The organism is Haladaptatus halobius (genome assembly GCF_020618475.1).
In the GTDB taxonomy this organism is placed as follows: Archaea; Halobacteriota; Halobacteria; order Halobacteriales; family Haladaptataceae; genus Haladaptatus; species Haladaptatus halobius.
On record NZ_CP085339.1, the window covers coordinates 341,235 to 455,957 of the forward strand.

Sequence of the window (114,723 nt, forward strand, 5' to 3'; positions counted from 1 at the left end):
GGTCGAAGTGGCCAACGAGAGCCATGACAACCCGCTGACCATCAATACATCGTCACACTGGACGACGTGATCGGCGATGCACTGGCCTGTACCTGTCCGCACCACGTCCACCGGAGCGCCTTCTGTAAGTACACGGCTGCCGTCGAAACTGCGACGAGTGACGGCTCGCTCGAGGCGTTCCCCTTGGAGGACGAAGACGATGCTGGAGCAGTGGTTCTTTCCGGAGGGCATGGAAGCGGAGGTTCACGCGCTTGACTCGGCTCCCAGCGATGAGATGTCGGTTAGCTGGACGGCCGAGATTAACAGACTCAGATCGATAGACTCTCCGAGCAAGCGATCGCGGTAAAACACTATAACAGAAAACTGCTATCCAACTACAGGTGCAGTATCAAAACAGACAACGCTGCGAGACCGGTCTTCTATTTTTCTCGGTTTAGTTGATTTAGTACATCGTTTCGGACTTCGCCTGCGGAGTCGTATGTTTTCTCGTCGACTGAATTAAGCACTTCTTCGATGGATTGTGTGCCGCCCGACGATTCGACCTCATAGTCGCCATACGCTGCAACCAATTCATCTAGTGTCACTGGATAGTCTTGGCCTTCGAGGATCTCATCAAAGTCACCAAGTTCACCGCCTTGTGATCGTTCCTCGATTGATAGTCGATCATCACTCACAAACCGTTGTAGATTCGCAAGTCAGAATAATGTGTTGGCTGATTCGCCGGATGGTTAGCAGCGATGTAATAAATACGAGTAGGTGGCGAGATGACCATCTATCGGTTCTAGTGTGGCTGTTGTAAGCAACTTTGCTTTCGTTCTGTTCGAATATACGATCGTCGGTTAGGGCTGACGTTACTGATTGGACTCTTATTCGGGATGGACGAGTATCCCAGACCATACTTGCTGCCCCATCGGTAACTCACCCACCAGCCTCATCAGGCTAGAGCTCTCACTTTTAAATATGAGTTCAGACCAGCATCACCTGCGTGATACAGACACAGAAGAACGGTTCGAGTTCAAGAAAGAACAGCGAGCCGCCGTCAAGTCCGACAAGGGGCTAACCGAAGAGGTCGTTCGCCTCATCAGCGAGGACAAGGACGAACCCAAATGGATGCTCCAGCGCCGCCTCCGCGCGTTAGAGCACTACCAGAACATGCCCCTGCCGACGGACTGGCCCGGCCAGCCCGACCTCACGGAACTCGATGTAGAAGAGATTATACCCTATATTCGCCCGGACGTCGACAAGCGTGAAGGCGCGGACAGCTGGGACGACCTGCCGGACGACATCAAGGATACCTTCGAGAAACTCGGTATTCCAGAAGCCGAACGCAATGCGCTCTCGGGCGTTGGTGCCCAGTACGAGTCCGAGGTCGTCTACCAGAACATGCAGGAGCAGTGGGAGGAGAAGGGCGTCGTCTTCATGAACATGGATGAAGCCGTCCAAGAGCATGAGAACCTTGTCAAGGAGTACTTCATGACGAAGTGTGTGCCGCCGAGCGACAACAAGTTCGCGGCGCTCCACGGTGCCGTCTGGTCCGGCGGGTCGTTCGTCTACGTCCCGGAGGACGTGACGGTCGAAATGCCCGTGCAGGCGTACTTCCGCATGAACTCCGAGGGGATGGGCCAGTTTGAACACACACTCATCATTGCCGAGGAAGGGAGCGAAGTCCATTATATCGAGGGCTGTTCCGCACCGAAGTATGGCAGCCACAACCTCCACTCCGGTGGCGTCGAGGTGTTCGTCGGGGAGGATGCCCACGTCCAGTACTCGACCGTGCAGAACTGGTCGAAAAACACCTACAACCTGAACACCAAGCGCGCCATCGTCGAAGCCGGTGGCCGCATGGAGTGGATCTCGGGTAGCATGGGATCGAAGGCAACGATGCTCTACCCGTGTTCCATCCTGAAGGGGCGCGGTGCGAGCGCCAACCACATCTCCATCGCGTTCGCTGGCAAAGGCCAGAACATCGACACCGGCGCGAAGGTGTACCACAACGCGCCTCGCACCAACTCGACCATCGAGTCGAAGTCCGTCAGCAAGGACGGCGGCCGCACGAACTACCGCGGTCTCGTCCAGATCAGCGACGGCGCGGTCGATTCGTCCACCTCGGTCGAATGTGACGCGCTGATGTTCGACAACGAATCCACATCGGACACGATGCCGTACATGGAGATCAACGAAGACCGCGTGGACGTCGCCCACGAAGCGACCGTCGGGAAGATCGGCGACGAAGACGTGTTCTACCTCCAGAGTCGTGGCCTGGACGACGACGACGCGAAGCAGATGATCGTGAGCGGATTCATCGAACCCATCACGGAAGAGCTACCCATCGAGTACGCGGTCGAACTCAACCGCCTCATCGAACTCGAGATGGAGGGCAGCCTTGGCTAATCTTTTTAAGATCAGGATTAGAGTGGATCATTGTATTGGTCGGCTGGATCCTGCTGGTCGTTGACAGCCTGCATAAATAAATCGTCAGCCAGCTCCTCTTCGGAATCATCACCTGTTTTCTGAGCCGACACACCGAGTGACAGAAGTTTTTTGATTGCTTGTTCTCGGCTCAGAAAATCACCCTGTTCGATAAGGCGGTCGATATCATTCTCAATACAGTCGGGTAATGCTACCTCAAACGCAATCATACACGATTTTCTCTGGAGACAGATTAACTCTTGGGCGCTCCTCACAACGCGTAGTAGCGCTATTCCACGTCTCTTGCTATTCTATGTACAATTACAAAATCATATTCTAATGAAAATTACATGAGTAGTTTAACTGACGAGACGGCACAGCAACGCGCACAGACCGAACAGTTCTCCTTCGACATCGAAGCCCCCGGACTCGTCGACGTCACCAACGAGTGCCACGAGAACCCCGCAGATCACCAGTACACAGTCTCCACCGACGACGTAACTGGAGAACTGATGGCCTGTACGTGTCCGCATCAAGTCCATCGGAACGCCTACTGCAAACACATGGCTGCTGTCGCCGAACGCAACGGGAGTCACGAGGTCGCCGCCTTCAACACCAACAGTGACAACATCAGTGACAGCCCACGTCAATTCATCGTCGTAATCACACGATCAGGCGATCTCTGGCTAGGCGGCGGGAAAGTTGACGATCCTACCTCAATCCCTGACTACAATGGTTGAGTAATCAAGGAGGGGTGATATTCGCATGAAATGCCTCAGGGCGTGTCCCCGAGGCACTCGCCTCGATTATCTGTAGAAAGTTACCGAGAATAGGTACGTAGCTATCAGAACCACTACAAAAGCTGTCTTCAGCGAGCTCTCAAATAGCGTAATCACGTTCGTTCATACATGGCCTACTACCTCATTCGTGCCCCTCCAGATGCCGGCCTGCCACCGGAACACCATAATCGGCTCTCGAACGAAGAATTCGAACCACCGCGCCCATTCGGACCAGCACTCACTGTCGCGCTCCGCGGCACGCGTTTCGATGCCGAAACTGGCGACGCGGTATGGGAGAAAGAGAACTATTGCCGACCGCCGCTCGCCCAAGAACACGATGTTCTGCTCGATGATTTCGACGCAATCCGTGTCAAACAGGTCAGTCGGGGGGACGGCTGGAAGGAGATTAAGCTACTCCCATCTCTCTGGACACATTCACATCCTTCGTAGCCGATAACCGACCACACGCTCACCAGCCTCATGCTCGAAGGATTTGTACAGGACGGCCGGAAGCCAATTCAGCCCGCCCGCCCTGTCACCAAACGGTTCCAAGCGGAGAGAGTGTGATACAGAATTGTTCGTATGACGGGTGTTCGAATGCACAATAACGAAAATAAACTAACAGATATGCATCAACGACGGAAGCGAACAGCGATGGGAGACATGGGAGAGGCAGTGATGTCCTGCCAGAGGAGGATGACCGGAGAATGGAACGGTACTTCGACGGTGCTTCATACGAGAAAGAGAGGAATCGATCACGATCAGCCATGTGAGAACATAGCGATCAGATCTCCGACACCGATTCGAGAGCGGTCGATCATGGACGAGGTGTTGCGGTGAGCGTCCGCGACCGCCTTGGAAGCGTTTTCAAAACGCGTGAGGAGTTCGACCTCACCTCGGGCGGCATCGCCCGGCCGTTGTTCTATCTTTCGTTACCGATCGTCGTGACAAACCTGCTCCAAACGGCCTACAATCTCACAGATACATTTTGGCTCGGCCAGTACAGCACGAACGCGCTCGCCGCGATCAGTTTCGCGTTCCCCATGGTGTTTCTGCTTATCGCGCTCGGAATGGGACTATCGGTCGCTGGCAGCGTCCTCGTTGCTCAGCATACGGGCGCTGACGAACAACGGCAGGCGGACTATGCGGCGTCGCAGACCGTCGTCTTCTCCGTGGTTGCAGCGTTGCTGATTGGGAGCGGAGGATACCTCGTCGTCGGAGACTTCCTCGCATTGCTTGGTGCCTCACCAGCCGTATTGCCCCTTGCGACATCCTATATGCGAGTTATCTCCTTGGGACTCGTGTTCATGTTCGGCTTTTGGATTTTCGTCGCGCTGATGCGAGGCTATGGCGATACGGTGACGCCGATGCTCGTCATGTTCGGATCGGTCGCCGTCAACATCGTCCTCGACCCGTTCTTAATTTTCGGGTGGGGGCCGTTTCCCAGACTGGGAGTGGCAGGTGCGGCATACGCGACGATCTTTGCACGCATGCTTGCGATGGTCGTTGGACTGAGTATCCTGTTCCACGGGTCTCACGGACTCCAAATCCGACTTGGACAGATGGCTCCTGATCTATCGTATCTCCGGAAAATGCTCAGAATCGGTGTCCCGGCGTCGGTCGAAGTCACGGGGCGGGCACTCTCGGTCAACTTGCTCTTGATCATCGTCGGCCTCTTCCCGACAACGGTCGTCGCTGGGTATGGAATCGGCGTCCGTGTCTTCTCGGTGATCTTTCTCCCGGCGATCGCAGTCGCTCGCGGTGTCGAGACAATGACCGGACAAAACATCGGTTCCGACGAGCGTGACCGCGTCGCAGCGACGAATGGTTTCGCAGCCCGTGCGATGTTCTTGATTCTAGGTGCTGCGGGCATCGTCGTCTGGCTGAGTGCGCGCCCTGTCGTCGCCGTCTTTACCACCAATCCCGCGGTCATCGACGTGGGTGCAACCTTCTTGCGGTATGTTGCGCCAACGTTTGGGTTCATCGGTGTCATCCGCGCCTACACCGGTGGCTTCCGAGGAGCCGGCAAAACGTTGACCGCCGCAGTTATCTCGGTATTGATGCTCGGTGTAATCCGCCTCCCGGTCGCCTGGATCGCCTCCCGTCCATTCGGAGCGGAGGGCATCTGGCTCTCGTTTGCAGTTTCGAACGTCACTGGTGCGGTTATCGCGTTTCTGTGGTTCCGTCGGGGTACCTGGCGGGAGGCAGATCTCACCGATGAACGACAGCATGTCGACTCAGCACAAAGTGCTGTGAATGACTAACGCACGAAGCCTCGGTCGGTTTCTTATCTTCCCATCACAGCCTCGACAAAGGCTGTTGAGACAGGTAAACGGTTGACGTTATCAATAATTCCTGTCTTCTGCTCAAAATGTCATTCACCACAGCTCCGGCAAATGAACGCGTGCCATTTGTTTACGAGCCTAAGTGACGAGTATTTTTTCTGGTGGAGGACACCACCAACAAACAACAAACAACAGCGGTACCGGAGAAGTGAACTCCATATTACATAGCCATGTGATGTAAACATTTTCTCTAAACCGATAGCACTGATATGGGAATCAGACAATTGGTATCTTTTGCAACCCAAATCACTTAGGTGACCAACTGTACCTCGTCATCAAGATCCCTAGCGTATCGCCGATGCAGTCAAAGATAGTTAGAATGAGACCAGATCCAATCGAGGCAAAGAACAGTAGAACGCAGGGCTGACGACGAATCAACACCCCCAGTGGTTCCTAATGTTAGAGTTCCGCTGTACCAGCGGACTTTTTCTGCGATAATTCCAGAGTTAAAAACGTGAATCTCCATAGACGGCGTGACCGACGAATTAATGGCCTGGACGTGTCCGCATCACGTCCACTGCAAACACAATGGGTGCTGTCGTGAACCCACCCGACCATATCACTTTTGGCATCTTCTGATAAATTCGATAATTTGTATGAAATGAATTACTCTGAAGCTTCTTTTTGTAATTCTTCGAGGAGATATTGTGTATCCGCATCGAATTTGTGGCTACTATCTTGTGGAAGCCATTCATTGAACCACTTCCCCCATGATTTGAGCGCGAAGAAATTCGAATATTCAAGATACCGATACCTCGGAACTAGCTTCAGTGATTTTATATAGGTGTCAGCAATATTGATTTAGAGAGAATACAATGGTATCAGTGCTAACCGTCGCTGGTATTGTCGTCGCCGTATTCGTTGGGTTCAATATTGGTGGCTCATCGACGGGTGTAGCGTTCGGTCCGGCAGTCGGCTCACGTCTCCTTCGAAAGGCGACCGCAGCAGCCCTGTTCGTCGGCTTCGGCTTTCTCGGAGCATGGACCGTCGGTCGGAACGTCATCGCGACGATGAGCAGCAGTATTGTACCGGCAACCCAATTCACGCCTGCCGCGAGCGTCGCCGTCTTGTTCTTCACCGGCGCGTCACTCCTTATTTCGAATCTCTACGGCGTTCCAGCCTCGACTTCAATGACGGCCGTTGGCGCCATCGTTGGACTGGGCCTCGCGTCGAACACACTCAATCAGGCACTGATGTTTACTATCGTCTCAGCATGGATCATCGCGCCGCTGATCAGCCTCAGCATCGGAATAGTGGTCGGGCGTTACATCTACCCATATCTGGATCGCTATGTCGCGTTCACAAAGTTTGATCTCCACTTCATCCAACTCGACCGTTCTGGGACGATTCCTCGACTCTACCTCAATCCTAACGCGACACGGCAGGACATCATCGGATCACTCTCGGTGGTCGTCATTGCGTGCTACATGGCGTTTTCGGCGGGGGCGTCGAACGCGGCGAACGCTGTGGCCCCCCTCGTCGGCGAAGGGGGGTCGCTCACCGTCAACCAGGGCGTCCTGCTCGCGGTGGTGGCCTTCGGTCTAGGCAGTTTCACCATCGCCCGTCGTACGCTGGAGACGGTAGGAGATGATATTACGGAGCTACCAATTCTCGCTTCACTGATTGTCTCCATAGTCGGTGGCACTATCATCACGATTCTGTCCTACTTCGGAATCCCGGCGAGTCTCGCAGTAAGTACGACATCGACGATTATTGGACTTGGATGGGGTCGGGCAAGCCGAGCAGCGACACTCGTGGAGTTTGCGACGCCGAAACGTGAACATCCGGATTTAGAGGTCGCGACAGGAGCACTGGTCACCTCCCGCGCTGAGGATATGCCTGCAAGTCCAACGATCGGCGATATTGCCCGTTACGAGGAACCGGCAGAGAAGCCGGAAGAATTGCCAGACGTGCCTGACGTTGGTGCGGAGGAGCCGGCGGATCTCGATCAGCGGAGCCTCTTCGACCCAGCAGCGGCCAAGCGTATCGTTACGATGTGGGTGTTGACGCCCTCGCTGGCGGTTGTCGGCTCCTACCCGGTATTCGCATTCCTGTTGTGAACGTCCCTTAAACGATATCATACAAACGATATTACAGAATTCCGATGTGCCGATGCCGAAAGAACAGATAGAGGCATGCAATCGGGACATTGAGCAGGGAATGACTATCAGATAATAGAGAATGGTTGGCTTCCACGAAGAGTGATTCCAGACATACTGACGGTCATAATACACGACAAGCAGTGAAAGAAGTGCAATTACGTAACTAATGAGGATGATTCCTCCACCAGGATAGGTAGACAGAAACCCAGAGACATTGAGCGGAACAAATCTGGCGATACTCATTGTAAAACCGTTACGACGAACAAGAGGAAGAAGAGCACCGGAATTGCGAATATCACCAGCCACATCCTCCTGAGTGAAGATATCGCTCGATAGAAGGTCTTGAAGAAAGTTTTAGAGGAACTATAGCTACTGTATTATTCTTCAGCGGTGAATCTATTTCTAGAACAAAGAAAATTACCTTGATAGTATTCTATGATGCCGGAGTTCTGCTTCTTCTTGGATTTTCCTTGGGTTTGCGTGATTGACTTGATTTAATTGGTATTCTACGATTGACCCTTCTATAGTGCTTCTTTCCTATACACAACAGATATTACTTCTATCACCCATCTTTGAGCTATGCAGCAATTTAAAACGAGTAGGGGTACTTGCACATTTAGGGAAGACTCACTTGACATTGAACAGCGCTGGAAGACGTGGATTATTCGAGGACTCCATGTCGCTGGTAGACAGTCCCACGTGCTGTAGCCACTCCTGTAGCGGTCTCTGTCACTGAAATTGCGGTATCTCGCAAAAGACGGCACTCCACTGGTGCGTTCACGGTGGCACCCAGATGGCGCGTCAAGGCTGACACTTCTACTGGTGTGCTTCCGGTGGCACCCAGATCATGCCGATCACTCAGCATATCCTTAATTCTACATCAACCTATAGCACCATCGCTCTGTGCATGGGTTTTTAGCGGCGCATTTGTGCAGTATGTTGTTGGTGGAGAGCCATCCGGCGATTTTCTCTCGACGTACATCCCACAATGGACCGCTGAAACGTCTAGGCCCGGTGTTGAGTTCGCACATGACGATGTTCATATCCGTAGATTTATAATTTGTTCAGGTGATGTGAATTTCTCCATCATATTTGTAGAGATATCCTTTCTGAAGCAACTGCTCGATGAGACTCGGTGCCTCTACATGCTCGAAGCCAGCCTGAGTCAGCTGGTCAACAGCCGCAGAGTGTGTTAATATCGCATTTTCATCGAAATTGTGTTGGAGGTGATTCAGTGCGTCTTGTTCACTGAGGGTAAGCGATGTCCGTGAGGTCTTCATACCGGGAATATGCAGGCATACAATGAGACAATTTGGATTTGTCAAGTAGTTCGAAAGTGATCTCGATCCTGACGAAGAGAAAATTAGGAGGCGCTGATGCGGAGCCGCTGGCAAAAAAGAACTGACGTGCCACAACAGTGGTACTCGTATCGTGAATCGGTAGCTCGTGGTTTTATTATTCTCTATATCATATTGAAAAATGTAAGAACGGTTGATTCACAGAAACAACAGAATATTTTTTCGAAGCGAGATGATTCAATTTCTGTAGGAAGAGTGTCAGTCGACGATTCTTTCCAAGAACACCACTAGACACCACTCGCTGGAAATAAAACGCAAAATACGCGATTTACTCGAAGTAGCTCGTCATTATTTCTGGTACTCTTGGTCATGAAGCTGAAGCGTCGACTAAACGTCGACCACCCGAAAGCCTCCACGTTCATCCCGAGCCGACACCTCCTGCTGCGGGAATGGGATCTTAATACCTCCCGATCATAGGCATGTTTGACGGCCCGGACAACAGCTGTAATCACTCGCCATTTCCGTCGACTACTCGGCTTCTCAATCCAGAATCGGAGTTCAAGAAGTACTGCAGAATCTCCAAATTGCTTCAGCACGACATCCGGGGTAGGGACGGTCAATATTTCGTCGACGTCTTTCATCGTTTCCTTTGCAACAGCAACGGCATGATCAGGATCGGTTGCATAGTCAATGCCCACCTCGACATCGAGGCGGAGTCGACCCTTCCGCCCTATATTGATGATCGTATTACTGCTCACAACATCATTGGGGAGCATGACGTATTTTCCTGCAAAGGTCTCGATTCGAGTGGTGAAGATAGTGATATCAGTCACAATTCATTCGTGCTCGTCGATTTGCACCCAATCTCCAATTTCGAATGGACGGGAGAACATGAGCTGAAAGCCTGTAAGAAGTGATCCGAGGGTTTCGTTCGCCGCCAAGCCAATGGCAGCACCGAGAAGTCCGGCCCCGATAAATAAGCCCTGAAGTTGACTTTCCAAACACCGAGCACTGCGAGTAGTCCGATCCCATAGACGGCAATATCTGAAAGCCGTGTAATCACCTTGCCTTGGTGGCGAGTAATCTCCTCAGTTCGTTGCAAGAGTCGATCGATGATTCGATTGGCCATTCCAGCGCTCACGTATGCTGCTGCACAGATCCCGAGTGTGAGCGCTAATCGAATGACAAGGAGCCTAATCGCCTGGACTGAATTAATGCTCGTTACTGCTTGCTGGGTTTGCTCCCAAATGACGACCAAGAGACTACCACTAACTACCACAAGAACGAGACTAGCAACGAGCACTCCAAGATTGACGAGCTGATACGGATATGTTCGCTTTGCAATCCGTGAGAGTCGCCAAAGTACCCACTCACTCAATATTATGGCGACAACAAGAATAAGCGAGAGGAGAAATCGACCTCTGATCCTGGAAATTGGTTCAGAAGCCAGTTGGGGAGAGACATGAGAATCATATCTTCTCCCGGTGGCTCGATCCACAAGAGGCATTCCTATTTTGGTAGGCATCTCTTGGTAGGAGTAGCCGTTCGACTGTGCGTGCCATGCATCAGTTCTGAAAGCACGGTCATCACATGAGCATACCGATAGTTTGTTTCAGCATTGTTTCGCTCCTATTCCAGTTTCATACTCACTCAACAAATCTCGAGATACCGAAGAAGATCTCTTTCAGGAGACGTATCTCTCAACTAAAGATGGAGAAAATACTAGAAATAAATATGTTAGTATTCTTTATTGAATCGTGGGGTACTTCACATCCCACGCAGCTATTCGTACAGCCGAATGGAACAACGACTGGCACTGAATTTCAGCAATTTCTACATTATCAATTAGTAAATAGCATCTATTTCTAGTATCTCTTCAATGCAAAAGCCTTATTATTTAACTCGATACTCTGGTACGTGCGCCATGCTTACGAACACCCGGCGGACGTTCTCTCAGACAGTTGCTCTCACAGCGCTTGCGCTCTACACAGGCAGTGGTCTTTCACTCTCCAAAGAAACAGACGGCTCCAACAGTGGAGAGTCCTCCACGGGGTGGCCAACCTATCGTGGCACTGCTGGCCGAACTGGCGCACCGACTGATAATGGGCCAGCACCGTCTGTTGCCACCACGTGGAAGATGGATCTGGATGGTGGGATGGTGACCGCTGAACCAGTCGTGGCTGCTGGTACATTGTATCTTGCCGTCACAACAAACAACAGCCCCAGCCAGAGCCACGGGTACATCGCCGCGTACGACCCGGACACAGGTGAACAACAATGGATGCGAGACGATCTTCCAGCAGTGAACACGCCGACAGTAGCTGCTAGGACTCTTTACGTTGCGACAAACGTGAGTCCAGAGTCCGATTCGGAGGACAGTGGGCTTATCGCACTCGACACACAGACTGGTGAGACGATATGGAAACGAGAAGATCACGTCGCATGGGCTAATCCGATCGTTGTCGATGATCGTGTCTATACGGTCAAAGAACACTGGACCGAGGATCCGGGCAGCAGCGTGCAGGCACTCGATGCGACCACTGGCGACACCATCTGGCAGACCGACGATGTACAGGGTGAGGTATGCTACGCCAATGGCACCGTCTTTACCACTGATGGAACCGCACTGAACGCCGCCGATGGTACAGTAACATGGAGTGTAGCCGATAATGATCTGGGAGGACAATACGCCATCCAAGCTGCCAGTAATGAGTTGGTATATGGCGTTGTCCAAGAAGGAGACTCCAATCAAAGCGTCGTTCAGGCGCGATCACAAGACGATGGCTCGGTACTGTGGTCTTCCCCGACCGGTACGTCCGGATTCTGGGCTGGTCGACTCACCGTCGGGGACGAGTATGTGTTCTTCCGGACCACGAGTAATGGATCTAATGCAATTCAAGCGCTCAACGCAAAGACTGGCGAGGAGGCATGGATTTACGAGGCAGATATAGAATTGACAAGCGATCTCACGGTGGCTGATGGGGTTCTCCATGCTGGTGGGCGGACAGACCCTGCGTCAGAGCTTGGCGATGCGGTCATCGTTGCACTCAGTGCGGGAGCAGGCGAGCGCAAGTGGTGTTATACCTTTGGCCAGTGGGACTTAGACGAGTACGGGCCTGCCTCGAACGCGCCTATCATCGCGGACAACAAGATATTCACTGCAACCTATCCAAAGGGCTCAACGTTGGATTATCAGTACACCGAGTATGGCGATCTCTACGTCCTCGGGTGCAGTGATGATTAAATTCAAGTCGAGGATGGCAAGTCAGCGGAAAAGAAGCTGGATGAGAAGGACGCAGACGACCATGGGTCGACGAAGAATGACACGGAAAGCGGGTCGACAGAAGAAAAGAGCAGTACGAGTAACGCTGACGACAACAGCCAAGATCGTAGTAAGAATGGAGATGACGACGATCCCGCTCACTGCTGACTATACTGGGTTTTGCACGTCTCCGCGTCGACTGGGGGTTCCGAGTTAAAGTGGTGTGATTGTCGAGGAAAATATGTATGTCGAGATTCTATGCGAAACAGTGGATCACGAGCACCCGAACTATTCTGATGAATCTTAGCCCGCCGAAGATGAAGTAGAGGAATTGCTTGACCAACTTGAAGAGGCTGAAGAAGCAGTCGACTCGCACAATCAACGCCATGCAATTCGACGAACGCGTCGACTCCTCGCCCGATTCCCCAACGTCAGCCGCTTCGGAATCGATGACGTTGCTCAGCAAATCGTTGGTGGATTCATTCTCTCGGCCCCGTTTGTGGTGACGGAGGAAGTCTGGACGCTCGCTGCGTCGATGAACGGTCTGCAGACAGCAATCACGATCTTCATGGTGCTTGCGATCGGCTACGGAACGCTCTACCGAGCAGAGGATCGTGAGGCAGAAACTGAACGGGCCATTGCCGGGGTGCCACTCCGATTTATCTCACTCCTCGTCATCTCCTATACGTCGGTCACAATCCTTGCGTTCGTGTTTGATGCACCTGCCACGTTTGGTGCGGCCCCCTCTACCACGTTCAAAGCGATCTGCATCGGTGCGATCTTCAGTGTCGTCGGTGCAGCCACTGCCGATAGTTTGTTCTAGATTTGATAAAGGATCTGTTCGTGTCAAGCTCCCTCTCATCCCAACTTTTCAGTTGATGGAGATCGTTACATCGCAACCCGTGGAACGACACCATCACGTTCTGTCTGTCGCACCTGGAGTATCGTCGAAAGATCGGCCTGCGTGATCAAACCGATAATAGTCCCCTGATCCTCAACAAGCGCAAATTCGGTGTTGTTCTCGCCAAGGAGCGTTAGTGCTGTGAACGCATTCTCAGTCACAGAAATACGTAGCTTATCTTGCGCCATGATTTCCCCAACTGTCGTCGTTTCATGATCACGACAATGTGTTCGACGGAGTGCATCAAGCGTAACAATCCCAACGATGTCTTCAGTGGCGTCAACGGCGGGATAGCTCGTCCGTCGCTCACGGAGCATTTGATTGACGAACTCACCGACAGGTGCATCGACCGAGACGGTTGGAACATTCCGAGTGACGAGATCGGCGACTGCTACATCCTCAAGAAGATTAGAAAGGGCAGTAATACGGGATTCGGTCGTCGCAGCACCATAGATAAACAACGCTAACAGGAACAACATTGGGCTGAACGATACAACACCTACAATGGCGAATATAAGCGCGAACAGGGTTCCAACGCGTGCTACCGTTCGAGTTGCAGTGGCATATGGTTGTGAGCGGGCGAGCAGCGCTCGGAGGATACGGCCGCCATTCATTGGGAACGCTGGAAACAAATTGAAGAGAGCGAGTGAAGCATTCGTGACCACCAGCCACCCTATAACAAAAATCACGGTTGGGAGCGTTGGTGGGAGTACTTGAACAACCACAAAGCAGCCGATTGCGACGAGGATGCTCGTTAGGGGGCCAGCGATTGCGATTCAGAATTCTTTCTGCCACTTGCGCGGGAACGCCGTTAGATTTGCCAACCCACCTAAAATCCAGAGCGTGATCGATTCTACCTGTAGTCCGTAGCGTTGTGCGACCCATGCATGCCCAAGTTCGTGTAACGCAACACTGACGAACAACCCCACAGCGGCGGTGATCCCGATTATCAAGGGCGTGAATCCAGCTTGTAACGCTGTCACATCGAGTGTCGCAGTCGTGAAGCTATCGACGATTCCTGCGTATATATCGATTTGTTCACCACTCCCAATGAGCCACGCTAAGACGGGAAGGAAAATCACGAGTGAGATATTGATGCGGATTGGAATGCCCCAAACGGTTGTAATCGTGTAGTTGCGTATATCTCTATAGTGTGAATGTACCGAATATAAGAACTTCGCCGCCGACTGGCTGAGCGTTCCCGCTGTCTATCAAAGAACGATGGATGAGCGATTGTGATCTCAACGGCTTACGATCGAACTTGGCGAATTGCTACTGTGGGCGACGTTCAGATACCGACTGAACGGGGAGACATAGCGTTTACCGAGTGTTCTATGCCCAATAACACTAGTCTTGGTGGTGATCTTTGATCACGGTAAGTAGTCGATTGGCCCACTAAGTGTATTGACCTGCGTGTGCGAGTCGGGAGGGGTAGCTTTATGAGTTACTGATCAAGTGCGATTAGGGTGATGGAGTCATAACAATGGTCGGTGAGCAGTTAATTACTTGTCTAATTGACATGATGGCTACCTTCTCGGAATCGCATTCAATTGCCATTGTAGGCTTATTTGGGTTATTTTTAGCCGGTTTTCTCGGTGCATCAGGATTAAAGCATATGCGTGGATCTCAGCAGAGAAGTGCACCCGGCCCGGACGAAATTGACTACTGGTTCGATAAACGCGAAGACTAATCTCCCAGTAACAATCATCCGCGAACGACCCCATCTACAACTCTGATTTAAGGCACGGTCTGTGACAGTCAACACGGGGAATGACTCATCCAGTGTAACAAAAAGATTCTCTGAACGCGGGTTCTCTATTTGATAGGAAAGACGAATCTGTACCATCGTGATGGTATCGATTTCCTCGTGGACGAAGTCAACTAATTCGTCAAAATCGGTTGTATCCATCTCCTTGGCAATGAGATACTGGACGACAGTGCGGCACTTGGCATTCGCGAGCACTTTGCTGGCGGTGCTGGGCGTGGGATCTGGCGTCGATGGATGACTCATTGGTTGGGAGTAGTCGATATGCGTGGCACCAAGTCTCTCCACAAGACGAGTGGAAGTGGAGTTCTACTTGGCGTTCCTGTGATAATGATCACAACACAGTTACTAGTTTCTGGAGCCGTTTGAACGGGGTATTTTTAAATGCCAAGAGATGGAACTAGGCTAGTTAGGCAAACCCTCTCTTGATGACCCGAGGAGAGCGTGTTCAAGAAGCGCTCCATTGCCACGTCGAATCAAATCCGAGAGCGACTGCTGGCTAATACCGACCTCCTCGGCTAACTTAGAGAGCGTGACTTACTCACCCTGGATCCGAGGAATGATAGCTGTTAGTCTTAGTAGTGGCCTGTATAGCAATTTTCAGCAATCAGAAACGATTGTGGACTGCTCTTGATGGTGACGAAGGTGATTGCGGATCCTCTACTTCGGATGGATAAGTATCTTCGACGGTTAATTGGAGGATGGTCGAATTAGTCATAAGTGGTTCGTAGACCGCACGAACTAATTAACGTTATGAGCTAACACGGAACCGGAGATGGATTGCCGAACCGGATTCGATGACTTCGGCAATTTTCAGTTGGATATGCTCATTGCCTAGGTGCTCAAACATCCGTATACCGCTACCGAAGAGCACCGGTATGAGGTGGATCTGGATCTCGTCAACCAACCCAGCCGCGATGTATTGCTGGCCGATACTCGCGCCACCCATCACGCTGACAGTCTTGTCGCCTGCGGCGGCCTTCGCCTGTTCAAGAGCACTCTCAATGCCGTCGGTGACGAACGTATACACTCCTCCTTCAGGTGTCTCTGAGGGTGCTTCGTGGGTGACGACGAACACCGGGCGGCGGGCAGGACCAGTCGGCCCATCCGGTCCCACCACGGAATGGATGCATCATACGTCTCTCGGGCTGCGATGACCGCTCCCAGGTCGCCGATAGCTTCTTCAAGGATTTGACGGCCACTCTCGTCTTCTTCATCCATCGCCCACGCGTGCAGTTGCTGTCCGCCCTCACCCAACGGTTCCTCCTGACTCTGATTCGCTGCGGTGATGAACCCGTCCAACGACATGCTGATATCGAATACTACCTTGCTCATAGGATTTCCTGGTAATGCAAGTCGATAATTCGGTGACCTTCGTTGCCAAGGGGCAGTTCAGGACTATCATTGGAACCGGCGATATATTGTTCCGGTCACCGTCATTAATATCAGCGGCGCAGTCCTCGTCTTTGCGGTCGTAGCCCGTTACAGTCATCATCCTATCCACCTATACCGGCAGGTATCCGCTGTAATTCTCGCCCATCTAGTAATTCCAGACGCCGCAATGTTAGATGAGAATAAACCGGAACATACCGTTGTCGCGATTTTCACCCTCATGAATATGCACATAGTTGACGCTGCTATATGCGTTGTACTACTCTCATTACTGACCAGCACAGCAAGTCATAAGTCAAATCCAAGCAATTGAACGTTGTATTCGAGCCGCTTACTTTCAAGTGTGATCACAGTGTCGGAGGTAAGTCCGAATTTCTGCGCAAAATCTACTCATAACAAAGTGATTGGTGCGCGTCTCCTACTCGCACCCGTCACAGCACGGGAGAATCATTATGACGACAGCTCAAGACAACGAATCCGTCGCTAGACGGATTTTCGAAGAGGTCTGGCAGAATCACAACTACGATGTCATCGACGAGGTTGTCGCCGAGGACTACGTCCTCCACGACCCATCGATGCCAGAAGAAGAAGCAAGTGAGTGGCCCAGTGGCCGTGAGGGCTATCGGATGATGGCCGAGATGGGATCTGGTATCATCGACGGGCCGCTCGAAGTCGAACAGATCATCTCTGCAGGGGACAATGTCGTGGTTCGCTGGAAGCAGACAGGCACGCACGTCGGCGAGATGGGGACCATCGAGCCCTCGAACGAAGAAGTGACCGTTACCGGCATCGAAATCGACCGCTTCGAGGACGGTAAGCTTGCTGAGACCTGGCAGGAAGTGAATATGATGGGCATGCTCATGCAAATCGGGGCAATCCCAGCGGATCTCTTCGATGAGGAGATGCCCTCGGACGACTGAGTAAACCGATCCACCAAAAACTCTGAGAGACGAAATCGAGTGGGCCGGTCACCCCGAAATCGTGTCCCTCAGGTTTCGTGCCGTCACCGCTCAAGAATTTCAACACGATCAATTTTTGAGAATTGAATCCATTGAAGGCCACTCTGGCTAATACAGTGGCTGGCAAAGCATCGTTTGAGAAACGTGAGGTGACACAGATGAGCGACACCGATATTCAACCATTCAGCATCGATATACCGCAGGACGAACTCAACGATCTCCGTGATCGTCTGGCTCACACTCGGTGGCCTGACGAACTGCCTGACGTCGACTGGAATTACGGTATGCCCCTCGATTACGCCAAAGAGGTCGCCGAATACTGGCAGCACTCATACGATTGGCGTGAATATGAAGAGGAGTTGAACGCGCTCCCTCAGTTCACCACTCAAATTGACGGCCAAACGATTCACTTCGTGCATGTGCGCTCTTCCGAGCCCGATGCTCTCCCGTTACTTATCATGCATGGCTGGCCAAGTTCAATCGTCGAGTTCCACGATATCATTGAGCCGCTTACTGATCCTCGGTCACATGGTGGCGACCCAGCTGATGCCTTCCATATCGTCGCTCCGTCGCTGCCGGGATTCGGCTTTTCGACACCGGTTCAAGAGACTGGCTGGGAGATCCCCCGCACGACGAATGCCTTTGCCGAACTTATGCGCCGCCTCGGCTACGAGCGGTATGGGGCTCAAGGTGGTGACATCGGTGCTGGGGTAGCCGACCGACTAGCGAACATCAATCCAGATCACGTCGTCGGATTGCACGCCAACCTTGATCCGTCATCATTCATCATCCTTGGCGATGAGATCCCAATCGATACCTCTGGCCTCACTGATACAGAAACGGACCATGTTGAGGATCTCCAACAGCAGTACCAAGGAGAGGGCAAAGGCTACTTGCAACTGCAGTCGACGCGACCACTAACCCTGGCCTACTCCCTAACTGACTCACCAGTCGGCCAGCTCACATGGATCGTCGAGAAATTCAAGGAGTGGACAAACCCAGCAGCCGAACTGCCTGACGATACAGTTGATCGTGACCAATTGTTGACCAACGTCAGCATCTACTGGTTCACCCGCACAGGTGCGTCCGCGGCCAGATTCATTTATGAGTCTGCTCATTCGGAGGCAGACTGGGTCGCATCGTCGGACGTACCACAGGGTCACGCTGTATTCAACGCAGATCCGATTCTTCGCCGCCTTCTCGATCCCGATCAGACTATTCAGCACTGGTCGGAATTCAAGCAGGGTGGCCACTTCCCTGCCATGGAAGCACCGGAACTCTTCGTCAAGGATGTGAGAGAGTTCTTCCGAACGCTACGCTGACCTAATAGGATCGGATTACTCGGAAACGTTGGGGGTTGTCGGCGGCCTACGGGTTTTGAGGTCAGCGCCGATCTGTGCAATTCACGCAAGCGCCATCAGTACGATGAACCCAAGCGGGGGAATCCAGCCGCCGCCGATCCCAATGACGAGGACGATGCCCGCCGTCCTGAACCGGTAAATTGACTGAACACCGCCACTCGGCCGTTGACCAGCGCATGAAATGGTCGTTCGGTGAAGGAGACCGAGCGAGAAGAGACAGATTGCGAGTGATCCGGTGAGGAGCCACCGCTCGGCCGGCGGCAGCGGTAGAGCAAGGTCGCCGGTAAACACGCGGAGCACGCCGACACCGGCTGCTGTGATTCCGATCATTAAAGGCAGATGGACATGGATCCACTCCCAATATTTCCAAATGCGCTCCTCTGTCCGAGCCGCTCGAATAGCCCCCTCATCATGGTTATCGAAGTAAACCACCAGAGACTGAATGGGATTGGTGTGCCAATTTCGGGAGTTGTCAGCGGTATTCATGTTCGCGGAACAATGCAACAATGTAAGATAAGGGTGTACTCCGAGTTCCTACTCGGGTCTCACATCCAGAACAACGTGTAGGTTAGTACCGCCCGGCGGAGGCTGGTCACTGAGACCACCTCTGAGAGTGATGCTGATTACTTTATCCACCTCCCTGCCGCGCTCAAGGAGTTCTGTTCCATCGTCGGAGTCAACAGGTGCTACGACAGGGAGTTCGCCCCACCGAGCCTTCCCTGTGACGCACTGCTCTCGTCATCCCAGTAGTGAAAGAGGATCAACTTCGAGAGTTCCGGTGAGCGGTCCTTGGGGTTCCATGACAACTAATCCCAAAAACGGCTCGCTTGTTGAATATACACTACCATTAGAGCTAATCTATTGCTTCGCCCCCAACAAAAGCGATCCTCATCACGACCAATCATTAACCCAGCACGAATCAGTGCATTGGCCGTGTACTTAGTCTAGCTATTCTCAGTGTCATCAGCACTGGAGAGGTCACCAGGTATTGATTAATTTTTGACCCTGAACGTACATTGCTTGCACTGAATGACCTGATTCAATGAAATGTGTGATCGCTTCAACAGTCACCTCGTTCTTGGACATACCATTTATTGTACTTACTCTCCAATCACATTCCGTACATTGAAGGGTGTAATCATCAGATATTTATATTACAGTGAATCAATCGCTCAGAAGTGATGGGGATTGACACCATCTCGAAAGGGCAGTCGACGCAGCACAACTCGTACGAGGGTGAGATGAGCATTTCTTCAGTTCAAGTGTTCATGATCAATTGGAAGATATTACGATTCTCCCAGTGCTGTCGCGGAGACAGAAACTGAATTTTTCCCGGCGATGACCACCTCGCATCCGCAGTATGTGAATTCTACGCGTTCCGGCGACCTTGATCGCCCGAGCTCATCTCGCTTGTACAGGGCATTGAGCGCGTCCGGCTCGATAACCTCGTAGAGTGGATCAAGGTTCATCGGATTCATTCCTTTCGTGTTGGCGACCGCCGTTATTACTCTATCGCTCATCGTATCATCCATCGAACGTTCGTCCGCATCGGGACTTGCCATCGAATAGTCGTCTACATCTCCACTTTCCATCGATTTATCGTAGAGTGTGGTGCGCCAAGGAAAAATCGGCTAGTTACATAAGCTACCGCCTGGGGTCTAGTTATTAATATTGGCCACCCTTAGGAGTAGTCCTCCCTGTGATCCACCAAGTACGTGAAACTGATGGAAGAGAGATGGTTAAGCACAGTTTCACCGAGCTCATACTTTCGCCGACTGATTGGTTAATAGGAGATCAAGAATCTTGGACTGCGCCGTGCGAAGGTGTTCCGTCACGGTCGGCTGTGAGACATCAAGAACCTCCGCAATGTCGCTTCCTGTGCTCTGGCGTGGTGAGGCAAAAAAACCGCTGAAGTATGCGGTCTGTAATACCTCCAGTTGCCGCTCGGTGAGCTGCTCCTCAAGTTTGGCTCGAACCCCCTGACGTGTGTGCGCCGGACGTTCGTGGCGACGTCGGGCCAAGAACTCTGTGCTTTCGTATTCGGTCTGGAATTCCTCAATGAATCCCCGGATATCCGCGTTCGACGTGAGGCTCACGACGATCTGGATTCCGTCGTCGGATACAGTAAGGGTTCTGAGTGATGCTCCATGCTCTAATAGCGTCAACGGGATAGTAGGACTCCCGACGACAGCCTCAAACAGGTGTCCATCATCGTGACTAGCAATTAGACGACTCGTTTCAACTGTGACCGCCCGGTCGATTACCCCGCGAACGACGTCCGGATTGGCGTCGTCGACTGTGAAGAACAGTCGGGCTCGATCTTCCGACAACGGAATAAATCCTTCGAATAAAATGTCGCATCCAACTTGCCCGGCAAGCCGCGAGAGGAAACTCATCGACTCGTCATAGAGTCGAAACTCCAATTCCACCCACTCGTCGCTCAATAGCGACTGCCTCGTATCCACGGCATTTAGCGTGTTGGCAATCGTCTCCCCGAGTTCGGCAAACACAGTTTGCTCCATCTGCTGGAACACCCCCGGCTGGTCAGCATAGACTGTAAGGATGCCATGCGTAATCGACTCGTGCGTGAGCGGTATGCTGATAACCGACTGGAACTCCCGCATGAATGCTTCCTTCCGCCACTGGCCGTTTCGAAGATCGTCGGCGATGTTGGGAACGACCGTGACCTCCCCCGTTTGAGCGGTCTGGATCGCCGGCTCAGCCAGGTTATCACCCTTGAAGAGCGACACACTGTCGAGGTACCCTTGGCCGTCTCCATTCCATACCTCCGGGATGAGCTCTCCGTCGGCACCGTCAGGTCGCCCGATCCAGGCAAATCGGAATCGATCACTGTCGGTTAACCGTTCGCAGACGACGCGCTGAACTTCCTCGTGCGACGTGGCCTGGATGAGCGCCTGATCCATTTCGCGGATAATCGTGTTGATCTGGTTCAACCGCTGGAGGCGCTGGTTGCGCTCTTGGAGGATCTCGTCGCGTTCGCGGAGGTTTATCTGACTTTCAACGCGGTCGAACGCCGCTTCAGCGGTCGTCCCGATAAGCTCGGCGAGGTTCCGCGTTTGACTGTCCAACGTCTCCCCTTGGGCAGTGACCACGATGAGCATCCCGCGGTTCCCCAACGGTATCGCTAGTATTTGTCTATCGTTGAGCCCTGACGACGGCATGATCGACATCGAAGACGCCTCGATTGTTTGGGGTTCTGCGTCGACAAAGCTTGCCCAGATCGGGGAGTCATCCCCTACAGTGAGCGATTCCGGTTCGCCGTTATAGGAACTGAGCGGGAACGAGGCGCTCACTGGCTTGAGGTTGTTCTCTGATGTGTCGAAGAGGTAAACCAAGGCGTCGGCCAGCGCGAGATTCTCGGTGATGGCGTTGACGATTACGTCGCCTATCTCCTCCGAGGACTCGGTGTGAAGCAGATCACGGGTGGACTCTTGCAAGGCAGTGAGCGTGCGTTCACGTTCCTTACGTCTGATTGCTGCGATGGTGTGACTGATAGTCTCCCCCATCTCGGTCAAGACCGCAATTTTTCGCTCGTCGAAAGCGGACTCATTTTCTGCGTACACCGTCAGTATGCCGTACTTGACATCGTTGTAGACGAGCGGGATCATAATGGCCGACTCGAACCCCTCCGCGAGTATTTCTTCCTGCCACGTCTCGCTCGGGTTACTCTCGTGGATCTGACTAACGGACTGGACGCTCCGAGTGCGCAATGCGGTCGCGCCCATCCCCCGCTCAGTCGGCTCATCTGAGTTTATATTGGTGGCCTCGATGGCCTCAACACACTCTTGACTCAGGCCGGCCCACGCCTCTGAGGTAACTTCTTCGTAATCTTCGGTGTACTCTCCGATCCACGCGGCCGAGTATGTGTCCGAAGCCGCCAGCCGTTCACACACGGCCTGGCCGATCTCGTCCTGTGACGTAGCAGTAACGAGGGCCTGATCGATGTCCCGGATGACCGTATTAATTTGGTTCAGCTCATCTAGCTCATCACGCTGTGCGCGCAGGCGTTCCTCATATTCGTGACGTTCGGTCATGTCCCGAGTGATTTTGGCGTATCCGCGGATATCACCATCATCATCGTAGAGAGCGGTGATGACGATGTTTGCCCAGAAAGTGGTACCGTCCTTCCTAATGCGGATTCCCTCGTCCTCAACTCGCCCTTCCTTTGCGGCGATGGCAAGATTCCGTTGAGGGATGCCAGCTTTCTGATCTTCATCGGAGTAGAACGTCGAGAAGTGTTCGCCGAGGATCTCCTCCTCCGTGTAACCCTTGATCTGCCTGGCCCCTTGGTTCCAGGATCGCACCATCCCATCTGGCCCAAGCAAGAAGATCGCGTAGTCCTTGACTTCACTAATGAGTGCCTCGAAACGCTCTTTCTGCTTCATGAGGCGCTCTTCGTACATGTGGCGATCGGTCATGTCGCGGGTTACCTTCACGAAGCCCCGCAAGTCGCCATCGTTGTCGTGGAGGGCGGTGATAACAACGTTCGCCCAGAAGGTGGTACCATCCTTCCTAACGCGGATTCCCTCGTCCTCAACCCGTCCTTCCTTTGCGGCATAGTCAAGATTCCGTTGAGGGATGCCAGCTTTCTGATCTTCATCGGAGTAAAACGTCGAGAAGTGTTCGCCGAGGATCTCCTCCTCCGTGTAACCCTTGATGCGCCTTGCACCGGCGTTCCACGAACGGACACAGCCGTTTGAGTCGAGAACGAAGATGGCGTAATCAGTGACCGAATCGATGAATTCATCGAGCTGCAATTGGTTGAGCGCAGATCCGTCACTTCGTTTGACGGCAGTCGGTTGAGAGTCTACTTGCCACCAGACCCGACCGCGCGCCCCTACTTTCTTGGTCTGGAGATCCCCCCTTTCCGCGAGTTCCTTGAGCTTCCCATAGGCCGTCCTGCGGACACAGCCAAGCTCGTCGGCGACCTCGCTCGCTGTAAACGGTGTCCCTACTTTGGCCGCCTCCTCGAACACGTTCAGGGTATCGGCGAGTGTGATCTTCGACGTATTTTCTCCCATGCACTCACTTTGCAGCCCGTTCTCAATAATCTATTCCTTTAACGGATTTCCTATTGTGGAGGTGTCTTCCTCGTTGGACCGCCCATTTGGCTCTCGACGAGAACAGATCTGTTTGTCCCTAACATCTCCCTCTTGGCAGGGAGATGTTGAACGCTGCAGCGACAGTAGTAATCGGAGTTTGTCGGCAAATACTTTATTCAAAGTCGCCGTTCATATCTGAAAGGCAGTGTAAGGCGCTCGTCGAAGCCTACGAACATGGGTATTACACTATTCCACGAGAGATCGATGGAAGCAATCTCGCCACCTCCCATCAGGTGCTCGGTAAGCGTCTTCGCCGAGGAGTAAGTAATCTGATTGAGAACACGCTGGTAGTCGACGATGAAGCGAAGTAGTCCTCGACACCCTTTTCTCTCGTCGATGGTGCTGTGAGCGATGGATAGCGTTCGTGCATCAATTACGGCGGCACTCCCGGAGTAGTTCCACTTCCGCTTACGATTCTCGTGGCTCTCAGTGGTGACTTCCATCTAACTGGACTTCAACATCGAATGTGAGCGGTTATCAAAAATTAATAGCCGAGGAACTCATCGAGTGTCCGAAATTCCTTAGAAGAGAGGATAACTTCGGTGGTTAGCTCATCAAACCGATTAAAATCGTCGTCTAAGGTGAGTATGGTTTCTGCCCCCTCCTCAATAGCAACTTGTGCGTAGTATCCATCCCAGCCGTCAATATTCATCTCACCTGCACACTCGAAGCCAGCTCGGACAGTGTCTTCCGCGAGTTCCTCATACCAGTGAATCCGTTTTGCATCCATGAATCGTCGCATGAGCGCAGAGGCTCTGTCGTTCGAAAATCCGTAGACAGATGTTAGAATGTGATGTGCGCCGATGAGAGATGCATGTGGGACGATTGCTTGTATCTCTCCAGCAATTGCTTGTCGGACGTAGGTGAGCGCCACATCGCTGACCGGCGTCCCTGCATGTGCGAGTGCGGTTACACCGACATCGAATAGGTACGGTTCATCACTCATCGCTCGTCTCTTCGCTATTTGCTTGACGTCGAATAGTGTCGACGTGGCGCTTTGCTTCGATATCTAGCTCGTCATAGTCGGATTGGTCTCTACGTGCCGCGGCATCTTCGATGATGTTTTCGAGATCGGCGATGATTTGATCGGGATTGTCTTCTGGTTCGATGACTGCCTTGCCGTCTTCTTCGTGGATTTCGACTTCGGAACCGGGTGTGATTCCAAGGCGTCGACGGATGTGTTGTGGAAGAACAATTCGTCCCTTCGAATCTACTTTGCTCATGTTCCCACATACAGTGGGAATGGGTTTAACTATTTTGACTCACTTGGTGTTTCTGTCAGGTTCATTGAAAACCACCAAATAACGAAAAGAAGAATTCAGTAGTGTTAATTCGGCGATACCTTGCGGCCTTCTCTCACGCACTCCCGGCAGGGGAACCCGTTGAGGCCGACGCTGTCACTGTCCTCTGGTTCGGAATCGTCGTCGTCCCCCGACGGGAACGCCTCGAACGTCCCATCGTCAGTTGTGTTTTCGACTGCGGCCATGTGTTTGCAGAAGGCGTTGTGGTGGACGTGATGCGGGCACATGCATGCCATCAGTTCTTCGGTCATATCGTCGATGGAGACAACGTACTGGTGCTCTGCGGGGTTCTTGTGGCTCTCGTTAGTGACTTCGATGAGTCCAGGGCATCGACGTCGAAGGAGAACTGCTCCTACTATGCGCGTTTTTTTGCCGTCTCGTCAGCTTCAAGGGCTGCAGGTGAGTTCGTAATCAGAACACCTAGAATTTGGAATAATAGTTGGAGCTACCTCAGTTTTCCTTTGGCTCTATTATAGAAACTATCCCCCTAATCTTTCGAACTAAGAGTGCATTGATTGAGCTCACTTGGAGACTGTTTTTCGGTTTGACTATCGTGATCAGGAATACGATATGTTAGGACAGCAATTAAACTGGCTGTCAATATGACTATTGCCAGTGCAGCTCGTAGCCCTACAACTTCTGCAAGTCCACCAACGAGCGCTGGAGAAATGATAAATGCACTCCAGCCGACAACCGAAACGACCGAACTTGCTTCGCCTGACCGTCTTGGCGCAAAATCGCCGGCAAGTGAGTACTCAATCGGTGAAACGACCGACATTGAAAGCCCAACGACAAATAATCCGACGAGAATCAAGAATGGGATGGTAGTTATGACTGATAGAACCATCCCGACTGTGCCGAGAACCCCTGCTGCCCGGAGAATCCAACGTCGATCAAACACACTAATTAGTTGTGCGCCACCTAGCCGACCAGTCGCCATCGCGAGGTGAAACAGCGCTACTCCAGAGGCACCAACAATTATAGGAAGGGTCAGCCACGTCCGCAAATAGACTGCTGACCAGTTTTCGATTGTTCCCTCTGCGAAATAACTAAGAAAGACTATCACGGCGATGAGCACTACCGCAAAATTTCGGAATAGACTTCTATGATAAACATTTTCTTTTATTTGCTTCCGATTTTGTTGACGATCTGGTAGCGATCGGCTCAACAAGAGCAGTGCCGAGACAATCGTTACTCCGATAGACAGACCAATGTAGAGGAGCCGAAAATTTACACCGACCGTCAATAGTATCCCTGTCAATAGCGCGCCGACCGCTGCAAAACCGCTGAATGCAGCGTGGAAGTACGTCAGAATCTGCTGGGCCTTCGTCTGTTCAATATTGATACCTGCAGCATTGATGCCGACATCGTATGCGCTGTTCGCAGCGAAATAGAGCAAGAATGTACCGACCAGTAGCAAATAACTATCTACTTGGGAGATTCCAAGTATTGCTAGCCCCATCGTGAGCCCAGTTATACCGATTAAAACACGTGGATTGAATTGATCAACAATCCGACCCCCGAGTATCATCGCTGGTACTGCGGCGAGTATCCCGACGGTAAGAGCAAGACCAAATGCGCCGGTTGAGAGTGAAATCGATGTCCGGAGGTCTGCAAGTAACACCTCCCAAATCCCAGTAATAAATCCGAAAAGTCCAAATGCGAGAAATGTGGCGATGAACGCCGGCGTTCAAAAAACCAACCGATGTTTGTCTTTCCCAGTGATCTCCATCTATCACATACGACGAAGTCCGCCACCATGCTACTGTTGGTAGTAGTAGCTCGGCACTCTTCTGTAGAAGATTATCGATGAAGTTAGGCTCTGCCGATTGGTTTTTCAGCGAATAATCGGGGCTATCATCTCTCCGAGTTACCTACCTCGTCAAGCTACGAATTATAGAGCAGATCAGCGTTCTCAGTAGTCAGAGATATGGATGCTGCCACTGTATCGCTCGACATCCTATTCGCTAACCGTATCGATTCGATTCAACTCGTGTCATTTCTTGGCCTCTGAAATCTAAAAGAGAAAGTCTTTGTCGGGAGCGCATCGATACTGCGTGTGCCTTGGTAGCTCAGGCTGGCAGAGCAACTCCTTTGTAAGGAGTCGGTCGAGAGTTCAAATCTCTCCTAAGGCTTTCTTGAGTACTCCTGTAATATCATAGGTAACAATTCTTACGTTGGAGTGATCGATATCGAGTTATATGTTCGTAGGAAACGCACAGCTCACGGAAGCGGTTCATGCACTCCGTTCAGGACGCGAGACGCCGACAACCTACGTCGAGGACTGCCGCGACCGAACGGAGGTGATTGCAGACGATGTTTACGCGTTAGTTCCGGAAGCGAACCGATGGGGACGACTTCAGCGACAGGCGCGTGAACGCGAGACAGATAGCAGGTCGGAACCGACAAGTCGACCGCCGCTGTACGGTATCCCCGTCGGCATAAAGGATATCTTTCGGGTCGACGGTATGCCAACCCATGCAGGATCGGATCTTCCTCCGACTGCGCTTACTGGAGAAGAATCGGTGGCGTGGCATCAACTCCGAGAAGCAGGCGCGATCCCGTTCGGAAAGACAGTTACCACTGAGTTTGCATACTTTGATCCAGGCCCGACACGCAATCCACACGACATCAACCGAACCCCCGGTGGGTCGAGCAGCGGGTCAGCCGCTCTTGTCGCCGCCGGGGTATGCCCACTCGCACTTGGTACCCAGACCATCGGATCAGTCATCCGCCCTGCGGCGTTCTGTGGTATCGTCGGCTTCAAGCCTACCTTTGGGCGCATTCCCATTAAGGGGGTAATTCCGCTCTCACCATCGCTCGACCATGTTGGGTTTTTCACCCAGACCATTGCAGATGCTGCTCTTCCAGCGGCGATTCTCTGTGACAACTGGCGAACGCTCCCTGATCCCGTGGAACGACCAACGCTCGGTGTGCCAGCGGACGCCTACCTCAACCAAGCCGATGAGATGGGCCAATCGCATTTCGAGCGTCATCTCAACGATTTGTCGGCTGCGGGATACAGCGTGATCAAAACCGATCTTTTCGCAGATATCGGTGGTATCAACAGCCGACATAATCGTCTCATGGCAGCCGAGGCAGCACTTGTCCATCGGGAGAACGAGTGGTATCCTGACTATCAGGATCGCTACGCCGAGAAAACGCGTGACCTCATTGAGGAGGGGAGGTCAGTTTCTATCAAGGAAGTCGCAGCTGGTCGCGCTGACCGTGCGAACCTTCGGACGAAACTCAGGACGAAGATGGCCGAGACTGGCATCGACGTATGGGTGAGTCCTGCTGCACCCGGACCAGCACCAAAAGGCATCGATAGCACCGGCGACCCGATTATGAACTTGCCATGGACAAACGCTGGAGTTCCGACGGTGACACTCCCAGTCGACCATACCGATGCGGGCCTTCCGCTCGGCCTCCAGTGCGCGACAGCACCTGGTGCAGATGAGGATCTCCTCAGTTGGGCGACGATCCTCGCTGATGACCTCGGAACGATAACGTAGTAATCGCTATTGGATTCTTTGACGTGGACGGGTATGAATCTCAAACTTATGACGCAGTTCGATACCGCGGTCAATATACAGAGCAAACGACTGATGAGGGACCAGAGATCGCCATCAGATCAACGATCCAGTTGCAGAATGGACACCGATACTCCGCCATCATTGTTCGGCAGCCTCCTCGACGCGGAGCGATCCATCGCAGTCACCACAACTGTACGTCTCGGGATGTTTCACGACCTTGGAACGCTGGTAGCGCGCGAGCTGCCCACTATAGTCCTCACAGATCACCCACCAGTTCGGCGATTTGAACCGCTCGCAGTACTGTAAGGTGTCGAGGGCGTTGATCCAGCGGATGAACGTTCGCCCGTGGTCTGCTTCGCTGAACTCGTGGTACAGCCATGCGTGAATGAGTTCGTGGCGCACGGTCACACTGAATTGCTCCCAGCCGTGGTGCTCATAGGCCATCCAGGTGAGCGCGATCGTGATCTCGTCCGTTGCAGGAATGTATTTCGTGACGCCAGTTGTCGATGGGTGGGTTTTCCTACTTCTCAATCAATCGCACTGCCCCGAGTCCCCCGTTCCTGGGTGGAGTCAGTGCTATGGGGATAGTCAATTGAAAGCCATACCTGACGCTAACACAGAGCGAATGGGCGCGAACAGCGGTGTGGTGATCGATGAAGATATCCGTGAGGGCTGCGCACCTCGCGGTGAATTCCATACTGGATCCACCGAGATCCGTCAGCGAAGTACTTCTCTTTAGTCGTCGTCGCTGAGTTGCGGACTCGGCGTGCCCTGTCGTGCACTGCTCATCCAGTTATCGATGTGTTCAGCCACATAGTCCCGTCCACCCCATCCGAAGGCGACACCCGCGCCGATGGCGATAGCGGCCGCGAGGCCCCATGCGAAAGCTCGAGCGAACAGGTAGAGAATTCCCACGTCGATACCCATTGTGTCGAGACCGATGACGATGGCGGTGAAGTACAGGAACATCCGGGTTCCCGTGGCGAACCACTGGGTGTACGCGGTGTGGGTCGCCGCCCGAGTTCGCATGATCGCGTCGCCGATGAAGTCGGCAACGACGAACCCGAGGACGATAACCAGCAGTCCGGCAATCAGCGCCGGAAGGTACGAGACGGCAGTTGCAACCCACTGCGAGAGCATCGAAATTGCGAGCACGTTCGCCGCGGCGAGGATCGCCAGTGCGTAGACGAACCATGCGGTGATTTTGCCGAATGCGCCCGACACTGCGCTTTCCGTGCCGCCCAACATCCGCCCGAGTGGTGTGTCGAGAACCATTCTGTCGAGTTCGATTCGATCAGCAATTCGGCGGACGACGGCTGTTGCGGCGCGTCCGATTATCCAGCCGATGAGCAGGATGACAAGCGCGCCGATAAGGCGCGGAAGTAATGCGATGAATCCTGAGATAGGGTCTTGCAGCCATCCCGGAAGCCCACCGACTTGTAAGACCGTACGGGTGAAGAGTTCAGGTTGTGTCATTGTTTAGTCCCCGACGCGATTACGTGGTTCACTAACAGGTGGGACTACAGTCGGTTTGTTGTTGGCTGCCTAAATCGCAGCGGCAAATGAGTAACAGGGAATGAGTTCAGTTGTATACATCGAACTAGAATAAGATAGAAAATAGGTAATTCAGAATAGTTATAAAAAGTTAACATTCAAACGAAATTGAAGCATGCGAGAAAGCTTGACTGTTCCGTGGATCACAGACCTATTTCAACGATGAGAAACGAGCAATTACTCACAATTGAAACTTATTGGCTAAACACCGTAGTTTCAGTCCTGTCAGACCCGTACAGCACGATACGGTGCTGCTCGGGTCTATAATTATGATCAGGATCTCATCGATGATGAGCCTGGCTTTAACAGAGCCATCAAGAGTACTACCTGTACCCGCTCTGTAAGTGTTCGCTGGTCAGTCGAGCGAATTCAGCTAGCGACGAGTGACTTGGTTCCAAACAGAGGGTATCTCTCGCTTGGGAAGCAGCTTCAGAATGCTGACCGGGATTCCATCGATTTTCCCAACCACCGAACATTTTCGGTAATCGAGGGCGGTACGGAGTACACTTTCCTACTTGGTCAACTCGTCTTGGACGCCCCCTGCGCGATAAAATGAGGAGTTATCGGCCTCGCTAGGGTCGTGAATGGTAACAACTACTGGTCGCTACGTCCAGACACTCACCCTCGACGCCGTCCTTCGGGCGATCCGTGAAGCCAGTGACCCAGTAGTCACTGCAAAGAAGCTGGGTGAGCAATTGGATTACTCGTCGGAAGCAGCCCGCCAGAAACTCGTTCAGCTCCACGATCAAGGACTAATCGAACGTCGGAAGGTCGGTGCGGGGGTAGTCATTTGGTGGATTGACGATGATGCAGCGGAACCGAGTGGTATCAATGCGGATGATCCGTTTTGGTCGCTAAAGCCAGCTGCCGGTGAGCCAGTTGCCGAAGACGAGATCGATGATATCCTCTACGGTGGCGATGAGTGAATAGCCCCTGTTTATCGATACGGGAGCATTCTTTGCGTGGGTGAACACCCGTGCTGGACGGCATGAGACAGCCCAATCCGTGTTCGATTCCCTCCGCCGTGAAGCGATTCCGTATCAGCCGTTGTTTACGAATCGATACGTCCTCTCGGAGTTAGCTACACTCACCAGTCGGAAGGACAATCACAAGACGGCGGTCGATGCGCTCCAGACGATTCGACGTTCGGAGAATTTCAATATCCTCCCGGTTGGTGAAGGTGTGTTTGCTGCGGCTTATGATGAGTTTGAGCGCTATGACGACCAACAGATTTCGTCCGTTGATCACACGAGTGCGGTACTCGCCCGTGAATACGATATCGACCATATCTTTGCCTTTGATCGGGATTTCGCGACACTTGGGCTGACTCGGGTTCCTGCGGATATCCATTTTCCAGAGTGATTTTGGTCTGGGGTTCGAGAGGGGCTTTAGCTGAAAGATTTGTTGGTGAGTGTTGTGTCTCGTGCAGACATTCGAACGTCGATCTTGCGGGGAATCAGAGAGTCGAGGGATGTCTATCAATCCGTCTCAATTGATAAGTCAGAGCCTCGCTAAGGAAGGTTATGGAAGAAGATCTCCACGAGTACCACGGGAGGTACATCGAGGTCAGCTACGATCACAATCGATGTATTCACGTCCGGGAGTGTGTCGAGGGACTTCCCGAAGTGTTTGACCCGAACCAGCGACCGTGGATCGACGCTGACAATGCCGACGCTGACGAGGTAGCGCGGGTGATCGAACGGTGCCCGACAGGAGCACTGCATTACGAACGAACTGACGATGGCACTCCTGAACGCATTCCTTCCAGTAACACGGTCACCGCAACCACTAATGGGCCGCTTTATCTCCACGGAGACATCGTGATTCGATCACACGATGGTGAACTTGTTCTCGAAGATACGCGCGTCGCTCTCTGTCGCTGTGGACATACAATGAACGAACCACTCTGTGATAACAGCCATGCACGTATTTTCGAGGCAGATGGAACCGAGTCGGTAGATCCAGCCATCTCTGAAGATATCGAGGACAAGCAAGTTGAGGAACGTGACACGACAGACACGAGCAACGAGGAGGACGGTGACGACCAACCCGACGGGCAGCTAGTCGTGACGCCGACACCGAATGGGCCGATTATTCTCGATGGTTCCTTCGAACTCCGGCACGGTGAGGGAGAACCTACTCGACATGGTGAGGCGACATTTTGTCGGTGCGGTTGGTCGGCGACCAAGCCATTCTGTGATGGGACTCATAGCAAGATTGGCTTCACTACGAACGCTGAGGAGTGAAATCAATCGAGTTGGTTTTGGAAGCGGATGGCTGTGTGCTGTTTGGCGAGGATGATGTGCCTCACAAAGATGCTCTTGTCTCGTTTTATGGAGATTACAGGTCTAAAGCTCTGCGCTGCAGGTGGAGATACAGCTGACAACGCCTACGCAACCCAGCGTATATGGCAAGGGTACAGATGGTCGCTTTCAAACTATAGGCGAGCGTATTTGCTTCTGAACGGCATCAACAGACACGGAGGAAATCATGATTGAAAAGCTCCGCCTCACTACCCGCATTGTTGATGATCAAGACGAAGCGCTAGACTTTTACACCGAGAAGCTCGGCCTAAAGAAGGCAGCAGACGAGATGTTTGGACCCGATAATCGTCGTTGGGTTACTGTCGCAGCCGAACAAGATGATACTGTGGAAATCGTCCTTGAATCTCTTGACTGGTTTGAGGGTGAGGAAGCTGGCCGTCGATCTGCAATGATTGGTGAGCAACTGGCACTCGCCTTTACGGTAGATGATTGCCAAGCTACGTATGAAACGCTGCATGAACACGGTGTTGAATTCGTATCTGAGCCGACAGAACAGCCCTATGGAATCGAAGCTATCGCAACTGATCTCTATGGGAATGGGATCGTCCTTGTCGAACACCCCTCAGAAGCAAAGGTGAGATAATACCACATTTTTCGGGCACGTTTTATCAATTAACCAACACACTATTCATCACTACTGCAACCGTATTCCTGGTCTCCGCGGACACGCTAAAACTCACAGTAACGAGCCGGTGCTCGTACCGAGACTGGACGTTAGCTGTTGGTGTGTTTGGAGCCCTGTCTGGAAGCGCTGAATAATCTTTGACTGGTGTTTTGGACATGCAATGGGTACAATTGCTCCGTCTTGGACTGGGACTAGTGATTGGGCTGCAGAATACGATGCGAAACGACAACCAGGACACGAGATACCGCCAGCGGGGTGGTGGTGGAGGAGCGTCGCTGTGTCGTCAGAGGTGAGTCCACAGATCGAAGTAAACTGCTCAAGATGGTCATCACAACTGAGGATAGGGATTCGAAGGTGATCCAGAAGGAGAAATGACACGGCCTGCTGGCTATCAGGGTCGAGGGTAGACTGACACGCATCACAATCGATAGCCGGTTGATCGTCGGTAATCTCCGACTGTGAGTGCTGAAAATCTGCTGGTAGCATTATGTAGTGTAACAGGCTGCGATACGGATAAGTAATTGGGGCGTTCGCTATGAGAGAAACTGTAGGACTGGGTTCGCGGTACATTTAGATACAACGACAGTCACTTACACCAGACAACCACCAGTGCCAGCGGTGTGAGCGAAACGAACAGAAGGTTTCACGGATAGAGGCCTATCATATCGTCTCATTCTTTGAGTTCGCGATATCCAGCCAAGTCCATGCTCCTCGGAATCTCTTAATGATCTGCTCAGATTGCTACACGGCGGATGAGGGACCCATTTCATTGTAACTGGTTGTTGTATTCGAATACTCACATAGTAGATGACTATCCACAATTGTCTCACCTCGTTTTCAAGGGTAGTACGGATGTGATCACAGATACTAATCTACACTCGTAATTCGCGACCTGTATGCAGTGGAAACGACGACGATATTCTTACTGCGATTAGGGAGTCAGAGTTTCCGGCGGTGACCGCTCGGTGGGTGGCAGATACGCTTGGGATTGAATGGCCGTCTGCGCATCGACGACTCGACGAGTTGCATGAGCAGGGTGACTTGGCAGGGGGGAAAATTGAGTCCCCGGGTTGTTATCTGGTGGATTCCCGAGTGAGGGTAAGTTCACTGATATTGGATGGATGACTATCTAAATGGCCTTCAAACAAACATTGGCTTGTCAGACTACCTCTTCGGTCTCTGATTTCATTTCCTCGGAAACGCATTCGCGGCAGAATCTTAATCGACATGGCTAGTGTAACGCACAACGAGAAAGAAGGACTCATTGTGCATTACACTAGCCGCTTGGGGTGCGTTACGACAGCGTAACGCGTGTGGCAGTCGACGAGGGTATGGTTATGGAGACGACACATGCGCGAAAGATGTGTCCGTGAACCACTGTGAGGAACGTGCTGTGAAAGTCGTCTGCGGTTGTAGTCGATACCAACCAACTGTTCTCACGGGGTTTCGAGGTCAACGACTAAGACGAACAATCGAAAGCGACAAAACAACGCCATGGGCTACTGTGAACCTCTTGAGGCCAAGTGGTTTGAGACGTCAAAGATGTCCCCGAGGAAGCTCACTGTGATACTGCTGCGTACGTATCGAGATATCCTGAGCCGTAGTATTTTTTGTCGTATCCCTCGGGCACCTCGGCAACTTGTTTCAGGATGCTTTTGAGTTGGTTCGCATTCATCTGTGGGTTTGCACTCTTCAGTAGTGAGACGGCGCCAGCGACCTGTGGTGCAGCCATCGAGGTACCTGCATACCAGTCATAGCCGTAGGTGGCTCCGAGGTATTCACCAGCCTCATTGTATTCCGGTATGGCGACGGTGTTCAACACGAGATCATACTTCCAGTTGACCCCGGTTCCGACTGCGTCTTCATCTGCATTGCCACCGGGTGCCGCGAGGTCCACAGCGTTCGTTCCGTAATTCGTGTAGTATGCGGGCGCATATGGCGGTTCTTCAAGTCCTTCGTCTCCCCACATGAATCCGATTGGGCCAGTCGCGCTTACAGTAAGGCCACCGGCGGTCTCCGAGGAGTCACGCTGGTCTTCGTCGAACTGGAGAGTTCCACCCCAGTTACCACATGCATGGGTAAGGATCGTCCCCTGCCGATTCGCGTAGGTGGTTGTTCGCTGCATCGATTTGCCCCAGAATTTGCCCCAGCCGTCCTCGCGGAAGCGGAAGGTCCACCCGAGGCTGAGATTCGCGGCGTCAGCGCCGATTTCGGCACTATAAACGATGGCCGCTAAGACGTCACCCATCCATGCAGAGAAGCTGGCTGAATTGACTTCGGAGAACACACGCAGGTCAACGAGTTCTGTCGCTGGCGCGGAGCCGATGACGCCCGTATCGTTCTGATCGCTGGCTGCGATACTCCCGGCGACGTGTGTGCCGTGGGCGCCACCATATGGGCCGGGTGCGCCGAGGGAGTCTGGCGTGAAGTTCTTCGAGAGATCTGCGTTTACAGTGCCCTGTAAGTCCGGGTGGCCTGCGCCAATGCCAGAATCGATTACGGCGACGCGAGTGCCTTCTCCGCGAGTGATTTCGTGGGTCGCCGGAATTTGTTGATCTTGCTTGTCCCACTGATACTCGTATAGGTCTTCTCCTTCTGGCGGATACATGACACGTGCTGACTGTCTGGAAACCGCGTCAGGTAGACTGGGTGAGTACTGTTTGTCGCGGGCGTATTGTGCCCCGCCGAGTGCGTCTTCGGTTGCGTTCACGACAAGGAGATCCACCGGGGCAAGGTCGTGGATTACTTCGACGTTTCGTTCCCTGCCCAAACTTTGTCGGTCGACGATGAATCGCTGGGTTGAGTCGGCTCCGACGAGTGGTGATGTGAGTGCGAGCGCACCAAGGGTGGTTGCAGATGTTCCGAGGAATTGTCGACGGTTGTAGTGTGTCATCGTTGTTGTTGAATACCTTCGCCGTATAGCGGAGTATCGAAGTATGTTTCAATGTCGTATTCGCCGAGTTCGGGGTTGTCGGCGAGTGCAGTGAACGATTCGAGGAATCCGACTTTCGTGAGTTCCAGCATTCGACCAAAGCCTTTCTGACCCAGGTCATCTGTCTGGTAAGAAACTTCATACAGCATTCCTGCAGCACTGTCGCCTCCGTTCGCAATGTTCGGACAAAGCGCGTCGAGGTACGAACCCCACAGTGGGTAGTACCCATAGCGAGTGATGCTGTCGAAGATGCTGTTGCCACGTTTGGCTAATGCCTCGATCACGAGTGAGTTCAGCTTGATAGAGCGCGTGCTCGTTTCGTAATCGAGGAAGGGATTGACGGCCTCCGTAATCGGTGTGTGGTCGTCTGGATAGAACGGTGAGCGATTGAGATAGTCCTCACCGTATGGCGCCATCACGCTCATCAATGTCTGTTTCTGTGGCTTGTTTCCGGTACTGGAGTCCGGATAGAGGTTCCCGCCTTTATGATGATGCGTAATTGCATAGTCGGGGTTCGCCTCGTTGAACGACCTGGTCACCGCTCGGACTTCTGGTGTGAGCCGAAGCCCGCTTGCAAACACCGTGTAGCCCTGGTGGGGCATATCGAGGTACCGTTGGTTGTACCACCACTCCTCCTGGTCGTCTGTCCGAGGATTGAATTCTGACGGGGGTCGGATGTTGAAGTCACGGTTCATGTCATAGCCCGGGTCACCGGCTGGATAGGTGGAATGGTAATATGGCTTATACCGCGACTCACCATTCCACGCTTGGGTGTTTTGTCGTCGGCCAACCCATTCAGCATCACTGTCGCCATCATAGTCGTAGTGGTACATTGCACCGTCTGGGTTGACTCGGGGTATAATGGTGAACGACAGATTCTCGAGAATGTGATCGACCTGCTGGGAGTTACTCATCCCAAGCGATTTGATCACTTTGAGCGCGACTTCCGTCCCGGTTGCTTCGTCGCCATGGATTTGCGTGATTAAGTGAACCTCTGTATCGCCATCACCGACTTTCACTTCCCAAATTGGGTCGTTTCGTCCTGCGGAGCGGCCGATCTCGCGTAGTGAGACGCGGTCGCTTTTTTGCTCGATCTTTATGAGCTCGCTTGTAAGCTCGGCGTTGGTATGGAACGCATTGAGGTTGATCGATTTCGGGCTGCCGAGTTTTGGCCCGCCGGGACGGTATTTTTCTCGGTCGGGATTTGCGGTTGCCGTTCCAATCATTGTCAAGCCGACTGTTAGGCCACCGGTTGTTTTAATGAAGTTTCTGCGGTTCATCATGGTTGAGTGATGGGTGGGAAGAGGAGGGATGATCTTTCGAACCACTCTTCTCTTCGCCAAACAATTAAAAGCTATTACTATTTAACGCTATGGGAATGAATTTGGCTGTATTTAGTTAAGGCTAAAGGATGAGACGGAGCCAATTCAGTTGGTTCAATGGCTGTAATAGCTCGCCTCAACGGTCGTAGTGACTGGATTAAGTTAGATTCTGTAGAGCGAGAGCGGACACCAACGACCAGTACGACACAATAGGGCTGTGAGACAGCAGAGGATAGTCAGCAATGGCGAAGGAGACTGACAGCCCTCTACTGGGACAGGGCGAAGAGATCCGATGGGCCATGATAGTGGGGTGCCAGTGGCAGTACTGCTTGGGTGCCCATTGGCTTCACGCAGATCTCGGTGCCAACGTGAGCGACATAGTGAGGTGCCAACTGGAGTGGGATACCGAGGTTCCAATGAACGCATGAGTGGATGGCAGTGAACAGCACTACCAGGCTGTCCACCGGAGGTGAGGGCAGCCACCCCTGCGGCGGTACAAAGCAACTCTGGACTGTCTGTTACTGACTAGCAGAATGGAAATTGGCAGTATTGCAGCCCGTGGGACTGTCATCCCAGTACCAGCAGGAGTTAGTTATCTCCGACCATGACCGAAGGGACTGTCCAGCGTGCTGCGACGAGGTGTGAAGTGAACTAGTTTAGGCCAACGGACTGTCTTTCGTGAATCAGCAGCAGGACTGTCATTGGTATATGAGATAGTGGGACTGTCTGTAAAAGCGAGAGTGGTTGTGGAAGGAGAAGGCATCTACCTGTACAGGCAATTTATTCAGGAAATATGATATAATAATAGTGAACTGTCGGCCTGACTGTGTTGATCGTCTGTAATGTTGAATTTCACTTGAAAGACGGGGTGTTTCACGCCAGGTTGGGCGCTGTTTCTGCCGGCTGACTGTCCACAGGGTGGGAGAGTTTGTGAGTGGTGATATGCTAGTGGGTTGTTGGTAGGCGTGGGCGGGGCGGAGCGGTTGGTAGGCTGGAGGTCAGTTGACACACAGAGTATCCAACTATTCAGATGGCACTGCTCGTCACTGTCTGGCGATTTCGAGCAATCTGACAGAGAGCATGGCACTATAGATAGATATAAAGATACTGCGACTGCATACGCATTAGTCCGAAATGGACGGGAATCACGCTCTACGCCGGATTTTTATTAGGTTTCACACTCCAAAGTCAGCTATGGCGGGGGACGAGCCACCTCCCGACAAGTGGGAGAAATATTCCAGCTGAACCGCCGAGGAGAGCGCCGCCGAGTGCGATCTTGACATTGATGTCTCAGAGTCCATTCTTGAGTTACAATCCGTCTTCAAGGCGATTGCGCACCCACGACGGCGCTACCTCGTCTACACCCTCGCTGAAGAGACCGAATGGTCGCTTGATGAGCTTGCGACCAAACTTGCTGCGTGGGAGACCGACACTCCCGATACAGATATCGCGACGCTCACGCGCCAAGAGATGTATACGCCGCTCTATCACGCCCACGTTCCGAAACTCGTCGACTTGGACGTGATCGAGTTCGATACTGACACCGAGACGATCACGCCAGGTCCGCATGCGGTGCAAGTGTTGACGGTGTTGGAGGGCACAGGCGGCAGTATCGACAATCGGCAAGTAGCACATGCCCGCAGCGACTTCGACCGAGTGGGTACTCAGTAATCCATGTCTTCGCAAAGAGGTATAACTATCTAGGAAATTATATATCCATAGGACGCTTTTACACGGAGGACGACAGATGACGTCAAGTAATGACCACACCGATGATGGCGCCAGGCTTGCACAGGATGGAAACGATGATCCCGACATGACGTTTGTGACGCAGGCTCACTACGACCGAGAGAGCCACCGCGATCTCACAACTGAAATCATCTTCGCGATCGCGGCTGCCGCGGACGTTGCTCCGTCGGAAGTCAAGGATCCACCGTTATACGAGTGTGTGGATATCGCTGCGATCGAAGACGGCTTTTTCAGTCCAAAAGTCAATGGTCAGACACGCGATTGCGAGGGAAGTGTTGCCTTTTGGTATGACCAATATCACGTCGAAGGTGCCAGCGATGGCTGGATCACTGATTCTAAACCTATTACTCGTGGGGAAGAGCTAGACTTCGAGTGATCCAATTCTGGTAGTCATCTGTTTGCTGGCGATAATATTCTGCTTTTACACTGTGCAAATAAACCGCTTGCTAATGAAGGCTGATTAAAAATTGAATTCTCAGTGGGACTAAGGCTTATGTCGGAGGAGAGGATCCTCAGCTGCGTCGAATGCCGGTGGATGGTGAGCACAAAAGAAAATCCACGGAGGAGGTAGATCAGCGTGCCATCCAGCATTTTCAGGAAACAGGCCATCAAATTAAAAATCCTTGATGGTAGTTGTCTTTATGGCAGTCGCTTTCTCGTGGATTCGACCTACCCATGGAATACACTGATTACTTCGCTACTTTCTCCATTTCATCAGTGCTACAACCGAGGAGCAGTGCATTTTTGACTAACTCCCTGTAACCACGCCACAACCGTTCTGAGAATGCCTGGTGTGAGATATTAAACTCATCAGCAAGCTCTTTGCCAGTGGCATTGCGTGGGACACTGTAATACCCATTTATGAGCAGTAAATGGGGTGGTAGGTGGTTGTTGGTTGTGAACGGGTGATTATCGGAAGACAAGTACTCAGATCGTCAAGACTGTTCGAAGAATGGTGGTATATGGTACCTTTTGTCACCAAACATCTATTAACACACTCTCCATCATCAGAGGGTATGGGTAACTCGTCATCGTCGCAGCCAAAGCCATCGATAAGCACCAGAGTCGGAGACACTGAATCGATCACCGCTACTGTGGTAACGGCAGTAACCAACGCGAATGGGACGGAGCCCGCGACACCCCTCTATGAGACCATTGACCCCGATGCACTCGAAGCGCTCTATCAACATGCCTCGCCAGAAGTGAGCTTCGAGTACATTGGATACCGCGTTACGATTCATTCTGATCGCACGGTTTCCGTTGTTGACATGGATTCGTAGGACGCTGCTGGTATCAGCCGATCTCAAGAAACAGGTGGTGAAAATATTCTATCCGATACCAGTAGTGCTCGAAGTGAGATGCTAAATTTGAAGTTAGTATAATATACTAACCTGCGATCTGAGCCTGACCCTGCTATTGAGAATATGAGAATCATTCACCGACAGCTCGCGAAAAGAGTACGATCGATACGGGACGAAACTATGGCATAAGTTATGTCGATACTAAAAAAATTATTTATAGTTAATCGTCGTCTACTACAGTGTAGCAATCGAAAGCTTATCGATAGTATTTCATCGCGTAGTAACCAGCGATAGCGGGGTTATTTAGCACGCGGCGACTTGATGCTGCACTTCACCACCACCGAATAATGACCATGGCTAGTAAAGACAATCCCTTTGACATGGACGGCAGTGATCCGACCAGCGCCCAACTTGAGCGGGTATTCACCGCACTCAAAGACCCACTTCGACGTGAAACCCTCATGGAACTCGCTGACCGAGAGGAGGACACGATCTCTGTCGATGCGCTCTGTCTCACGTTCGGAGAGGATCCACGTGGACTCGAAGGAACAGAATACGAGGGGTGGGAAGTCGAGTCACTACGAACTGAGATGATCCATACGCATCTGCCGTATCTGGAAGATCGGAACGTGATTGAGTACGATGCACGGTCAGAGATGATCCGATATCGTGGCCATTCGACAGTTGAAGCTGTTCTCGAAACGATTGACGAACAAAAGCGTTGATGACCGGACTTTTACTGGACAAATTATTTCATTTATAGTATCTTTCTAGGACAGTCTACAGAAGAATATGAGGCATGGAACGATATGACGAGGGTATCAATACTGGATTTCGACAGGACGATGAGACTCGAATTTTATCCAAGATGAGGAGCGTGGTTGTTGCATCCTCGGAAATAGGAGGCACCGATGAGAGTATATTCCTATGATGCGTCTCTCTTGGGTGGGGAGAGCAAGTACTCTGGCACTGCGTCTCCATGATACCTATGGATCATACTGACAACATCAAAGCGGTAGGTGAGGCAACAGCCACCTTTGAAAATGACCTTGAAACACTCATTTTGGAGGCGTTTGCAGCCGGAGCAGCAATCGAAGGCACGTGGGAAATTACCCTCCCGGCCAACGATGCACCGAATTGGACGGTCGAAATTGCCAAAAATCGTACTGATGGCCCCATGTACGATCCCGAGTTTCTCGAAGAATAAGTGCCACGAAAAGTCGTGTTCGGTGAGTGAGGTCAGATTATGACAACAGATATATTATATCCATGTTAGTTAACAGATTGCGAATCTTTATGCATTGGTACTTCATATCGGTACCTACTCCGCTGAAGTCGGAGAGAAGCTGGCGAGTTGCGTACTGTGGCGTAGGCTGAGTAAGGATTAAGAACACCATGAAAACTGACACGCCCAATGCATCGACAAGCAGCACTGCGACGAGTGAGCTCACTCCGACAACCATCTTTGACCTTCTCGCGAGTGACCATCGACGATATACTCTTCATTATCTTTCGCAAAAAGTTGGTGCAATCTCACTCGGTGACCTCGCCGAACAGATTGCCATCTGGGAAGACACACCCACGTACGAGCAATACGAGCGAATTCTTACTGGCCTTCATCACACGCATCTCCCGATGTTGGTTGCTGCTGGGATCGTGCACTACGATGTAGAATCCGAGTCAATTGAACTTCTAGAGACTGCTGACCAGCTGCAACCTCATCTCAAGCTTGTCGCGCCTACTGATCTTCAGTAACTGAGTTTATTATCATTCTCCTACACGCCCCGTAAAGGAGAATTCTACTCACTATGAGTGTTCGCTAGTCGGTGATAGCCGAGAGCGTCAATTGCCATGTCACAGACAAAAAGGGTTGAAGCGATGGTTAGTTCGGCAGTTCCTTCCGTCCCGTTCTCACACACGGCCAGCACGGGAAGCCGTCGAGGTCGTCACAGTCGCATTCCTCTGGCTCGGCATCGTCTTCGTCCTCCGAAGGGAACGCCTCAAGTGTCCTATCGTCGGTCGCGTTCTCAACGGCAGTCATTTGTTTGCAGACGGCGTTCCGATGGATGTGGTGCGGACAGGTGCGGGCCATTAGCTCGCCGGTCACGTCGTCGATGGAGACGATGTACTAGTGGTCTGCGGGGTTCTCGTGGCTCTCTTTGGTCACTTCGACCATTTTGGGGGCTTCGACGTCGACGGAGAACTGTTCGGCCTGTGTGCGTTTCTGTGCCGTCTCGTCAGCGACAAGGGCTTCGAATTATTTAATAGACGAAGGGTACGGAGGCTCGCTTAGCGGTTTACGAGTTTGTAGGGGTCGGCTCCTTCGGGAAGCGGGCTTTCGTATTCATGGCTGGCTGACCGCTCTTCGAACTCCGCGCGGGCCTGCTGGCGGAGTTCGGAGTCTTCGAGCAGATCTGCGAGTGTTGCCGCGATCGTTTTTGCGGCGAACTCCATCCCTACGGTTCCCAAATCCCTTCCAGCCGCCACGGCTTGCCAGGAGTGAGCAGGAGTCCCGACAGGCCATGTCGCAGCCCTGAACCGGCCGAGCGGGACATTCCACGAGACGTCGCCTGAGTCCGTCGAATAGGAGCCAGTCTGCCCCTCGTCGGGCGCATTGATGGGCCGGGCGAACATTGCCTCCTCGCGAGCGGCCTCGCGCTCAGACTCGGGGATGTACTGAAGGGAATCCTCTATATCGCCAAGGGTTTCACAGAGCTCCGCGGCGAATTTCGCCTGCTTGTCGTCGAGCGGGAAACCGGCATACTCCATGTTCTTACGGATTGCGTCGGCGAGGGTGTGGTTCGGCAGGATGCCATACATTCCGGAGGTTTTCGTCGCAGTAAGGTCAGTTCGACTCATCTGAGCAGCTGCCGCAGCGATGTCGCAGACCCATTCGGAGATGCGCTCAACCTCCACGCGCTCGGGGGCGCGCACGAGGTACTCTACACTTGCTTCGCCCGGGACGACGTTGGCTGCGGAGCCGCCGTTTTGGATGACATAGTGGATGCGCGCGGTCTCGGGTATGTGCTCGCGCATAAACTCTACGCCCGTGTTCAGAAGCTGTACCGCATCAAGTGCCGATCGTCCGGATTCAGGTGAGGCCGCGGCGTGAGAGGTCTCTCCCTGGAAAGTAAAGTCGAAAGCGTCGACAGCGAGGCAAGACCCCTTTCCAGGCGCGTTGTACCAGCCGGGATGCCATGAGACGACCGCGTCCACATCGTCGAAGGCACCGTCACGAACCATATACACCTTACCGCCACCGGCCTCCTCGGCTGGCGTGCCGAAGAAGACAACCGACCCGGACAGGTCATTGTGACCTATCGAACGCTTGATGGCGATAGCTGCGGCGAGGCTGCCAACGCCGAAGAGGTTGTGCCCACATCCGTGGCCAGGCGCACCAACCTCAACCGGTTCGCGTTCAGCTTTCGCTTGCTGGCTCATCCCCGGCAGAGCGTCGAATTCGCCCATAGTGCCGACGACTGGATTTTCTTCTCCGTATCGGGCAACGAAGGCGGTCTCAATGCCGCCAACACCAGTCGTCACTTCAAATCCTTCCTCGCGTAGGGCAGATTGGAGCCGTTCGCTTGATTCCGACTCTTGTAGCGCCACCTCAGGGTTCTCCCAGATATCTCGTGCGATTAACTTCAATCGACCGCGTTCGGCCTCAATGGTGTCGAACAGCGTCTGCTTCAGGGACTCGGACTCTCGTTCTGACATGTGTTACCATTCACAGAGGACAGCAAAAAAGTACGCTCACCGGCAGTCGGGGACATCGAGCGAGAACAGGGTTTTCAGCTACGATATTCTCTGATACGGACTGCTACGCGAAAATTAACAGACGGATGCTCATTTTCGCGAGTTACGCAGCTGCGCCTCTCTCACCGATTGCCGGGTATTATAACCGTCAATACATTCGAAGTCACTCATGTAGAGTCCATCCGGTCTCAATTATCCATATCATTCTGCTGCTTCATGTCCCTATCTGTTCTATCGGCATCGATACATCGGTAATTCATAATGGCTGAAGCACTATGTGCTATCACAAAGAGTGAACGCGACGAACAGAGACGGTTCGTAAGAGATGGACGAAGAGAAATTGAGCGAAAAGCGGGGCAGTTTGGAGAGAAAGCGAGGGACGGCGATATTCTGAGGGTGGGTCGTGAGTCCGAGTTTCCTACTGTGACTGCTCGCTCGGTGGCAGATACGCTCGGAATTGAACGGTCATTCGCGCATCAACGGCTTGAAGCACTGCATGAAGATGGGAGCTTGGAATTGGGTCAACACCGGCTGGACTTCTTAGCTTTGCAAGTCCAACAGCAGGAAATGGAAGTGTTCGTAGTGCTTATTGACCGTTTATCCAAACCATTATATCTGTAAACGGGGGCCAAACCATATGGGTTCACCCACGATCACGTTCGCGGGAAGCGGAGATACACTTGGAAGTGGTGGAAGGCTCCAAACATGTATTCACGTGGATGCAGATTCGACTCAATTTTTGCTCGATTGTGGTGCATCGTCGTTATCTGCACTGAAACGCCATGAGATCGACCTCAATTCGATCGATGCGATTCTGCTTACTCACCTTCACGGAGACCACTTTGGCGGTATTCCGTTTTTTATTTTGGATGCACAACTTGTGTCAAAGCGTACTGATCCGTTGTTAATCGCCGGCCCACCGGGTACTGAAGAGCGAGTACGAGCCGCTATGGATGTGCTGTTTCCTGGCCTCTCCGACGTAGACCAGGCATTCGAGCTCTCTTTTACCGAACTCAAAGACCAAGAGGAAACCGAGCTTGGGTCACTACGCGTAACTCCATATCGTGTCGTTCATCCAAGTGGCGCCCCTCCGTATGCCCTCCGAGTTGCGTTCAATGGGAACTCAATCGCTTATTCAGGAGACACCGAGTGGACCGATGCATTGATTGACGCTGCCCATGGAACGGATGTCTTCATCTGTGAAGCGTACTTTTTTGACAAAGAGGTCCCATACCACATAAGCTATGATACCCTTCGATCCCACTATGAGGAACTTGAGTGCGACCGCACAATCGTTACTCACATGAGTGAAGAGATGCTAGCACACCTTCCGGATATCGAACTTGAACACGCAGACGACGGAGTGCAAATCACGATTTAACACTTCTCCTTCACGGCTACGTAAGTTGGTAACTGTATCCCTTACACGCACACTTTGAGTTTGACTGCAAAATGCATGATACGAGTGTAACATTACAGTCTTATCGGTAGACGAATCGTCGATACGACGTTTGGAGAGTTTCAATATTCTTGCCGTCGGAGAGGGTGTGTTTGCCGCAGCATGTGACGAGTTTGAGCGCTATGATGACCAGCAGATTTCGTTTGTCGACTCGCACGGTCACTGATGAAGCGACTCTGTGACGAGGTGGACTTGGATGGGGGGGGCGAGTATCTGAAATCGCACGGCGCTCGTCGTGGACGCTGATGAGTTGTATCAGACGAATCCAACTGATGTACAGGCCGCGCTGCGCCACTCGTCGATTACGATCACGAACTAGAGTTACTCGCATATCGAGGCGGGTGAGATTAGTGATGTAATCGATAGAACGCGAAATATGGATGAGAGCTAGTAGTGATTATCGGTTCAAAAGGCTCTGTCGAAACCCTCAGCAGTTGATAGGAGCGGAGTGCAAGATACAGTGATGCATTCAGCAGAGCGGTATCTAAAGTGAGATAGATCTCGGTAGATCCGGACTCAACGGTACGTTCATCCCCTGTTGCGCCCTATATACGTGTATGGAACGATACGTCGACGGATTCGTTATCCCGATCCCGAACGACAAGCTCGAGGCGTACCGCGAAATAGCCGCCGAGGCCGGCAAGCTCTGGATCGAACACGGCGCCCTCGAGTACTTCGAGGGGGTTGGAGACGACATGGAGCCAGACATGGGGGACATGCAGATACGGACCTACCCACAGCTCACCGAAATTGGGGACGACGAAACGGTCGTCTTCTCATTTATCGTATTCGAGTCGCGGGAGCATCGTGACGAGGTGAACGCGAAGGTGATGGACGATCCCGCGATGGACCCGGACAGCTTCGACGAGGAAATGCCCTTCAACACGGAGCGCATGGCCTACGGCGGCTTCCGCTCTATCGTCAGTCACGAGAAGTGAAGAGAGGACTAATCGAGAAGTAGATCGGCCCGTGCCTCGATACTAATACCGATGCGGCTACCGTTAACGGGAAATTCGCAACTACTGGCTTTGCAGAGTACGCGCCCTGTATTCAGCGCGATTGCCGAGAATCTCGAATATCACGGGTTTCACCAGAGTCAGATTACGACTATTGGGTGGAAAGGCAAACAGGAGGACAGACGGTGAGGTTGCGATGGTCACCCTGAAGTGAACTCACCGAGTCCCGATTGTTCGTGGTTGAGCGGCTCGATTACAGATGGATCATTGTGACTCGGGTTGTTGACACGCGTCGAAATCGCGTCCGCCATTAAGTCGGTCGCTGGATACGGCTGACACAATTCGGCGCGCGCGGACTCGTTCGTTGACGGGCGGCTGCGGTTCGCGACGGTTGCGATTTCCTAGAGGACGGCATCGGTCTGCTCCTCAAACGCCGCAATCTGGTCGAAGAGGTGTTCCATTGTGCACTGAGAAATCCCTTCTGCGAGTGCGGGGAATGACGAAGTTCGTTCGACGCCCACACAAGCCGGTGGCTTCGGGAGCTATGGTAGCGTGCCGACTGGCTCAACAGGTCGCGAATGCGACAGCAGCCACGGAGAAAAGAATCCCGCATTGCCAACAAAAAGTGTATTGTTCGATGAGCTGGTGCGTTCGTGGTTCTAAACGCACCACAGGTAGTGGAAAATTCTACTCCAGCTGGAATTGACCAACCACTTTATAATACTCCACAGAGAACTAGGACTGGAGGCATCATTCACAAGCCTCCAACATCGAGCGGTAAGCCTGAGGGCTTTCTTCATGGGGCACTATCGGAATCAGGCTGACCAAACCATGGTTCCGATGGTGTTTTGAAATCGTATCGACCCCCTCGAGGGAATCTGAATCACATGACGAGATGTGGAAATTCTGCCGTGAGGATACGAAACGTCGATGATTCCCCGAGGGACTCGTCAGCGAGGGGGTCTCGATCCAAGATCATACTTACGAGGCCATGCTTCACGGCTTTCTGACGCAGCGTGGCATCGACCGGATGCAGGAAGCGATTTACTTGCTGTACTTCTCTTCGAGCGCGGACTCTTCACGGGCGAGGATTTTGACACCCTCTCGGATTCCTTTCGTTAAGACGGTGCGACCCATGTCCGTTAGCTCGTAGTACGAATACATTTCTTTCGTCCCCGTGTTTGGGTCACGTCGATTTCGGATGAGGGCGATATCCTTGAGCATGCGGAGTGGGTAGTGCAGCGCGTTATCTGCTTCTCCAAGTGCCATCGAGAGTTCGCTCGTACTCAGCTCATTGCTCTCAGCAAGTGCATTGAGGATTTTGAATTGCTAGGGCTTGGACACAACCTCGTACATCTTTAGGTAGTCCTCAATGTCGAAGATACTGTCTTCGGGCAGCTCAACGTCAAGATCAAACCCGTTACCATCCTCTTTGTCTGGACGTTCCACTCGCTCCAGGGAGCCGCCATCGGTCATTGGGGTGGGCTTCGGGTTTTCCATTTGCAGTTGTTACATAGTCCGTATATCGAGCGAAAGGATGTCTCGAAACCACGGCTTCTCGTCTATCTCATGGGTCCCTACAAATTTCATCCACCATACCAATCATCGATTCCTCCTGCTCGTGCAGCTACGATAGAATCATTGCTGGCAACGCATCCACGGATGCGATAAGGGGTGTTCCTGCTTTCTAGTGGGTAGCTATTGGAGGGGTCATTCACAAGTGATCCGAAGACGAACAAGAGGAGAATCAATTCCAGAGACATCCAGACAGGAACCGCTATCGATTCTCGGATTCCATCCGCATTCGAAGCTGATCAGATAGATCGGTCAAATGGGCGGTTCCAAAGATTGCGACAAGTAATCCACCGATCGTATTGTAGAACAGGTCGAGGATCGTATCGTCCAACCCGTACTGGGTGAGCACCTTTCCGATGCCAAGGAGGTTCGACACGGCAGCGACATAGAACTCGATGAGCTCCCAGATGACCCCGAACGCCATCACGAATAGCAACAGATAGACGAACATGAATTTCGGTGGCATCACGATATACTCTGTGTGCTCTTCAAGTGCTCGGATCGCAGCATATGCCACGCCGGCGACGATCGAGGAGGACAGTGCGCGAGTCACATGATCCCACCACCATGTCGACTTGTACAGACTGAGGAACCCCAGTGCAGGCAACGATAATGTCCCGAACGCATGCAGGAACATCGCTACCGTGATCCAGAGGACGATGCCGACATTCAGTGTGATACGGTAATTACGCTCGAAAAACGGAGGAAGAAATGTGACGAGCAGGCCAACACTCGCATTCACAGCGATACCGGCGTTCCCTTGCCAGAGGCCAATCACTAAGATGCCAACCATCGCACCCTGAAGGAGCCGAACCAGCTGCCCTTCGCGGTGTGCCGAAATGTGGACGGACGTGTGGAAACTCATGCGCCAATCTCCCGTAGTTGTTCGACATTCGTAGCGAGTCGACGCTGGAAGTACAACCAGAACAGCACCCCAGCAATAATGCCTGCAATGAGCGTTGCAGTGAAGATTGTCATGAGTTCAGTATTTGTCTTGAGGAACGTCGTCCCGAGATACGTTGCCGAGGCTGCTGATCCAACTGCCCAGAACCCGGCGGTTGCGAGCGTCACGATGACGGTGAAGATTATCGCGAACTGTGGCGTCATTCGGACTGCTGTCGTCAGTTCAAGCGTGACAACGACGAGCATCGCGAGGGTCGCGACGCTGATTCCGGTCACAATTTCGTCGAAGAACATTGGCCGAGCTGTTGCAACAAATAGCGGGATTGATGCGACGAGCAGCAGTGGCCACGGGACTGTCCGAGTCCACGACCGATATACAATGGCGGGTGAGATAGCGACGAATGCCGCGATGGCGGCCATTGCTGTTTCGACGAACAGGATATTCAGGAAGCTCACAACAGCAATTGCAACGAAGACAACTGCGAGAACCCATGCGATCATCGCGTTCACTCGTGTGTCTTTGATAAACCATTCTTCTGGAAGTGATTGACTCATCCCTTGTTCCCCCACAGAGACCACAAGACGCTGGTTTCAATGCCTTAGTGGTATCTCCGCTATAGACGACTCGCATCGACTTATCTATTAGCTATATTCGTTTTGATAACGAGATTTCTCATACCTACAAAATCTTCCGATAAGTTTACGGTAGCAGAACGATCACTGTGTTTGCGATATTCGTTTCTTCTTCAAGGTGAGCTCGTGGCTATCGACGGCAACGCTATCTTGATTGGTAACCTATAATTATGGTATGGCAATGGGTGGGGAGAGGTCAGAAGCGACACGAATTCGTATCGTGCGACCAGATTTGAAATGGTGGATCGCAGGTCTGATAGTATTCGGAATCATCGCCGCAGTTGCATTCACGTTTTTACCGTGGGTTATATTTGGGCTGTTCGTCTACTACGTTGCACGTCCGATAAACCGACGTATTGGCACCCGAGTCAGGAGAGAAAACCTTTCGGCAGCGATTTCCCTGCTTCTCATCGTCGTGCCAATTGTCCTTTTCTTGGGAGTATTCCTCTCAATCGCGATCAGCCAGTTAGCTACTTTTGCGACTTCAAATGCAGCAACACAACTCCTCCAGCAATTACCGATTAACGTCGGGACGGTCCCAAACGATCCAAATCAGCTGCTCGACACAGCGACCAGAACGCTCAAAGATCCCTCGGTGCAATCGGCGCTCGCTGGTGCACAAGCCTTCGTCGGTGCGGTTGCATCCAGCGTTTTTATGATGTTCCTGTCGCTGTTGTTGGGATTTTCCTCCTAGTCAACGACGAGCGCCTCGCTCGGTGGGGTAGAGAGCAGATTCTCGGAGATGATGTGCTATCTATCGACTACCTTGCAGCAGTCGATGAGGGATTGAACTCCATCTATTTTGGATACACACTCACTATCTTCGTCATCATGATACTGACAGCCATTATCTACAACGTATTCAATTTCTTCGCACCAGGAAACCTCCTGATTCCAGTGACGATACTGCTGGCGGTCATCACGGGAATTTTTACGCTGGTCCCGTTGGTCGGTCGATCCGTTATCTACCTTGCGATCGCTGCCGTCCTCGCAGTAGAAGCGATTCAACAGAACCCAACTACCCTCTGGTACCCCCTCGTGTTCTTCCTGTTCATGACGCTGGCGTTCGATAATGTTGTGCGCACCTACATCCGTCCGTACCTCTCAGGGAAAATGTTCCACCTCTCGCTCGTCATGTTCGCCTATCTCCTCGGTCCAATTCTGTTCGGGTGGTACGGAATTTTCCTCGGACCGCTGCTAATGGTTATTGTCGTCCAATTTCTCCAAGTCGTCGTCCCGCAACTTCGCGGAGAGGAACTGAAATCTCGTCTCAACATCGATCCCACAACGATCCAAGAGACGGATGATGATTTCGACGACACGATGGGGAGCGGCGAAGCCACTGACGGTGGCCGGTAGATTCCAAAGAACCATTGTTCAATACCGCAGGCAATATGCAGTGGAAACGACTGACGACGATATTCTGACTGCGATCAGGGAGTCAGAGTTTCCGGCGGTGACCGCTCCCTGGGTGGCGGATACGCTTGCAATTGAGCGGACATCTGTCCATCGACGACTTGAGATGTTGGAGGAGGATGGAGAAGTGAAACGTGGGAAGCTTAGTCCGCGCGTCGTTATCTGGTGGATATCCGACGAACAATGATTGTTGGCCGTGGTAAACCCTTAGACGGTGATAGGGTTCAGTAGTCCTGTCGATTACATAGCGCGTATCTCACTATCGGACACGCGCGTCCCATCTAAATGTAAACTCGAAGTCCAGCGTGACAAGTACCTGACAACCGTACGACCAATCCAGGGAGCAGTGGTCCCCGAAAATCTTCCTCATATCTATTCCTTATCGCGAGAGCCACCCGCTCACTCACGCGCGAGGACGCCCACGACCAATTGCGACCGCCCTCCAGCGCTGCCTGCGCATTCGCCAATCACGGGAGGCCAACCGATGACGGATCACGACCCTGAGCGCGAGTGCAACCGGAGGATGCTCCCTCCCAGCAGGGCGGGTGCCTCGGGACGTGACCTCGAGGTAGTTCACAGACGGCGCAAAAATTCAGTACTGGCTCGTGAGGTTTCTAGCGAGGTGTCGCCAGTCACTCAATCGTCGGTCGGTGAACTCGATCGAGCGTTCGTCGGACTCTCAGTGGTTGCGTCGCGATGCGTAATACCCCAGCCGGTCAGCCCCATGACGAAGAGAATGAAAGGCGAGAGGAAGCCGAGGAAATAGTACGGTGCATAGGTGAGCGTCGGGACACCGAGGACACCAGCCATGTAGACACCGCCAGCGTTCCAGGGTATTAAAGCACTGGTTGTCGTGCCAGCTGCTTCGACAGCTCTCGAGAGATTTCGATTTTCGAGGTCGTACTCGTCATAGAGACCCCGCAGGGTCATTCCCGGGATGACGATACTCATGTACTGTTCGGCAGTGAGGATATTCATCGTAATTGCTGAAAGGCCAGTGCCGACCGTAAGGCTCGACGTGCCACTGATGATTCGCCGCATGTGATGGGCCAGTGCTGCGAGAATTCCGGTTCGTTCTAGTAGGCCACCGAGTGCAAGGGCAGCAGCGACGATGGTAATCGTCCACGAAGACCCAATGAGGCCACTCGTAGCCAACAATTCATTGACAACCTTTGCCCCTGTCTGAGGAGCAGTTCCATTCTGTGCAATATCCCACGCCTTCGTAAACGAAATCCCCTGTGCTAGCAGCATTGTCCCAACGCTCGCAAAGACGCCAGCCCCGAGTGATGGCAGCGCCGGATATCCATATAATGCAAATGCAAAGGTGATGAGAAGTGGGAGAAAGACGATGGGCGTCACCGAATAGTTTTGCATGATTGCCGTTTGGATCGTCTCAACTTGGTTGACCGGAATCGCTCCAGAAAATTGGAACCCGAGCGCAATGTAGCCGAGAAGCGAGAGTATAAATGCGATGCCGGTGCCGACGCGCATCGTCCTGACGTGCGTCATCAACTCAGTGTTCGTCACGGCCGCGGCGAGATTCGTCGTGTCTGAGAGAGGTGAAATCTTATCACCGGTGTACGCACCGGTAAGAATCGCCCCTGCCGTCATTGGCGCCGGCACACCGAGTCCGGCACCGATACCCATGAACGCCACTCCGAGTGTTCCAGCTGTTGTCCATGAGGACCCAATCGTGAATGCAATGATAACGGCGAAAATCGCTGTAAGCGGGAGAAAAACGCTTGGGCTAAGCACATCAAGTCCATAATAGATAATCGCTGGGATCGTCCCTGCCGCCGTGAGCGTGGCAATGAGCATATAAATCACGAACAGAATCAAAATCGCCTGCATCCCCATCCGTAGGCCATCAACGATTCCTTCGTACATCTCTGCCCAAGAGATGTTCAACCAATACCGGCCCACGAGCCCAGTAAGTGCAATACTCCAAATCAACGGCATTTGCGGATCAAGATCGAGAGCAATTGCGCCAACCCCTAAAAACAGAATCATGCCGATAACCGGTGTGAGTGCCTGACCGAGCGTTGGTTGGCGCTCAGGTGCGATATCATCGAATGTTCTCGGTTCGAATGTTAACTTGACCATGAGGGATTGCTATTGACTATCAGTATTTGAATGTGGCTATTTCCCAACTATAAACCTACGATAACAAAATATTACGAATAAAAGGGCTGTTTTTGCCCAACCTCTGAATATTTGCGCTCGGCCAGAGAGAAGCGAGTAACGGAATTCGTCAACAATTGAGGGCCACGAGCAAGTCATACGGAATAAACTAAGCTGTTGTACTGTCGACAGGGAAAAGCAGGATTGGAGGAAATACTACAAGTGAAAGACTATACCATTGAATTGCTCGCGGTATGGACTAGTCTGACACCGCTGTATTGGATGCGGCTGAACGAGTCGCTCCACCTAGAAGACAATCGGCTGAACCTGACGGACCCGCGTACCTACAAGCGCGAGCAAGGTGTCTACACGTGCAGTGCGCTTGTGCTTGCTGCACTTGATGCGGAAATACTCTCTCAGACAGATGGGAAGAAGTCCCTCGAGGATATCTTTCGTCGATTGAACGAACAGGATGAGATGAATCATTCATCCTTCCGACGGATAGTGATTGCGGTGGGTGGTAAAGAGATGGGACCATGCGTAGATCGATATATTGGCGGGACTTCTGTCCCGCCTGCTTCCGACGTACCGCTCGAGGTCTAAGCAGTGCTCATTCCGCGGCGAAATTATCAAATAGATGCTGAAATGGTTTTACTGACTGTTCTCGCAGTAATCAGTATTATCGTCTACCGATATTGTATTCGGTCAAGCTGACCATCCTTCCCTTTGGTCTCGATCTGAGCTAATCCTCTTGGCACAATACTTTCAGTCAAACCTGACTGTAGGTTGGTGTGCTATCCCTCGCCAGTAGCCCCCTAAACTTTATTCGGAATATGAATATCGAACTACGTCAGGGAAAGATTAAGGCATATAGATTATCAACTCGATGGTAGATGATTCTCTCCCCCCGAACCTCTTGTCGACAATACCAAGACCGATCTCGAAACAACCTACAAAAAGCTCATCCCAAAATGGAGGAGATTCGCATTGCGGCAGGGTACTTCTATCTCTCTGGCTTCGACCTCATCAAAGACGATTTCAAGAATCTCCGCGACCCAGACGACTTCGAGCACGCGCCCCTTCGAATTATGATGGGCCAACATACGAATCGACCGACTGCTCATGAAATTTCCGAGGGCAGAATCTTCACGACCAATTTCTTGTGGATATTGAGACGCTGAATAATGCGCAACTGGGGCGACTGGAACGACTTCGCGATTTCATCGCTGATGGGCTCGTCGATATCTGAGTCCGAAACCCAGAAGAGGGCTATTTCCACGCCAAGGGAGCATCATTCCAGTCGGTTCCAGAGGACGAATCACATCGCGAGGGTGAAGTAGAGAACGACGGGCTGCGTCGGCGGCTCCTAGAACAGCGTGCAGAGCACAATGATCTGGTTCGGTACGCTGACGCCGAACGCGAACAGGCGGAGCTTGATCGGCTGCATTAAAAACAGTCGGTCTGGACACAAGTAAGTTGGTGGGTGCTTGATGAGCCTGATTGACGTTTCTATACGTGGAGTGTCGAGAATGTCACCTAACCGCAATATTTACATCTGGAGACTGGGGTGTTGCTGCGTCGATTACGCTGGAGCGCTACCTGTAAACAGGGGAGTGGCTGCTGCTCGTACTCCATATGACTAGAACGAGAGTAGCAGGAAACTCGTGACGACGAGTCCGGCTATGAGGTAGATCGCTGGCCCGACTGATCTCCAAAGTGGATCGTCAACCCGGAAGAGATGCGTCAGGATTGCCCCGATCATCGTGGCGATGATTAAAATTCCGCCGAGAACAGCCAGAATCGGCGCGAACACGAGACCGACGAGCAACCCGAGACCTCCAATAACTTCGATGCCACCGGTAACGAATCGGAACCACTCTGGATAGCCGTATCGCTCGAAATCCTTTTTCGCGAGGTCAATGCCGATTATCTTCGCACTGCCCGCACCCACCATGATGAGTCCGAGTAGTCCCTGCACGATGGGGATAGCCGTTTCAATTGTGCTCATAGATATTCTCTACTACGCTGGGCGAGACCACGGATTTACGCGTGAATAGATTCACCTTTTTAACTCACTCGCGAGTCTGTTAAGCCACCCGCCAGCCAACTCTAGTGTGCTATGCCTCGTGTACGCCTGAAAACCAAGATTGGGGCAGACGACGACAATTGGCTGGCTGGTGTCTCGACCGACTTCTCGGATGCCGAGTTCAAGATCCTGTCGAGCAATCCCACAGACGATGGCGTGCTCGAAATAGCCGAAGTAACGACACCGGACGGGGACGCCATCGTACGCCGGTTCGACGATGCACCGGAGGTGCGCTCGTACGAAGTGCTCCATTCCGACGAGGGGATGGTACTGATCCAGTTCGTGTTTCCGATGCCGTCATCGTATGAAGCGAGGCGCGCGACGGGGAACCTTCCTCGATTTCCCATCATCATCCGAGACGGGTGGTTATCAGGTGATTATATCGGCTCACAGGAGCAGCTGTCGGAGTTCACTACCGAGTTAGCGGCGGCTGACATCCCGTATGAGATCGTGTCGTTCACTCAAACATACAACGCGAGCAGACTCCTGACAGAGCGCCAATGGGAGTTCATTACTGAAGCGGTTGAACGCGGCTACTACGACAGTCCTCGCGGCTGTACGCTCATCGAGCTTGCAGAAACGTTTGAGGTCAATCAATCGGCGGCTAGTGGCGTTCTGCACCGGGCTGAAGGTCGGATTATCAAGGAGTTCACCTCATAGGCGGCAGAGGTGACATCCTCCCCGCCGTGAATGGCGGGGCTTCCCGTACCGCAGGGTAGGAAATTTGCCGGTCTACGACACGACTTGCTCTCTCGTGTGAAACGCCCCGCTCTCGCGGTTGAACATGTATGTCGAAGTCTGTGCCACACAGCCGTTACTCCTATCCTCACTGTGAGGACTCGGAGTTATCTTTTGGCACATATTCTCCGCCCCATTACAATCCACATTGGCCACCAACTCGCACGACGAGCAGACGTACAACCCACGCTCAACGTGATTGGATTTCGTGTCATCCCCACACCGTGAACACGTCGAAGACGTGTCCCACTCATTCTCTTTGAGTACCTCAATGCCACGTTCTTCACCCTTGTAGTCGAGACTCTTCACGTTCTCCAGCGGCGGTATCTCGTCTCATAGCGTGATTTTCTCCCCACTCATGACATTTTTGCTCGAATCATCCCGACGACGAAAACAGAGTAGATTGTGATATCACTATTTTCGAGATAATAACACTATCTTAATTCAACAGTCAGAGCTAGTGACTAGCAGACGGGTAATAGTTTGCTGGTACGATGTTCGAGCCAGATGATTTTCCTACTCTGCCTTATTGGATGCATCTATGCAAGGAATTGAGAATACGTGGTATCAGGATGCTACAATCTACTCTGTCGATTTAAAAGTATTCCAAGACACAAACGGCGACGGGATCGGCGACTTTCAGGGACTTACTGAACGTCTGGACTACTTTTCCAGATTAGGAATTGACTGCATCTGGCTGTTACCATTCTATCCGTCACCAGGACGGGATAACGGGTACGATGTGATGGATTACTACGGAGTAGATCCGCAGTTTGGCACCCTTGGTGACTTCGTGGAATTCGTACGAGCTGCTGATGATCGAGGTATCCGAGTCATTATTGACTTCGTCGTGAATCACACGTCCGATCAGCACCCGTGGTTCCAGGCTGCTCGCAGCGATCCTAACTCAAAGTATAGAGACTTCTATCTCTGGGCAGACGAAGAGCCAGAGATCCGCCCTGATCGTGGGCCGATCTTCCCTGGTGAGGAAGACCACGTGTGGTCGTACGATAACAAAGCCGATGCGTACTATTATCACCGATTTTACCGCTTCCAACCGGATTTGAATGTTGCCAACCCCGAAGTGCGCGAGGAAGTTAAGAAGATACTTGGATTTTGGCTGGAATTAGGCGTCGCTGGTTTCCGCATCGACGCTGCTGGGCTACTTACACAAACGAAAGGACTTGTAGAGGAACCGCTGGATGATCCTCATGACTTCCTTCGGGAGATGCGTGAGTTTGTCTCTTGGCGCCGCAGCGACGCCGTTCTCCTTGCAGAGGCCGACAGACCACCCGCTGAATTGGGTGAGTACTTCGGTGATAGCAACGAAATGCACCTCTTGTTGAATTTCCAACTCAACGCGCACATAATCCTCGCATTAGCACGCGGTGAATCCGCACCGCTGGCTTCAGTGCTCAAGGAACTTCCCGACCCACCCAAGAACGCTGGATGGGCGAATTTCCTGCGGAATTTAGACGAACTCAACATTGGCGTGCTCACTGAGGCAGAGCAGGCAGACGTATACGAAGAGTTTGCCCCTGCTGAAACGATGCGAATTTATGACCGTGGTATCCGTCGCCGACTGGCACCGATACTCGACGGCGATGACGAGCGCATTAAACTCGCTTACAGCCTCTTATTTTCGCTACCAGGGACACCAATCATCGTCTACGGAGACGAGATAGGGATGGGTGAGGATCTGGATCAACCGGGTCGCTTCGCCGTCCGAACGCCGATGCAATGGACTGACGCGCCAAACGCCGGTTTTTCAACGGCTGACCCTGACGACCTTATTCGCCCAATCATTTCGAATGAAACCTTTGCTCCAAAGGAAGTAAACGTCGCCGACCAACGGGCAGATCCCAACTCCTTACTTAACTGGATCAGTAGTCTCATTCAAACTCACAATGAGTTCCCTGAACTTGCCCGGGGAGACGGAACCGTCCTTAACGTGGATCATCCAGCCGTGTTCGCTCACGCAAGTTCGCTTGCCGGCGAGAGTATAGTTACAGTCCATAATCTTAGCGATGAGACAGCCACAATTACACTATCTCTGAATGCCAACCCAATACCCATTTTTGGCGACGCCAATTTTGGGCCTGACGGCGATTCCTTACACATTTCACTCTCTCCATATGGCTACTGCTGGTTCCAGCTGTGAACAATCCTTCCCCCTGTCGGGGCTAACGCGCTTTGCAGCAATTGCTGTACTCGTTCAGTGTCCACTGCGTTTCGATAGTGGGTGGTTCCGAAAACAAGGGCCAAAACTATCATAAGAATTCTCTATTATAAACCAGTGTGATCGAAAAGCAATCTTCGATCGAAAGCAATAGCGTGGATTCGAAATATGTGGGCTGCGTTTGCTGTACAACCATACTTGACACCACTGAATCACATCCAATAATCATCCGGGAAGAAGTAAACGAAATAGACGAAGACGTCCGAGTTACGTACCATTTTTGTTCAGGTGATTGTCGAAGCCGGTGGAAAAGTGAAAGTGAATATAATTCCGACAGTATAGCTTACTAAAAGTGGAACGCATTGGGAGGAATGGTCAATGAATATACCATAGGGAACCTCCTGAAGACGAATGACAGCCTCAAATCGCTCATGTCGACAGCGACGGACGAACACCTCGAGTGGAAGCAAGTGTATCGTGCGGATGAACCCAAAGACGAGGTAAAAATCCACTAGGGAGGCGGTTACAAGCAAGACGCAGGTGTATGGTAACTGCATCGATGAACTGCATGCACATAAATTCGAGAAGGGCGCGGGGTTGCGTGAGATGGCGAGAGTGAATAATTAGAATAGGCTAGTATATATTTTCCACCTGGTGAGAACCAGGCGACATCTATATTATCTCACATAGCCTAATAGACATCTGATTATGCCGATTAACATCACCAGCATGCTCAAGCAAGGTTACAGCCGAAGTATCAAACGAAATGGACTCATGCTCATGGGTATTATCTTCGTCATCTCCGTCCTCAACGGCGTGTTAGGACTTGGTGTTGACCGATGGATCGCCAGACAGCAGTTCACATCCAATGGAATCCAGGCAGATCCGACGTTGCTCGTCCCACCTCTTGGTGCTGGCATTGTGTCACTCGTGCTGGGCGTCGCGTTGCTCGTCGTGAGCATTGCAGCCATCCGCGTGTTCGTGAGCGATGAGACTGAACGCCTTCCCCGGGAGGTCTTTACCCGGAATATGGTCTGGGCCACGATCAACCTCTTCATCGGTGCGATCGTCTTCGGCATCATCGTCGCACTCGGGTTCGTCGCGTTGATCATTCCGGGCATCTTCCTGCTTGTGACCTTGGCGTTCTGGACGGTCTACGTGGCCGTCGAAGATCAGAACTTCATCACCGCGTTCCGCAGCAGTTGGGGACTGACGCGGGGCTACCGCCTCAACCTCTTCGTGTTAGGCGTGGCAGTGGTGCTCCTCACGGCACTCATCAACCTCGTGTTTGGGTTTGGTGACCTCGCGAGTGGCAGTTTCGCTGGCGATATCGTTGCCTTGGTGTTCGCGCAGGCTGCTAGCGCAATTACGACGGTCTTCTCGACCGCTGTGCTGGCAACGGCCTACACCGAACTCAACGCACAAGATGATGAGGAATTCGGTGAGACGATCAGTGAGGACACCACCGCTGGACGTCCCGCTGCCTAACACAGCTGTTTTTTCGAGCAACGATAGTTCTCGCCAGATAGTGTTCTAGGAACTACCCCGATTACTACGGCGCTATGTGTCTTCAGGAAGGTCGTGGCGACGCCACCACACGAGATTCACACCGCCTTGGCGGTGACACATGGTGGTAGTAATAGGTTTGGTACGGTGGAGTACGTCTGTTTCTGCGAAACGGAGGGTATCGCTCTCGCGATCCCCCTCTAGTACAACGGTTTAGGTCACCGCCATGAGGACAACCGAGAACAATCAGCTCTCGTCACTCAGGAAGTGGTGGAACGACCTCACCTAGCTGTATTCTCGTACGCTTAAGAACGTCGTTGAGAGATTGTATATTAGCCTCTCACGAACAAAAGACGAAAAAGGCGTAGATCCGACCATCGGTCTACTCAAGCGGGAAGCACCGACCGACGACTGGTTGTTCACGTATCGACAGTCTGGCTTCGAGCTCAAGAACGCGTTTAGCGGAGCGTGCGATCTTCCACTCTCGGGGTCGACCCCGAGATGTGTAGTATGCCCTGCCTGTGGAATCCCGTCCTACTCCAGAAGAGATTCAACTGTATGCAAGGCGTTGATTCGGCCAGCACCGAGTTCGGGATCACTTCGGCCGTTACTTACTTCGGCATTCTGTTTGATAACTCCCTCAACTTGGTTAGACTTCAAGGAGGGCGACAGTTCGCGGACGAGACCCACTAATCCCGCGACCTGTGGCGACGCCATCGAAGTGCCGACATAGTAGTCATACGAATCGTTCGGAACCGTCGACAGGATACGGTTCGTTGGATTCGGCCACTCAGTATCATTCGCGAGCGTTTTTTCGATAGTCTCATACCCTCCACCAGGTGCCCCGACATCGATATCGCCGAGGCCGTAGTTTGAATAAAACGCGAGTTCGTCATTCGGAGCTGTCGCACTCACACCGAGCGTACTCTCGAGACTCGTCCACATGTCGCGATAGCCGCCATGTTGAAGATCGGTCTCTTCGTTACCGGCAGAGACGACGACCGTTGTTCCGCGACGACGGGCACTTTTAACGACTCGGTCACAGATAACGCGTCGGACACCGCGTGATGTCTGATTTTCCCGTGGTGGGCGTGGATCCCAGCCAAGACTCATGTTAACGGCGTCAGCGCCGATTTGCGCGGCATAATCAATTGCCAGTAAACAGTCACTGATGCGTTCGATGAGTGGCCCTTCCTTTGGGAAGATGCGAAGTGGAACGAGTTCGGCATCGGGAGCCATTCCAACCACACCTTGTGCACCGGTTGCCCCACTAATACCAGCAACGTGTGTTCCGTGTGGGTGGACTGGACTACCATCGGAACCAAACTCACCATTGATGACCGACCGTCCCAAATTCGTGTTTACGTTGGCAGCAAGATCGGGGTGTGTATGATCGACTCCTGTATCGACGATAGCGATACGTGTTCCCTTTCCAGTTGCGATGTCGTGTGCGGCAAACGCATCTGTAATCTGCTTATCCCACTGGAGATCGGTGTATTTCGCGTCGATTGACGGCTCTACTGAACTGATAGATGGTGTCCCTATTTCGTATACGAGATCTGGTGCGACTTCATGGACACCAGAGACATCTTGAATACCAGAGGTAGCATTTGTTGGGCCACGAACGATAAGAAGGTTCGCAGCGGGAATTTCGTTCTGAACTGTATAGCCCGCTTGTTCGAGTTTCTGAGTGACCTTGTCACTTCCTGTTGTCACGAGATACGTTTCTTCTTCGGCTGCGTTTCCTGGTGTGGTTGCTGCGAGGCCGACCGTCGTTGCTGCGATTCCTTTGAGAAACGTGCGACGTTCTGATTTTAAATCCATTACTTCAAACTATAAAATACATGATTAGCAATAAATATTGCGTGGAAATGTCATATATAATTTATATCTAAACAGATAAGCAAGAAGGCATATGAATTCTATAATTTCACCGCAATTCTAGGCACATCGGCAACCTGTCTTCCGTTTGCATGGTTATCTCCGGCTCGAACGAAAGTAAGGGCTTTGTTGAAACCCTAAAGCGATGATAATTCTCGAAAGTCGTGCTGAATACACAGCACATACGCGCCACGCTCTGACGGGTAATCGAGGCGGTTAACGCCCGATCATTCCACTGCACACAGACAGCTAGTTATCGCATCGGATCCAACCGAATCCTATGAAAAACAGCGAGAACGAGCTGAAAATCGTCAACATTGACGACGCAGTCGACTTGAGGTGGACCGGGAAGGATGAGGACGGGGGACGGTACGTACGCCTCGGCCGAGAGGCGGGCGGAACTCACCTCGGTTGTACGCTTGAGGACATTCCACCCGGTGGCCGCCCATCAACGTACCACTACCACCTCGCTAATGAAGAGGCAGTGTACGTCATTGACGGAACCGGGACGCTCAGGACTCCCGAAGCAGAACACGAGATCAAATCGGGCGACTATGTTGCGTTCCCCGCCGGAGAAGCTGGTGCTCACGCGGTCGAAAACACGTCAAACGATCTCCTTAGGTGTCTCTTCTTCTCGACGATGCGTGAGCCAGACATCACCGTCTATCCCGACGAGAAGGAACTCTTCGTTGGGATGATCGAGAAGATGATTCCGTTCAAGGGTGATCAACTCGGGAGAGATAGCTAGAAAATTTGCTTCGTCGGCCCCCAGTCGGTTCGGTTGATTGTTACGAACGGTGTTAGCCAGATTCGGAGGATTTGATGATTGAAGGCTCTGTATCCAGCAGACCGTTCCTCTCGTAATTGCAGACATTCACACTCCTCACGTGAAATAGTGAGTGCCCGTTCCACGTTATGAACCCCAGTTTTTCTGCGGGTCGGCTGGCCATTTAGCGAGTTTTATCGGAACGACGCTAAACTGGACTCGGTATACTGCCCTAACTCCTGCTTGATATCCGATTCACGCCACCCAAGCGACGACAACACACTCACTACAACATTCATTTTCCCGTGGTATACTTTTCGAAGTATTCCAAGCGTTAGGCTGGTACGCCAACTCCCCAGAAGAATGCAATGGCGAGAATTGTCACAACAGAGAATAGAAGCTGAAGTGGAGCACTGGAAACTCGAGATACCTCTGAACGTTTGGCCAAGCTGAGTCTCACATTCTATCCGCAAAATCTCGATGAGGGAGTGATGATGCCGAATGAATGATCAATGAGTCTGTGGTGGATTTCTCGCCGCTCTTACGGGCAGTTTCAAGGGGTTGTAGATGGTTCGATTCCCCCCTAAGCTGACGCAATTATGCACGAATCTACCATAGTCAATCACGATCCAGGATGCCAACCAGTGGAGGTAGAACTCAACACGATCCATTCGTTTCCGATTCAAATTTCCGAAATGCTAGATCTCGATTCAGAGGGTACTGAACAACAGACGTACTCAACCTGTCGAGAAGGACAGCTAGAAAGGGAGAACCACCCTCACGACCAGGCACGACGACATCGTCAGGGTGATGGCGCCAGACCTTGTCATCACGCTGGACTTTGTGAGGGCGTATCTCCACCAACGGCATAGGGGATAAAATAAGTTTGTCAGGCATAGATTGATATTATTATATTTTTCATCGGATAATATATAATATTTGTCGAACTAGATTTTCAGCATTCTTTTTGTTTCCATTGAGTAAATTCTGTAGTAAGTGGCCGTTACTCAATTATCTGGAGAACCAATAAAAAGAGAGAGGAGTGAAACCTATGACCGCCAAAACGACCAGCTGGTTCGGATCCACCACAGAGCAACCTGGCCCAAGTTCACCACCTCAATACACACTGATCGCTTCCGAGACGATCGATCTCGAATCATCGAGTTCGGAACTTGTTACTGAAGTCGTCGACGCACTTATTGACGTGATTAAGCCAATAGCTGGCCAAACCACACTCTCGCTGTATGAATACGTGAACCCAGATGCGCTTGAAGACATCGTCACAGCAAGTGCAACAAAAAAGAGTGATGACGAAGTCCGATTCACGGTTGAGAACTATCTTGTCACCGTCCGCAGTGACAATACCATTCTTATCTACGAACCGATTAGAGCACAACGCGGTACTGGTAGAAACCCATGCCCGGCTAGTTGATCAAGAAAAGCAATCCACTCTACACGACGTATTTCCATTCTAACCCTCACTAACGGGGCTGTCCTTGTTATTTAAACTCGTAATCAGTGAGCCGGAGCTTTTCCTCGACCTCATAGAGATGGCCTTTCATGTAGAAAGACCTCTTCCCATCATTCCTACTGAGCCAATACTTCTCAAATATTATCTACGATTTGACCTGCTTTCTCTATCATTATAATTATGTTATTGCGGGAATATTTGGTATTTTCTATCGTATAGAGGGCGTTACTCTATAGGAAGGATGCGATTTTGTAAGGTGAATATCAACAAGATATTCTAAACAGTTTGATCACCGGTTACAATTCGGCAGTTAAAAGTCACGCTTCTCGTTAAGGACATAACGTTTCCGCTCTGAACAGTATACGCAAACGATGGGGAGGTCCGCGTTTGGCCTAATATTTACACATCCTGGCTGTGCATATTCTGGCGCATGTCATCGTAGAGTGTAAGAAGTGTATACACGAACAATGAATGGAGAGATCTCGGAAGCGAGACGGAAATCCCCGTCACAAACCCCGCTATAGAGGAGGTGATCGCCACGCTGCCTGAGCCGACGACCAGCACAGTCGACGAAGCAGTCGGCGCTGCTCAGTCGGCCAAACCGATTGGGCGAGACGACCGGCGAAAGAGCGCGGTGACTTCGTCCGCGATATCGTGGCTATGATAAACCAACAACGAGGCGTGAAACGATGAAGATCATTCAGTTCTGGCCGTTGAGACGCTGCCAGTACTGGATGATGGCAGCGGCGTGACCTTCGTTTGAATCGGAGACACGTGCCGTCGCTTTGTACGCTTCGTGAACGCCGCTACTCAGCGGGAGTGCAGTATTGTTCTGCCGGGCAACGTCAAGCGCATATCCGACATCCTTCTGCCAGATACGCCGACCACCCATCCCTTCGATCTCCTGCTCAAAGTCATTGCTAAGATACTTCTCCCACAGCTCCAGCCCGAGGAACTCAGAGAGCAGACGAGGGTCGACGCCGTTATCGCGACCGAATGCAACGATCTCAGCATCGATCGCACGATGGCCGGCGTACCGCAACTGCAACAGGAGTTTGAACGTCTGTCCGCCGCCGATCTCTCCGATCCGCTTATGGGCAGCACTAAGACAATCAAGAATATCCGTAGCTTTTCGGTAGTTCTGCTCGTTCCCGCCCACCATCATATGAATACCACCCGGAGCGTTTCTTGTCAGTGGAGCGCTAATAAACCCGACATCTTGGTCGGCGCACCGTCGTTCGTACTTAACTGCGGTCTCCGGCCCCGTCGTCGTGGTGTCAATGATTAGTTGTCCCGATACGACCGCGTCCAGCAGCCCATCCTCACTCTCCATTACCGCCTCCACTTCGTGCCGACCAGGGAGTGCGAGAACAACTATCTCCGCCTGCTCCGCGACCGCAGCCGGATTCCCAACAGCCTGCGCGCCGCGTTCAGTAGCGTACTTGATTTGCGTTTCATCGACGTCGTAGACGGTCACCGGGTAGTCGGCCTTGCGAAGTCTGTCGACGAACAGTTTGCCGACAAAACCAATCCCGATTAGCCCAATTTGAGACATAGATGCTCATTCTACGCCGTCGAAAATATAATTTCGGCCACTTTCTTTCAATAGTGAAAGGGGATTGAGTCCCCCGATAGCACGCTCGAACATAGGTCGTGTACGTACTGGCCGTCTCTCACCCCTCTTTGCTCAAGGCAGTTATTTCGACCCCCCCACTGCGTGATCCCGATACAGTCCACCGCTGCAGACCGCGGGTCGCGAAAATACACTTGTGCTCAAAGGAAAGGGTCGCTGTATAGAGCCGCCGATTATCTCATTAATCGCGATTGAACCGCTGTTTCGGAATCCGTCGCAGCTACCGAATTGAGCCGACTGCGACACGCCTGTATTCTAGGGAGAGTTTACTCTCGAATTACCAGCAACCAGTCACCGTTCGGACGACTGCACGAGGGTGTGTAGCGCACGCCGATAGTATCGACGTCGAATCCAGCAAGACGTTGTGTTACTGCTGTGCCGATGGCGCCGAGACCGATGATACTGATGGTGCTGTCTTTTAGCTCGTACGCTTGGTAGTGGCGCCATTCGCCTCGCTTAGTTCGGCGTTGTCCTTCGTGAAGGCGCCGGGTGAACATCAAGAGATACCCCAGTACCTGTTCGGCTATATTCGGCGCGTGAATGCCCGAGGCGTTAGTCACCGCACCGCCCATCTCTCGCATCTGCTCTAACGGCAGATGATCGTATCCGGCGGCAACGCCGGCGAAGAGTCGGAGTTGTTCGGCTTTCTCGAGTAGTGGTTCCTCGATCCGAGTTCCTGAGACGACCGCTGTTTTGGCAATCAGTTCCTGTTCCTCGGCAGGCGTACGAGCGACTTGAATCGTTGTATCAGGTAATCTTTCCTGTAGTTCCGAAGCATACGTTTCCGTGGAAAGGCCATGCGGGTTGTGCCGTAGTATGGTGATATCTGGTGCGGATTCAGTCATAGATTGTAGGATGCCTCACGCGGTCATCGCGTACACAAGAGCTGATCATCTGAGACATTAATACGGACGACTACATGTCTAAGTATCAACTTCTTCAGTCTCGAACTCTAAACGGTCGATCTACTCTCGCTATCGACGTATATCAAGTTCAACCCCCATCGTTATAACCGTATAGTCGCATACTGAGGATACGATGACGATACCATCAACGAGTCTCCCAAGCGGTGATGAAATGCCAATTGTCGGCATTGGTACATGGGATCTTCACGGAGAGACCATCCGTCATTCCGTCCGTTCCGCTCTCGAAGCTGGCTACACTCATATCGATACCGCCGAAGGATATCAAAACGAAACCGAGATCGGCGATGTTTTGACCGACTACAACCGTGAGAATCTATTTCTCACTTCGAAAGTTCTTCCATCAAATCTCAATTATGACTCTGTTGTAGAATCGTGTGAACGATCTCTCGACGAACTTGGTACTGACTATCTCGATCTCTATCTCATTCATTGGCCGAACCCGGCCATCTCACTCCGTGAAACCCTGAGCGCAATGGAGTATCTCCATGATCAGGGAACGGTGCGCAACATCGGTGTTTCGAACTTCAGCGCCTACCAGCTTAGCAACGCCCATCATATCTCAAATATTCCGATCGCTGTTAACCAGATCGAGTTTCATCCGTGGTTCCAGCGCTCAGATCTCGTTGAGTATTGTCGAGAAACAGACGTGATCGTGGAGGCCGCCGCACCTCTCGCTCGCACCGAGATATTGGGAGATGAAACCGTCAACGAACTTGCCGAAAAATACGATAAAACGCCCGCGCAGATAGTCCTCCGATGGGCCGTTGAGAAGGATGTCATCGTGATCCCAAAATCTGCGTCCGAAGGTCACATTCGAGAGAATATACAACTGTTCGACTGGCAACTAAACGAACTTGATCACCAACGACTTAACGAGATAGACCTTGGTCAGGCCGTGTACGATACACCAGTGCGGGATTGGACTGACGAGGTTTATGGGATCCCGGAGTAACCTGCTACCAGAGTTTAATCGATTTCATACCAAATCGATGGTTGCAAGCGCAGTTTTAGTGCAACTTCGACAATACAGCCGCCGAGAAAGACAGTGTTTGTCGGTCGCCTACAGTCGGATTATCAAATTAAGATTAATATTCAAAAATTGTCTTTTTCAGCGGTTAGTGTGGAACTGTTCTGGATAACCTCTAAATGAAAACTAAATAAAACTGCAGGGATGATAATGACTAGCCCAACGATGGAAACGATACCAACAAAGACGAGAACTCCTGAAGCAAATATGACAACAATACAATGTAACGGATTGTGTATCACCCATCTGTAACTATTTTTTACTGCCACCGAGAACGTATTCTCATCAGAGAGTAAAGCAAATGTTGTCAGTGATATGAGTAGAAGGAATGAGAACAGGTACACACCAACGATAGAGAGGAGGATATACTGTATTGAATCTGTCACGATGTATCGATAGAAGTACGCAATCGTGAGCACACCAATGACGACAGGAACAATGGACATCAACGTCGCATTGAGCCCATGACGTCGTAGTGTTCTACGAATCGCCTTCGTCTCAATCCGTTGGCCGTTTCGCATCGAATTTATCGCCGTGTACGCGCCGAGTGTGGCCAGGCCGGACGTTACCAAAGGAAACGAGCCGACAACCCAACATACGCTTATTACTACGAGAGACGGGCTATGTTGGTAGACAAAACTCCCTGTCCGCCGGACGGAGCGGCGAAACTGATCCGCGTTTGTGGATGCGGTGATCATCCAGTTGTCCCTTGGAACTGCACTGCTTCAATGATGCGATCCTGCAATAACAAGAATAGAATAAACAACGGTAGCGCGGCGATGACACCGGAGGCCATAGTAAGCCCTGGTTGGAATGTAAAGGTATCTCGGAGCACGACTAATCCGAGTGGGAGGGTGAACGAACTCTGGCTCTGGAGCACCACCACGGGCCAGACAAACTGATTCCAGTTGAAGACAAACACGAAGATGGCTAGGGCAGAGAGGATTGGTTTCGATATTGGAAGGATGATACGGGTATAAATTTGGAAATTCGAGAATCCATCAAGCCGAGCGGCCTCGTCATACTCATCGGGGATGTCCCGGAAGAACTGATAAAGTAAGAACACCCCGAGCGGATTTGCCACCGCAGGAAGGACCACGCCTAGGAGATCACTGACGAGACCTAGATCGGCTACGATGGTGAACAGCGGCACTAGGTTCACGTAGAAAGGGACGAGGAAACTGGCAACGATGATGCTCAACAGTATCGATTGGCCGGGCCAGTCCAACCGCGTGAGCGAGAAAGCGATCATCGAATCGACGATTAGGACGAGTACCGTCGCGACCGTCGCGACCACAAAGGTGTTGATCACCCACGGAATAATCATTGAACTAGAAATTAGTTCCGAATAGTTCGCAAAGGTGATCTTGGGTGGGATAAGATGAGGAGTTGAACTGATTGCGATACTTTCGGGCTGAAGGGACAGCGAAATCATATAGAGGTACGGCAGTACGAACAAGAGCGCAACGCCGTACAACCCCATGTGGATCGCCATGGTACGCAACGTTTTGTCATTACTGATACTACTGATTCGACCAACGGTGGAACTGCTCATGCTGAATCACTCCCGATGTACCGATAGTTAATGTACGAAACAGCGACGAGGATAGCGAACAACAGGTATCCGATTGCCGCAGCGTAGCCGAACCGTTGTTGGCTAAACGCCGCATTATAGAGATAGAAGACAAGCGTCATAGTGGCGTTATTGGGGCCCCCGTTAGTCATTACGTACGGCTGACCGAACACCTGAAACTGCTGTATGAATTGTATGATGACGACGAACGCGATCGCGTTGCGCATCTGCGGCAGCGTGATGTCTCGGAACGCTCGCCACGTTCTTGCCCCATCGAGTCTGGCAGCTTCGTACAGTCGTTGCGGAACGTTTTGGCGTGCAGCGAGTAGGATGACGAAGTTGAAACCGAGAAGCCACCAGTCGGTGACCAGGGCGAGCACCGGCATCGCCAACGTCGGAGAACCGAGCCAATCAGGTGGACTGTCCATTATGAACCCGAGGTAATAATTGATGGGACCGAATCCGGTCGACAAGAGCAGCGACCAGACGATTCCAACGATCGAAACGGTCAGGATATACGGGCTGAAGTAGATCGTCTGCAGGTGCCGCCGTCCGAACACTTTCTTGTTGACTCCAAGTGCGAGTGCCAAACTCAAGATCACCATCGTCGGTACAGTGAGGACGACGAAGTACACCGTGTTCCATAACGCGTTCCAAAAAGCGGGATCCTGAAACATCGAGACGTAATTTTGGAAGCCGACGAACTGGGACTGTGAGGGGAAGAGGGGATCCCACTCGAAGAGACTCATATACAATCCCTGAAGTAACGGGTACAGAAGGAACAAACAGAAAAAGGCGAGGTACGGAAGGGTAAACAGAATACCGTCGATAGTCTCTCGCCGTCGAAGAATCGTTCTCATGCGGTTCTGACTAGTCCGATCGAATCGTTCTCTAATTGACATCGTTGATCAACCTCTGAATGGTGTTAACTCCACGCCGTATTCCCTTTTGAGGAGGTACGTTGTGCGCGTAGATATCGGGGAAAAAGTCCCATGTCGAATCGTTATTGACGTTGAATGGGGTTCGTGGTAAGTAGGCGAATTGGTTGTCGCTCGCCATTTCGAAGAACTTGGAGAGCGATTTCGGCCACAGTGGCGAATTTCGCAATGCCTGTGAGTTCAATGCGTCGGTCGCAGCCGGTAAATGTCCGGCTCGAGTTCCCCATACTGGGTTCTTCTGCGTGATCCATTCGGCGACGTCGACCCCAACCTGTGTTTTTTGATTACTTCGATTCGGATTTCTAGGTAATACAATTGTATGACTCCCTGATTGGGTGAAATCTTGCTTTTTTCCCGGGGCGACGAACGGCTTAAACATACTCCACTCGAACCCGTCAAGTGATTCCAAGACGGCCGCATACCAAGTACCGTTCATCGTCATCGCCAAGTTGTTGTCCTGAAACGCGATATCGGCTCTATTCTCCGATGCGTTCGGGATATCCCAGCCGTATTTCCCAGTCATGTCGCTGAATAGCTTCGCGACTCCCATGCCCGCCTGGTCGTCGAACGTGACGTTCGTGAGGGAATCGTTGAACAGTTTTCCGCCACGTTGATGAACGAAGGCGATGAACGTTCGAAGCATGCCGATGGGATCGAGATACGGAGTCGGAGCGAACGCGTGGGCGTCAGTTTTGTTCACGATCGCGTTACACGCTTTCTCGAACTCTTGAAAGTTGGTGGGAGGGGACTGTGGATCGAGACCTGCTTTCTCGAACAAAGTCGGGTTGTAGTATATTCCGATCGGGTGTGCATCTAGCGGAAGCGCTAACTGGTTGCCACCGAAGCGCATGCGCTTCCATAATGTGGAAACGTATTTGCTCTCGGCGGATCCGCTCAAGTACCTATTGAACGGAATGAGCATCTCCTGAAACCGTCCCATTAGCGCCTGATGCATGATCGCGATATCCGGACCTTTGTCCGCAACCAAGGCGGTGTACAGCTTCGTATAGTATCTATTCCAAGGGATTCGTTGTCGCTCGATCCAAACGTCCCCGAGCGGTTGCTGTTCGTTGAACCGATCCACGATCGATGCCATCGTCTCTCCGTCGCCGCCGCCGAAAAGTGTCCAGAACTGAATCGTCGTTTCAGCGTTGTTCCCTGGCTTGCCGACGATTGCATTGTACGAATTGCAACCGGCCAATCCCACGGTACCAGCCACACCAGCACCACCGAGAAACTGTCGTCTCGACAGGATACTATTCCCTCTATCCGGGGTTGCCATGTTAACGAACAGCGAAGTACACCGGGTTAAATATTTTGGTCAGCTATCTTTTATAAAATTATACCGAAAGCAGTGATAGTGAAGCTCGGGAGGTGGGGGTCACTATCGATGAGGCGATATCGATGCGGATTGTACAAGTAGAGAAAGGTGGGACGGGGGAATCCTCGCCGATGCACTCACGCTTCTGTCGTCACATCGGACGTGACGGCGCTAGTGGGATCCGCCCACGCCAAGACGTTTCTCCCCGTCGACCGGTCGAAGATATGCACGTCGGATTCGTCGAACGAAACCCGGATTGTGTCACCTTCCGAGTGATTGATCTGACCTAAGACGCGCATTTTGAACTCAGTGTTGCCGCTCCGCAGATACAGATAATTATCGTCCCCGATCGGTTCCCGAACTTCGAGCACGGCTTCGATCCCGCTAGAATCGTTCTCATCGGCGAACACCATGTGTTCAGGTCGAATTCCGAGAATCAACTCGTCGTTCATACTCTGTTTCCGAATGCGTCCAGCAAAGGAATCCGACAGCGTATACGTTACGTCGGTGCCCGTGAGAGTTGAGTCCATCAGCTGTACATCGAAGAAATTCATTGACGGACTTCCGATAAACTCGGCGACGAACGTATTCTTCGGCTTAGAAAAAACCTCTCTCGGCGTCCCGACCTGCTGGAGTTCTCCGTGGTTTAAAATCACGACTCGGTCGCTCATCGTCATCGCTTCCTCCTGATCGTGTGTCACATACACCGTCGTCGTGTTGAGTTCTTCCTGGATCCGTTGGAGTTCGGTCCGCATGTGTGTTCGGAGTTTGGCGTCGAGATTCGAGAGCGGTTCGTCCATCAAAAATGCGGATGGATCGCGGACGATCGCGCGACCGGTTGCAACTCGCTGTTGCTGGCCGCCGGAGAGTTCGCTCGGCCTTTTGTCCAACTGATCTTCGATTCCCATCATTTCCGCGGCTTCCCTCACTCCGTCCTCGATTTGTTCGTTCGATCGATCTGAATTGAGTTTTAATCCATAGGACATATTCTGCTCGACAGTCATATGAGGATAGAGTGCGTAATTTTGAAATACCATGGCGATGTCGCGATCCTGAGGTTGAACGTCGTTAATTCGCCGATCACCGATGTAAATTGTACCCTCCGTAATATCTTCCAATCCAGCTATCATCCGAAGAATCGTCGACTTGCCTGATCCAGATGGCCCTACAATAGTAACGAATTCGCCATCTTCGATATCCAAATCGAATTCATCTACCGCGACAATATTTCCACTATACCGTTTTCGAACGCCTTCTAGGCGTATCCTGCTCATGGTTAACAAGGTCATCGTTACCAATGTAAATACCTTTCCCAAAATGACATCAATAATATAAATATTTGGACACCATTATAAATTTTGACAGTTGGTCTGAGGCATAATGTTAAAGAATTGAAAGATATGCAAATCTCAAAACCGGTTCTCGCCCTCGAATAATTAACGATGATTGATTTATTGGCGTTGCGAATCCGTTGTCGACCTCAGTAGAAAAAGAGTCAAATTTCGAAAGTTCCTGGTGTATTCACGGAATATATGCGGAGAAATAGGGATAGTATAGTAAGCCATGCGAGTGAACAACTGCTCAGTTCCCCGAAAGCAGGTTCCGTTCACCGGATAGCGATTCCAGCTACCGTTGACGACGCCAACTCGACGGTCAGGATTCCGTCGTCAATCGCAATTTCGAGATTTTCAGCTTCGAATTCGTCGGCGTTGTCGGTATCGACTTCCGTATCAACGTCACGATTCGCGAACAGCACCTTTGCGTCGACATTCTCTGTATCTGGCGTCGTCCCTTCGAGGGTGACATCGATGGTGTGGGATTCGCGACAGTCGAGATTCGTGAGGGTAACGTAGATCTCATCGTCGTTGATCGACGCAGAGGCTCCGACTAACGGCAACTCACCGTCGTCGTCGAGTTTGCGCACCGGTGTATCGACCGACGTCTGGACAGCTTCGTTATCTTTGTGTGGTGCATAGAGGTCAAATACGCGATAGGTGGGTCGAGCCCACGCGTCATCGCCGTCCGTCTCAACCAGACACTGGAGAACGTTGACGGTCTGTGCAATGTTGGACATCGTCATTACGTCACTGTGATGATTAAAGACGTCGAGGACAGCCGCCGCCGAGAGCGCATCGAGGACGGTTCCTGGCTGTTCGAGACCGTTCTCAGGGACGGACTCGGGGTGCCAAGCCCCCCACTCGTCGATGATGACACCGATATCACGGGTGGTAGCTACGGCGTCGATCGCTGCGCTGATCCGCTCAATATGATCATCTATCTCGAGGGCTTCCGCTAGGAATCGATCGTACTGATCCTCGTCGGCTTCGGCGACGGACATCGTCCGTCCGTAATAGTGGTGGAGTGTGAGGTGATCGAGGGGGAACTCGACGCCCCAACCGGTACTTCCAACTTCTTCCATGAACCGTCGATTCCACTTGTGATTCTCGAACCCGCAGGCGATGAGTTCGAGATCGTGATCGAGCATTAGGTTATCCATGCTCCCGACGTAGGTTGCGAAACGGCGGTATTCGCGCGCGTATTGTTCTGGCGTCATTTGCCCACCACAACCCCAATTTTCGTTGCCGAGGCCCCAGTATCGTACTCCGTAGGGATCTTCGCGGCCGTTCTCGCGTCGTCGATTCGCGAGTTCGGTCTCACCATCGTAATTACAGTATTCGACCCAATCAGCGGCTTCTTGAGGATCTCCCGACCCGACGTTCACGGCTAGATACGGTTCGGTTCCGATGTGTTCACAAAGCTCCAAGAACTCGTCGGTACCGAACGCATTAGACTCTTCGGGGACTTCATGTGTGTCCTGAGCCCAGAAGAGGTTCCGACGGCGCGGACGCTCTTCTCGAGGCCCGATACCGTCCTCCCAGTGATAGTCATCAGCGAAACAACCGCCGGGCCATCGTAATACCGGCATCTCGAGGTCCGCGAGAAGGGAAACGACGTCTTCCCGAAATCCGACCTCTTTATCCTCATCACTATGCCATATCCCATCGTAAATACACCTACCGAGGTGCTCCGAGAAATGGCCATGCATTTCAGGTGCAATGCGATCGATACCCGCCTCTGTATGAACCGTAACGCGAGCGTTTGTCATACGGTTATATGATCTATTTTAGTAACGGTATAAATGAAACGGTTAACGTCATATTTCAGTAAAGTAATGGATACACATTACACATATGACTTAATGATGCAGAACAGCGCGACCGAATCGCACCGTTCCCGATATCCTTCGTGCTTTTTCGAATCCAACGTTCCCTCTAACAGGTTTCTGACTTCGATCGAACCATCAGTTCATGGATTGAGTTCGACTATTAGTTTCGTGATAAACGTTCCGTGATCGACTTTTGCTTTCATGTAAAGGCAGTAATGGCCGCAGTGAGGCGGCGAAATTTGGCGAAGAGGTGATATTCAATTAGAGACGAGAGACCAGACGGAACAGTACTTCGAAACAGCCGGCTGCGTTTAGTTTTATATTTCCCCGATGTGACGTGAGCGTATGGCTCGAATCGCCCTCACCGGAGCGGCAGGAAGCGTTGGTTCAGTTGCCCACAGTGGCCTACAGGATCACGACGTACTCCCCATCACTCATCGCGAGCACAACAATCTCGATAGCATCGTGCTTGATGTGGGGGATCGAGCGGCGCTCATGGCGGCTTTCAAGGATCGGAACGTGGTGGTTCACCTCGCCGGGAACCCCTCCCCGGAAGCCAATTGGAAGAGCGTATTGTCCACCAACGTCGACGGGACATACAACGTGTACGAGGCGGCACTAGCTAATGACGTTGACCGAGTTGTTTTCGCCAGTACGAACCATATCCACCAGATGGAAAACATCGGTAAGCGTGACCGCCCAGAGACGCTCCGTGAAAACGCGACCACAGTCAGACCTGACGCGCCACACCGTCCAGATTCGTACTACGCCGTCAGCAAGGTCGCCGGCGAAGCACTAGGCAACTACTATGCGTTGCGACATGGAATCGAAGTCGTTAATCTCCGCATCGGGTGGCTCCTAACGGAATCAGAATTGCAGATGCACCAAGCTGATGATCCAGAGGCTGCACGCTACGCTCGCGCGATGTGGTTGAGTCCAGATGACTGCAAGGACGGTATACAAAAAGCGGTCAAGACGCCGCTAAATCGAAATCCCGTCTCTGTGAACCTACTTTCCGCTAACCAGGAGCGATATCTCTCACTAACTGAAACGCAACGCCAATTGGGGTACGCCCCGGTGGACGACTCGGCGACCGTCATGGAGTAGTCATTTCACTGTCCATCCGCTCGTAGTCTGGTCGGCTGTCGATCGGTTAATTGAGTACGGAGGCAGTAAAGCAGTGATATGGCGATTGTAGTTTGTACTGTCAACGAGTGTCCTTCGACGTATTTCCGGCATCACCGGAACGATTATGTGGGTAAATTTCATCTGTTGAATCGCATGCGAACCCACGACACACCGGTTCAGGCGACTCAGACTACGATTCACATCATAGAGGCATTGCGCGAGCTCGAAACCGCTGGCGTCTCCGAAATCGCCAACCATCTCTCCGTGCCGACGAGCACGGCCTTCGATCATCTGCGAACACTTGAACGGAACGAGTTTGTTCGCAAGGAGGGGAGCGAATACACCCTCGGAAGCCGCTTTCTAGAGATTGGCGGGCACTGCCGGAGTAACGACCACCTCTTTCAGATTGCCGAGCCAGAAATACAGAAAATGGCCCACAAGACGGGTGAACACGCGAATCTTATGATCGAGGAGTTCGGTCGGGGGATCTTCTATGCAAAGGCCGAAGGTGAAGACGCGTTCCAGCTCGACACACACATCGGTAAACAAGTTCATCTCCAGACCACCAGCGCGGGGAAGGCCATTCTTGCCGAACTCCCTAGAGAGCGGGTGGAAGAAATCATCGACATTCATGGCCTCCCGGCGGTCACCAAAAACACCATCACTGACAGAGACGCCCTTTTTGAGGAACTAAACACGGTTCGCGAGCAAGGGTTTGCGACGGATACTGAAGAACGGATTCAAGGTGTTCGATGTGTGGGTGCAGCGCTCACCGACAGCGATGGTAAGGCGATTGGCGCAGTGAGCGTTTCCGGTCCAAAAAGTGGAATGAAGGACAAGGATTTCTTCGAGGATATTCCGGAGTTGGTTCTGCGAACTGCAAACGTCATCGAAATCAATATAAAATATCGGTGATTTGAAATTATTCGAGCGTGTTCCGGTAGATCGGACGATCCATTATTCCAGTTGGCGTGTTTCCCAATCCTTCTCGAAGAGATTGATGGTGTGGACGTGATCCTCGCTGTATTTGTGTTCTTCAACCACGTCCATATCAAGTTCGATACCGTAGCCCGAGCCGTCTGGGATGTGGACGTGACCGTCCTCGACGGACACCGGTTCTTGTAGGAGATCTTCGACCCATTCAACGTCGTACGTTTGGAACACTTCCTGGATCATGAAGTTCGGGACGGTCGCACAAAGATGGGCGTAGATTGCTGTCGCGACCGGCCCTTGTGGGTTATGTGGTGCGAAGCTGACGTGATCCGCCTCTGCGATCCCTGCGATTTTCTTCCCCTCGGTAAGACCACCTGTGTTCATTAGGTCCGGTTGGACGATATCGACGTCCGTTCGGGTGACCAACTCGAAGAAATCATGTTTTGTCATGTGGCGTTCGCCAGTTGCGATGGGTATCGGGGATTTGTCGGCTACTTCACCGAGACTGTTGATGGAGTCCGGTGGACATGGCTCTTCAAACCACGTCGGCTCGAATTCGTCGAGTTTGCGTGAAATGTCGACGGCCTGGCCAGCGGTAAAGCGACCGTGGCCCTCGATTAGTAAGTCGATATCTGGTCCAACAGCCTCACGGACGGCTCGGACGATGTCGACTGAGTGGTTGAGTTCCTTTTTACTCATTCGTTGCCAGGCAGTACTGAAAGGATCGAATTTCATCGCGTCGTACCCGTCGTCGACGACACGTTCAGCCGCACGGGCAAAACCTTCCGGTTCCCCGTCTGCATCGGTGTACCAACCATTTGCGTACGCGCGCAACCGGTCGCCGTGGATCTTCCCACCAAGGAGTTCATAAACGGGCTTTTCGAGTAGCTTTCCCTTGATGTCCCAGCAGGCCATGTCCACCGCCGAACAGACGGTCGTATTGATAACGTTCTTTGAAAACCACTCATCACGGTACATCTCCAGCCAAATTTGCTCAGTGTTGAATGGATCCTTGCCGATAAAGTAATTTGACATCTCCTCGATTGCCGCCGCGACCGTTCGTGGTTTGTCGTGGGTTGTGGCCTCTGCGAGCCCAGTGATGCCCGCATCCGTTTTAAGTTGGACGAATACCCACGGTTTCCATGGATTTGCGACAATGTACGTTTCCACGTCGGTGATATTAATAGCCGACATAGATAAACGAGGAACCAGCGCCGTATTAAATCCACCGACACTCTCCTTTCGAGGTGAAGAGTTATCTCGGTTAGTCGATAAATAGATAGGTCTATTAGTAACTCGTCGGCTGACTCCGACCGCTCCGTCAGTGGCGGACTTACCCAGAATCGCTCCTCTTGGGTACTCACGAGAAGTAAAAGTGATTAGAAGAAGGTCGATAGCATAATGAGTGGACTCTGTTTGAACGTATCAAATAACTAATACGAGCAGTGCGTATAGAATTATCAATGTTACTGGCAAACCACCTCGCATTGGGCACCTCGCCGGAACTGGCATCGTTTTCCGTTCTCACCGGAAACGAAGTAAGCATCTGAATCTTGCTATAATGGAGTGTTTTTCACGTTCGAACACTTTCCATTACATGCTTAGATCTGTAACGTCAAGATTGCAGAGTGTTCCGGTCTTGCCGGAAATTATTCTTTGGTTCTGATCATCTCCGGAAGAGCAAGATACTTGTGAACTGCCCTACGTGGGACATACATGCGATATTATCGCATTGAACGAGACGGCTCCGTCTCACTAGTGACCCGCGAAGGTTCGATAGCGTATGATCTCACGGCGACTAACCAGAGTCCCACCTCATTTATCGAGTTGGCTTCCGCGGCGTCGCTGACCAATAAACGTATTGACGAAGTCGCCGCCGAGCTGGCGAAGGATGCTCCGACCGTCGACTTCGAAACCATCCGGACGCACCTCATCCGTCCCATCGACCCAGACGAGGTGTGGGGCGCTGGCGTAACGTACGCCATCAGCCAAGAGGCTCGGCAGGACAAAGGCGGACTCGCCGAGTCATACTTAAACGCCTACGAAGGAGATCGACCTGAGGTGTACCTCAAAGGGACACCGAACCGGACTGTCGGACCGAACGACGCGATCGGCATTCGCGGTGATTCCAACTGGGATGTTTCAGAACCGGAACTTACCTTGATACTCTACAAGGGGGATATTGTCGGCTACACCGTCGGAAACGACGTCTGTAGTCGAGATATTGAACAAGAAAATCTGCTTTACCTCCCACAGAGCAAGATCTACTCGAAGAGCTGTTCCATCGGTCCCTGTATTGCGACCGAGGAAACCATCGGGGATCCACTTGACGTGAAGATGGAACTGACCATTACGCGTGACGGTGAAACTGTCTTCCAAGACGATACGTCGACGAGCGAGATGGTTCGAACCTGTGAGGAACTAGCCTCGTATTTCGAGCGTTACAACGAGGTCCCCGAATTAACAGCACTGCTGACGGGAACTTCGATAATACCCCCTGACAACGTGACACTCGAAGATGGTGACCAAGTCGCTATCGAAATCGAGAACATCGGGGTACTTGAAAACTCCGTCGAACTCCTCGAATCTTGAGAGAACCTACACCGATAGGCATCCGATTGTTGATGGTACTGGACATGTGGGGGAACGTTGTCTCTCTTTGTCCCTTATTTTGACCGATATATACGCTATTTCCTAGAGGCCGGAAAATTAGAAAGAGATTCGTGGAGTATAATAAGTCAGAAGAAATTATTGCAAGGAATATTTAGAATCTTGGAGGCAATCAGATCCACGGTTCGAAACGCTACAATCAGTATTCAAAGCAAGCTTGCTACATTGAGTATTGAGAAGAAAATCTACTCTCGTCGCAGTAGGGCGAATTAAAAAAGAAAAAACAACAGGAAATAACCGGAAGAAAACTATTATTGTTCCAGTTCCGAATGGAATAGTATGTCTGATGTAAACACACGGCAGGTAGTAGCTATCCCATACGAGAACATCACGATCACAGATGAGTTCTGGGAGTCGTGGTTGAGGGCCATTCGAGAAAACACCCTTCGATCACAGTATGAACAGTTGGCGACGACCGGATGCCTCGACAACTTTCGCCGCGTGATCGGCCAATCGGATGGGAAGTTTGAAGGAATGTGGTTCGAAGATTCGGATGCTTATAAGTGGATCGAGGCAGTGAGTCACACCCTCTCAAGGACGGACGATCCGGAGCTACGTGAACGACTGGACGATGTTGTTTCGTTGGTAGTCGACGCGCAGGCCGACGACGGCTACCTCAACACATACGTGATGCTGGAAGCGCCAAATCTGCGGTCGACGAACCTGAATATGTTACACGAACTTTACTGTGCCGGACACCTCATTGAGGCTGCAGTCGCCCATCACAGAGCGACCGGAGAGGAGCGACTGCTTGCCGTGGCACAAGCACTAGCCGACCTCGTCGACGGTGTCTTCGGCCCCGACGGTCGGGATGGCACCCCCGGTCATGAGGAAATCGAATTGGCTCTGGTCGAACTGTACCGGGTAACCGACGAGGTTCGATACCTCGACTTGGCGCGATTCTTCATTGACCAACGCGGTCGCGGGACGCTGAAACGCGAGTTCGAGAACCAAGCGGAGCAAGCCGGCGACGAAGACATATGGGATGGTGCACGCAGCGAGTTCTTCGAGGATGGATGCTACGACGGGAGTTATGCGCAGGATCATGCACCTGTCGTTGAACAGGAAACGGTGGAAGGACACGCGGTTCGTGCGATGTATCTGTTCGCCGGCGTAGCCGATGTCGTCTTAGAGAGTGGCGGTACTAAGCTGTTCACGGCGCTTGAACGCTTGTGGGAGGGTATGGTAGACCGACGAATGTACGTCACGGGGGGAATCGGCTCCACTCACAAAGGGGAACGATTCACCGAAGACTACCACCTACCTAACGACACGTCCTATGCGGAGACGTGTGCGACAGTTGGAAGCATTTTTTGGAATCAGCGAATGTTCTTGCTCACTGGCGATACACAGTATTTGAACCTCGTCGAGAGGACGCTCTATAACGGCTTCTTGGCCGGAATCTCGCTTAACGCCACAGAGTTCTTCTATGCGAACCCACTCCAGGTAGATTCTGACGGTCACGCACTCCACGATGTCGACCCGATCCGATTCTCGAACGAACGACAAGACTGGTTCGACTGTGCATGCTGTCCGCCGAATGCCGCCCGTCTACTGGCGTCCCTTGGTGATTACCTCTATGCCCGGTCGGCGAGCACCGACGCGATCTACGTGAATCATTTCGTCGAGAGCGAGGTGATCTTCTCAATCCGTCACACAGACGTCCGTCTCCGTCAAGAGACGAAGTATCCGTGGGCTGGCGACGTGACCCTCCGAATCGATGTCGCTAAATCAGTACCGTTTCCGCTCCACGTTCGCGTTCCGGACTGGTGCGAAACGGTGTCCGCAACTCTCAATGGTGAGGAACTGTCGGTGGACGCCGACGCGGAGTATCTCACCGTCGATCGGGAGTGGGAGACGGATGAACTCGCAGTCACGTTCGAGATGCGGCCAGAGCTGCTTGTTGCACATCCAACGGTTCGCGCCGATATAGGGAACGTGGCGCTACGATACGGGCCGCTCATCTACTGTCTGGAGGAGGTCGATAACGAACGACCGCTTCACCACTACGCGATTTCGGAGACAGGAAAAGTCGAGGCAGAGTTCGAACCCGGCCTACTCAACGGGGTGGTGACGTTGACGGGATCTGCTCGCCTTCCCGCGACCGAAGAATGGGAGGGCACTCTATACCGTCTGTTTACAGATACGGCAACAGTCGACGCCGAGTTCACGGCCGTCCCGTACTACGCGTGGGCTAACCGGGAGCCGGGAGAAATGCGCGTCTGGCTCCGATCGGTGTTGGAACACGACTGACAAACACATGGACAACACCGTTATGTCTGCGTCGAGAGAGGATTCTGGTGTAGAGCGTCGTCACTGGATGTTCGATCTTTCGGTGAGATTAGGTGTTATCTTTTCGGATAGTTTTTGTAATTCGAATGAGACTTGACAGTGACTACTATTCAGTCTCGCCACCGGAATAACTTGCTAAACGTCAATGATAGTCGATCTTTCCGGAATCGATATCAGTTTTTCGGAACATATTCGTTTCATCGTCGGCACACTTCCGTCTGAAATCGACGATGATCATCGTCGATTGGTGTCAGTCAGCGCCATGAGGTGGGGCGAACCCGCAGTGGTTACAGATGGTGACCCCACGCCAAGTTCGTTCAACGGTACCAGAACATTTTGGGCAATCGGACCTCATTATCAAGTGATGTGTGTTCGACAATACTTGAATCTTTATACGACAATTGTCGTAACGTTGGGCGCACATTTGAATTCGGCCAGCTTCGAAAGTTGAATCGTCAGTAACTGATTATGAGGTTGAAAACGACGCTAGCATCTCCATGCATGGTACCGTCGACGCAATAAGAAGGAATACTATTCCGTTAATAGGTTCGAGGATTATCCTGATGTAGTTCCAGTCCGAATATCCCCTATGGTACGAATCGAACGTGTCGCAGACGTGCGCGCCGAAACCGGAGAGAATCCGCTGTGGCATGTCGACGAAAAACGGCTCTATTGGCTCGACATTCCGCCGGGAAAACTCTACCGCTACGACCCCAAAACGGATTTGAACGAACTCGCCTACGAAACGCCAGACGAGTCCCCTATTGGGGGAGTCACCATCGAAGCTGATGGGGCGCTACTTCTCTTCGGAGCTGGAGGTCGTGTTAGCAGGTGGGAACCAGGTACGACCAGGGCGTCGGTCATTGTGGAAGGCATCGATAGCGAAGCCGGGAGTCGATTCAATGATGTCATAGCCACCCCCGAAGGTCGAGTTTTCTGCGGGACGATGCCAACCGAAAACCATCTCGGTGCGCTCTACCGACTAGATAGGGATGGGTCGGTAACGACCGTCCTTTCGGAGGTTGATATCGCCAATGGCATGGGATTTTCCGTTGACAATGGCACATTTTATTTCACAGAATCGAATGCCAGGCATATATATGCGTTCGACTACTCTCCGGAAAGTGGAGAACTTTCCTCTCGTCGAACGTTCCTACAAACACCGGCGGATAACGGCATTCCAGACGGGATGACTGTGGACGCCGACAGCTGTGTCTGGTCTGCGCGGTGGAACGGTGGAGTTGCGGTACAGTACGACCAAAACGGGAATCCCATCGACAACCTTGAATTTCCAGCTCGCAAAGTCTCCAGCGTTGCCTTCGGCGGGTCAAACTTCGAGAATCTCTACGTGACGACTGCGCTTGGGAAAGCTGGTCGCCGCACAAAAGAAGGTGACGGTGCCGGAGCGCTCTTTCGCGTTACCGGACTTCCCATTGGCGGCGTTCCAGAGTACCGTTCAAGGATCGCAACTGAGTAATTCACACTTGGCGCCAAAGCATCGTGATTTACGCCGACCGGGAACTCTTGGTCTACCCTCGTTGGGTAATTAAATTGATCATTTGGGAAACTTCCTGTAAAGGAGGCATATACCAGAATTTGTTAGTATTACAGTATCCGTCTAAGTGTGCCTCCGCTACCTCTGCTCTCTGGTAATGTCCAGGCCAGGCAGTTGGGAGTCACTGACGCTAATCGTGAACTGATGGAGTGGATGCGCCAGTATAACGCTGATGCCACGAACTCGGAGCAGATACGGTTTTATGGCATTGATGCTCCGACCGAGAACGATTCAGCCGACAGCCCACGACACGCCCTTATCGTTGCCCTTGAGTACCTCTCTTCACTCGACGAAGCAGCGGCAGAGCAACACCGCGAAAAAATCGAATCGTTCCTCGGTAATGACGCCGATTGGGAAAATCCGGAAGCAATGCGTGACCCCAGCAAGGCAATCGGTCTCTCGTCGGATGCCACTGATCTGCAAATCGCCACTGAGGATCTCGCAATGGAACTCCGCATCAAGCGACCGGAGCTAGTGAAGAAGAGCAGTCAGGATCGCTACCATGAAGCGTTCCACCACGTTTCGATTGCGCAGTACCTTCTGAATTATCATGCAGCTATGGCAGCGGATGAACCACTTGGAACAATGATGGAGATTCGGGATTCATTGATGACCAAGAATATTGGGCATATTGTAGAGTGCGAGCGACACAAAGGGAAAATCCTAATTTTCGCACACAACTCACATCTCCAGCGCAGTAAGGCTGTCTGGCCATGGTTCGAGTTTTGGCCAGTCGGATCGCATCTTGATGTGATATTTGGGTCCCACTATGCTGTAATTGGCTCCGCCCTTGGTGTCTCTGACGAGAATGGGATCGCGGAACCCGAAGATCAAACCCTTGAAGCTTGACTTGCATCATTCCCCGAATCAGGGTGTTTCCTCCCTACTCACAAAGGTAGTCATCTTTCAGAAGAGGAAATGGCACAATTACCAGTCCGGTCAGGAGAGTCGGCAAATCCGGGATACGATCCGTTAACCTGGGAGAGTATTACTGACTTCGACTGTTTGGCCTTCCTGCGTTCGGTCACATACACACGCGGTGCACCAGCGCTTCCTGATTTACAATCTGGCCACGAAAAGGAATAGCTCTCACCGAGGACAAACGCCATGTGATACTCCTCACTGGATTGAAAAATGACTGGATATCGAATCAGCAAGCGATCATAAGACGACTTGTGAAGAGGTCCTCTTCCCCACAAAGTTAGGATTCAGGATGGTGGGTTAGATGAGTGAGACGCCTAACCTGGATGACTTGGAGCTCGACCGAGCGCTCAACTCGGTGTCGAAACAGGCTGACGAAGTTCTTGATGAGGGGACTGAATGGGTTGAACTCGTGGAACAACTCAACATTCCGACGTCGTATCGGACGCAGGATCCATACTCTGCGTGGCATGCGGCGGTAACCGACTTCGATGCGGTGTTTCTTGCTGCTCTACGGGCGAAAACCGAAGATGAATTCATTATCGGGCTATCTGATCGGCTTGCTGACAATCCAGAAATTGCTGATGCATTTAGGTTCGAAATAGACGACCTCTCCCACGGAGAGGCGTTCATTTTTCGCGGTGAATCGGTGTCTGCGGTAGTACTGTGTGCTGAATGATGGTTTTCTACGGGTAATCGGGGGTTGGCTGGGAGCTGGAGTGGTAGAAAACTGGAAATCACATTCAGCAAATCACGGCTATTCGCAACTCCACGGCAGCCCTATCCTATATTGATATGTGGTTTATATGTTTATCGTTAACGAATTGCTCTTTGAGTAATTTGATCACCGACATTTGCTCTTTGCGTCATTGTCTGACGCACCTTTTTGTATTATGTATATGTATACAGTAAGCGCATATGATGCCTGTACCGGAGAATAAGATACTAAGAACGGCAACCTATGTCGAAAAGGGCGGGGTCGGAAAAACGACTACATCCGCCCATGTCGCTGTAGCAGCCGCGCGCGAGCATGATTTTGATGTGCTCCTCATCGATTTAGCCGGGAAACAAAACGACCTTTCTACCCACTTTGGAATGGGCGGTGAGGTTGAAGACGTCGATGCCCCCATTTCGGCTATTTTCGGTGATGATTGGGACTTCATCCGAGATAACATTCCGGACGTCGTTGATCGCATGGTCTACAACACAGGTGAGGAGATCGATCTTATCCCTGCAGATCCCGGACTTGGGGGTGCAGACAATAATCTCGCGAACATCCCAATTGAGGAACGATTTTCCAAGTTGGACGAGTTCATCACCCAAGATTTGAACAAGCGTTACGACTTCGTCCTACTCGATCTACCAGGCAAGGAGGACAACATCGCACTAAACGGTCTGTTTGCCGCAGGGAACGTGATCGCTCCACTCAAACCAGGGGCGTTCGAGCGTAATCAATTGGAGAATCTTCGCGCGGATCTTGACGACCTCCGTGAAGAGCATCCTATTGACCCGGAACTCACAATGGTAATCCCGACGATGGTTAAGAGTTCGACGAATTTGTCGCAGGAATTTGTCGCTGAAATTCAGAAGGCATACCCAGAACAGGCAGCTCCCGTTCCCGTCTCGAACTCTCAGGATATTTCGAAAAAGCAGAACGAGGGATGCACATTGTTCGCTGTCCCTGAAGACGAACTCTACAATACAGGTCAGCGTGTGCTTGAGGCGTACCGAGAGAACACCACTGAACTCCTTAATCAACTCACGAAAAACCATGAGTCAAGACGAAGCAGAAAAACTTCTCCAGAGCAGTAAGAATCAGAAACGTTCGACGTCCGAGCCCTCAGAGGGTGAAGAGACGATCGACCTAACCCAAGCCATCCAAGAAGCATATGCGGCAATTGACGCCGGGGAAGCCAGTTCGAACATTACAGTTCGCGATGCAAACCTTGCAGCGCTGTTCCACGGACTCGAAAAATCAGGCAAACTTCCCGATATGGCGACTGACGCACGCTCAGAGTTAAACCGTGATGACGAAGTTACTGTCAGCCGAAGCCAAACCATTGGCAATCTCGTTCGAATTGGGCTACATGAGGTTGACCCTGATGCTGTTGATACGGCGCTAGAGGCAAAGAAAGAGTATTTGTTGGCTCAAGAAGACGAATTCTGATTCTGCCTTCAATATCTGTATACTGTATTTGTATGCTGAATTCGTATATCGTATCTGGGGTTTTGGAACCTTTTGATGAAAATCTCCGTTTCTGCTAGTATCCGATTTTAATGAAATAGGGCTTCTTTCCACCGCGTAGCCAAATCTGGATATTGTATTCTGAATATGTATGCTGTATATGTATACAATCTCTCTTAGGGGCTGAATTCTTTCTATCGAAGAAGACTAGCCCTATATCTGACTCTGTACCTTTAATATGTATACAATATATGCATACAGTATCTTCTGATCAATTCGTTTGAAGCTACGTGAACTGGTTTAAAACCTTATCCGTCCAAGCGGACAGCTCTTGCTGTACCCACTCCATGGCTTCTGCCAATGGTTGGGCCACATAGCGATACCTGACGCCTCCGTCAGAGATATTGCGTGGATATCGAGTTACTAACTTCTGTTCGTGCAGCGGTTTCAATTGCTTGCCAATCGTACTGTGATCGCGGTCGAGAACATCATCAATTTCAGCTATTGAGCAGTGTGGATGGTCGAGTACGACCAAAAATACGCGAAACTTGGCTTCGTTAATCCCACAAATAGTGGTCATTGCATCCGTCAGCTCAAAGTGGAGTTCTCGTCCAGTAGTTGTTGAAACTCCAGTACTCGTTCGGATGTGCCCTTTCCTTTATCATCGATGCGTTCTGTCTTCTCTGTCACCTTGCTATCTAGTAGATCCATACAGGAATGGTCTAGTGATGACTAATCGGTCTTTTTCAGACACCGACGAAATTGTGCTTCGAAATCAAGCAATTGGCGCTTTGTGGCGACGCCATCCGCAGCTGAGTAGCCCTTGAGGCCGCCATTGCTCCCTACAACGCGATGGCAAGGAACAATCAACGGTAGAGGGTTGCGTGCGCATGCCTGTCCTATCGCAATAGGAGAGGTATCAAGTTGAGCAGCTATCTCACCGTAGGTTTGAGTCTCCCCAAAAGGGATGTCGGTCATTGCAATCATTACTTCGCCAGTTACTCCATCTGGGAGAGCAACTGTCAGGTCAAACGTTTGGCGGTCACCTTGCTCGTACTCGCGTATTTGTTCGCGGACTACAGTAGGTGAGTCAGCGATAAGAGTCTCGTCAATTTCAACGGTGGTTTCGAAAATGTTTACGTCCATGAATGGGAATCTCCTATACCAGATTAGCAGTTAGGGTACGTTACGAGAATATATAACGACCCACCATGGACTGAAACTGATCCTGATATTTTATGATATATTTCTAAAGTGATTAATAATCTGAAGAGACGTATAAACGAATGTCCAGAATATAACGGTAGCTATCGACCATTTTCGACGTTAACATCTATAATTCTATATTTCGGGGATCTGCGCACGGGGACATACCGCAGAGATCATCCGCACGGATGGGCGCACTAAACAGGCTGTCAACTATGTGACCAACGTTGTCATCGCCGTTGCCTCAAATGACACCGCTGCTGATCCTGAATGTAAATGGCAATTAGAGCAGTTTTCAAAGAATATTCGGTTAGTCATCATGATTAACGAAAGTCCTGTGAGGATCTCGAAAAGGCTGTGTTCGCAAGTTTATTGACCGAGTTTTTCACTCATACAGCAACTAAAAAATGTACGAGGATTTAATCCATTGTAAGGGTATTATGCGTCTTCACAACCCAATATTTTGAACTCATCCTGCAGGGGTCTCTCCGTCGTGTTGGTCTATTGCGATCACTCCGTAGGAAGCGACAGAAGCGCCTTTCATCGGGTCTGATGGTTCCACATCTACAGTATCGTCGAATGTGTTCATCCTATCCCTCTGTCGAGTAGGTTTCATAGTGTTTCACTGTTGGTTCGAATTCTAAGAGAAAGTCCTCATCTTCAGGATAGTATTTTGCTGTTTCAATATCGGGGCCAGCAAATCGTTCGATGGCATCCTTCGAATCCCAGAAAGTGAGCGTGAGAAAGTGTGCTTCGCCCTCTTCGAGACGGTGAAGAACGTACGACCCTCGATTGCCACTACTAGACTCGTAGTCCGGAATTGCCCGCTGGTTCAAAAATTCCAGATAGTCGTCTGCCTTCTCCCTTGATGTTCTTCCATGCCAGATTCGAGCAATCATAAACATCTCAAGCTAGAATGGCGTATAACCGTATCGCTGAGGAAAAGGGGTTCGCTTGTAGGGTAATGAGAAACGTCCATTGTAGCACGTGGTTCGGCTACTGCTTGGGCTGGTTGAGGGCGTTATGGTTAAGCCAGTGGGCAGCATCTCAGATCTGCGGAAAATGGAGTCTCACTAATGAGTGATACCGAGATCAAGCCATTCAGTATCGACATCGGACAGAACAAACTTGACGACCTATCCGAACGACTCACTCGAACCCGCTGGCCCGACGAACTACCAAATGTTGACTGGGATTATGGTGTTCCGCTTGACTATCTCAAAGAGTTGGCCGAGTACTGGCGAACGGAATACGAGTGGCGCGAACATGAAGCTGCACTCAACGAGTTCCCGCAGTTCACTACCACCATCGACGGACAGACCATCCACTTCCTACACGTCCATTCCGACGAGCCTGATGCCCTGCCATTGATTCTCTCCCATGGCTGGCCAAACACCTTCACAGAATTCCTGGACATGGTCGCCTCGCTCACCGACCCCGCTGCCCATGGCGGCGACCCAGCCGATGCGTTCCACGTTGTAATTCCGTCGCTCCCCGGTTACGGATTCTCTGGGTCGACCCATGATATTGGCTGGAACTCCCGGCGCATCGCCGAAACCTGGGACACGCTCATGAAACGCTTGGGTTATGACCAATACGGCGCACAGGGTGGTGATGGAGGATCACTCGTTTGTCGCGAACTCGGCGTGCTCGAGCCAGAAGGGTTGGTTGGTGTGCATGTCATGCAGATCTTCGCATTCCCGTCAGAGGATCCTGACGAGATGGCCGAGTTGACCGAAGACGACCAGAAGAGTCTAGAGATTCTCAGTGATTTCGAGGAACTGGCGGGTTTCAGTAGTATTCAAGCCACTCGGCCACAGACGCTCGCCTATGCCCTTGCTGACTCTCCGGTCGGGCAACTTGCATGGAACCTCGAACTCCCCAGTGGATTTGGAGATACGATAGATCTCCTCGATCGTGATCTCCTCCTTACGAACGTTACACTGTACTGGTTGACAAATACAGCCGGTTCATCGGCACGAATGTACTACGAGGATGCTCACGCTGACTACGAAGCAGAAGAGGAGAATGCCGTGCCGACAGGCGTAGCAGTCTTCCCCAACGACTTCCAGACCATTCGATCGTTTGCGGAACGCGCGAACACCAATATCATCCACTGGTCGGAGTTCGATCGTGGCGGCCACTTTGCCGCCATGGAAGTTCCCGAGTTGCTTGTTGATGATCTGCGAGAGTTCTTCCGAGGGCTACGGTAACCGTTAATCTAGATTTTCTTATCACCCTTCACTTAATTCTGAATGAGTGTACTTTGAGCCATAGCTATTGACCAATTCCCATGCTCTTTTGTTGCTACAAATGTCTGATTGGCTTTAGACCCTTCTTCGAATTTATCCTTCTCTCTTATATCCCGATTATCTGCGATGAGCTTGAGGCAGCTCACTATTGCTACATCCGAGCGGATGAACGTGATATTCTTGATGTCTGTTTTCGTTGGAACGTCAACCAAGGTTGTCTTCACTGCCTCTTTCATGACCTGGTAGAATGCATCTCGTCCGATGATTCGTCGCCCAGCGACATTAACAATGATCGCATCTTCCGTGTGGAGCTGGCTATACTTGTCAGGATCATTCTGAAACCGCTCTGCATCAGCGATTAATTGGTTTATTGACTGTACCTCTTCTTCTCGTTTGTTCCCAGAGACTTCGACACCACTAATTTCGAGATCCTTCGTCATCGCAAAACGTACCACACAAGATCTCATCAGCTTATTGGGCAGATATTGAAGAAGTCCCTTGTTCACTCGCATATTGATGGTGTTTAACTCGCGCTACGAACTGCGTATAGATCGCGATGGGGTACCGGGGATATACCACTTCCGCTTGACAAATGAATGAGAGCCAATGAAGACACTACAGCGTCCTATCGAAATCAGTTGCGTCATCACAGTTCTACCCGCCACTCGTTGGTGATTGGGTCACGAAACACTGAATAACCCATGCTTCGGCCTGTTGAAGGCGATATTGAAGTGTCGATAATGGGAGATCCATTGTTTTGGCAAGATCAGTGAGTGATATGTCACGTGGTGTCTGATAATATCCGTGTTCGACAGCTGCTTCGATGGCAGCCCACTGTTCATGCGGTAGATCAGTAAGGGTAATTGCTTCGTCAATCCAATAGGATGGCTCACCAACTTGCTGGAATCCAAGCCGCAGTCCCTCGCGTAATTCTGCTTGGAGCACCTCATAGAGTTCACTCACGGAAGCGTCACCACACAAGAGTAATCGCCATTCATAGCGATCCTTTCGCCGTTCCGCATCACAGATGAGACCATCACCGAGATAGCAACTTGCGAGGTGTGGAATTGACCAGCAATCACTCGCAGTTGGACGATAGGTATACACCAGTCGGCATGAAGGGCTTTTCATGAGAATTTCGTAGTCCCAGTTTGTATGGCAGTGGCGTTCGCAAATGCATTCGTTGCAATGAACTGGATCGGTAAAAATGTCGTCCAATTGTGTGAGTGCTGTCTCAGAGCCAGTGATTTGATCGAGTCGCCATAATCCATTTTTAGACACATGACATGCGATCGTCTGGGCTCTCGTGTTCGGATGTTCGATAAAGACATCCATGACGGGATCCGCTCCCTGTTCGTATTCGATCGTAAAGACGAATTCACGCATGAGATGATGTTGGCCCACACCGAATAAATCAATTGTGTGCAACCAATCGTACTCCCAGCTTTGGTAGTCCGCATAGCGTTCGAACTTGGAAATCGCCATCTCAACGAAATCCCACTTAACACTGTTGAAGGTTCGTAATTCCAGTGTAGCGATGGATCACGGAGTTTAGAGCATAAATAAATGTCTGCGCACCGTTATCGAGCCAATTGGTTCGGTGGTCACCGAACGACCATCCAATATTGAGTGGCTCGGACAATTTTCTGTGAGCAAAGAAATGCCGACAGTTGTGAACCGGGCGCGGAGTATGCAACGAACCATTCTAATCCCTGTAAACGATTCGGAACAATCTCGGCAGGCACTCACTGTAGCTGCAACTACTTTTGACGACGCTGAAATCATCATTCTCTATGTCCTCAAGCCGTATAACGTAAAATCCGTTACCGAGCTTGCAGTTTGGGATGATGAGCTCATGAAAAATCGAGAGCAAGAGGCAAAACAAGTTCTTGAGGGGTATCAACAGATAGCAATTGAATACGGACTCGACGTACGAGCCGAGTTCACACACGGGTCACCAACGCGAGCGATTGGGAAAGCAAGAGACAAATTCGACGTGGATCACATCGTCTTGGGTTATTCAGGGAAAACAACCCTTACTCGGGTGCTCTTGCACTACGTTACGAAGTCGATGACGAGACAGCCACCTGTTTCCGTAACGCTTGTCTGAATCCACATCACATGAGTTGTATATTTCATCCTCTAGGTTTTTACAATAGTATTAACGCGGAATACTGGAATCAACTAAATTGACGATGTGTTGATACTCAGTGGGGTTCTCGTTGCTTTCATTGGTGACTTCGACTATTCCGGGGGCTTCGACACGGAAGCCGAACTGTTCGGCCTGTGCGCGTTGCAGTGCTGTCTCGTCAGCTTCAAGTCCTGCGCTCGGTTTCGTACGCATGGTCTTCTGGATCTCATTAAGGAAGACCGGTGCCGGGTGGGCCAACACCCGGCGCGTTTTCCGAATGTTACGCCCTCAGGGGCATCGTTCTTCCTCATTGTTTCCTACAATAGGAATTAATTTGATACTATTTGTTGGGGTTCTAGAGCACTGTATGTGATGTTACTTCCCACGAAAGGAACGTTTAAGATTTCGGCGCTGGTAATGTAGAGTATGGGTGAAAGTACTGACAACGGCCCGGGGCGACACCCCCCAAGTCAGCGATGAAGAACTCCTTCGCGTGTTTCGACAGGCCGACACGCCAGTACTGACGACACAGATGGCCGCCGATGAGCTTCCGATCACTAAACGGGCGGTGCTTGACCGTCTCAAGTCGCTCCACTCCCGCGGCCGTCTTGAAAAAATGGACGTCGGCTCACGCGCCCAAGTGTGGTGGATCTCTGACGAGGATGAAGACGAGAGCGACGAGCCAGACTACTTGGCGGGATTCGGCGCGGCCGCCGGGACCGACTTCGGCGAGCGGGTCCGCGAGGCACACGAAGAACTCGGTGCTGGCTTCCGCGATCGTGCCGAACGGCACGCCAAACAACGAGATGAGAACGAGCGATGAGTAGCCAGACCACCGGGGCGGTGCTCGATACCAGCTTTCTTATCGACTATCGCGACGGCGAGCCCGAAACCAAACAGTTCCTTACCGAGTACAAGGGTGAACGTGGCGAAGACGTCGCCGTCCCGACGCTTGTGCTCTATGAGTTGTACAAAGGGCTCTTCCGAGGCGACGGAATACCCGATGTTCTCAGGCTCGACGAAGAGCTTCGATGGGCCGACCGTGTCGGGTTCGATCGGAACGCCGCCCTCGAAGCCGGAATGATTGAAGCTGAGCTGACGTCGCAAGGAGAGTTAATCAACCCGGTCGATATTCTTATCGCGGGAATCGCTCGACGGAATGGAGTACTGCTCGTCACGGCTGACGGCCCCTATTCAAACATCCAAGACCTTCTTGTTTTCAACGTTCGCGAAGACTCGCTAAATGACCTATGACCTACTTGCTCAGCCCTGCGGTTTGAGACCTTCGGGAAGGCGAATGAGGTAGGAGGATAGTGAACTGACGACTATGATGACAGACAAGAGACTCGTCACCAAATGTCTTTCAGCGGTGCCGGTATTAATAAAGTATGTGTGGTCAGTAAGTTAACCTACGACTAAAGTCGTGGGCTTTCACCATGGACTCCCGCTCTAACCAAATCTGGTGCGGCTGTGACACCGCTCGCGTTCACCATCCCGGTGTTCAAGTACACGCCTACGGATGCGCCTCCTTCGCCAGCAGTTTGCTTGCTAAGGAGTTTGTAACCGATGTTCTTAGCCGCGTTGTAGTCCGCGTGGTTCGCATAGCCGCATTTCAGACACTCAAACGTATCCTGCGACCGGCGGTTTGCCTCGTGCGTGAACCAACACGACGAACACCGACGCGAGGTATTCGCCGGGTTGACCTGTTGAACCGAGATACCGCGTTCTTCGGCCTTGTACTCGACGTACTCGTAGAGTCTTCGGAACGCCCATGCGTGGAGGCGCTTTGCACCCGGCATGCGGTCACGGATATCTATCAAGTCCTCGAAGGCGATACGCGAACAACCGCGTTCGTCCGCTTCTTCAACCAATTCGTTCGCCACGCGGTGCAACAGTTGTTCAAAGCGGCCTGTCTCTTTTTGACCGACCGCCTGAACATTCTTGTGAGCGTAGCGCGACCCACACTGTTGGAGCGACGCACGGCGCTTCTCACATTCACGGTTCCAGTGGTCAAGTTCGGACACCGACCAAAACACGCCCGTCGAAGTGACGGCGATGTTTTCAATTCCGAGATCTACGCCAAGAACCGTTCCGTTCTCGCGTGGATCGGGAGCGTCCACGTCAGCCTTTGTTCTAACGTGAAGGTAGAACTCATCTGTGGATTCGCGGTAGTGAAGCGTCGCGCCGGTCGTCTCGTACTTGTCGGAAAAGAGGTATTCGGAGTGGGGCGTCTCACGGCTTTCGTCGGGCAACACGTACTCGGCGGTGATACGCCCATCAACAGTCGAAAGCGAAGCATAGTCATCGTGAAACGTTATACTCCGTTTGTCGTGTTTGAGAAACGGCGACGAAAAATACGGGAGACGCGCGTACTTCCCGCGTTTTCACTTCGGTACGACGGACTGCAACGCGTCTGCCGCGCGACTTTGCGCCGCTTGGACGGGGTTCGCGTGAAGGTTCGTTTCGTTGCGAACGTCGTCGTAAGTGCGGTCGTTGAGTTTGCCTTTGCTCGTTTCAACGTAGCCGTCGTCGTTTCGAGCGTTCAGGACAACGTAGTTTGCGGCCCAGTGGAACTGTCGAATCGACTCGTGAAGAAGGTCAGCGTTGCTTTCGGTCACAGCAAGTTTGACTTGAACAGTTCGACGAACTTCGATAAATCATCTATAGCACTAATGCTTATAAAGCTTAATATATGGTCGGGAGTCGCCCCGGCTGTCAACGGCGGTAGTATAGTCAATCGAACGCGCTTCCTCCCCCGACTAAAGTCGTGGATTTCTGCGCTGTGATTCGTATGAAGCGACCAACCTTGAAGCAGTTGACGCCGCTTTTCGGAAGCGTCGTTTTCGCGCTCGCGCTCTTTGCTATCCACCGAGAACTGCATGAATTCAATATTCATGAAATCATCGGAGAACTCAATACGTACTCCCTATGGGCTATCGCTCTCGCTGTCGGGTTGACTGCACTGGGGTACGTACTAATGACAGGATACGATTGGCTCGGCTTTCGATACGTCAACCAATCGGATCCGTACCGACGTACAGCCCTGCCCTCGTTCGTTGGACACGCAATCGGCAATAACGTCGGCGTTTCGGTGCTCACCGGCTGGTCCGTCAGATACCGATTTTACTCAGGTATGGGCGTTACAGCGGATGACGTGACGCGAATCGTTGGCTTCTGCACATTATCGATTTGGCTCGGCCTCGTCATTGATTCCGGTCTCGCCTTTGTGGCCGAACCTGCACTTCTCAGTTTGGCACTCGGAATCCCCATAGTATCCGTCAGGATCATCGGCGTCATTCTTATTGTCGGTGTCGTCGCGTACGTCCTCTGGGGTGTCCTACGACGGAATCCGATCGAGATTCGAGGCTGGTCGATTGATACACCTAAGCTACGACTCTCATTTGCGCAGATCTCTTTGGGAATATTCGATTGGGCAGTTGCTGGGATGGTACTCTATGTCCTCTTGCCGACAGGCAACCATATAGGATATCTAGGATTCCTTGGCGTCTTTTTCGTCGCACAGTTGGCAGGGATTACTAGCCAGGTTCCTGGCGGGCTGGGTGTCTTCGAGGGTGTGTTCCTGTTACTCCTCTCCGGAATGCTTCCGACGACTGGGATCGCAGCAGCACTCATCGTTTACCGTATCGTCTACTATCTGCTTCCTCTGTTCGCGGCTGCGATCGTCCTCGTCGTCCGCACAACGCTTGTACACCGTGAGGAAGAGGGAACTGCCGCACAAACGATACACCGCTGGGCTGCACCACTCGTTCCAACCGTCCTCGCCGTACTCACGCTGCTGGCAGGGGCAACTCTCCTAATTACTGGGGCTATTCCCGCCGACTCCTCACGGCTCGTTTGGCTCAGTCGTGTCCTCCCGCTTTCGGTCATTGAGTTGTCGCACTTTCTCGCTAGTCTCGTCGGGGTTGGACTGTTGGTGCTCGCTCGCGGCCTCCAGTTACGGCTTGACGCAGCGTATCTCCTCACTGTCGCCATGCTCTTCCTCGGCATCGTTTTGTCAATATTAAAGGGGTTCGACGTCGAAGAGGCGCTCATTCTCACGACGGTGCTCGCGATCGTCGTCCCATCCCGCCGATTCTTTTACCGCCGGGCATCACTGACGCGCGAGTGGTTTACGACCGGCTGGATCGTGACGATCCTCATTGTTTTCGGAACCTCTGTTTGGCTGGGGCTGTTCGCCTTTCAGCATCTCGAGTATTCAGAACAGCTCTGGTGGCAGTTCTCGCTCGGTGGCAATGCTCCACGGTTCCTGCGAGCATCTGTCGGGACGGCTGTAGTTCTCCTCGCTGTCGCCCTGGTGCGGCTTCTGAGTCCATCGATGCCCGACCCATTGCCACCAACCGAAACGGAATTGGAACGTGCACGTTCGATCGCCGAGAAGTCTGACCGAGTCGGTGCATATCTGGCACTTCTTGGTGATAAATCGCTATTGTTCAACGACGACGGGACGGCTTTCATCATGTACGCCATAGAAGGGCGGAGTTGGATTGCACTGGGACCACCAGTTGGTCCAGAAGAGGAATGTTTAGAGTTGGCCTGGCGCTTCCATGAACTTGCTTCGCGTAATGGGGGACGGTCCGTATTCTATCAGGTCGGTGATGATGATTTGCCAGTCATGGTAGATCTCGGATTGTCGTTTTTCAGACTCGGTGAAGAGGGTCGCGTGCCACTGCCGTTTTCGCTTGAGGGAAAACGACGAAAGGAATTCAGGCGCACGATCAGAAAGGTCGAAGGGGAAGATTGTACGTTCGAAATTATCCCACGTGAGAGCGTTCCTAACATCCTTCCTCGACTACGAACCGTTTCTGATGAGTGGTTGGAAATAAAAGGGGGTAGGGAGATTGGGTTTTCGCTCGGTTACTTTGATGATAGATACTTGAAGAATTTCCCAATTGCGGTCATACGATACAACGGTGATATTGTTGCGTTTGCGAACGTCCTTGAAGGAGGCGGAAAACACGAATTGTCGGTTGACCTCATGCGGTACAGTTCTGATGCACCTAGACGTACTATGGATTATCTCTTCGTGCAACTCATGCTATGGGGATCTGAGAACGGATACGACTGGTTTAGCCTTGGAATGGCCCCCTTGTCTGGGTTCACGAACCGGCAGACGACAACTGCTTGGGATCGGATCGGTGCGCAAGTGTATCAACATGGAGAACACTTCTACAACTATCAGGGGCTACGCGCATATAAGGCGAAGTTCGATCCAGAATGGGAGCCCAGGTACTTGGCCTGTCCTGGCGGTCTCACGTTTCCACTTGTGCTCGTACACGTGATTACGCTAATCTCTGGCGGCGTACGACGGATCATCACCAGGTGAACGAAGAAGTGTTCGGCGGTAGGTACGAATTCTCATGTGAGGTCGCTGTCGAACTCGCAGAGGTTCTCGGTCGATACGACAATGCAGATAACCAGCTCTGGTTGGTGATGAGCGATCCCCACGACTCCGGCGAGCGGAAGAGTATGGGAGCGCTCGTGACCGACGGCGGACACTCCGACGACATGGAGGGCGCGCCTCCGCTGGGTCATCCTCGCACCCGAACTCCACGGTCAAGGCCTGGCCACGAGTTGATGGATCGAGCAATGGCATTCTGCGAAGAGGCTGGTTTCGAGCGTATGTACTTGTGGAACCTGGGTGGCTACGTCGGTTGGCATATGAAGTTTTGAACGGGCTTGCTGACGATGGTGAGATTCGTAAGAAGAAGCCAGAAGCGTGTCGAGTGATCTGTATCCTGTCTGAGTGATCCATGAGACATGAGATCAGACTGCTTTGCAGACAGACCGTCTGTTCACAATAGACTGGAGCTATTCTGGAAATCCATTGCGGTATCAGTGAATGCCCAAGTGGTACGAAGTGGCCAACTGTCCATTGGATGCGATATGTCGTGAATAGTGAGTACGATGTTGGATGGGTACTGATTACGGTCAGGGTAGCAGACACAGTAGCAGGCCAGCAGAAGGGCTATGGAGTGCAGAAGAACGGAATTTTAGCAAAACCGATAAGGTGTATTAATCAGTTAATTACATTATTTTTCGTGTACAATCGATCGTGATGGTGGAAATAAACCCCTCAAAATGAGGTACTATTGGCTTCCAGAATATGATCATTTTTATTATACATGATGATTAGCGGTCGTCGACGCCGCCGTTCGCAATGGTAGATCCATCACCTTCGCTGGTAGCATCACCGACCGCTTGCGCTTCGGCGGCCGATCCAGGGGCCGATTCGGAAACCACGCGATCGGTCCACGTACCCCGCAGGAAGTACAAGCCGGCAGCAAGAACCATTAGCACATTTGCCGCGGCCTCCCCATACCAAACGCCAGTAGCACCGAGGCTGAGCGACTCAACGAAGAGGTAGGACAGCGACGCCCGAAGCACAATGAACCCGAAGATAGCAAAGACCATTGCAATCCGAGTACTACCACTCCCCCGGAATCCACCTTGAATGACGTAGAAAGCGCCCAAAAAGGCATAGGTCGCACCAACGACTTGGAGATACTCGGCACCAAGCCTAATCACGGACGCGGCACCCTCGCCTGTGATGAAGATATCAACGAGTGGCGCCGCAAACATATACACGACCGCGCTGAAGGCGACCAAACAGGCAACAATCAGACCGACAGCTGCGAACACGCCACGCTTTGCCCGATCCGGCTGTTGTGCGCCTAGATTCTGTCCGACGACGGTCTCGACACCGCGAGCCACCCCGATCGCGGGCAGGACAACCATCGACGTAACCCGCGTCCCAATCCCGTATGCTGCGACTGCTTCCGCACCGGCGAGCGCGACTAGTGCGGTCAGGATAGTCACACTGAGAGCGATGGTACTCTGTTCGATACTCGCCGGCGCACCAATGTGAATGATTCTCCGAACGGTCTCCAATCGGAGCTTGAAATCGGCCGGTTCGAGGTGGATACCCACATGCCCAGAGAGGAGTAACCAAACTCCAATAACAGCGCCGAATCCGCGCGTAGCGATCGTCGCGAGAGCGGCTCCCTGCACACCGAAGCCGGCGAAGCCCGTCGCCGAATACAGCGACGCTTCCAGCGACTTGAGGCCGAGCGCGGCGAAGAGCACGTTGTCCTGAAAGCCGAGGATGAAAAATGGGTCAATGACAACGTTGAGTAGAACCCCAAGTAGCATCAGGTAGAATGGCGTCTGTGAATCTCCCCACCCTTGTAGCAGTGACTGGAAAATGAAAAAGCCGAAAACGAAGGGGATGCCCAAGAACATTGTTCGCGTGTATTCCAGCGCGAGCGTGTACTCTTCAGTACCTGGTAACGCACCGATCAGTTGGAGCATGCTCGGAGTGAAGAGATAGCCACCGACTGAAAGTATCGCTGATAACAAGACAATAAAGGAAATCGTCTGTCCAGCAACGCGACCGATCCGATCTTCGTTCCCTGCACCCTTATTCTGGGCGACCAGTACCGTGCCGGCGACGGTGAAGCCGGCAGCAAGGCTGATAAGCAAGAAGATGATCGCCCACGAGAACGAGATAGCAGACACTGCCTCCTGGCCAAGCCGGCCGACCCAAAACGTATCAGCGAGGTTGTAGCCGACTTGCAATAGATTCGTGAGCACGATTGGCACCGACAGGAGGACGAGCGGCTTGAACAGTGCGCCGTCGATTACGTTGACCGACCGATCCCGTCCTGGCCCTCGGCTCACTGTGAGACCTCCGTGAGTAGTTGCGATTCGATGTACTGCTGGAGTTCCCTGCGAACAGCTGGAATCGCCACGTCGCCATCGGCTGTCGTCCGTCGGGTCATGGCGCCAGTAATGGTCGTCACCAGCAGCGCGGCCGTTCGGTCAGGGTCAATATCCCGGAAAACACCCTCTTTGATCCCCATCCGAACGATCTCAGCGATTCGATCATGGAAGAAGCTATCGCTCCGCGTGAAGTGCTCGCGGTATGCGTCGTCATGGGCGGCTTGCGCTCGTAACTCGACCATCGCTGCCATAAACTTGCGGCGCTCTGCTTCGAGTTCGTCCGGGAAGACGTGATCAAGTAGCGCCTGCAAATGGGCGTGCGCGTCGTCGTAGTCCGTCCGCGGAATGTTTGCCTTGTAGTGCTCGAGCATGAACTCGAGGAAGTCCAACAGGAGTTCGTCCTTGCTATCGTAGTGGTGGTAAAGCAATGATTTGCTCTTCTCGAAGTGATCGCCGATACGCTGAATTGTCAGGTCTGCGTACCCGTGCTCACAGAGTGCGTGATAGGTGGCCTTCATGATAATCTCTCGAGTATCTGCTGGTTCTTCAAGAAATGAGTGCGTCTCTGTCATTATTGAATGAATATTCAGTCAAGAGCTATAGCGGTGTCGATGAACCGACCGTGGCTGTTGACCAAGTCATCAATACAATTGAACCCTTCGCCCACAGGTCAGGCGAGCACCCAATGAGGAATACGATTTCGGCGAACTTTCTCCAGCTGACAACTGGCACGGCTTGTAGCCTGTTGACCCACTTCTCGTTATGGGCGCAGAGGTTGGTCAGCACTCGCTGTATTTCCAAGTGCAATTCTCGGCTTGATTAGAAGAGAAGCCCGACAGTGGTCGCATACTCGGTTAGGGTCATCCTGTCGGTATCCTGGGAAGCTGTCTCGAGGATGGCTCTATAGACGTTGGTGTATCTAAGATATTGCCCTGATCGTCGGTCGCTGCATCCGCTCGCTCCGCGAGTGTTCGCTGGTCAATGACATCTGAGAACGACAATCGACGTAGCATAGATAAAACAGGCTGAATGGAAGTTTATTCGGCAGTTTCTTATGCCCCAGAAGAAACAACTGACGACGATATTCTTAGAGTGATTCGTGAGTCGGAGTTTCCTGCCGTGACGGCTCGGTGGGTGGCGGATACGCTCAAGATCGAGCGGCCATCCGCGCATCGGCAGCTTGAGGAATTGCATGAGGATGAAGAGGTTGAGCGTGGGAAGTTGAGTCCGCGGGTTGTCATCTGATGGGTTCTAGGGAAATAGAGACAATAGATACCTCAGTTAGTGATCATTGATTACTCATCTTCCTATTTTCATCTTTGTTCAAATTGAGTAAACTACGCAAAGAAGGCAGAAGCACGTCGAGTGATTTGGAGTCGGACAGAATAGCAATTGATCTGGCTCTATTGAAACACTCAATGCTCGATCACGATCCGCTTGCCCTGTTCCGATGCTCGAATAGAAACAGCACCAGCACAGTCACGGCGAAGACAGCCGGCATGAACTGGAGTTGTGGGAATGGGTCTGGTGGGGCGAGCATCACGCTCGCTACCGTTGCCATAAGACCGTCGACCGCGAGGATCCCTGCGATCCGATCTCGACGTGTCTGTGGGGCGTCTCGTTCGTGCGAGCATCGATAGAAGTGCAGATGTAGAATGTGATCAGGTTTCGGTCGTTGTGAGGGCTGTGAGTTGCTCCCGGTCGAATAGCTCGTCGGTGAACGTATCCGGGTACAATTGTTCTGCTGCCGCCTCCATACCGAAGAGCGTCGAAATCAGCCCCTGAATGTGGGGTGCCGCAGGATAGACGTCCCCATTCTGTACGGCAGTCAAATTTGCTTCCATGCCAGCACGCATCGGGGTGAGGTAGTCTCTCCGGAACGCCTCATCCCCTTCCGGAGCAAGTCCCGCCGGTCCAAGACGGTTTTGAGAGACGATTATGTCAGGGTCTGTCTTGAGGAGAACCTCATAGTCAATGCTTGTTGTCTTGGTACCGAGGTCACTGAGGGCGTCCTGGGCGACATCACGGTAGGGCTTCGACCCCCACCGCCGTTCTCGATAGCGACCGGATAGAACGTCCCAGCCTTGGGGTCAGCACCGCCGCCGAGCATCGCCACAGTCGGCGTCTCGCTTGGAAGTTGTGACCGAATATGGGTTCGGAGATTGTTATGGAATGTGCGCGCAGCGTCGTACCGCCGAGGCGTTTGAAACACTTCGCTCACTACCTTGAAGTAGTCCATTAACGGCCACGGTTCATAGTCCATGTACGTCCCAGGTGTATGGTAACCGTGATGACCCAGGAACGGACCGACGTTTTCAGCGACCTCACTCGTGTCATTGATTCGACCGATTCCTTGAGTAGAATTGCAGCGTATTAGGATCGATAAGGTGCACGTCCGCATTGGCTTCGTAGAATATTTCCTTATCGACGCTGGCTTGTTGTCCTTGGACCTCTAAGAGTCGTGCCTTGGACTCTGTGTCGAGGTTGATGCCGAGTTCCTCGTAGTATGCGGTCGGATAAGAGGGGTAGAACATACTGACGAAACCATCTCGCTGTCCGAGTAATAGACCCATTTCCAATTCGGCGGGTGTCGCTGCACCCCATGTCTCTGGTACCAAATCGAAAGTCTTTGTTGAGAGCGTTTAGATACTAAAGATGCCTTGGTAGCTCAGGCTGGCAGAGCAACTCCTTTGTAAGGAGTCGGTCGAGAGTTCAAATCTCTCCCAAGGCTTCTGCTACAGGGTTTTGGACACCTATGTAAGAGCGCGGCTTCATGAGGATTGTCTCTGGTTAGTTCAACTGCTCTACATTCCGGCGTATCTCATTTCACGTCTTGTGTACGAGGGACTAGGGATCGAACATGTGATCTATGCCCTTGATGCACAGCTTCAAGGAGAGCAACCGTATCTGTGGGATAGCGGGCAGATCATTACATACTATCTCTTCGCAGTGAGTGCAACATGGCTTAGACGGCGGTTTGAAACCCTCAAACGAAAACCAAATCACCACATGCCGAGCAACAAAGGAGGGTAACTCCATGACAATCCGACAGACTATTGCAGCAGCGTTCTTGCTGGTTGGCATTCTTTTGGTAGTCACGAGCCTTCTTAGTCCGCCAGAAGTAACGACAACGGGCTGTTTGCAGGGTTAGTCGACGATTTGGAACCACGACGGCGACCACTCACACAATACACTCGAGTACAACAGCAACTCATGCAATTACGTAATTGCAGGCGAGAAAGCCTCGCCCGGGAGGGCGGGGATGAATCGCCGTCTTTGTTCACTTTCACTGTACGGTACAGTCTTCGGTGCTCTCCGTGCGGTTTTCTGGGTATCCGACGCGGTACATCCGCGCCCATATCGGGACAATCGGACAAATTCGGACTTCCCGACCGAGGCTCGAAGTACCCCTTCGGGATCGGTTGGGTACCGACGCTAAACAACCAAGTACCTCTGAATCCCTCACGGGATAGGAGTAACGGCTACTTGGCATGGCCAGCACCTCGTCGGTGTGTAAACCGTAAACTCCCACCGAACCAGCGACCGACGTTGTGGGAATCCTCGCCCTTCAGGGCGGGGAGGATGTCAACACTCGCTTATCTACAACAGCACAGACGTCAAATACTCGCTCAACTGCGGCGTCAAACCCAGCGAGGACAGCATCGCAATCGACAACAACCACGTCAGGACAACCAGGATTTGAATTTCTGCCAGCGCTCGGAGGGCTTGCGGGTGTTGGATCGTATCTTCTGGTCCGGAAAGGAAACGACGACGAGTGAATCTCAATAACGCCGTGCGTGGGTCACCTCGTGGCGGACTGTCGAACTGAATTGCTCCCAGCCTTGCAAGTCGTAGGCGTCCTACGTCAGCGAGATCGTTATCTCGTCCGTTGCAGAGTCGTATTTCGTCGCTCCTGCCGTTCGTTGCGCGCGGTGTGAGACCGTCCAGTCAATCGCTTCGACCGGCAAAGCCGGGAAGTGCTCAGCCGCAAAGCAGATTATATTCGGGAGAGATAAAGCGATCCACCAATCGTAATTACAAAAATTCCGATCCACATCAGAAACAATGCTATCCCCACTCTCGACTGTGTGACCACACCACTCTGATTCACGATCGATGACCTGAGTACCCATATTATTGCACCGAATAAAAGTACACTAAAGAAAGAGCCACCAACGAGGAAAACAGAGAAAGAAAAATTTGATGACATCTGATGTGATTTTGGTTGGCTCATTACTGGTGACTCTCTCATCACGTTGTATGTTATTTACTATATCTTTCGATTAAAGTTGGCTCCTTTTATGGTTCAGAGATGTGACTAGTGAATAGCTAGATAAATGTTTTATTTTATCGGTCAGAGCAGTCGTACTAGTCTATCGTTGCGCTCGTTTCGAGACATCCTAGTGGATGGTTTTACCACCAAATCTGGAAAATGGTCAGCCGCGACGGCCGCCGCGTGCTGTTGAGCCCGGTCGAGCAGACCTATCGGTGATTTGAAATTATCATTGGTGGCTCTATCCTCACTCTCCACGACCGTTCGCTGGTCGGTGATAGCCGAGAGCGTCAATTGCCATGTCATAGATAAAAAGGGTTGAAGCGGTGGTTAGTTCGGCAGTTCCTTCCGTCCCGTTTGCACACACGGCCAGCACGGGAAGCCGTCGAGGCCGTCACAGTCGCACTCTACTGGTTCGGCATCGTCTTCGGTCTCCTCCTTAGGGAAGGTGTCGAGCGTCCTGTCGTCAGTTGCGTTTTCGACAGCGGCCATGTGCTTGCAGAATGCGGTGCGGTGAACGTAATGCGGACATGTATAGGCCATTAGCTCCGACGGTCACTTCGTCAATTGAAATAATGTACTGGTGTTCTACGGGGTTCTTATGGCACTCATTGACGACGTCCACTATTCCGGGAGCATTGACGTCAAAGGAAAACCGTTCCCACTGAGCGCGTTTCTGTGCCGTCCCGTCAGTGTCACGGTCTGTAGGTGGTTTCGTACTCATGGTCTTTCCTGAGCTAATTGTAATCGAGGTCAGTAGAATTCTCATCGAGCCCCAAGTGTAAAAAGACGGAGACAGTGTACCGCTATAAATCGCGGGGTTGGACGGTTTTACGATCGTTTTCTTCGGCTCGCCGGGCAGCGTTTTCGAGAACCGTTGCGACTTCCTCGTCAAGTGCGTCATAGAAGTCACCGGCAACATTCTGTCCTTCAAGCTGTTCTTTGACTGCAGATTTGGTAATCAAGTCAGTCATACAGTCCTCCAGACGGTATAGTACTACAAAAAGCCAGGGGTAAAATAGATGAGAAAGCCACTACTTTGTAAACAAGTTGTGTAGCTTCACTCCTATATCGAAGGTGGACTGGGGAGAAATGACGTACGAATACACGTCAATTCCTCATAAGCGCGATGAGGATGATTATTATACAGTATAGCAGCAACTAGCAGAGGCATGAAAATCGATCCGTTTCACATCCGTCGTAAGAAATCGAAAGTCGAGAAACTTGTGAGAGCGGCCAAAGATCCGAAAAAATACGCCAAACGAAAGACGACAGGGGAAGTAAAGCGGAGGGTTCGGAAGAAAACAGGCGTCTCGAAAGCGTCTGGGACTGCACAGAAAGTTAAGAAACCAAAACAGTATGCAAAGCGCAAAGCGAAATCGAAGATCCGATTAATGTTGAAAAAGCTCCTGAAGTAAACTTGTGGCAACCGCATTGCGAACTTCTAGATTGTAGATTACTGCTGAGTACGCTGATTATCTGGATGACTCAGTTGTGTATACTTGTCTCTCCGTCGTGGATGTCGATTTCTCGACTGGGACTTTCGTGGTAGTCGCCTCCTTCGTCGATTTGGGGGACGTTTTCTGATTCGTCTCTTGTGAGCTTGACGTCGAGGAACCACCTGGTGTGGTCGTCTTGTCCTGCTGGGTTTTCTGAGAGGACGCTCCTGTTCTGCCTTCTCCTGACGACTCATCGTTGGTCGTTTTTGCGGTGTCTGTCACCGTCTGTACGTTCGTCGCAATCGTTTCCGTCACTGCTATCTTCGAGTCTGGCGTAGTGGACGACGTTTCTCACGTATGTGTTTTGGTAGATCCGAGGATGCTGGAACATCCGGCGAGGATACTGAGACTCGTTGTGGCTAGTGCCGATGGGAGAAATCGTCGACGCGATCAGTTGGTCATGAAAATAGGAATGAGCGACTGGCTGTTTCAGCAGTCGTCTTGAGTATCCTCGTCGGTGGATGAGTTGTCTGATCCGGAATCTTCGGATTCGCTGCTTCCTGTGTTTTTGCTTTGGTTAGTCTCAGTATCGTCATCCGACTGTGTGTCGTCCGACGAGTCACCGCTCGTCTTTGTCCGTCTCGTCGTCGGATAGGAATGCCGTCAGGGTGTCGTCGTCGGCCGCATTTTCGACGGCAGTCATGTGTTTGCAGTAGGCGTTACGGTGAACGTGGTGCGGGCAGGTGCAAGCCATTGGTCTTTGGTCATGTCGTCGATGGAGACTGTGTACTGGTAGTCTGCAGGGTTCTCGTGGCTCTCAGTGGTGACTTCGACCATTCGGGGGCATCGACATCGACGGAGAACTGTTCGGCCTGTGTGCGTTGCTGTGCCGTCTCGTCAGCGTCACGGGCTGCGGATGGGTTTGTACTCAGGGTCTTTCGCTCTGGTTTCGGAAGACCGGTGCCAGGTGTCCTAGCACCTGACGTGTTTCAAAATACGCGCATCTATTTATCGAGTGCTTTGTCGGTATCTAGCTGCTCGTCGGACATGGAATCCGACTTGGTCAATGGCGTGGTGTACATTGCCGCGAGAGCGAACATGACCGCTCCACCCGCTAGTATCACACCGACGCCGAGAAACGTCATGCTGAGCCCGATTGTCTCACTCACGGGGCGAATCACTATCGGCGACAGGAATTGACCGAGGAAAATCGCACTCGTCAGTCCGCTGAGTGCTCGGCCGCGGACGATGTCCGGGGTGACCGCCACGATCCACGTATTGAGGTTCGGGAGGACAAACCCAATGCCAGCACCGACGATCACTAGCCCAGCGACGATTCCAAGAAACGTCTGGCTCACCCCGATGATGATATACCCGATACTCATGAAGCCAAACAGAAGCGCGACGATTGCAATCACGCTCATAGCGGTTCGGATGCGTCCATAGAGCAGCGATACTACTCCACCGGCGAATGTTGAGGTCGCTAATGCAATACCAACGAGTGTCGCACTCCCCCCCGCCTGTGATTCGAGATAAAATGGTATTTGAACAGGAATCATGTAGAAGAGAATCTGGCTAACGAGTCCAAGCGCGAAAATAAGCACGAGTGATCTAAGTGGGAATCGAGTAAGCATCCGACGGAGGTCGACACTGATCATTGAGCGGTTTCCGGATTGTTTGTGGCGGTCGGACTCAGGCAACGCGAACGCCATTGCAGGTAGAAGAACCAACGCCAAGGTATAAACAAGGAAAGGAACACGCCAACTGATATCGGCGAGCACGCCTGCGAGTGGGAGTAACACGACGCCACCCAACGACATGAAGGCTCCCTGTCTCCCAAGAACCGTTTCACGGCGGTTCTCCTCATAATAGTCAGTAATCAATGCCGTCACCGTCACCATTACGCCTGCCACGGCTAGCCCCAGCACAGCCCGTCCGGCGAGAATTGCCACTAGAGAATCCATCACGAATCCCGAGCCACCGGCGAGCGCATAGATCACTGTCGAACCGAGCAACAACCACCGGCGGCCATACCGATCAGCGATTGACCCGATGATAGGCGCTCCGACCGCGATGAATAGCCCATGCATCGTGAGGACGAGCCCGACAAGAATCGACGCGTTCGGTGTCGTCGAGAACGCTCGCTGGATGGCAGGCAATGCGGGCGCGATGGTCGCACCCGCCATGATAGTCAGCATACTCGCGAGCAACAGCGTCGCTTGGGCAAGTCGCGGGCGTGTAAGCACTATTTCGCTACTCACGTATCAGCCTTCAGTTCACTGAATACACGGCGTAGTTCGTCGCTCAGATCCAATTCGTCGAGCTCTGCGTCAACATCCACCTCGTCTCCTTCAAAGTGGTCGCCAGCACGCTTTTGCATCACACTCAGGTGGTACAGGTACGAAATGCGCAGGAGCCAGAGTGCCCCATCAATGTCTTCGTCTGATTGGACATAGTAGGACACCCAGCCAGAGTCCGGTAGAACGTGATGTTTTTGTGCCCGTTCCTTCTCAATGAGGATGTCGCGGATGCGCTTGGCGAACGGAATATCGACAAGTCGACTATTGTGTATATGGCCGATTTCTCGTCCGTTGAGAGTGAATTCACGCCCACCACCACGGTCATGCGGTGAGACGTTAATACCGGGCCAGTCACTGACGTTAGATTCGATCGTATTCCTGGATTTCGTTGATCCCATGACCTAGAAGACGCGACGAAGTACCGTGGATATTTGCGTGAATATATTCACATCTATGGAAACAAGCCAGTAGGGAGCATACAAAAGTACATGCCCAGAGTTTGGCTAAGGATCGAATTACCGCGTGATTCACTCGTCAAGTATTCGCTTGACCACCCAGACGATGAGTTTCGGATGCTCGCTTCTCATCGTACAGAGGATAGCTTACGAGTGGTCGTTGACGCAGAAACGCCAGATCCAAAGACTCTCATTCAGGTGCTTGATACGGCACCTGAAGTTCGGTCGTATGAGGTATTACAAACTAATCAGCAAGGGGTGCTACTCCAGATTGAGACAGCGGAACACGAACCGCGTGTCGCGGCACGTACGACGGGTATGCTGCCGCAATATCCCATGGTTTTGCGCAATGGTTGGCAGACCATTGAGACGGTCACGTCGTGGGAGCGGCTCTCGAACCTGAAAGCTGAATTTGAGGAGAGGGACGTCTCATTCGAGATTCTCTCGATTTCCCAGTCAGTCGAAGTAACCGATCTCTTGACTGCCCGGCAATGGGAAGTCCTTACTGAAGCCATCACGCGTGGGTACTACGATACGCCACGTGGTTGTTCACTTACTGAGCTCGCAGATGCATTAGAAGTTAACCCATCGGCGGTGAGCGGTGTTCTCCACCGTGCTGAAGAGCAGATTATCAAATCGTTTGCTGCCGAGGCAAAACAAATTGACAGTCCCAACTCACTAGATTAACATCCGATGGTATGTTATATTACAATAAATCAACCACGAAGTATGAGGTGATCATAGGTCGCTATTCGTTTAATCAATTGCCGTGCGTGTTCGTGCTCAGTCGAGTAAGGTCGCCGGTATCTTTGGGCATTCAGTCGCTACCTCCATGTGCTCCGTGAGCGTTCGCTGGTGGATGTTAAACGATTGAGATGGTGCAATTCATGTAAATCACGATTTTCCACTGCAAGACATGACTATCGATAGACTTCCGTTTTGAGGATGTAAGCCAATTCCTGCATCACCGTCTGATCATACTGAGTGAGGTCATACTGATACCGTTATTTCACTCACTGTAAATATTTTTGAGTTGGGTATTCTCCCCTATAGTCGTCGATGTGGCTTCGACCCTATACTCAATGTCGAGCAGATCATCAACGGCTTCGCCGACCTCCACAGGAACATTGAGTTGTTCCGCCAGTTCGGCCGTCTCACGCTTGAACGTCTATAACGCTCGTCTCTTCGACGCGAACATCAGCTATATCTCGCACGTCTTCCGCTATTGTTCAGATGTCTCCGTAAGCCCATCCGCGATGGATCGAACCGGCAGCGGAGATTTCCATCTCTCACATCTATGATGTGCAGATCGTAAATCCGAGAAAGCCAGTGGATTGATACAGTTGGGTGCAGATAAGCTATGGACATGATACAGCGACGGGTCACCGCTGTTGGATTCTTCGGAACCCTCGTCATTCTAAGTGGGATACTTTATCTTGTGGGTATCGAGGATCTACTCCGAGAGCTATCACGCGCTGATACCGGTCTCGTCGCCCTGGTCGGTGCAATCACCGTTGGATGGCTTGTTGCATGGGCCCTCGGTCTTCGAGCAGTATTGGCAGTTTTGGGCGTGCACCTCTCGGTGGTTCGGTCGTTCCTTGTCCTCAACGGGGCAATGTTTTCAAATAACGTGACACCGTTCGGACAGGCAGGCGGAGAACCTTTTGCAGCTCTCCTCATTTCAAAGGTTGCCGAAATGGAGTACGAGCGCGGCCTCGCGGCAATTGCGAGCGTCGATGCAATCAATTTTTTGCCGTCAGTCACGCTTGCGCTCGTCGGCGCGGCGTACTTTGCCACCAAAATCACCTTTAGTCAACGGTTACGGGCTGCAACTGGTCTAATCGTCGGACTCGCCGTTGTTGTTCCTTTATTGACCTATCTCGGTTGGCTGAATCAAGATGCCATTGAGCGAAGACTTGAATCCGTGCTCACACCGGTCATTCAGCGATTAACGAAAGTGTTGTCCGGCGTCTCACCGCCCGACGAGTCCAATATCAAATCCAGAATTGAGGGATTTTTTGTCGCAATTGAACGTATAGCGACCGACCGTCGAGGAATGGTTTTTACGCTCACCGCCGCAACTCTTGGATGGGTATTTCAAATGATCGCCCTGTGGGTGGCATTCTGGGCAATCGGTACACCAATTCCATTCTCGGTGATGCTATTTGTTGTTCCGATGGGTGCCCTCGCCAGCATTACACCGCTTCCGGGTGGTGCCGGTGGCATTGAGACTGCCCTTGTGGCGATACTCGCGAGTTTACCGAGCATCACAGTTGGATTAGAGACAGCACTGGCTGCAGTCGTGATATTTCGTGGGTTTGTGTACTGGATTCCGATTCTCATCGGCGGACTTGTCGTGAGTTGGGTCGGTGTCGATGCGTTTGGAACCTTTGCCAATTGAACTCCTTCGTTTGACCGTACTTATTGCCATTGTAATACGGGCGCAGTTGAATTCACGGCCTTATTGGAATCCTCTGCAAGTACTGAAATATGGTAAGTTATCGAGCAGGGCACTGTTAACTTAGTCGGCTAAAGTGGAGTTCCCCCATACATGATATATTCATGATAAATAAACTCGAGTTGACAGATGTTGGCGCCAGCAGTGTCCCGTTTTAGATGGAGAGCAGTTTTTACATCGACCGCAATGAACATTGGTGCTTCATTGTGGTTATTAGATTCTTCAGAGGTGATCAGAATCAACGGATTGACTGCTGTCTCAAGATCATGCTCATTTGATGATGTTTTTCTGGAGAAATTGATCAATGATTTCTAACGTTGTATCACGCGCAGTTTCAACGTCAAGAGACAGATCTGCATTTTGTGCACCATCTATCGCTGCTATCAAAAAGATTGCAGTTGCTTCTGGGTCTGCTGGATGGAACGTCTCGTCGCGAATACCCTCTTTGATGATACCTGCGAGGAGGTCAATCCTATACTGGTGATTTCTGGTGAACTGCTGACGAAGTTCTGAATCGTACTCCGCAAGGGCTTGTAATTGACTGATAGCTAGATAGTAATGCAGGCCGTGTTCATCAACTCCTTCTGGTCCATACGCGAAAAAGTTCAGCGCGGTCCATAGCTGTTCTAGCGGACTGTCCTCTTCATTGATTCCTATCAAACGTTGCATTCCTTCAAGAATGTGATCGAGCAATGACCGCAGGAGATCGTCTTTTGACTCAAAGTAATAATGCACCAAGCCTCGATTCTTGCCCGCTCGTTCTGCTACCTTCCGAAGTGTAAGACCTGGATAGCCCTCTTCTGCCAGCACCCAGACTGTTGCTTCCATAATCATCTCCTCTGTTTCGAATTCATCCCAGAATGGATCTCCAGGTTCTGGCATATCTCGCTAGTAATTGCCCATGAAGGTTAACGTACGGCTTTATCGCTGCTATGGGCCGCAATAGTTATACTGATGAACAGTCTACCCGGATTTCATCAGTATAACGTCGCCACCGCTGGAGTCTCCGAGATGATAGATGAGGTGGTTCACGGGACGAGTTCAGCAAATATCGTCGCCTGTGCTTTTCGGAGGTGTTCGCCCACCGTTTCAGGCCCACAGCCGAGTTCTTCGCCGATATCTTTGTATGTGGCTGTTCGTGGATCTCGAAAGTAGCCTAGTTTGAGTGCAACCGTCACCGCCTCCTGTTGACGATCGGTCAATTGTTCGAACAGCCGTGTGGTCGATGGAGAATAGTCGCCGATGGCTTCAACAGAAAGGTCGAAAGTCTCGGGTATCTCTGTGAGCGCCGTCTGGATCGTCTGTTGCTCTCCGAGTAATGTTACCTGCAGGTTGCCGTCTTCGGTAAATGTCATCGGAGTATCGACGACAAGTCCGTGTGTCTGCACGATGGAATGGAACGTCGTAGCAGTCTCGCTCCATTTCTGGTGAACGTACGCATAGAGGCTGTTATCCACCTCGGAGATATCATATGCGAGAATGTCAGAATGAGCATCCAATAGTGCCTCCGCTCGCTTGCGCTCTCCATCGAATTGGACAAGGAGAACACCGGTTCCGTCATCAAGCATCCGTATGTGATCCAGTGTTCGCCGTTTCACTGCCGAGTCGTCGGCAAACGCTTGCACGATGGGATCGAAAGCAGATTCTGTTGAGGTGAGAAGTATAGTCACAAATCTCATGTAAAAGAGGACAACCGCAAGCAACAAGTAAGCTACTACGGCCGTTAGACCGTGGTATTCACCAAGGATTCCCTCTCTAACCAAATTTGGTGCAGTTGTGACGCCGCTCGCGTTCACCATCCCGAGATGCTCGAACTCAATCTAGTTTTGACGGTAGCAATGTGTTTGCAGTAGACTATGCGGTGGACGTGGTGCGGACACGTGCAGGATATAGTGTCGCCCATCGTGTCGTCTAGCGTCATTAGCGGGTGGCGAGTAACTCAAATTCAGTTCTTCGTATTGCTCTGCCTCCCTCATCTCTGCATAGCTTTCTAAATAAAAGAAAGGGCAAAAACACGGTGGTGGGATAATTTTTTGGAGTTCCTTACCCCAATAATTTCTATGTCCAGTCGCTCAGTCGCCGCAGACTCACGAGAAGCGTTAGTAAGCCTCCCCTCAAATCCAGTTGCGTATGTTGCCATTCTCGCTGCTCTGGTTACTGCAGCAATTCATTTGTATTTGGCACCTCAAGTGATCGGATTCGATCAGACGACAGGGATCCTCTTCTATTTAAATGGGCTCGGTTTCATTGGAGGTATTGTGCTTTTTGTGAGTCGATACTGGAGAGGTGCATTCTATCTGATCGCGATCGTCTATGCACTGGCGACGATTGTTGCGTTCTTCCTACTGGATGGGCCAGTCAATCCGATGTCGATTGTCGCGAAGATTGCCGAGGTCATTGTTGCACTGACCGCTGCCTATCTTTATAGCGTGGAGTAAGGGACACTACGTCGCGTACCGAAGCTCTCGGTCTATGACTATCCTTGTAAAGTCAGACGCCAAGTGAGCGAACGATGACTAATGATATCCGAGAACGTCGCTAATTGAGACAGAGAATAACTGAAGCGGTGGGTTAGTTCGGCAGTTCCGTCCGCCCCATTCTCACACACGGCCAGCACGGGAAGTCACGTGTAGGGTCGAACTTCTATCTAAATTTGGTAAAATAACATCAAAACATGTCACGCAATGAGTCGCTGAGATAGGTCAGCGAACCAATCCCACCTGTTTCTATATTCTTTGTACTTGGGGTGGAATCGAGTGATACGATCGGCGTACCGCTTACGCGGAGTTGACAATCATGAATGTTTGACTTTTGAACGTTTTTGAGAGTAATCCCATGTCGCTTTCCGAAATGATGTTGGATACTAATGCTTTTGAAACGACATCGATCTCGATCCGTGAGCATGATAGCAGTCCCTCCTGGAGCAGTACCATAGATTTCAATATTTTCGCAGGTGACTTGATGATTCGATGGAAGCTGTGGCATGCTTGGCATGGTAGTTGAATCGTATTCAGTAATCGGCTTCCGCACGTGAATACCTGGAATACTATGATTGGTCTGGATTGTTGTATTCGTGATTTTTGCATTTCCAAATTGTTTTCCGATAACGATCCCTCCTGAACTATTCGTCCCGGTTAAATCTGTAATCTCGACGGAACAATTATCGATGATGGCGTTCGTTCCCTCTTCCAGCCAAATTCCTCGCATGTTAGGTTTGTTCTCTGGCTTGCTGACGCGGATCGTTGCGTTTTCTACGCGTGCCCCACTTTCTCCACCACCAATCCGAACTTGGTCAATTCCGTTATTCGCATACGTTCCTCCGTTGATTATTAACGGCCCAGAATGGGGAGATGCATAGAGACCTTCAAACCAATTTTCAATATGACAATTAACGAATCGCAATCTTCCCTCACCTGGATGCGTATATATAGCACTTCCGTTCTTCGATCCACCTCGCATTTTCAGTTGATCAACGAGTAACGAGGCAGATGACTGCGGAACCTTAAGCTCAAGGCCACTACGTGGGTACGATCCACGACTCCCTTTGAATGTGAGATTCCGGAGGATATTTCGTTGGCCTCTGACTGAGAACACGATAACTGGAGCAGCAGTCGGTTCTGTATAGTCAAACGTAAATCCATCAATTAAGAGATCCTGGACAGAACCACCGAAAATCCAATTTCCCTGTTCTTTAGCCGGGGTGAGGAACGTTGCTTGGTTCCCTACAAGGCCACAATTCGTCATATTGGATAAATCGAGTCGTGAGAGACGGTATGTACCAGATGGAAAATAGAGTAGTGTTTGATTCTCTAATGATTCTGTAATCACCGAATTGATTGGCTCAGAACCTGTTTGATCTACATCTTTGTTCCCCATATCAACAATTTTATCAAATCGGTTACGGTATGGATCAAGTAATTCTTTTTTACTTTTTTTTGGTTTCCTGCCACAACCTGCAAGTGAAGTGGCTAGAGCAAGTCCGGAAAGACGAAGATATTCCCGTCTATTCATTACTTCCTTCGTGACCCCCCATCTTATTCAGTATAAGATGGGTAATATAATTTGGAATTTTGTCATAAACCGCTGCTAGATGCGTAGAGAGTGATTACTATACAATAAGCGTCATTTTCCACGGTTGATTGTGGCAAGTTGCTATCTAATAAAAATACAATCACTCTGAGTGTGAGAAGATGCAGTAGTGGTAATTATTCAACTTGTGAGGCTGCACTGCAAAGGTTGCATTTGGGAGTTGGATGCAAAAAACATTATTGAACCCTTTTGCCATCACCTTCTCATTTCTCGTCATGATGGTCAACATATTTGCAATTAACAGTGTTAACTGGGCCAGTCGCGTGCGCGTGAATCCTATTGCACTACTTAAGTATCGACCCTCATTTCACTGAATACGCGACGTA

General features: G+C 51.8%; 114 protein-coding genes, 2 tRNA genes and 7 pseudogenes (2 of these 123 running past the window's edge). 61 read left to right on the forward strand and 62 right to left on the reverse strand.

What is annotated here, in order from left to right:
- Both LIW51_RS32070 and LIW51_RS32075 read left to right on the forward strand, forming a co-directional pair.
- On the forward strand, window positions 1–70 hold the 3' portion of the coding sequence (locus tag LIW51_RS32070; protein WP_227379551.1) for a hypothetical protein. Its footprint begins 98 nt before the window's first position; 70 of the gene's 168 nt are visible here — the last part of the coding sequence; its start codon lies beyond the left edge, outside the window; it ends in the stop codon at window positions 68–70.
- Window positions 67–255 carry a hypothetical protein gene (locus LIW51_RS32075; RefSeq protein WP_227379552.1) on the forward strand — a complete coding sequence of 63 codons (189 nt, stop codon included), beginning with the start codon at window positions 67–69 and terminating at the stop codon, window positions 253–255. The genes LIW51_RS32070 and LIW51_RS32075 overlap by 4 nt, the downstream gene beginning before the upstream one ends.
- Window positions 256–419: 164 nt before the next feature.
- Here the strand turns inward: LIW51_RS32075 and LIW51_RS32080 are convergent, their stop codons facing one another.
- Complete coding sequence (locus tag LIW51_RS32080; protein WP_227379553.1) at window positions 420–674, reverse strand: DUF5789 family protein; 255 nt, start codon at window positions 672–674, stop codon at window positions 420–422.
- Window positions 675–960: 286 nt separating this feature from the next.
- Here LIW51_RS32080 and sufB point away from each other — a divergent pair, with 286 nt between their 5' ends.
- Window positions 961–2,391, forward strand: coding sequence for a Fe-S cluster assembly protein SufB (gene sufB / locus LIW51_RS32085; protein ID WP_227379554.1), 1,431 nt, complete (start codon window positions 961–963; stop codon window positions 2,389–2,391).
- A gap of 17 nt (window positions 2,392–2,408) precedes the next feature.
- Here sufB and LIW51_RS32090 read toward each other — a convergent pair whose 3' ends face one another.
- A complete protein-coding gene (locus LIW51_RS32090; RefSeq protein WP_227379555.1) occupies window positions 2,409–2,639 on the reverse strand; it encodes a DUF7120 family protein in 231 nt (76 codons plus the stop codon).
- A gap of 120 nt (window positions 2,640–2,759) precedes the next feature.
- On the opposite strand from LIW51_RS32090, the gene LIW51_RS32095 reads away from it, so the two are divergent.
- The 4 genes from LIW51_RS32095 (at window position 2,760) to LIW51_RS32110 (ending at window position 7,593) form a co-directional block, all read left to right on the forward strand.
- A complete protein-coding gene (locus LIW51_RS32095; RefSeq protein ID WP_227379556.1) occupies window positions 2,760–3,149 on the forward strand; it encodes an SWIM zinc finger family protein in 390 nt (129 codons plus the stop codon).
- A gap of 168 nt (window positions 3,150–3,317) precedes the next feature.
- Window positions 3,318–3,638 carry a hypothetical protein gene (locus LIW51_RS32100; protein WP_227379557.1) on the forward strand — a complete coding sequence of 107 codons (321 nt, stop codon included), beginning with the start codon at window positions 3,318–3,320 and terminating at the stop codon, window positions 3,636–3,638.
- Between the two features lie 386 nt (window positions 3,639–4,024).
- Entirely contained in the window at window positions 4,025–5,452 is a 1,428-nt protein-coding gene (locus LIW51_RS32105; protein ID WP_227379558.1) for an MATE family efflux transporter, read from the forward strand.
- A gap of 896 nt (window positions 5,453–6,348) precedes the next feature.
- Entirely contained in the window at window positions 6,349–7,593 is a 1,245-nt protein-coding gene (locus LIW51_RS32110) for an inorganic phosphate transporter (RefSeq protein WP_227379559.1), read from the forward strand.
- Window positions 7,594–9,220: 1,627 nt separating this feature from the next.
- Here LIW51_RS32110 and LIW51_RS32115 read toward each other — a convergent pair.
- The 3 genes and pseudogenes from LIW51_RS32115 to LIW51_RS40575 form a co-directional block, all read right to left on the reverse strand.
- Window positions 9,221–9,709, reverse strand: coding sequence for a hypothetical protein (locus tag LIW51_RS32115; RefSeq protein WP_368411903.1), 489 nt, complete (start codon window positions 9,707–9,709; stop codon window positions 9,221–9,223).
- Between the two features lie 15 nt (window positions 9,710–9,724).
- Window positions 9,725–9,826, reverse strand: a pseudogene (locus tag LIW51_RS39640) (mechanosensitive ion channel domain-containing protein); the annotation flags it as partial.
- A 149-nt stretch (window positions 9,827–9,975) separates the two neighbouring features.
- Window positions 9,976–10,458 (reverse strand): annotated as a pseudogene (locus tag LIW51_RS40575) (cation efflux transmembrane domain-containing protein); the annotation flags it as partial.
- Window positions 10,459–10,857: 399 nt separating this feature from the next.
- Here LIW51_RS40575 and LIW51_RS32120 point away from each other — a divergent pair.
- Both LIW51_RS32120 and LIW51_RS32125 read left to right on the forward strand, forming a co-directional pair.
- Window positions 10,858–12,177 (forward strand): outer membrane protein assembly factor BamB family protein, encoded by a 1,320-nt coding sequence (locus LIW51_RS32120; protein WP_227379560.1) that lies wholly within the window; start codon window positions 10,858–10,860, stop codon window positions 12,175–12,177.
- 409 nt (window positions 12,178–12,586) lie between these two features.
- Entirely contained in the window at window positions 12,587–13,018 is a 432-nt protein-coding gene (locus LIW51_RS32125) for a DUF2391 family protein (RefSeq protein WP_227380066.1), read from the forward strand.
- 65 nt (window positions 13,019–13,083) lie between these two features.
- Here LIW51_RS32125 and LIW51_RS39645 read toward each other — a convergent pair whose 3' ends face one another.
- Both LIW51_RS39645 and LIW51_RS39650 read right to left on the reverse strand, forming a co-directional pair.
- Entirely contained in the window at window positions 13,084–13,821 is a 738-nt protein-coding gene (locus LIW51_RS39645) for a CBS domain-containing protein (RefSeq protein WP_368411886.1), read from the reverse strand.
- Window positions 13,822–13,872: 51 nt separating this feature from the next.
- Window positions 13,873–14,178, reverse strand: coding sequence for a site-2 protease family protein (locus tag LIW51_RS39650; protein ID WP_368411887.1), 306 nt, complete (start codon window positions 14,176–14,178; stop codon window positions 13,873–13,875).
- A 401-nt stretch (window positions 14,179–14,579) separates the two neighbouring features.
- On the opposite strand from LIW51_RS39650, the gene LIW51_RS32135 reads away from it, so the two are divergent.
- Entirely contained in the window at window positions 14,580–14,786 is a 207-nt protein-coding gene (locus LIW51_RS32135) for a hypothetical protein (protein ID WP_227379561.1), read from the forward strand.
- Between the two features lie 826 nt (window positions 14,787–15,612).
- Here LIW51_RS32135 and LIW51_RS39655 read toward each other — a convergent pair.
- On the reverse strand, window positions 15,613–15,981 hold the full coding sequence (locus tag LIW51_RS39655) for a dihydrofolate reductase family protein (protein WP_368411888.1): 369 nt from the start codon (window positions 15,979–15,981) through the stop codon (window positions 15,613–15,615).
- Between the two features lie 724 nt (window positions 15,982–16,705).
- Between LIW51_RS39655 and LIW51_RS32145 the strand changes: the two genes are divergently transcribed.
- Window positions 16,706–17,173 (forward strand): ester cyclase, encoded by a 468-nt coding sequence (locus tag LIW51_RS32145; RefSeq protein WP_227379562.1) that lies wholly within the window; start codon window positions 16,706–16,708, stop codon window positions 17,171–17,173.
- Window positions 17,174–17,370: 197 nt separating this feature from the next.
- Window positions 17,371–18,534, forward strand: a complete 1,164-nt coding sequence (locus LIW51_RS32150; protein WP_227379563.1) for an epoxide hydrolase family protein — start codon at window positions 17,371–17,373, stop codon at window positions 18,532–18,534.
- Window positions 18,535–18,615: 81 nt separating this feature from the next.
- On the opposite strand, the gene LIW51_RS32155 is transcribed toward LIW51_RS32150, so the two are convergent.
- The 4 genes and pseudogenes from LIW51_RS32155 to LIW51_RS32165 form a co-directional block, all read right to left on the reverse strand.
- A complete protein-coding gene (locus LIW51_RS32155; protein WP_227379564.1) occupies window positions 18,616–19,059 on the reverse strand; it encodes a low temperature requirement protein A in 444 nt (147 codons plus the stop codon).
- A 156-nt stretch (window positions 19,060–19,215) separates the two neighbouring features.
- Window positions 19,216–19,299 (reverse strand): annotated as a pseudogene (locus tag LIW51_RS40580) (DUF7995 family protein); the annotation flags it as partial.
- Window positions 19,300–19,859: 560 nt separating this feature from the next.
- Window positions 19,860–20,135, reverse strand: a complete 276-nt coding sequence (gene ddfA / locus LIW51_RS32160; protein ID WP_227379565.1) for a DdfA family disk-determining factor — start codon at window positions 20,133–20,135, stop codon at window positions 19,860–19,862.
- 198 nt (window positions 20,136–20,333) lie between these two features.
- Window positions 20,334–23,615, reverse strand: coding sequence for a PAS domain S-box protein (locus tag LIW51_RS32165; RefSeq protein WP_227379566.1), 3,282 nt, complete (start codon window positions 23,613–23,615; stop codon window positions 20,334–20,336).
- Window positions 23,616–23,758: 143 nt separating this feature from the next.
- Here LIW51_RS32165 and LIW51_RS39660 point away from each other — a divergent pair, with 143 nt between their 5' ends.
- Complete coding sequence (locus LIW51_RS39660; RefSeq protein ID WP_227379567.1) at window positions 23,759–24,007, forward strand: helix-turn-helix domain-containing protein; 249 nt, start codon at window positions 23,759–23,761, stop codon at window positions 24,005–24,007.
- A gap of 173 nt (window positions 24,008–24,180) precedes the next feature.
- On the opposite strand, the gene LIW51_RS32175 is transcribed toward LIW51_RS39660, so the two are convergent.
- From LIW51_RS32175 to LIW51_RS32190, 4 genes are all read right to left on the reverse strand, one after another.
- Window positions 24,181–24,642 (reverse strand): type II toxin-antitoxin system VapC family toxin, encoded by a 462-nt coding sequence (locus LIW51_RS32175; protein ID WP_227379568.1) that lies wholly within the window; start codon window positions 24,640–24,642, stop codon window positions 24,181–24,183.
- Window positions 24,635–24,919 (reverse strand): AbrB/MazE/SpoVT family DNA-binding domain-containing protein, encoded by a 285-nt coding sequence (locus LIW51_RS32180; RefSeq protein ID WP_227379569.1) that lies wholly within the window; start codon window positions 24,917–24,919, stop codon window positions 24,635–24,637. Before LIW51_RS32180 ends, LIW51_RS32175 begins: the two co-directional genes overlap by 8 nt.
- 104 nt (window positions 24,920–25,023) lie before the next feature.
- Window positions 25,024–25,248 (reverse strand): SWIM zinc finger family protein, encoded by a 225-nt coding sequence (locus tag LIW51_RS32185; protein ID WP_227379570.1) that lies wholly within the window; start codon window positions 25,246–25,248, stop codon window positions 25,024–25,026.
- A gap of 236 nt (window positions 25,249–25,484) precedes the next feature.
- Entirely contained in the window at window positions 25,485–26,675 is a 1,191-nt protein-coding gene (locus LIW51_RS32190; protein ID WP_227380067.1) for an MFS transporter, read from the reverse strand.
- Window positions 26,676–27,058: 383 nt separating this feature from the next.
- Here LIW51_RS32190 and LIW51_RS32195 point away from each other — a divergent pair.
- A tRNA-Thr gene (locus LIW51_RS32195) sits at window positions 27,059–27,132 on the forward strand.
- 66 nt (window positions 27,133–27,198) lie between these two features.
- Window positions 27,199–28,512, forward strand: coding sequence for an amidase (locus LIW51_RS32200; protein WP_227379571.1), 1,314 nt, complete (start codon window positions 27,199–27,201; stop codon window positions 28,510–28,512).
- 159 nt (window positions 28,513–28,671) lie between these two features.
- Here LIW51_RS32200 and LIW51_RS32205 read toward each other — a convergent pair whose 3' ends face one another.
- Together LIW51_RS32205 and LIW51_RS32210 are read right to left on the reverse strand one after the other, a co-directional pair.
- Entirely contained in the window at window positions 28,672–29,064 is a 393-nt protein-coding gene (locus LIW51_RS32205; RefSeq protein WP_227379572.1) for a SprT-like domain-containing protein, read from the reverse strand.
- A 204-nt stretch (window positions 29,065–29,268) separates the two neighbouring features.
- Window positions 29,269–30,009, reverse strand: a complete 741-nt coding sequence (locus tag LIW51_RS32210; RefSeq protein ID WP_227379573.1) for a mechanosensitive ion channel family protein — start codon at window positions 30,007–30,009, stop codon at window positions 29,269–29,271.
- A gap of 662 nt (window positions 30,010–30,671) precedes the next feature.
- Here LIW51_RS32210 and LIW51_RS32215 point away from each other — a divergent pair.
- From LIW51_RS32215 to LIW51_RS32230, 4 genes are all read left to right on the forward strand, one after another.
- The gene (locus LIW51_RS32215) at window positions 30,672–31,013 is read left to right on the forward strand and encodes a helix-turn-helix domain-containing protein (protein WP_227379574.1); all 342 of its coding nucleotides are present in this window, start codon (window positions 30,672–30,674) and stop codon (window positions 31,011–31,013) included.
- 13 nt (window positions 31,014–31,026) lie between these two features.
- Window positions 31,027–31,449: a type II toxin-antitoxin system VapC family toxin gene (locus LIW51_RS32220; RefSeq protein WP_227380068.1), complete on the forward strand. Its 423-nt coding sequence runs from the start codon at window positions 31,027–31,029 to the stop codon at window positions 31,447–31,449.
- Between the two features lie 161 nt (window positions 31,450–31,610).
- Window positions 31,611–32,333 (forward strand): CDGSH iron-sulfur domain-containing protein, encoded by a 723-nt coding sequence (locus LIW51_RS32225; RefSeq protein ID WP_227379575.1) that lies wholly within the window; start codon window positions 31,611–31,613, stop codon window positions 32,331–32,333.
- A 244-nt stretch (window positions 32,334–32,577) separates the two neighbouring features.
- Window positions 32,578–32,994 carry a VOC family protein gene (locus tag LIW51_RS32230; protein ID WP_227379576.1) on the forward strand — a complete coding sequence of 139 codons (417 nt, stop codon included), beginning with the start codon at window positions 32,578–32,580 and terminating at the stop codon, window positions 32,992–32,994.
- A 1,600-nt stretch (window positions 32,995–34,594) separates the two neighbouring features.
- Here the strand turns inward: LIW51_RS32230 and LIW51_RS32235 are convergent.
- Together LIW51_RS32235 and LIW51_RS32240 are read right to left on the reverse strand one after the other, a co-directional pair.
- Window positions 34,595–35,929 (reverse strand): S8 family peptidase, encoded by a 1,335-nt coding sequence (locus tag LIW51_RS32235; RefSeq protein WP_227379577.1) that lies wholly within the window; start codon window positions 35,927–35,929, stop codon window positions 34,595–34,597.
- The gene (locus LIW51_RS32240) at window positions 35,926–37,194 is read right to left on the reverse strand and encodes a M14 family zinc carboxypeptidase (RefSeq protein ID WP_227379578.1); all 1,269 of its coding nucleotides are present in this window, start codon (window positions 37,192–37,194) and stop codon (window positions 35,926–35,928) included. The genes LIW51_RS32235 and LIW51_RS32240 overlap by 4 nt, the downstream gene beginning before the upstream one ends.
- 213 nt (window positions 37,195–37,407) lie before the next feature.
- Here LIW51_RS32240 and LIW51_RS32245 point away from each other — a divergent pair.
- From LIW51_RS32245 to LIW51_RS32255, 3 genes and pseudogenes are all read left to right on the forward strand, one after another.
- Window positions 37,408–37,482 (forward strand): annotated as a pseudogene (locus LIW51_RS32245) (IS6 family transposase); the annotation flags it as partial.
- Between the two features lie 1,137 nt (window positions 37,483–38,619).
- On the forward strand, window positions 38,620–38,961 hold the full coding sequence (locus LIW51_RS40185; RefSeq protein ID WP_438267485.1) for a DUF7344 domain-containing protein: 342 nt from the start codon (window positions 38,620–38,622) through the stop codon (window positions 38,959–38,961).
- A 76-nt stretch (window positions 38,962–39,037) separates the two neighbouring features.
- Window positions 39,038–39,415, forward strand: coding sequence for a HalOD1 output domain-containing protein (locus tag LIW51_RS32255; RefSeq protein WP_227379580.1), 378 nt, complete (start codon window positions 39,038–39,040; stop codon window positions 39,413–39,415).
- Window positions 39,416–39,728: 313 nt separating this feature from the next.
- On the opposite strand, the gene LIW51_RS39665 is transcribed toward LIW51_RS32255, so the two are convergent.
- A complete protein-coding gene (locus LIW51_RS39665) occupies window positions 39,729–39,962 on the reverse strand; it encodes a helix-turn-helix domain-containing protein (RefSeq protein ID WP_227379581.1) in 234 nt (77 codons plus the stop codon).
- A gap of 93 nt (window positions 39,963–40,055) precedes the next feature.
- Between LIW51_RS39665 and LIW51_RS32265 the strand changes: the two genes are divergently transcribed.
- The 4 genes from LIW51_RS32265 (at window position 40,056) to LIW51_RS40190 (ending at window position 42,095) form a co-directional block, all read left to right on the forward strand.
- A complete protein-coding gene (locus LIW51_RS32265) occupies window positions 40,056–40,319 on the forward strand; it encodes a HalOD1 output domain-containing protein (protein ID WP_227379582.1) in 264 nt (87 codons plus the stop codon).
- Between the two features lie 374 nt (window positions 40,320–40,693).
- Window positions 40,694–41,065, forward strand: coding sequence for a DUF7344 domain-containing protein (locus LIW51_RS32270; RefSeq protein ID WP_227379583.1), 372 nt, complete (start codon window positions 40,694–40,696; stop codon window positions 41,063–41,065).
- Between the two features lie 263 nt (window positions 41,066–41,328).
- On the forward strand, window positions 41,329–41,547 hold the full coding sequence (locus LIW51_RS32275; RefSeq protein ID WP_227379584.1) for a hypothetical protein: 219 nt from the start codon (window positions 41,329–41,331) through the stop codon (window positions 41,545–41,547).
- Window positions 41,548–41,735: 188 nt separating this feature from the next.
- Complete coding sequence (locus LIW51_RS40190; RefSeq protein WP_438267466.1) at window positions 41,736–42,095, forward strand: DUF7344 domain-containing protein; 360 nt, start codon at window positions 41,736–41,738, stop codon at window positions 42,093–42,095.
- A 127-nt stretch (window positions 42,096–42,222) separates the two neighbouring features.
- Here LIW51_RS40190 and LIW51_RS32280 read toward each other — a convergent pair whose 3' ends face one another.
- Both LIW51_RS32280 and LIW51_RS32285 read right to left on the reverse strand, forming a co-directional pair.
- Complete coding sequence (locus LIW51_RS32280) at window positions 42,223–42,447, reverse strand: SWIM zinc finger family protein (protein WP_227379585.1); 225 nt, start codon at window positions 42,445–42,447, stop codon at window positions 42,223–42,225.
- 182 nt (window positions 42,448–42,629) lie between these two features.
- On the reverse strand, window positions 42,630–44,057 hold the full coding sequence (locus tag LIW51_RS32285; protein ID WP_227379586.1) for an amidohydrolase: 1,428 nt from the start codon (window positions 44,055–44,057) through the stop codon (window positions 42,630–42,632).
- Window positions 44,058–44,357: 300 nt separating this feature from the next.
- Between LIW51_RS32285 and LIW51_RS32290 the strand changes: the two genes are divergently transcribed.
- From LIW51_RS32290 to LIW51_RS32300, 3 genes are all read left to right on the forward strand, one after another.
- Window positions 44,358–44,717 (forward strand): hypothetical protein, encoded by a 360-nt coding sequence (locus LIW51_RS32290; RefSeq protein WP_227379587.1) that lies wholly within the window; start codon window positions 44,358–44,360, stop codon window positions 44,715–44,717.
- 16 nt (window positions 44,718–44,733) lie between these two features.
- Window positions 44,734–45,477, forward strand: coding sequence for an MBL fold metallo-hydrolase (locus tag LIW51_RS32295; RefSeq protein ID WP_227379588.1), 744 nt, complete (start codon window positions 44,734–44,736; stop codon window positions 45,475–45,477).
- Window positions 45,478–46,112: 635 nt separating this feature from the next.
- Window positions 46,113–46,493 carry a DUF1428 domain-containing protein gene (locus LIW51_RS32300; RefSeq protein ID WP_227379589.1) on the forward strand — a complete coding sequence of 127 codons (381 nt, stop codon included), beginning with the start codon at window positions 46,113–46,115 and terminating at the stop codon, window positions 46,491–46,493.
- A 218-nt stretch (window positions 46,494–46,711) separates the two neighbouring features.
- Here the strand turns inward: LIW51_RS32300 and LIW51_RS32305 are convergent.
- The 5 genes and pseudogenes from LIW51_RS32305 to LIW51_RS32325 all read right to left on the reverse strand — a co-directional run.
- Window positions 46,712–46,861, reverse strand: a pseudogene (locus tag LIW51_RS32305) (SOS response-associated peptidase); the annotation flags it as partial.
- Between the two features lie 694 nt (window positions 46,862–47,555).
- Entirely contained in the window at window positions 47,556–47,780 is a 225-nt protein-coding gene (locus LIW51_RS32310; protein WP_227379590.1) for a hypothetical protein, read from the reverse strand.
- A 60-nt stretch (window positions 47,781–47,840) separates the two neighbouring features.
- Entirely contained in the window at window positions 47,841–48,011 is a 171-nt protein-coding gene (locus LIW51_RS32315; protein ID WP_227379591.1) for a hypothetical protein, read from the reverse strand.
- A 277-nt stretch (window positions 48,012–48,288) separates the two neighbouring features.
- On the reverse strand, window positions 48,289–48,951 hold the full coding sequence (locus LIW51_RS32320; RefSeq protein ID WP_227379592.1) for a DUF2238 domain-containing protein: 663 nt from the start codon (window positions 48,949–48,951) through the stop codon (window positions 48,289–48,291).
- Window positions 48,948–49,544 carry a hypothetical protein gene (locus LIW51_RS32325; protein ID WP_227379593.1) on the reverse strand — a complete coding sequence of 199 codons (597 nt, stop codon included), beginning with the start codon at window positions 49,542–49,544 and terminating at the stop codon, window positions 48,948–48,950. The genes LIW51_RS32320 and LIW51_RS32325 overlap by 4 nt, the downstream gene beginning before the upstream one ends.
- Window positions 49,545–49,797: 253 nt before the next feature.
- On the opposite strand from LIW51_RS32325, the gene LIW51_RS32330 reads away from it, so the two are divergent.
- From LIW51_RS32330 to LIW51_RS32340, 3 genes are read left to right on the forward strand one after another with little or no spacing between them, the layout of a single operon-like run.
- The gene (locus LIW51_RS32330; protein WP_227379594.1) at window positions 49,798–50,316 is read left to right on the forward strand and encodes an AI-2E family transporter; all 519 of its coding nucleotides are present in this window, start codon (window positions 49,798–49,800) and stop codon (window positions 50,314–50,316) included.
- Window positions 50,317–50,369: 53 nt separating this feature from the next.
- Complete coding sequence (locus tag LIW51_RS32335) at window positions 50,370–50,981, forward strand: AI-2E family transporter (RefSeq protein WP_497007411.1); 612 nt, start codon at window positions 50,370–50,372, stop codon at window positions 50,979–50,981.
- A gap of 40 nt (window positions 50,982–51,021) precedes the next feature.
- Window positions 51,022–51,225 carry a hypothetical protein gene (locus tag LIW51_RS32340; protein WP_227379595.1) on the forward strand — a complete coding sequence of 68 codons (204 nt, stop codon included), beginning with the start codon at window positions 51,022–51,024 and terminating at the stop codon, window positions 51,223–51,225.
- 449 nt (window positions 51,226–51,674) lie between these two features.
- Here LIW51_RS32340 and arcD read toward each other — a convergent pair whose 3' ends face one another.
- Window positions 51,675–53,141, reverse strand: a complete 1,467-nt coding sequence (gene arcD / locus LIW51_RS32345) for an arginine/ornithine antiporter ArcD (RefSeq protein ID WP_227379596.1) — start codon at window positions 53,139–53,141, stop codon at window positions 51,675–51,677.
- Between the two features lie 240 nt (window positions 53,142–53,381).
- On the opposite strand from arcD, the gene LIW51_RS32350 reads away from it, so the two are divergent.
- On the forward strand, window positions 53,382–53,762 hold the full coding sequence (locus LIW51_RS32350) for a hypothetical protein (protein WP_227379597.1): 381 nt from the start codon (window positions 53,382–53,384) through the stop codon (window positions 53,760–53,762).
- Between the two features lie 347 nt (window positions 53,763–54,109).
- Here LIW51_RS32350 and LIW51_RS32355 read toward each other — a convergent pair whose 3' ends face one another.
- Both LIW51_RS32355 and LIW51_RS32360 read right to left on the reverse strand, forming a co-directional pair.
- On the reverse strand, window positions 54,110–54,283 hold the full coding sequence (locus tag LIW51_RS32355) for a hypothetical protein (RefSeq protein ID WP_227379598.1): 174 nt from the start codon (window positions 54,281–54,283) through the stop codon (window positions 54,110–54,112).
- Window positions 54,284–54,798: 515 nt separating this feature from the next.
- The gene (locus LIW51_RS32360) at window positions 54,799–55,167 is read right to left on the reverse strand and encodes a DoxX family protein (RefSeq protein WP_227379599.1); all 369 of its coding nucleotides are present in this window, start codon (window positions 55,165–55,167) and stop codon (window positions 54,799–54,801) included.
- 111 nt (window positions 55,168–55,278) lie between these two features.
- Between LIW51_RS32360 and LIW51_RS32365 the strand changes: the two genes are divergently transcribed.
- Window positions 55,279–55,905, forward strand: coding sequence for a helix-turn-helix domain-containing protein (locus LIW51_RS32365; RefSeq protein WP_227379600.1), 627 nt, complete (start codon window positions 55,279–55,281; stop codon window positions 55,903–55,905).
- A gap of 72 nt (window positions 55,906–55,977) precedes the next feature.
- On the opposite strand, the pseudogene LIW51_RS32370 reads toward LIW51_RS32365, so the two are convergent.
- Window positions 55,978–56,283: pseudogene (locus tag LIW51_RS32370) on the reverse strand (zinc ribbon domain-containing protein); the annotation flags it as partial.
- A 241-nt stretch (window positions 56,284–56,524) separates the two neighbouring features.
- Here LIW51_RS32370 and LIW51_RS32375 point away from each other — a divergent pair.
- The 3 genes from LIW51_RS32375 (at window position 56,525) to LIW51_RS32380 (ending at window position 59,650) form a co-directional block, all read left to right on the forward strand.
- A complete protein-coding gene (locus LIW51_RS32375) occupies window positions 56,525–58,144 on the forward strand; it encodes an alpha-amylase family protein (protein WP_227379601.1) in 1,620 nt (539 codons plus the stop codon).
- A gap of 173 nt (window positions 58,145–58,317) precedes the next feature.
- Window positions 58,318–58,512, forward strand: coding sequence for a DUF7576 family protein (locus tag LIW51_RS40195; RefSeq protein ID WP_497007421.1), 195 nt, complete (start codon window positions 58,318–58,320; stop codon window positions 58,510–58,512).
- Between the two features lie 358 nt (window positions 58,513–58,870).
- Complete coding sequence (locus LIW51_RS32380) at window positions 58,871–59,650, forward strand: DUF7847 domain-containing protein (protein WP_227379602.1); 780 nt, start codon at window positions 58,871–58,873, stop codon at window positions 59,648–59,650.
- Window positions 59,651–60,202: 552 nt separating this feature from the next.
- Here LIW51_RS32380 and LIW51_RS32385 read toward each other — a convergent pair.
- Window positions 60,203–61,492, reverse strand: a complete 1,290-nt coding sequence (locus tag LIW51_RS32385; RefSeq protein WP_227379603.1) for a S8 family peptidase — start codon at window positions 61,490–61,492, stop codon at window positions 60,203–60,205.
- Between the two features lie 337 nt (window positions 61,493–61,829).
- Between LIW51_RS32385 and LIW51_RS32390 the strand changes: the two genes are divergently transcribed.
- The 3 genes from LIW51_RS32390 (at window position 61,830) to LIW51_RS38845 (ending at window position 64,450) form a co-directional block, all read left to right on the forward strand.
- Window positions 61,830–62,297: a cupin domain-containing protein gene (locus LIW51_RS32390; protein WP_227379604.1), complete on the forward strand. Its 468-nt coding sequence runs from the start codon at window positions 61,830–61,832 to the stop codon at window positions 62,295–62,297.
- A 1,069-nt stretch (window positions 62,298–63,366) separates the two neighbouring features.
- A complete protein-coding gene (locus LIW51_RS32395) occupies window positions 63,367–63,747 on the forward strand; it encodes a HalOD1 output domain-containing protein (protein WP_227379605.1) in 381 nt (126 codons plus the stop codon).
- 568 nt (window positions 63,748–64,315) lie between these two features.
- Window positions 64,316–64,450, forward strand: a complete 135-nt coding sequence (locus tag LIW51_RS38845; RefSeq protein WP_255767652.1) for a hypothetical protein — start codon at window positions 64,316–64,318, stop codon at window positions 64,448–64,450.
- Window positions 64,451–64,486: 36 nt separating this feature from the next.
- On the opposite strand, the gene LIW51_RS32400 is transcribed toward LIW51_RS38845, so the two are convergent.
- Together LIW51_RS32400 and LIW51_RS32405 are read right to left on the reverse strand one after the other, a co-directional pair.
- Window positions 64,487–65,341: an NAD(P)-dependent oxidoreductase gene (locus LIW51_RS32400; protein WP_227379606.1), complete on the reverse strand. Its 855-nt coding sequence runs from the start codon at window positions 65,339–65,341 to the stop codon at window positions 64,487–64,489.
- Window positions 65,342–65,685: 344 nt separating this feature from the next.
- On the reverse strand, window positions 65,686–66,264 hold the full coding sequence (locus LIW51_RS32405; RefSeq protein WP_227379607.1) for an NAD(P)-dependent oxidoreductase: 579 nt from the start codon (window positions 66,262–66,264) through the stop codon (window positions 65,686–65,688).
- Between the two features lie 193 nt (window positions 66,265–66,457).
- Here LIW51_RS32405 and LIW51_RS32410 point away from each other — a divergent pair, with 193 nt between their 5' ends.
- Complete coding sequence (locus LIW51_RS32410) at window positions 66,458–67,297, forward strand: aldo/keto reductase (RefSeq protein WP_227379608.1); 840 nt, start codon at window positions 66,458–66,460, stop codon at window positions 67,295–67,297.
- A gap of 140 nt (window positions 67,298–67,437) precedes the next feature.
- Here LIW51_RS32410 and LIW51_RS32415 read toward each other — a convergent pair whose 3' ends face one another.
- The 6 genes from LIW51_RS32415 to LIW51_RS32440 all read right to left on the reverse strand — a co-directional run bounded on the left by LIW51_RS32415 (window position 67,438) and on the right by LIW51_RS32440 (window position 74,310).
- Window positions 67,438–67,791 carry a hypothetical protein gene (locus tag LIW51_RS32415; protein WP_227379609.1) on the reverse strand — a complete coding sequence of 118 codons (354 nt, stop codon included), beginning with the start codon at window positions 67,789–67,791 and terminating at the stop codon, window positions 67,438–67,440.
- 275 nt (window positions 67,792–68,066) lie between these two features.
- Window positions 68,067–68,927 carry a carbohydrate ABC transporter permease gene (locus LIW51_RS32420; protein WP_227379610.1) on the reverse strand — a complete coding sequence of 287 codons (861 nt, stop codon included), beginning with the start codon at window positions 68,925–68,927 and terminating at the stop codon, window positions 68,067–68,069.
- Window positions 68,924–69,847, reverse strand: coding sequence for a carbohydrate ABC transporter permease (locus LIW51_RS32425; RefSeq protein ID WP_227379611.1), 924 nt, complete (start codon window positions 69,845–69,847; stop codon window positions 68,924–68,926). Before LIW51_RS32425 ends, LIW51_RS32420 begins: the two co-directional genes overlap by 4 nt.
- Window positions 69,837–71,165, reverse strand: a complete 1,329-nt coding sequence (locus tag LIW51_RS32430; RefSeq protein ID WP_227379612.1) for an extracellular solute-binding protein — start codon at window positions 71,163–71,165, stop codon at window positions 69,837–69,839. Before LIW51_RS32430 ends, LIW51_RS32425 begins: the two co-directional genes overlap by 11 nt.
- Before the next feature lie 176 nt (window positions 71,166–71,341).
- Window positions 71,342–72,478, reverse strand: a complete 1,137-nt coding sequence (locus LIW51_RS32435) for an ABC transporter ATP-binding protein (protein WP_227379613.1) — start codon at window positions 72,476–72,478, stop codon at window positions 71,342–71,344.
- A gap of 332 nt (window positions 72,479–72,810) precedes the next feature.
- A complete protein-coding gene (locus tag LIW51_RS32440; RefSeq protein WP_227379614.1) occupies window positions 72,811–74,310 on the reverse strand; it encodes an alpha-N-arabinofuranosidase in 1,500 nt (499 codons plus the stop codon).
- A 405-nt stretch (window positions 74,311–74,715) separates the two neighbouring features.
- Here LIW51_RS32440 and LIW51_RS32445 point away from each other — a divergent pair, with 405 nt between their 5' ends.
- Both LIW51_RS32445 and LIW51_RS32450 read left to right on the forward strand, forming a co-directional pair.
- Window positions 74,716–75,477: an NAD-dependent epimerase/dehydratase family protein gene (locus LIW51_RS32445; protein ID WP_227379615.1), complete on the forward strand. Its 762-nt coding sequence runs from the start codon at window positions 74,716–74,718 to the stop codon at window positions 75,475–75,477.
- Window positions 75,478–75,651: 174 nt separating this feature from the next.
- Window positions 75,652–76,413: an IclR family transcriptional regulator gene (locus tag LIW51_RS32450; RefSeq protein WP_227379616.1), complete on the forward strand. Its 762-nt coding sequence runs from the start codon at window positions 75,652–75,654 to the stop codon at window positions 76,411–76,413.
- A gap of 42 nt (window positions 76,414–76,455) precedes the next feature.
- Here LIW51_RS32450 and LIW51_RS32455 read toward each other — a convergent pair whose 3' ends face one another.
- Entirely contained in the window at window positions 76,456–77,625 is a 1,170-nt protein-coding gene (locus tag LIW51_RS32455; protein ID WP_227379617.1) for a mandelate racemase/muconate lactonizing enzyme family protein, read from the reverse strand.
- Between the two features lie 522 nt (window positions 77,626–78,147).
- On the opposite strand from LIW51_RS32455, the gene LIW51_RS32460 reads away from it, so the two are divergent.
- The 7 genes from LIW51_RS32460 (at window position 78,148) to LIW51_RS32490 (ending at window position 86,036) form a co-directional block, all read left to right on the forward strand.
- On the forward strand, window positions 78,148–79,023 hold the full coding sequence (locus tag LIW51_RS32460) for a fumarylacetoacetate hydrolase family protein (protein WP_227379618.1): 876 nt from the start codon (window positions 78,148–78,150) through the stop codon (window positions 79,021–79,023).
- Window positions 79,024–79,380: 357 nt separating this feature from the next.
- Window positions 79,381–81,354 carry a glycoside hydrolase family 127 protein gene (locus LIW51_RS32465; protein ID WP_227379619.1) on the forward strand — a complete coding sequence of 658 codons (1,974 nt, stop codon included), beginning with the start codon at window positions 79,381–79,383 and terminating at the stop codon, window positions 81,352–81,354.
- A gap of 628 nt (window positions 81,355–81,982) precedes the next feature.
- A complete protein-coding gene (locus LIW51_RS32470) occupies window positions 81,983–82,870 on the forward strand; it encodes an SMP-30/gluconolactonase/LRE family protein (RefSeq protein WP_227379620.1) in 888 nt (295 codons plus the stop codon).
- Between the two features lie 147 nt (window positions 82,871–83,017).
- Window positions 83,018–83,797, forward strand: a complete 780-nt coding sequence (locus LIW51_RS32475; protein WP_227379621.1) for an erythromycin esterase family protein — start codon at window positions 83,018–83,020, stop codon at window positions 83,795–83,797.
- 376 nt (window positions 83,798–84,173) lie between these two features.
- The gene (locus LIW51_RS32480; RefSeq protein ID WP_227379622.1) at window positions 84,174–84,548 is read left to right on the forward strand and encodes a hypothetical protein; all 375 of its coding nucleotides are present in this window, start codon (window positions 84,174–84,176) and stop codon (window positions 84,546–84,548) included.
- Between the two features lie 239 nt (window positions 84,549–84,787).
- The gene (locus tag LIW51_RS32485) at window positions 84,788–85,681 is read left to right on the forward strand and encodes a ParA family protein (RefSeq protein ID WP_438267468.1); all 894 of its coding nucleotides are present in this window, start codon (window positions 84,788–84,790) and stop codon (window positions 85,679–85,681) included.
- The gene (locus LIW51_RS32490; RefSeq protein WP_227379623.1) at window positions 85,641–86,036 is read left to right on the forward strand and encodes a DUF8115 family protein; all 396 of its coding nucleotides are present in this window, start codon (window positions 85,641–85,643) and stop codon (window positions 86,034–86,036) included. The genes LIW51_RS32485 and LIW51_RS32490 overlap by 41 nt, the downstream gene beginning before the upstream one ends.
- A gap of 304 nt (window positions 86,037–86,340) precedes the next feature.
- Here the strand turns inward: LIW51_RS32490 and LIW51_RS32495 are convergent, their stop codons facing one another.
- The 3 genes from LIW51_RS32495 to LIW51_RS32505 form a co-directional block, all read right to left on the reverse strand.
- Window positions 86,341–86,634 (reverse strand): hypothetical protein, encoded by a 294-nt coding sequence (locus LIW51_RS32495; protein ID WP_227379624.1) that lies wholly within the window; start codon window positions 86,632–86,634, stop codon window positions 86,341–86,343.
- Window positions 86,635–86,786: 152 nt separating this feature from the next.
- Window positions 86,787–87,200, reverse strand: a complete 414-nt coding sequence (locus tag LIW51_RS32500) for a methylated-DNA--[protein]-cysteine S-methyltransferase (protein WP_227379625.1) — start codon at window positions 87,198–87,200, stop codon at window positions 86,787–86,789.
- 650 nt (window positions 87,201–87,850) lie between these two features.
- On the reverse strand, window positions 87,851–88,159 hold the full coding sequence (locus tag LIW51_RS32505; protein ID WP_227379626.1) for an antibiotic biosynthesis monooxygenase family protein: 309 nt from the start codon (window positions 88,157–88,159) through the stop codon (window positions 87,851–87,853).
- A 177-nt stretch (window positions 88,160–88,336) separates the two neighbouring features.
- Here LIW51_RS32505 and LIW51_RS32510 point away from each other — a divergent pair, with 177 nt between their 5' ends.
- Window positions 88,337–89,473 carry an epoxide hydrolase family protein gene (locus LIW51_RS32510; RefSeq protein WP_227379627.1) on the forward strand — a complete coding sequence of 379 codons (1,137 nt, stop codon included), beginning with the start codon at window positions 88,337–88,339 and terminating at the stop codon, window positions 89,471–89,473.
- Window positions 89,474–89,505: 32 nt separating this feature from the next.
- On the opposite strand, the gene LIW51_RS32515 is transcribed toward LIW51_RS32510, so the two are convergent.
- A complete protein-coding gene (locus LIW51_RS32515; RefSeq protein WP_227379628.1) occupies window positions 89,506–89,952 on the reverse strand; it encodes an SgcJ/EcaC family oxidoreductase in 447 nt (148 codons plus the stop codon).
- 214 nt (window positions 89,953–90,166) lie between these two features.
- Window positions 90,167–90,997, reverse strand: a complete 831-nt coding sequence (locus LIW51_RS32520; protein ID WP_227379629.1) for a helix-turn-helix domain-containing protein — start codon at window positions 90,995–90,997, stop codon at window positions 90,167–90,169.
- A gap of 205 nt (window positions 90,998–91,202) precedes the next feature.
- On the opposite strand from LIW51_RS32520, the gene LIW51_RS32525 reads away from it, so the two are divergent.
- A complete protein-coding gene (locus tag LIW51_RS32525; RefSeq protein ID WP_227379630.1) occupies window positions 91,203–91,622 on the forward strand; it encodes a universal stress protein in 420 nt (139 codons plus the stop codon).
- Between the two features lie 51 nt (window positions 91,623–91,673).
- Here LIW51_RS32525 and LIW51_RS32530 read toward each other — a convergent pair whose 3' ends face one another.
- Window positions 91,674–91,856 carry a hypothetical protein gene (locus LIW51_RS32530; protein ID WP_227379631.1) on the reverse strand — a complete coding sequence of 61 codons (183 nt, stop codon included), beginning with the start codon at window positions 91,854–91,856 and terminating at the stop codon, window positions 91,674–91,676.
- A gap of 217 nt (window positions 91,857–92,073) precedes the next feature.
- Between LIW51_RS32530 and LIW51_RS32535 the strand changes: the two genes are divergently transcribed.
- Window positions 92,074–92,466 carry a hypothetical protein gene (locus LIW51_RS32535; RefSeq protein ID WP_227379632.1) on the forward strand — a complete coding sequence of 131 codons (393 nt, stop codon included), beginning with the start codon at window positions 92,074–92,076 and terminating at the stop codon, window positions 92,464–92,466.
- Window positions 92,463–92,897 (forward strand): PIN domain-containing protein, encoded by a 435-nt coding sequence (locus LIW51_RS32540; RefSeq protein WP_227379633.1) that lies wholly within the window; start codon window positions 92,463–92,465, stop codon window positions 92,895–92,897. Before LIW51_RS32535 ends, LIW51_RS32540 begins: the two co-directional genes overlap by 4 nt.
- Window positions 92,898–93,058: 161 nt before the next feature.
- On the opposite strand, the pseudogene LIW51_RS32545 reads toward LIW51_RS32540, so the two are convergent.
- Window positions 93,059–94,297: pseudogene (locus LIW51_RS32545) on the reverse strand (RNA-guided endonuclease InsQ/TnpB family protein).
- A 137-nt stretch (window positions 94,298–94,434) separates the two neighbouring features.
- Here LIW51_RS32545 and mprF point away from each other — a divergent pair.
- Window positions 94,435–96,987, forward strand: a complete 2,553-nt coding sequence (gene mprF / locus LIW51_RS32550; RefSeq protein ID WP_227379634.1) for a bifunctional lysylphosphatidylglycerol flippase/synthetase MprF — start codon at window positions 94,435–94,437, stop codon at window positions 96,985–96,987.
- Window positions 96,984–97,334: a hypothetical protein gene (locus tag LIW51_RS32555; protein WP_227379635.1), complete on the forward strand. Its 351-nt coding sequence runs from the start codon at window positions 96,984–96,986 to the stop codon at window positions 97,332–97,334. Before mprF ends, LIW51_RS32555 begins: the two co-directional genes overlap by 4 nt.
- Window positions 97,335–97,793: 459 nt before the next feature.
- Here LIW51_RS32555 and LIW51_RS32560 read toward each other — a convergent pair whose 3' ends face one another.
- The 4 genes from LIW51_RS32560 to LIW51_RS32580 all read right to left on the reverse strand — a co-directional run bounded on the left by LIW51_RS32560 (window position 97,794) and on the right by LIW51_RS32580 (window position 102,001).
- Window positions 97,794–99,341, reverse strand: a complete 1,548-nt coding sequence (locus LIW51_RS32560) for an MATE family efflux transporter (RefSeq protein WP_227379636.1) — start codon at window positions 99,339–99,341, stop codon at window positions 97,794–97,796.
- Window positions 99,338–99,955 (reverse strand): TetR/AcrR family transcriptional regulator, encoded by a 618-nt coding sequence (locus tag LIW51_RS32565; RefSeq protein ID WP_227379637.1) that lies wholly within the window; start codon window positions 99,953–99,955, stop codon window positions 99,338–99,340. The genes LIW51_RS32560 and LIW51_RS32565 overlap by 4 nt, the downstream gene beginning before the upstream one ends.
- A 1,089-nt stretch (window positions 99,956–101,044) precedes the next feature.
- Window positions 101,045–101,227, reverse strand: coding sequence for a hypothetical protein (locus LIW51_RS32575; protein WP_227379639.1), 183 nt, complete (start codon window positions 101,225–101,227; stop codon window positions 101,045–101,047).
- A 489-nt stretch (window positions 101,228–101,716) separates the two neighbouring features.
- Entirely contained in the window at window positions 101,717–102,001 is a 285-nt protein-coding gene (locus LIW51_RS32580) for a hypothetical protein (RefSeq protein WP_227379640.1), read from the reverse strand.
- Window positions 102,002–102,040: 39 nt separating this feature from the next.
- On the opposite strand from LIW51_RS32580, the gene LIW51_RS32585 reads away from it, so the two are divergent.
- Window positions 102,041–102,114 (forward strand) — tRNA-Thr (locus tag LIW51_RS32585).
- A gap of 1,872 nt (window positions 102,115–103,986) precedes the next feature.
- On the opposite strand, the gene LIW51_RS32595 is transcribed toward LIW51_RS32585, so the two are convergent.
- Both LIW51_RS32595 and LIW51_RS32600 read right to left on the reverse strand, forming a co-directional pair.
- On the reverse strand, window positions 103,987–104,148 hold the full coding sequence (locus tag LIW51_RS32595; RefSeq protein ID WP_227379642.1) for a hypothetical protein: 162 nt from the start codon (window positions 104,146–104,148) through the stop codon (window positions 103,987–103,989).
- A 314-nt stretch (window positions 104,149–104,462) separates the two neighbouring features.
- Window positions 104,463–104,630, reverse strand: coding sequence for a DUF1931 domain-containing protein (locus LIW51_RS32600; protein WP_227379643.1), 168 nt, complete (start codon window positions 104,628–104,630; stop codon window positions 104,463–104,465).
- 198 nt (window positions 104,631–104,828) lie between these two features.
- On the opposite strand from LIW51_RS32600, the gene LIW51_RS32605 reads away from it, so the two are divergent.
- Window positions 104,829–105,074 carry a hypothetical protein gene (locus LIW51_RS32605; RefSeq protein ID WP_227379644.1) on the forward strand — a complete coding sequence of 82 codons (246 nt, stop codon included), beginning with the start codon at window positions 104,829–104,831 and terminating at the stop codon, window positions 105,072–105,074.
- 640 nt (window positions 105,075–105,714) lie between these two features.
- On the opposite strand, the gene LIW51_RS38850 is transcribed toward LIW51_RS32605, so the two are convergent.
- From LIW51_RS38850 to LIW51_RS32615, 3 genes are all read right to left on the reverse strand, one after another.
- Complete coding sequence (locus LIW51_RS38850; RefSeq protein WP_255767662.1) at window positions 105,715–105,849, reverse strand: hypothetical protein; 135 nt, start codon at window positions 105,847–105,849, stop codon at window positions 105,715–105,717.
- 250 nt (window positions 105,850–106,099) lie between these two features.
- Window positions 106,100–107,356, reverse strand: a complete 1,257-nt coding sequence (locus LIW51_RS32610; protein ID WP_227379645.1) for an MFS transporter — start codon at window positions 107,354–107,356, stop codon at window positions 106,100–106,102.
- Window positions 107,353–107,793 (reverse strand): luciferase domain-containing protein, encoded by a 441-nt coding sequence (locus LIW51_RS32615; RefSeq protein WP_227379646.1) that lies wholly within the window; start codon window positions 107,791–107,793, stop codon window positions 107,353–107,355. Before LIW51_RS32615 ends, LIW51_RS32610 begins: the two co-directional genes overlap by 4 nt.
- 210 nt (window positions 107,794–108,003) lie before the next feature.
- Between LIW51_RS32615 and LIW51_RS32620 the strand changes: the two genes are divergently transcribed.
- The gene (locus LIW51_RS32620) at window positions 108,004–108,537 is read left to right on the forward strand and encodes a helix-turn-helix domain-containing protein (RefSeq protein ID WP_227379647.1); all 534 of its coding nucleotides are present in this window, start codon (window positions 108,004–108,006) and stop codon (window positions 108,535–108,537) included.
- Window positions 108,538–109,216: 679 nt separating this feature from the next.
- On the forward strand, window positions 109,217–110,251 hold the full coding sequence (locus LIW51_RS32625; RefSeq protein ID WP_227379648.1) for a lysylphosphatidylglycerol synthase transmembrane domain-containing protein: 1,035 nt from the start codon (window positions 109,217–109,219) through the stop codon (window positions 110,249–110,251).
- A gap of 327 nt (window positions 110,252–110,578) precedes the next feature.
- Here LIW51_RS32625 and LIW51_RS32630 read toward each other — a convergent pair whose 3' ends face one another.
- Both LIW51_RS32630 and LIW51_RS32635 read right to left on the reverse strand, forming a co-directional pair.
- Entirely contained in the window at window positions 110,579–111,190 is a 612-nt protein-coding gene (locus LIW51_RS32630; RefSeq protein WP_227379649.1) for a TetR/AcrR family transcriptional regulator, read from the reverse strand.
- A gap of 146 nt (window positions 111,191–111,336) precedes the next feature.
- Window positions 111,337–112,107, reverse strand: a complete 771-nt coding sequence (locus tag LIW51_RS32635; RefSeq protein ID WP_438267469.1) for a helix-turn-helix domain-containing protein — start codon at window positions 112,105–112,107, stop codon at window positions 111,337–111,339.
- Window positions 112,108–112,368: 261 nt separating this feature from the next.
- Here LIW51_RS32635 and LIW51_RS32640 point away from each other — a divergent pair, with 261 nt between their 5' ends.
- On the forward strand, window positions 112,369–112,746 hold the full coding sequence (locus LIW51_RS32640) for a DUF7475 family protein (RefSeq protein WP_227379651.1): 378 nt from the start codon (window positions 112,369–112,371) through the stop codon (window positions 112,744–112,746).
- A gap of 229 nt (window positions 112,747–112,975) precedes the next feature.
- On the opposite strand, the gene LIW51_RS32645 is transcribed toward LIW51_RS32640, so the two are convergent.
- A complete protein-coding gene (locus LIW51_RS32645) occupies window positions 112,976–114,319 on the reverse strand; it encodes a right-handed parallel beta-helix repeat-containing protein (RefSeq protein ID WP_227379652.1) in 1,344 nt (447 codons plus the stop codon).
- A 366-nt stretch (window positions 114,320–114,685) separates the two neighbouring features.
- Window positions 114,686–114,723, reverse strand: partial view of a hypothetical protein gene (locus LIW51_RS32650; protein WP_227379653.1) — the 3' portion only. The gene runs 256 nt beyond the window's last position; 38 of the gene's 294 nt are visible here — the last part of the coding sequence; its start codon lies beyond the right edge, outside the window — the gene reads right to left on this strand; its stop codon occupies window positions 114,686–114,688.

Bases quoted from the DNA above. Each gene is read 5' to 3' on its own strand.
- sufB (WP_227379554.1), top strand. From the start codon at position 961: ATGAGTTCAGACCAGCATCACCTGCGTGATACAGACACAGAAGAACGG.
- LIW51_RS32090 (WP_227379555.1), bottom strand. From the start codon at position 2,639: ATGATTGCGTTTGAGGTAGCATTACCCGACTGTATTGAGAATGATATC.
- LIW51_RS32095 (WP_227379556.1), top strand. From the start codon at position 2,760: ATGAGTAGTTTAACTGACGAGACGGCACAGCAACGCGCACAGACCGAA.
- LIW51_RS32100 (WP_227379557.1), top strand. From the start codon at position 3,318: ATGGCCTACTACCTCATTCGTGCCCCTCCAGATGCCGGCCTGCCACCG.
- LIW51_RS32110 (WP_227379559.1), top strand. From the start codon at position 6,349: ATGGTATCAGTGCTAACCGTCGCTGGTATTGTCGTCGCCGTATTCGTT.
- LIW51_RS32115 (WP_368411903.1), bottom strand. From the start codon at position 9,709: ATGCTCCCCAATGATGTTGTGAGCAGTAATACGATCATCAATATAGGG.
- LIW51_RS32120 (WP_227379560.1), top strand. From the start codon at position 10,858: ATGCTTACGAACACCCGGCGGACGTTCTCTCAGACAGTTGCTCTCACA.
- LIW51_RS32135 (WP_227379561.1), top strand. From the start codon at position 14,580: ATGGTCGGTGAGCAGTTAATTACTTGTCTAATTGACATGATGGCTACC.
- LIW51_RS32145 (WP_227379562.1), top strand. From the start codon at position 16,706: ATGACGACAGCTCAAGACAACGAATCCGTCGCTAGACGGATTTTCGAA.
- LIW51_RS32150 (WP_227379563.1), top strand. From the start codon at position 17,371: ATGAGCGACACCGATATTCAACCATTCAGCATCGATATACCGCAGGAC.
- LIW51_RS32155 (WP_227379564.1), bottom strand. From the start codon at position 19,059: ATGAATACCGCTGACAACTCCCGAAATTGGCACACCAATCCCATTCAG.
- ddfA (WP_227379565.1), bottom strand. From the start codon at position 20,135: ATGGCAAGTCCCGATGCGGACGAACGTTCGATGGATGATACGATGAGC.
- LIW51_RS32165 (WP_227379566.1), bottom strand. From the start codon at position 23,615: ATGGGAGAAAATACGTCGAAGATCACACTCGCCGATACCCTGAACGTG.
- LIW51_RS39660 (WP_227379567.1), top strand. From the start codon at position 23,759: ATGTTGAACGCTGCAGCGACAGTAGTAATCGGAGTTTGTCGGCAAATA.
- LIW51_RS32175 (WP_227379568.1), bottom strand. From the start codon at position 24,642: ATGAGTGATGAACCGTACCTATTCGATGTCGGTGTAACCGCACTCGCA.
- LIW51_RS32180 (WP_227379569.1), bottom strand. From the start codon at position 24,919: ATGAGCAAAGTAGATTCGAAGGGACGAATTGTTCTTCCACAACACATC.
- LIW51_RS32185 (WP_227379570.1), bottom strand. From the start codon at position 25,248: ATGACCGAAGAACTGATGGCATGCATGTGCCCGCATCACGTCCACCAC.
- LIW51_RS32200 (WP_227379571.1), top strand. From the start codon at position 27,199: ATGTTCGTAGGAAACGCACAGCTCACGGAAGCGGTTCATGCACTCCGT.
- LIW51_RS32210 (WP_227379573.1), bottom strand. From the start codon at position 30,009: ATGACACAACCTGAACTCTTCACCCGTACGGTCTTACAAGTCGGTGGG.
- LIW51_RS32215 (WP_227379574.1), top strand. From the start codon at position 30,672: ATGGTAACAACTACTGGTCGCTACGTCCAGACACTCACCCTCGACGCC.
- LIW51_RS32225 (WP_227379575.1), top strand. From the start codon at position 31,611: ATGGAAGAAGATCTCCACGAGTACCACGGGAGGTACATCGAGGTCAGC.
- LIW51_RS32230 (WP_227379576.1), top strand. From the start codon at position 32,578: ATGATTGAAAAGCTCCGCCTCACTACCCGCATTGTTGATGATCAAGAC.
- LIW51_RS32235 (WP_227379577.1), bottom strand. From the start codon at position 35,929: ATGACACACTACAACCGTCGACAATTCCTCGGAACATCTGCAACCACC.
- LIW51_RS32240 (WP_227379578.1), bottom strand. From the start codon at position 37,194: ATGATTGGAACGGCAACCGCAAATCCCGACCGAGAAAAATACCGTCCC.
- LIW51_RS32255 (WP_227379580.1), top strand. From the start codon at position 39,038: ATGACGTCAAGTAATGACCACACCGATGATGGCGCCAGGCTTGCACAG.
- LIW51_RS32265 (WP_227379582.1), top strand. From the start codon at position 40,056: ATGGGTAACTCGTCATCGTCGCAGCCAAAGCCATCGATAAGCACCAGA.
- LIW51_RS32270 (WP_227379583.1), top strand. From the start codon at position 40,694: ATGGCTAGTAAAGACAATCCCTTTGACATGGACGGCAGTGATCCGACC.
- LIW51_RS32275 (WP_227379584.1), top strand. From the start codon at position 41,329: ATGGATCATACTGACAACATCAAAGCGGTAGGTGAGGCAACAGCCACC.
- LIW51_RS40190 (WP_438267466.1), top strand. From the start codon at position 41,736: ATGAAAACTGACACGCCCAATGCATCGACAAGCAGCACTGCGACGAGT.
- LIW51_RS32285 (WP_227379586.1), bottom strand. From the start codon at position 44,057: ATGTCAGAACGAGAGTCCGAGTCCCTGAAGCAGACGCTGTTCGACACC.
- LIW51_RS32290 (WP_227379587.1), top strand. From the start codon at position 44,358: ATGGCTGAAGCACTATGTGCTATCACAAAGAGTGAACGCGACGAACAG.
- LIW51_RS32295 (WP_227379588.1), top strand. From the start codon at position 44,734: ATGGGTTCACCCACGATCACGTTCGCGGGAAGCGGAGATACACTTGGA.
- LIW51_RS32300 (WP_227379589.1), top strand. From the start codon at position 46,113: ATGGAACGATACGTCGACGGATTCGTTATCCCGATCCCGAACGACAAG.
- LIW51_RS32310 (WP_227379590.1), bottom strand. From the start codon at position 47,780: ATGGCACTTGGAGAAGCAGATAACGCGCTGCACTACCCACTCCGCATG.
- LIW51_RS32315 (WP_227379591.1), bottom strand. From the start codon at position 48,011: ATGGAAAACCCGAAGCCCACCCCAATGACCGATGGCGGCTCCCTGGAG.
- LIW51_RS32320 (WP_227379592.1), bottom strand. From the start codon at position 48,951: ATGAGTTTCCACACGTCCGTCCACATTTCGGCACACCGCGAAGGGCAG.
- LIW51_RS32325 (WP_227379593.1), bottom strand. From the start codon at position 49,544: ATGAGTCAATCACTTCCAGAAGAATGGTTTATCAAAGACACACGAGTG.
- LIW51_RS32330 (WP_227379594.1), top strand. From the start codon at position 49,798: ATGGCAATGGGTGGGGAGAGGTCAGAAGCGACACGAATTCGTATCGTG.
- arcD (WP_227379596.1), bottom strand. From the start codon at position 53,141: ATGGTCAAGTTAACATTCGAACCGAGAACATTCGATGATATCGCACCT.
- LIW51_RS32355 (WP_227379598.1), bottom strand. From the start codon at position 54,283: ATGAGCAGTCGGTCGATTCGTATGTTGGCCCATCATAATTCGAAGGGG.
- LIW51_RS32360 (WP_227379599.1), bottom strand. From the start codon at position 55,167: ATGAGCACAATTGAAACGGCTATCCCCATCGTGCAGGGACTACTCGGA.
- LIW51_RS32365 (WP_227379600.1), top strand. From the start codon at position 55,279: ATGCCTCGTGTACGCCTGAAAACCAAGATTGGGGCAGACGACGACAAT.
- LIW51_RS32375 (WP_227379601.1), top strand. From the start codon at position 56,525: ATGCAAGGAATTGAGAATACGTGGTATCAGGATGCTACAATCTACTCT.
- LIW51_RS32380 (WP_227379602.1), top strand. From the start codon at position 58,871: ATGCCGATTAACATCACCAGCATGCTCAAGCAAGGTTACAGCCGAAGT.
- LIW51_RS32385 (WP_227379603.1), bottom strand. From the start codon at position 61,492: ATGGATTTAAAATCAGAACGTCGCACGTTTCTCAAAGGAATCGCAGCA.
- LIW51_RS32390 (WP_227379604.1), top strand. From the start codon at position 61,830: ATGAAAAACAGCGAGAACGAGCTGAAAATCGTCAACATTGACGACGCA.
- LIW51_RS32395 (WP_227379605.1), top strand. From the start codon at position 63,367: ATGACCGCCAAAACGACCAGCTGGTTCGGATCCACCACAGAGCAACCT.
- LIW51_RS32400 (WP_227379606.1), bottom strand. From the start codon at position 65,341: ATGTCTCAAATTGGGCTAATCGGGATTGGTTTTGTCGGCAAACTGTTC.
- LIW51_RS32405 (WP_227379607.1), bottom strand. From the start codon at position 66,264: ATGACTGAATCCGCACCAGATATCACCATACTACGGCACAACCCGCAT.
- LIW51_RS32410 (WP_227379608.1), top strand. From the start codon at position 66,458: ATGACGATACCATCAACGAGTCTCCCAAGCGGTGATGAAATGCCAATT.
- LIW51_RS32420 (WP_227379610.1), bottom strand. From the start codon at position 68,927: ATGAGCAGTTCCACCGTTGGTCGAATCAGTAGTATCAGTAATGACAAA.
- LIW51_RS32425 (WP_227379611.1), bottom strand. From the start codon at position 69,847: ATGTCAATTAGAGAACGATTCGATCGGACTAGTCAGAACCGCATGAGA.
- LIW51_RS32430 (WP_227379612.1), bottom strand. From the start codon at position 71,165: ATGGCAACCCCGGATAGAGGGAATAGTATCCTGTCGAGACGACAGTTT.
- LIW51_RS32435 (WP_227379613.1), bottom strand. From the start codon at position 72,478: ATGAGCAGGATACGCCTAGAAGGCGTTCGAAAACGGTATAGTGGAAAT.
- LIW51_RS32440 (WP_227379614.1), bottom strand. From the start codon at position 74,310: ATGACAAACGCTCGCGTTACGGTTCATACAGAGGCGGGTATCGATCGC.
- LIW51_RS32445 (WP_227379615.1), top strand. From the start codon at position 74,716: ATGGCTCGAATCGCCCTCACCGGAGCGGCAGGAAGCGTTGGTTCAGTT.
- LIW51_RS32450 (WP_227379616.1), top strand. From the start codon at position 75,652: ATGCGAACCCACGACACACCGGTTCAGGCGACTCAGACTACGATTCAC.
- LIW51_RS32455 (WP_227379617.1), bottom strand. From the start codon at position 77,625: ATGTCGGCTATTAATATCACCGACGTGGAAACGTACATTGTCGCAAAT.
- LIW51_RS32460 (WP_227379618.1), top strand. From the start codon at position 78,148: ATGCGATATTATCGCATTGAACGAGACGGCTCCGTCTCACTAGTGACC.
- LIW51_RS32465 (WP_227379619.1), top strand. From the start codon at position 79,381: ATGTCTGATGTAAACACACGGCAGGTAGTAGCTATCCCATACGAGAAC.
- LIW51_RS32470 (WP_227379620.1), top strand. From the start codon at position 81,983: ATGGTACGAATCGAACGTGTCGCAGACGTGCGCGCCGAAACCGGAGAG.
- LIW51_RS32480 (WP_227379622.1), top strand. From the start codon at position 84,174: ATGAGTGAGACGCCTAACCTGGATGACTTGGAGCTCGACCGAGCGCTC.
- LIW51_RS32485 (WP_438267468.1), top strand. From the start codon at position 84,788: ATGATGCCTGTACCGGAGAATAAGATACTAAGAACGGCAACCTATGTC.
- LIW51_RS32490 (WP_227379623.1), top strand. From the start codon at position 85,641: ATGAGTCAAGACGAAGCAGAAAAACTTCTCCAGAGCAGTAAGAATCAG.
- LIW51_RS32495 (WP_227379624.1), bottom strand. From the start codon at position 86,634: ATGACCACTATTTGTGGGATTAACGAAGCCAAGTTTCGCGTATTTTTG.
- LIW51_RS32500 (WP_227379625.1), bottom strand. From the start codon at position 87,200: ATGGACGTAAACATTTTCGAAACCACCGTTGAAATTGACGAGACTCTT.
- LIW51_RS32505 (WP_227379626.1), bottom strand. From the start codon at position 88,159: ATGATTGCTCGAATCTGGCATGGAAGAACATCAAGGGAGAAGGCAGAC.
- LIW51_RS32510 (WP_227379627.1), top strand. From the start codon at position 88,337: ATGAGTGATACCGAGATCAAGCCATTCAGTATCGACATCGGACAGAAC.
- LIW51_RS32515 (WP_227379628.1), bottom strand. From the start codon at position 89,952: ATGACGAAGGATCTCGAAATTAGTGGTGTCGAAGTCTCTGGGAACAAA.
- LIW51_RS32520 (WP_227379629.1), bottom strand. From the start codon at position 90,997: ATGGCGATTTCCAAGTTCGAACGCTATGCGGACTACCAAAGCTGGGAG.
- LIW51_RS32525 (WP_227379630.1), top strand. From the start codon at position 91,203: ATGCAACGAACCATTCTAATCCCTGTAAACGATTCGGAACAATCTCGG.
- LIW51_RS32530 (WP_227379631.1), bottom strand. From the start codon at position 91,856: ATGCGTACGAAACCGAGCGCAGGACTTGAAGCTGACGAGACAGCACTG.
- LIW51_RS32540 (WP_227379633.1), top strand. From the start codon at position 92,463: ATGAGTAGCCAGACCACCGGGGCGGTGCTCGATACCAGCTTTCTTATC.
- mprF (WP_227379634.1), top strand. From the start codon at position 94,435: ATGAAGCGACCAACCTTGAAGCAGTTGACGCCGCTTTTCGGAAGCGTC.
- LIW51_RS32565 (WP_227379637.1), bottom strand. From the start codon at position 99,955: ATGACAGAGACGCACTCATTTCTTGAAGAACCAGCAGATACTCGAGAG.
- LIW51_RS32575 (WP_227379639.1), bottom strand. From the start codon at position 101,227: ATGGAAGCAAATTTGACTGCCGTACAGAATGGGGACGTCTATCCTGCG.
- LIW51_RS32595 (WP_227379642.1), bottom strand. From the start codon at position 104,148: ATGGCCGCTGTCGAAAACGCAACTGACGACAGGACGCTCGACACCTTC.
- LIW51_RS32600 (WP_227379643.1), bottom strand. From the start codon at position 104,630: ATGACTGACTTGATTACCAAATCTGCAGTCAAAGAACAGCTTGAAGGA.
- LIW51_RS32605 (WP_227379644.1), top strand. From the start codon at position 104,829: ATGAAAATCGATCCGTTTCACATCCGTCGTAAGAAATCGAAAGTCGAG.
- LIW51_RS38850 (WP_255767662.1), bottom strand. From the start codon at position 105,849: ATGGCTTGCACCTGCCCGCACCACGTTCACCGTAACGCCTACTGCAAA.
- LIW51_RS32615 (WP_227379646.1), bottom strand. From the start codon at position 107,793: ATGGGATCAACGAAATCCAGGAATACGATCGAATCTAACGTCAGTGAC.
- LIW51_RS32625 (WP_227379648.1), top strand. From the start codon at position 109,217: ATGATACAGCGACGGGTCACCGCTGTTGGATTCTTCGGAACCCTCGTC.
- LIW51_RS32630 (WP_227379649.1), bottom strand. From the start codon at position 111,190: ATGCCAGAACCTGGAGATCCATTCTGGGATGAATTCGAAACAGAGGAG.
- LIW51_RS32635 (WP_438267469.1), bottom strand. From the start codon at position 112,107: ATGGTGAACGCGAGCGGCGTCACAACTGCACCAAATTTGGTTAGAGAG.
- LIW51_RS32640 (WP_227379651.1), top strand. From the start codon at position 112,369: ATGTCCAGTCGCTCAGTCGCCGCAGACTCACGAGAAGCGTTAGTAAGC.
- LIW51_RS32645 (WP_227379652.1), bottom strand. From the start codon at position 114,319: ATGAATAGACGGGAATATCTTCGTCTTTCCGGACTTGCTCTAGCCACT.